Genomic DNA, 114,397 nt, shown 5'->3' on the forward strand with positions numbered 1-114,397 from the left:
TTTGAAGCGACGCAATGCGTCAGCAGCGGAGCGTCAAATGCGCCTGGACCCCGACGAAGTCGAAGTAGATCACTATGAAATCTCCTACGATAAAGACAAGGATCGTTTCGAGTCCACTGGCAATGCAACACAAACTTCAGATAGCCGCCATGACAATGTGCCGGACAATCTCGCGGATGTGAGTAAGTTGTTGATGAGTGATCCCAAGCTTGAAAAGGATCATCCGCTTACCACAGGACACGAGCAGCACTTTAGCGCTGCGCAAAAGGCGCGTGCTCGCGGGTGGAGCGAAGTCATGTTTGGTTCTTACGGCAAAATCCTTATGCTGATGGAAAAGCAGCTCAACGACATGCTTAAGGCTGATGGCGCTAACGTAGAAGTGTCGGCTTCTTGGGCGAGCAAAGGCAACGCACAAGCTTTAGTTGGACGCGCACCTGCCAGCTTTGGCAACTCAGACGCCCCAGCCCTGGCTGAGGCTGATATTAAAAAAATTGGCAACTGCTGGTATCCGGTACACGCCTTTGGGTACAATTGGCTTAAGAGTAATGGTGACGAAGCCAAAGATATCGCCCCGCGCATCCAAAAGCTTATCGACACTTACAACCAGAATGGCTTCGATTGTCCCGGTGTTATTCTTGTCACCCACAGCATGGGCGGGTTATTGGGCCGAGCTTTGATACACCCCGATTATGGCAATCTGAAAGACAAGGTGCTGGGCGTGGTTCACGGTGTGATGCCGACAACGGGTGCCGCTGCGGCCTATAAGCGCTTGCGGGCGGGCTTTGAAGGCAGCAACAAAACATGGTGGCACTTCCTCGATAGAATCCAGGGCGGCATCGTCAAAGGTGTGCTGGGCGATAACGGGGAAGAGGTAACGGCAGTATTGGCCAATGCACCGGGTGGATTAGAACTACTGCCTAACAAGATGTATGGCACTGGTTGGCTCAAAGTGCAAGACAAACAAGGCAAGGATTTAATAGTGCCCGCTCTACCCAAAGAAGACCCTGCGGCAGAGATTTATTTACTGGAGCCGCAGAAGTGGTGGCGGTTGATCAATCCGGAATGGATTGATCCGGCAAAGATGGGGAAAAGTGGCATGAAAGGATCTGAGCAGATCGGGGCGAAAGCTACGCGAACACGCATATTTGACGCCATGACGTTCTCGCATGCGATCCAGGACACCTTCCACGATGAAACCTATGCCCACTTCGGAGAAGATCCCACGCAACTGGCCTGGAACGATATTGTCTGGAAGGTGACCGATGGCAATGCCAGTGCGGCAGGCGACCCGTTGTCCTGGACTCTTCTCGAAGGCGAAAAAGGCGACAATGCTCAAGGTACCATCCGCGTGTTGAGCGCGAACGGCATTCCGCTAACCCTGCAGCTTCAGCCTTCAAACTCGGCTGCGGACGGTACTGTGCCCGTTGAACGCAGTGCTGACAAGGTGCGCGCCAAAGTCAAATTCAGGCAGACGGGCTACGACCACCAGGGCAGCTACGACAACGAGGGCGCCCAGGCGGCCACGCTGTATGGGGTAGTAAAGATCGCCAATGCTTACAAATCCGAATGGTGGGACAAGAAAGATTGAATGCCATGAACCAACGAATTGAACAACTCTTTGCTCGCCCCAAGCTACTTTGCTTTGGGCGCTACGTGCTTGAAGTGCCCCAGGATGCGACGCTGATTTGGGGGACGGATGATTTTGAAACATTCTCCAATCGCGCCAAGGATCTGAAGCAGATCGTGGAGGCAAAGCGGAATGAGATCCTTGCAAAGGACAAGACTGCAAGGATCAATTTCTTAGGCGAAGGCCCGGCTCCTAACGTGATGTGGATTCGCTCGTTCAAAAGTGAGGGGGCAAGGGTATTCCAGCTTGAAGGTTTTCAGATTTACCACGTTGTTGGCCCGCACATTTTTCGCTGGCAAAGCGGCACCGATGAAAGCGCCAACAGCACCGTCGAAAGCATCACTCAGAAAACGATTTTTCTGGCCTCCAATCTGCGTCCAAGGACACCATCCGATGTGCCCAAAGAGCCTGGTCTGTGCCTTGAGTACGGTTTCTTGCGCAATGCGCCCTACGACAATCAGGAATACTTTGCGACCGGCTTGCTGCTGCCGGCCCTGCCCGATGTGACTTTCAGTGTCGAGAGCAACAAGGATGCGAGCACTCAAGGCAGTAATGGCCACAGCCTGCTCAAACAAATCAATGATAGGCGTAACGAGTTGGGTGGAAGTTATCCCAAAATCGTCACTTTGCGCGAAGGCAAACGCACCGTGCATGGTTGGGCCGGCGAGGAATCGCTGGTGCGTCGTGCTGATGGCACCCATGACTTTGAATGGAAATTTATCGGTGAAACAGGTAATGTGGCCAAGCCTGCCATGCTGGACGTAACGATGTACAGCAAGGTCAAAGCCAACCGTGTTGGAGCCGCATCTGCCGCTTCCGTTGACGACGAAGAAGCACTCGCCCTGTGGGACAAGCTGCTGAACGGCTTGAAGTTCCGAGTCGCGGTACCCGGCGCACCGAGCGATGCGGTGGCGCTTCCATGACTGCGGTGACGACTATGGTACCAATATCTCGTCGCCGTGCACTTGGCATCCTGCTCGCCACATTGGTTGTGCCTTCGACACCAGCTTGGGCCCTTGAATCGAAAGAACCTGTCAGCCGCCTGTGGAAGCCTATTGATCCGATCAAGATGAACGTAAGATAACTTTAATTTCCCCTCCATTGGACTCCTGCACGCTAGCTTGGAAAGAACTACGCCATCCGAAATGGCTGGTCGTTAGGCTCTCTGGTTATCGAACGCTGTGCGGCGTAATGGAAAAGAAGAATTGATCACAGAATCGATGATGAATCAACGAATCGAAAAGCTGTTTTCTAAATCTAAACTATTGTGTTTTGGGCGATATGTATTGCTGGCGCCTCAAGACGCCAAGCTGATATTTGGCTCGGATTTCCCGACGCTTTTGAACAGAGCCAAGGATATCAAGCAGATTATGGAAGCTAGGCGGGCAGAGATATTGGCGAAGGACAAGACTGCAAAGATTAACTACTTTGGACCAGGCCCGACATCCAATGTGATGTGGATTCGGTACTACGAGGACGAATTTTCTCCGAAGTATAGTTTAGAGAGTTTTGATACCTACTATATAGTTGGTCCGCATATATTTGTCGGAGGCGGGGCTACTGCTAAGAGCCAGAATTCAACTGTTGAATCCATCACGGCGAAAACCATTGAGGTTGCTCAAAACCTTCGTCCTCGTGCCCCCGACGAAGTTCCCACGGAACCTGGCTTGTGCCACGAATTCGGCTTCACTCGCCTAGCAAGTGACAAGGGCCAAGTGCTATCTCAAGTTGGACTCTACCTCCCGGAGTTACCAGACATCACCTTCAGTGTGGAGAGTAACCAAAATGCCAGCACTCAAGGCAGTAATGGCCACAGCCTGCTCAAACAAATCAATGATAGGCATAACGAGTTGGGTGGAAGTTATCCCAAAATCGTCACTTTGCGCGAAGGCAAACGCACCGTGTACGGCTGGGCCGGTGAGGAATCGCTGGTGCGTCGTGCTGATGGCACCCATGATTTTGAATGGAAGTTTATCGGCGAAACAGGGAATGTGGCCAAGCCTGCCATGTTGGACGTAACGATGTACAGCAAGGTCAAGGCCAACCGCGTTGGAGCCGCATCCGCCGCTTCCGTTGACGACGACGAAGCCCTGGCTCTATGGGACAAGTTGCTGGAAGGTTTGAAGTTCCGAGTCGCAGTGCCTGGCGCACCGAGCGACGCGGTGGCGCTCCCATGAATGGCCATCATTCTGCAAAGAGCATTTTTGATTGGCTAATAAATCACGTCGCGATGACGGTATATGCAACTGACTCCAGCCACATAAATTGGGATGAGGATTCTTGTCGGAGTCTGGCAGCGAGGCGATTCCATGCTGCTAAATATTGATGCAATGAGGGACGGCAGGGGTGGGCGGTAACGCTGCCCACCCCTGCGATCCGCCCGGGATTACATTTTCTTTTGCACGTCCTGTGCCGCGTCTTGAACCTTTTCACCACCGGTCTGCACATCCTTGCCCATGCCGGCAACCGTATTGCACGCCGACAGCGCGCCCAGCATGCCAAACATCGCTGCAACTACCATCATCTTCTTCAGCATTGTGTGCTCCTAATGAGTTGGTGAGGCAATAATCTTATCACTAGAATTCGGCAAAACGGGAAAAAGTGATTTAGTGCGCTTGCCCCAGCAATAATAAGCCGCTGACGCCATCCCACAGGATCTGCACGCCGATGCACAGCAAGATGAATGAAGTCATGCGCTGCATGACGGTGGTGCCGGTCTCGCCCAGCAAGCGTATCAGGACGCCGGCAAAACGATTGCTGAGATAGACCGCCAATGCCGCCAGCGCCAGGCCGACGACGGCGGCGATCATGGACAGCGGCAGCGGCACGTTCGGCACGCGCACGCCGGCGCCGAGGGTGATGGCGACCGAGATCGAGCCGGGGCCGACGGTGAGCGGAAACGCCAGCGGATAAAACGCCTTCTTCGAGGCCAGCTGTTCGGTCCAGAGCGATGCGGGCACCGCTTCCGCCATCGGCGTTTCGTCGGAGTTCAGCATTTTCCAGGCGGTGGCGACCACCAGCAGGCCGCCGGCGACTTTCACCACCGGCAGCGACAGGCCGAAAAAAGCCAGCACATGGGTGCCGATGAACATGCCGCCCACCAGCAGCAGGAAGGAGTTGATGGCTACTCCGCGCGCCAGCGAGTTGCGGGTGGCGTCGGAAGCGGAGATGGTCAGCGCATGGAAAATCGGCGCGCCGCCGGGTGGGTTCATGATCGGCAACAGCGCTGCCAGCACAAACAGCACGGTCTTCAGGAAGCTCAGCAGGTGGAATTCCATGTGCACATGTCGCCAGTAGTCGTCGGTGGCCCGATTCTAGACCGGCGGCATGATGTCGGCAAGCAATCCCGCTAACGGCCCCTTACCAGCCGAAACGCTCACAGGCGCGGCGGTAAACCAGGCCGGACAGGGCGATGTCTTCCAGGCCGACGCCGATCGCCTTGTAGATCACCAGGTCGTCCGGCTGGCGCTGGTACGTGCTGCTGCCGTCCACAATCTGTCCCAGCTCCCACACCTGGTCCCAGGCGAAAGCGCCGGGTTGGCACAGCAGCAGGTCGCCGGCTTCCTGTTGCGCCTGCGGTTTCCATTCGACCACCAGCGCATTGGCGCGGGCGATCGCACGGTCGTCGAGTTCGCGCAGGTTGCCTTTGCTGGCGCCGACCGCAGCAACGAAGGCGCCGGCCTGCAGCAACTCGCCGGAAAACAGCGGTGTGGCCGAGCGGGTCACGGTAACCACCACGTCGCCAGCCTGGGCCGCTTCGTCGATGCTGACGGCGCGCGCCGGGATGCCGGTCTGTTGCGTGACCTGTTCTGCAAACTGCTGCTGGCCGCTGCGGCCGGCGATCAGGATTTCCTTGAACTTGCGCACCGCCAGCAACGCCGGCACATGCGAATGGGCCTGGACCCCGGTGCCGATCACCGCCAACGTGGCCACGTCCTGCCTGGCCAGGTGGTCGGCGGCGACTGCGGTGGCGGCGGCGGTGCGCAGCCCGGTCATGGTGTCGGATTCGATTGCCGCCAGCGGCCGTCCGTCTTCGGTGGAAAACAGCACTGTGACGAAATGGAATTTGCCGTTGATGGTGGTGTAGACCTTGTAACCGGCAATGCCTGCAGCCGGCAGCAGTGCGCCCATGCTGGACATCATGACCGGGCCGGCGCTGGTGCGCATCCTGGCCTGTTGCGCGCCCTGTCCGATGCCGGCGAACGCGTCCCGCATGGCAGCGATGGCGTCGCTGGTGTTGATCAGTTCGGCGACTTGCTGGTTAGTGATGAGTTTCATGGTTGTCCTTGGTTAGGTGCTGAATGCAAAAGGGGCGGCGTCGATAGTGGTGGTTCCGCCTGCGATCAGCTGCGCCAGCAGGCTGGCGCTGCCATGCGCCAGGGTCCAGCCGAGGCTGCCGTGGCCGACATTGAGGTACAGGTTCTTGACAGGCGAGGCGGAAATCAGCGGCACGCCGCTCGGGGTCGCCGGCCGGAACCCGCTCCACGGCGACAGGCCTGCGCTGTCGGACAGGTCGCCACAGCCAGGGAACAATTCATCCACGCCGCGTTTCAATTCATCGATGGCGGAGGCGGGTATGCTGCGATCCATGCCGACCAGTTCCACCCGTCCCGCAACCCGCAAGCGGTTTCCCAGCCGGGCGTAAACGATTTTCCGGGACAGGTCGGTGATCGATACCTGGGGCGCCGCGGCTTGCGTGGCGGCGTCGTTCAAGGGCACGGTGATGCTGTAGCCCTTGAGCGGGTAGAGCGGCAGCGAGAAGCCCGCATGGCGCGCAAAACCGGCGCTGGCGGCGCCCAGCGCCAGTACGAAAGCGTCGGCGGCGATCTGTTCCTGGCCGGCGTGCACCGCGGTCAGGGCGCCGTTGCGCATTTCCAGCTTATGGATGCGTTGCGAGTGGGCGAAGCGAAAATCCGGCTGTTGCGACATGGCCGCAACCAACTGCCGGCAGAACAGCGCGCAGTCGCCCGCTTCTTCGCTCGGCGTGTACACGCCGCCGGCCCAGTCGCGCTTGGCGTTGGCCAGCGCCGGTTCGATCTGCATGCAACGCTCGGCATCGATGATTTCCTGCTGGCAGCCATGCAGGGCCTGGAACTCGATTTGCCTGCGGGCGCCTTCCAGGCCTTTAGCGTCGCCGTACATCACCAGCTTGCCGGCACGGCGGTGCTGGAAGTCCAGCGGCTGCGCCTGCATCGCTTGCATTAGCTGCTGCAATTGTTCGCGGCTGAAGAATGCCAGCCGTAGCAGGTCGATGGTGGTTTGCCTGACGCGGCTGGTATTACAGGCCGCCAGGAACTTGAACAGCCAACGCCACTGGGCGGGATCCATTTTCGGCCGCAAGGTAAGCGGCGAAGCGGCGCTGAACAGGTATTCCGGCCAATGGGTCCAGACCGAAGGATCGGCCAGCGGTGCGACGTAGGAGAAGCTCAGCTGGGCGCCGTTGCCGAGGCTGGTCTGGCTGCCCGGCAGCGCCTCGGCGTCGACCAGCGTGACCTGATGGCCGGCTTCCAGCAGCCGGTAGGCGGAAGTGACGCCGATGACGCCGGCGCCCAGTACGCAGATGTGCATGTGTTCTGTCCTGTTGAGGATGTGATGTCGGCGGCTGCGATCTTGCAGCGCACAAAGCTACTATACGTACGCTCAAATATTCTGTCTCATGCCGTTTTGGCATCATTGGCCGAGCAAGATGACGCAAGTGCAATGAAATAGCATGGCTGCGCTCCCTCATTGCGGTAAAATGCCGCCTGAAGTAAGCCAGACAGCCGCTGGCCGGCGTTGCAATGCGCCGGCGGGAGGAAGGTCCGGACTCCATAGAGCAGGGTGACGGTTAACGGCCGTCCGCCGTGAGGCGAGGAATAGGGCCACAGAGACGAGCGTATTAAGTTACGGTGAAACGCGGTAACCTCCACCCGGAGCAATCTCAAATAGGCACGCGTTGATGTTGCTCGCGGAGCGTGCGGGTAGAGAGCTTGAGCGCTGGAGCAATCCAGCGCCTAGAGGAATGGTTGTCATAACGCGAGGGCGCAAGCCTGGGCGTCGTAACAGAATCCGGCCTATCGGCTTACTTCATTTTCTTCCGGCGGATGCCATATTGGCATCGCTATCTCTTGCATGATTTTTTGAATCCGGCGAATCCAGTTTCGAGGCAGTTGCGTATATGACTGTGCAGGCTCCGAAAACTGACTTTCTTTCAAAGGAATCATCATGCGCAAACTTACCTATGCTTTGACTTTATCCGCAACCCTGCTTGCCGCCGGCGCGGCCTATGCAGAAGATACCGTGATGGTCGGCGGACAAAGCATGTATCCCAGCAAGGACATCGTCGACAACGCGGTCAATTCGGCCGACCACACCACCCTGGTCGCCGCGGTAAAGGCCGCCGGCCTGGTGGATACGCTGAAAGGCAAGGGGCCGTTCACGGTCTTTGCTCCCACCAATGCCGCCTTCGCCAAGCTACCGGCCGGCACGGTGGAAACCCTGGTCAAGCCGGAAAACAAGGCAACCCTGACCAAAATCCTGACGTATCACGTGGTGCCAGGCCGCTACGGCTATGCCAAGCTGGAAAGCGCCATCAAGCAAGGCAATGGCAAGGCTGAGCTGGCGACCGCCAGCGGCGGCAAGCTGACCTTCATGCAAAATGGCCCGCACAACATTGCCGTCATGGATGAGGGCGGCCATAGCGCCAATATCAGTACTTATGACGTGAATCAGTCGAATGGCGTGATTAACGTGATCGATACTGTATTGATGCCTAAATAATCACAAGACAGGCTGGCGGTTGCAGGCGACGGCATTTTCCCCGTCGCTTTTTTTGGTCCAAAGGGATTGGGTGACGTTTACGTTAACGTCAATTATTGTTATTCTGCAGGGATAGAAATTGCCGGCAGCAGCAATCACCCATACCCATCCGCTTTGGAGGCAGACCACCATGGATTTCGAATTATCAGAGGAGCAACGCGCGTTCCAGCAGACCGCGCGTGATTTCGCCGCAGGAGAACTGGCGCCGCATGCCGCGAAATGGGATGCTGAAGCCATCTTCCCGACCGATGTCATCGCCAAGGCCGGCGAACTGGGTTTCTGTGGTTTGTACACGCCGGAAGAAGTGGGTGGCCTGGGTTTGTCGCGGCTGGACGCTACCATCGTGTTCGAAGAACTGGCGCGCGGCTGCACCTCGACCACGGCCTACCTGACGATCCACAACATGGTGAGCTGGATGATCGCCAACTGGGCTACGCCGGCAGTGAAAGATGCCTGGTGCGGCAAACTGGCGCTCGGCCAGAAGCTTGGTTCCTACTGCCTGACGGAACCCGGTTCGGGTTCCGATGCCGCCTCCCTCAAGACCAGCGCGGTGCTGACCGATGGTTATTACGTGATCAACGGTTCCAAGGCGTTCATTTCCGGCGCTGGTTCTACCGATGTGCTGGTGCTGATGGCGCGCACCGGCGCCGGCGGCGCGCATGGCGTTTCCGCCTTTGTCGTGCCGGCCGATGCGGCAGGCATCAGCTACGGCCGCAAGGAAGAAAAGATGGGCTGGAACAGCCAGCCGACACGCACTATCAGTTTCGACAATGTCCGGATTCCCGCCGACCACTTGCTGGGGCAAGAGGGCGAAGGCTTCCGCCTGGCGATGCGCGGCCTCGACGGCGGCCGCATCAATATCGCCACCTGCTCGGTCGGCACGGCGCAGGCGGCGCTGGATGCAGCGCACGCATACATGAGCGAACGGCGGCAGTTCAACCGGCCGCTGTCGGATTTCCAGGCGCTGCAGTTCAAGCTGGCCGACATGCAGACCGAACTGGTGGCAGCGCGCCAGATGGTGCGCCTGGCGGCTTGCAAGCTGGATGCCAAGGATCCGAATGCAACCACCTACTGCGCCATGGCGAAACGCTTTGCCACCGATATCGGCTTCCAGATCTGCAACGAAGCGCTGCAAATCCACGGCGGTTACGGGTACATCCGCGAGTATCCGCTGGAACGCCATTTCCGCGATGTGCGCGTGCACCAGATCCTGGAAGGCACCAATGAAATCATGCGCGTGATCATTGCCCGCCAATTGCTGGGCAACGCATCCAACGAGGACATCCGATGACTGACACGACCTATACCAACTTGCGGCTGGAAATCATCGGCCACACCGCCGTCGTCACGATGGCTAATCCGCCGGCCAATACCTGGACCGGCGCCGCCCTGCGCGACCTGACGCGCCTGGTCCAGGACCTGAACGCGGACAAGGATATCTACAGCCTGGTGCTCACCGGTGAAGGCGAAAAATTCTTTTGCGCCGGCGCCGACCTGAAACTGTTTGCCGATGGCGACAAGGTCATGGCGCGCGAAATGGCGCGCCGCTTTGGCGAGGCGTTCGAAACCCTGTCCGGCTTCCGCGGCGTCTCGATTGCCGCCATCAACGGCTACGCCATGGGCGGCGGCCTGGAGTGCGCGCTGGCCTGCGATTTGCGCATCGCCGAGGAGCATGCGCAGATGGCTTTGCCCGAAGCCGCAGTCGGCCTGCTGCCTTGCGCCGGCGGCACCCAGAACCTGCCATGGCTGGTGGGCGAAGGCTGGGCCAAGCGCATGATCTTGTGCGGCGAGCGGGTCACTGCCGACACGGCGTTGCGCATCGGCCTGGTCGAAGAAGTGGTCAAGAAAGGCGAGGTCAGGCAGCGCGCCCTGGCGCTGGCTGAACAGGTTGCCAAACAGAGTCCGTCCAGCATCAGCGCCTGCAAGAAACTGATCCAGGGTGCGCGCAGCAATCCGCTGGCGAACTTGCTGCCGGTGGAACGCGAATTGTTCCTAGACCTGTTTGATACTGAAAATCAAAAAGAGGGCGTGAACGCCTTCCTGCAAAAACGTCCGGCTGTGTGGAGCAATCAATGATGGCAGAAGTGAATATATCATCGGCCTCGACCCCGGCTTTGTTCGAAGAGCTGACGGCCGAAAATGGCAAGCGCATCGGTCTCGCCACGCTGAATGTGGAAAAGACGCTGAATGCGATATCGCTGGAGATGGTGGATCTGCTGGACCAGCAATTGCGCGCATGGGCCGCCGATCCGCAACTGGCGATGGTGGTGCTGCAGGCAGCCGGCGAAAAGGCTTTTTGCGCCGGCGGCGATTTGCAGGGTTTGTACCGCACCATGCTCGACCAGCATGCAACCCATAAGCAGGAAAATACGCAGGAAGATATCCGCAGCAACAGCTACGCCTGCGATTTTTTCGAACGCGAATACCGGCTTGATTACCTGATCCATACTTATCCCAAACCTATCCTGGCCTGGGGCCATGGCATCGTGATGGGCGGCGGCATCGGCCTGATGGCGGGCGCCAGCCATCGCGTGGTGACCGAGAAGTCGCGGCTGGCGATGCCGGAGATTACGATCGGCCTGTATCCCGATGTGGGAGGCACCTGGTTCCTGAACCGCATGCCGGGCCAGGCCGGTTTGTTCCTGGCCTTGAGCGGCGCTTCCATCGGCGCCGCCGACGCCATTTTTGCGCGGCTGGCCGACTATCAGGTCAGCCATGCGCAAAAGCAGGCGGTGCTGGCTGCTTTGCTGAGCCAACCCTGGGATGGCAGGCAAGACGATGTGTTGCTGGGCCAGGTTTTGCTGGATGCCCAGGATCAGGGCGCGGCAGCTTTTGCGGGCGCGCCGGTTCCGCTGCAACAGCATTTCGCATTGATCAACCGGCTGTGCAGTGCGCCTACCCTGGCGCAGGTGGTGGAGAATATCGTCACGCTGGCAACCGAAGACCAGTGGCTGCAAAGAGGCATCGCCACCCTGGTCGCCGGCAGCCCCGGCTCGGCCTGGCTGTCGCACGCCCTGCAGAAACGGGCGCGGCACATGTCGCTGGCGGAAATTTTCCGCCTCGAATATGTGGTTTCGCTGCATTGCGCCGCCCGCACCGATTTTGCCGAAGGCATCCGGGCCCTGATCATCGATAAGGACCGCCAGCCGAAATGGCAGCCAGCAACCTTGGCCGCAGTGACGAACGACTGGGGCGACGGTTTTTTCGCCAATCCATGGTCGGAGAAAACTCATCCGTTGGCGGATTTGATTTAACCGCTATGCGCTTATAGACCTTCGATAAATCGGCTGTATCCTGTCCGTTTGTTTTCCTGCCGGAGGCACATATGCAGCGACGCAACATCCTATGGACCATGTTTTCATCAATCGGCGCGGCAGCTGTCCTTGCCGGGACCGCGTCGCGCACCAGTGCGGCCAATGCTGCAGGCGTGGATAAAGCCAAGGTCGCCTATCACCTGAGTGAACTTGATAAAGCTGGTTTCGTACTCGGCAATATCCAGAATCATTTCGACGGCATGGGCGGGCCGGACCGGGTCAAAATCAACCTGGTCATACATGGCGCAGCGCTCAAGGCGTTTCACTCAGCGCAGGCAGGCCCGGAATTGAGCGCGCACGTGGCCGAGCTGGCAAAAATGGGACTTGGGCTGAGTGCCTGCATCAATACGATGAAGGCACAGAACGTAACGCTGAAAGATTTGCTGCCGGGTTTTGCCGTTGCCGATAAAGGCGCGGTTGTACTGCTCGCCGACCTGCAGTCGCAGGGGTACGCTTATTTGAGGCCATGACGGGACTGAAAGCAACTGGCCGCGTCGCGCTGGATCGGGAGTAATAAATCGACTCTGACCCTAATTAATTCCGGGCCTTCTCGGGGGAGGTCGGGATGCGGCGTGGGTTGTCAATATGGCGTGTGCCTGCTGACCTCGGTTCTCGTCGGTATAATAAATTTCTTATATGAAACATATCGATAGACCGATAATTGTGCGGTTTGTCATGGAGGAAAGCGGCTTCGTGCGAGGGTAAAAGCCCGGTTTTCAGGGCATGCGGGCAGCGGGTATAAGGATTTGATTCTCCTTGATAACATCTTCGGTTACCCCTTATACTTCGAAGGTTTTAGCTTGTGCGTACAGGCGACTTGCTCGGTGTCGATACTGCATCATGATTAAGCGAGAATGGGACTTGAGGCGTAACTGCGCAATCGCGCCGCGCCAACTTGGTTTTTTCTATGCAATCCTGTGTGCCACGTCGTTTGCCGTGGCAATCGGCTTTACCTTGCACGGCGCCTGGTTTGTCCTGGTGTTTGCGGTCCTGGAGATGTCGGCGGTTGCTGTCGCGTTCCTGGTCTATGCATGGCACGCCACGGACCGCGAGCACATAGCTATGCTGGATGATTACCTGCTTGTGGAATTGATACAGGCACAGGAAGTTCGACGATTCAAGCTGGATTTACATGCGATCCGGATTGCGGTGCAAGAGACAAACAAGGGCCTGATAGACATAGAGGCGCTTGGCACCAGGGTCGAAGTAGGGCGGTTTTTGACGAAATGGAAGCGGCGCGAGTTTGTTCTGGAGCTGCGGCAGGAGCTACAGCGGGCAAGTGTCTAGCGCCTAGTGTTAAATATCATAATTATAATTTTGGGCTTTTGAGGAAATCATGGAATATGCGAAGCGCCTTATATCGTTGATGCTCGGTGCCTCGCTCTTGTCGGCAGCTATGCCGTCATGGGCGGTGGTCGATAGTCCGGGTGGTCCAGCGGTGTTGCAGATGAACTTTCAACCACCGGTAACGCAAATTGCCCAGCAAATCTATGACCTGCATCACTTGATGCTGATCATTTGCCTGGTGATCTTCCTGGCAGTCTTCGGGGTGATGTTCTACTCCATCCTCAAGCATCGCAAATCGCTCGGCCACAAATCGGCCAGCTTCCACGAAAGCACCGGCGTCGAAATCGCCTGGACCGTGGTGCCTTTCCTGATCGTCATCGGCATGGCCCTGCCTGCCACCAAGACCGTGGTGGCGATGAAGGATACCTCCAACGCCGACATCACGATCAAGGTCACCGGCATGCAATGGAAATGGGGTTATGACTACCTCAACGGCGAAGGTTCCGGCATTTCCTTCCTGTCCAACCTGTCGACGCCGCACGAGCAAGTGGTGGATTCGACCAAGGTCAAGAACGACAACTACCTGATCGAAGTCGACAATCCGATGGTGGTCCCGGTCAACAAGAAGGTCCGCATCATCACCACCGCCAACGACGTCATCCACTCCTGGGGCATCCCGGCATTCGGCGTCAAGCAGGATGCGATTCCAGGTTTCGTGCGCGACACCTGGTTCAAGGCTGAAACGGTTGGCACCTACCGCGGGCAGTGCGTTGAACTGTGCGGCAAGGACCACGCCTTCATGCCTATCGTGGTCAACGTCCTGAGCGAAGCAGATTACAAGGCCTGGGTCGACGGCAAGAAAAAGGAAATGGCTGCCCAGGCAGACGATCCGACCAAGACCTGGACTATCGACGAGCTGAAGCAGCGCGGCGAAAAAGTCTACACGGCCAATTGCGCGGTCTGCCACCAGGCTACCGGCAAGGGCGTGCCTGGCGCGTTCCCGGCGCTGGATGGCGACCCGGTGGTCAACGGTCCGCGTGCTGAACAGATCAACGTCGTGCTGAACGGCAAAGTCACCGGCACCATGCAGATGCCAGCCTGGAAAGCCGTGTTGTCGGATACCGAAATTGCTGCGGTGATTACCTACACCCGCAACAACTGGTCCAACAAGGCCCAGGAAAATATTGTCCAACCAGCTGAAGTGCTGGCTGCGCGTAAGTAAATTAGGAGATTGAGATGAGCACTACCGCAGTCGATCACGCACACGATCATTCTCACGACGACCACGCGCACCACGACCATCCGCACGGCTGGCGGCGCTGGCTGTTCGCCACCAACCACAAGGACATCGGCACCCTGTACCTGTGGTTCTCGTTCACCATGCTGCTGTCCGGCGGCGTACTGGCGCTGCTTATCCGCGCCGAACTGTTCCAGCCCGGCCTGCAGTTCTTCAAGCCTGAATTCTTCAACCAGCTGACCACCATGCACGGCCTGGTCATGGTGTTCGGCGCGATCATGCCGGCCTTCGTCGGTTTCGCCAACTGGATGATCCCGCTGCAGATCGGCGCATCCGACATGGCTTTTGCGCGGATGAACAATTTCTCGTTCTGGCTGATGCCTCCTGCAGCCTTGCTGCTGGCGACTTCGTTCCTGGTGCCGGGCGGCGCAACCGCTGCCGGCTGGACCCTGTACGCACCGCTGTCGACCCAGATGGGCCCTGGCATGGACATGGCGATTTTCGCCATCCACATCATGGGCGCGTCGTCGATCATGGGTTCGATCAACATCATCACCACCATCCTCAACATGCGCGCGCCTGGCATGACGCTGATGAAGATGCCGATGTTCTGCTGGACCTGGCTGATCACCGCCTACCTGCTGATCGCCGTGATGCCAGTGCTGGCCGGCGCCATCACCATGACCCTGACCGACCGTCATTTCGGCACCTCCTTCTTTAACGCTGCCGGCGGCGGCGATCCGGTCATGTACCAGCACATCTTCTGGTTCTTCGGCCACCCCGAGGTCTACATCATGATCTTGCCGGCGTTCGGCATCGTCTCGCAGATCATCCCGGCTTTCGCTCGCAAGCAGTTGTTCGGTTATGCCTCGATGGTGTATGCAACGGCGTCGATCGCGATCCTGTCGTTCATCGTCTGGGCCCACCACATGTTCACCACCGGCATGCCGGTGACTGCGCAGCTGTTCTTCATGTACGCCACCATGCTGATCGCGGTGCCTACCGGCGTCAAGATCTTCAACTGGATCGCTACCATGTGGCGCGGTTCGATGACGTTCGAAACACCGATGCTGTTCGCGCTCGGTTTCATCTTCGTGTTCACCATGGGCGGTTTCACCGGCCTGATCCTGGCGGTGACGCCGATCGATATCCAGATGCAGGATACCTACTATGTGGTGGCGCATTTCCACTACGTGCTGGTGGCAGGTTCCCTGTTCGGGCTGTTCGCCGGTTACTACTACTGGAGTCCGAAGTGGACCGGTTTCATGTACAGCGAAAGACGCGGTCAGATCCATTTCTGGAATTCCCTGTTCTGGTTCAACGTCACGTTCTTCCCGATGCACTTCCTCGGCTTGGCCGGCATGCCGCGCCGCTACGCTGATTATCCGGCGCAGTTCACCGATTTCAACATGCTGGCTTCGATCGGCGCCCTGGGTTTCGGCCTGAGCCAGGTCTACTTCCTGTTCTTCGTGATCATTCCATCGATCAAGGGCGGCAAGAAAGCAGCCGACAAGCCATGGGATGGCGCCGAAGGACTGGAATGGACCGTGCCTAGCCCAGCGCCTTTCCATACTTTCGAAACGCCACCGACTTTTAAATAACGGCAGCGGCGGGTCGCAGCAAGCCCGCCGGCGCTGTATGACTGAGCAAAATGAGCAATCAAAAAAAGCCGAATAACCTGCGTACCGGATTACTGGTAGGCCTGCTTGCCTTGAGTTTCTTCATCGCGATCTTCGTCAAGATGCTGTGGTTCAAGTAAATGGCCGATCCTGCAGATAGCCATGCAAACCAGGGCGAGACCGAATCACGGAAGCTGAACAAGCAAATGCTCGGCAAGCTGCTGGTGATTGCGGTATTGATGTTCGGTTTCGGTTATGGCCTGGTGCCGGTATATAAAAAGATCTGCGAGGTCACCGGCGTCAATTTCCTGACGCCGAAAGACGCCACGGTGGAAGCGCCGGCCAATACCCAGGTCGACAAGAGCCGCACGATTACCGTTGAATTCGACGGCAATTCGCAAGGCCCCTGGCGTTTCAGGCCGACGGTCAGCAGCTTGCAGGTGCATCCCGGCGAAATGACGCAGGTGGTGTATGAAGTGGTGAACAAGCAGTCGCGCAAGATGGATGCCCAGGCGATTCCGAGTTATGCGCCGCAGCAGGCGGCGGCTTTCTTCAAGAAGGTCGAATGTTTCTGTTTTACCCAGCAGACCCTGGGCCCGAACCAGGCCAAGGAAATGCCGGTGGTGTTTTACATAGATCCTGCTATACCTAAAGATGTAAAGCTGATCACGTTGTCCTACACGTTTTTTGAAATTGCAGGGCAGCCGGACAAGGCAGGCTGATTTGGGCTGATTTGGGCCGGTTCAGCAGCAGGGTTAGCCGGATAACGAGAGGTATCAAATGTCGGACCTGGAGCAAGCAAGCCGTCGTAAAGCCTCATTTGGCGCCACCATGAAAGCGGTATTCTGGTCGTTCTTCGGCGTGCGCAAGAGAAAAGATTATGAAAACGATGCCGCCAGCCTGAATCCGGTGCATGTAGTGATAGCCGGCATACTCGGCGCCCTGATTTTCATTGCGATCCTGATCACCATCGTGAAGCTGGTTGTCGCTAAATAAACGCAGTGCCGTAATACCGCGGTGCAGTAATAATTGTACTGACTGACAGAAACTAATTAAATTTGTATCGGGAGATGGAAATGAGTTCTCAACAAGGTAGTGCGCCATACTATTTCGTCCCTGGACCATCCAGGTGGCCGGTGCTGGGCGGCGTCGCGCTGCTGGCGACGATGGCAGGCGCCGCGGCATGGGTCAACAGCGTCGTGTGGGGTCCTGAACTGTGCGCTATCGGCATCTTGTCGTTCCTGGTGGTGCTCTACAAGTGGTTCGGCGATTCCATCCGCGAATCCGAAGGCGGCATGTACAGCGCACGCATCGATACCTCGTACCGCTGGAGCATGAGCTGGTTCATCTTCTCCGAAGTGATGTTTTTCGCGGCGTTTTTCGGCGCCCTGTTCTACGCACGCAGCATTGCCATGCCGTGGCTGGGCGATCTGGACAACAAGCTGCTGTGGCCAGACTTTGCCGCGCACTGGGGCAATGCAGGCCCGGCCGGCACCATCGAATCCTTCAGCACCATGGGACCATTCCCGATCCCGACCATCAACACCGCCTTGCTGCTCGCTTCCGGCGTCACCCTGACCATTTCCCACCACGCGCTGCGCGCCGGCCACCGCGGCAAGACCGCATTCTGGCTGTTTGTCACGATCGCGCTGGGCGCAACCTTCATGGGCTTCCAGGCTGCCGAGTACATCGAAGCGTACAGCGACTTCAACCTGAAGCTGACTTCCGGCGTCTACGGTTCAACCTTCTTCCTGCTGACCGGCTTCCACGGTTTCCACGTCACCATCGGCGCCATCATGCTGTCGGTCGTGCTGTTCCGTGTGCTCAAAGGGCATTTCACCCCGGAACACCATTTTGCATTCGAAGGCGCGGCCTGGTACTGGCACTTTGTGGACGTCGTCTGGCTCGGCCTGTACGTCGTGGTGTACTGGCTGTAACGGTAAAATCGGATCAGGCGCCTGAAACAGGCGCATAAAAGAAAGGCCACACTTCGGTGCGGCCTTTTTTACTGTGGATTCTTGCAGCGGTGTGTTTAGTGCAGCCCGGTCGGCTGGATATAACCGAGCTTGTACAGGACCAGCAGCAGGATGAACAGGGCGACCGAAAAACCGACGCGCATGGTCAGGGCCTGCACCGTGCGGTTGCTTTTACCTTTGTCGCGCATCAGGAACACTAGCGCCGAGGCAAGGCTGCCGATAATCAGGATGAAGGCGATGGCGACGACGATTTTCATAGGTAGGCCGGGGAAACACGAGGAAACATTGATTAAGGCGCTATTGTAATGCCAATCGGATTCCGGTTTAGATTCAGATTTCGGCTGATTCCCTTCGTGGTGACCGTATTGCTGGTGGTGCTAGGCATCGCGTTGGCACAATGGCAAACCCGGCGTGGCGACCAGAAGCAGGCGATTGAAAGCAGGTTGCTGCAGCGTGAAGCCGACGCCACCGTCGAGCTTGGCGCTGCCGTGCAGGACGTCGACCAGCTCGAGTTCCGGCGCATGGCGCTGCGCGGTGAATTTATTGCCGGCTGGCCGGTCTATCTCGACAACCGTCCCTTGAACGGCGTGGCGGGTTTTTATGTGCTGATGCCGTTCAAGCTGGCGGCGTCGGACACGGGGGCGGCTAACTACATCTTGGTGGCGCGCGGCTGGCTGCCGCGCGATCCGGCCGATCGCAGCAAGCTGCCGTCCTATCCGACGCCAGCCGGCACGATCGAGATAGAAGGGCTGGTCAGGCGCGATTTCGGCCATGTCCTGCAGCTGGGCAATGCCGGTCCCTTGCGGCCTCAGGCGATTGTGCAGAACCTGGCGATCAGCGAATTTGCCGCAGCCAGCAAATTCAAGCTGCAGCCGTTCGTGATCGAGCAGACCAGCAACACCGAAGACCATTTGCTGCGCGACTGGCCCCGGCCCTCGCTCGGTATCGAAAAGCACCGCGGCTACGCGTTCCAGTGGTATGCGCTGGCCGTGATGGCCTTGATTTTTTTTGTTGTGACAGGATTTAGACGTGGACCAGAAAACACTGACAAACCAGCCCAGCCCGGCTGAGGACAAACTGCGCTGGCGCGGCCGCTGGAAACTGTTCGTGGTGATTGCGATATGCGCAGCGCCCATGATTGCTTCCTATCTCACCTACTACGTGATCAAGCCGCAAAGCCGCAATAACTACGGCGAGCTGCTCGATCCGCGCGACTATCCCGTGCCTGAGCTGGGCAGCACCGCGCTCGACGGCAAGCCGCTCACGCTCGACGCCTACCAAGGCAAATGGCTAATGCTGCAGGCCGATGGCGGCGATTGCCAGAAGGCTTGCCAGGACAAGCTGTTCGAAATGCGCCAGCTGCGCCTGATGCAGGGCAAGGAAATGGAAAGGATCGAACGAGTCTGGCTGATCACCGACGACCAGCCTTTGCCGACCATGGTGATGCGCGAATACGACGGCACCAGGCTGTTGCGAGTCAAACCGGACCTGCTGAAAGCCTGGCTGCCGACCGAAGCCGGCACCAGCGCCGCCGACCATATCTACCTGATCGATCCGCGCGGCCACCTGATGATGCGTTTTCCCAAGGACGCAGATCCGAGCAAGGTGAAAAAAGATCTGTCCAAGCTGCTGCGGGCGTCGGCGATAGGATGAGTGTGCGATGACAACGCCAATGTTAATCCAGCTCGGCAGCATGGGACTGCTGGTGGCCTTGCTGGCGTTCTGCGTGGTCTGGGTTTCCAGCGATACCAATAAATACCGCAAGCTGGTGTGGGTGACGCTGTTCCTGACCTTTGACCTGATCATGTTCGGCGCCTTCACTCGGCTCACCGATTCCGGCCTCGGCTGTCCCGACTGGCCCGGCTGCTACGGCCACTCCAATCCGCTGCAGGCGCACGAACATATCAGCGCCGCCCAGGAAGCCATGCCGACCGGTCCGGTGACGGTGATGAAAGCCTGGATCGAAATGACCCACCGCTATTTCGCGATGGGGGTCGGCGTGCTGATCATCGCCTTGATGGCGATCGCCTGGATGCGCTGGTTCAAGGCGCGCAAATCGACTGTGCAGCAGGACAGCAAGTTTTCACCGTGGTTTCCGACCTGGCTGTTCCTGTTCGTCTGCCTGCAGGGCGCTTTCGGCGCCTGGACCGTCACGCAAAAACTGCAGCCCGTGATCGTCACCACCCATCTGCTGCTCGGCCTGACCTTGCTGGCGATGCTGACCTGGCTGGGCGCGCGCCAAAGCGGCCACGCGCCGGTGGCGGCCAGCGCCGCCGGACTGGTCAAGCCGGCCCTGGCCGGCCTGCTGCTGCTGGTCCTGCAGATTGCCTTGGGCGGCTGGGTCAGCACCAATTATGCTGCCCTGGCGTGCACCGATTTTCCTACCTGCCATGGCGCACTGCTGCCGCAGATGGATTTTGCCAACGGCTTCACCCTGTGGCGCCACCTGGGCATGACCGCCGACGGCGAATTCCTGTCGTTCCAGGCCCTGACGGCAATCCATTGGACCCACCGCAGCTTCGCTTTCGTGGTGATCGCCTTCGTCGTCTGGCTGGCTTGCAAAGCCTTGCGCACCGAGGGCCTGCAAAAAACCGGCCGCTGGCTGCTGATCGTTGTCGGCTTGCAATTGCTTACCGGCTTGTCTACCATTTTCCTGAACTGGCCGCTGGCCATCGCCGTGGCGCACAACGGTGGTGCGGCGCTGCTGCTGCTGTTGCTGGTCATGTTAAACTATAAGACTAGACTAGCTCCTGGCGTATCTCCGGTTTTTGAGGCGCCAAGCCATCCAGTAATTGCTGACCGCCTCAACCCGCATCCATGACCGCTTTGACCGTACCACCTAATCGAATTGCCCAGTACTGGGCGCTGACCAAGCCGCGCGTTACGCAGCTGGCGGTGTTTTGCGCGGTGATCGGCATGTTCCTGGCCACTCCGGGCTTGCCGGACTGGCAACGTCTGATCGCCGCTACCATCGGCATCTGGCTGCTGGCCGGCGCCGCTTTTGCCATCAATTGCCTGGTCGAGCGTGAAATCGACTCGCGCATGGCGCGTACCGCCCGCCGGCCCATGGCGCGCGGCGAAATCACCGTGCCCCAGACCCTGGTGTTTTCCGGCGTCATCGGCGGACTCGGCATGTGGGTGCTGTACAACTTCGTCAATCCGCTCACCATGTGGCTGACCTTCGCCACCTTCCTCGGCTACGCCATCATCTACACCATCATCCTGAAACCGGCGACGCCGCAGAATATCGTCATCGGCGGCCTGGCCGGCGCCATGCCGCCGGCGCTGGGCTGGGCCGCGATCGCCAACGACGTGCCGATGCAAGCCTGGATCCTGGTGCTGATCATCTTCGTCTGGACCCCGCCGCATTTCTGGGCGCTGGCCATGTACCGGCGCGACGACTACGCCAAATCCGGTTTGCCGATGCTGCCGATCACGCACGGCATGAAATTTACCCAGTTCCAGATCTGGCTGTACACGATCGCCCTGGTGGCGACCACCATGCTGCCGTTCGCGGTCGGCATGAGCGGCCTGATCTACCTGGCCAGCGCGGCTGTGCTGGGCTTGATCTTCCTCTGGTACGCATGGCAGATCTACCAGCACTATACCGACCTGATCGCACGCAAGACCTTCGCCTATTCGATCGTCTACCTGTCGCTGCTGTTCGCCGCCTTGCTGGTCGATCACTACCTCAAATTCTGAAAGCAAACATGAAGCGTGTTATTCCTGTCGTTGTGGCCGGCTTGCTGGCGGTTTTGTCTTTAAGCGCTTGCGGCGATAAGTCGAGTAACGGCGCGGCAGGCGGCAGCCAGGAAATGACGCTGTCGCCGGCCAACAGCGCTTTCATCAACACCGACGTCACCGGCCTCGGCTACGCCCGCGATTTCGCCCTGACCGACCATACCGGCAAGCCGCGCACGCTGGCTGACTACAAGGGCAAGGCGGTAGTCGTGTTTTTCGGCTACACCCAGTGCCCTGACGTCTGCCCGACCACCATGGTGGAGATGGCGAATGTGATGAAGGAACTGGGGCCGCAGGCAAGCAAAGTACAGGTGCTGTTTGTTACCGTGGATCCGGAGCGCGATACGCAGGAGCTGTTGTCGAAGTATGTGCCGGCGTTCGATCCGAGTTTTGTCGGCCTGTACGGCGACCAGGCGGCGACCGACAAGGTGGCCAAGGAATTCCGCGTGTTCTACCAGAAAGTACCCGGCAAGACCCCGGGCAGCTATACCATGGACCATACCGCAGGCAGCTATGTATTCGATCCGGAAGGCCACATCCGCCTGTTCGTACGCCACGGCCAGGGGCCTGATCCGATTGCCCATGATTTGAAATTGCTGCTGAAATAATCGATGTAGACAGGCAATAAAAAAGGCAGCCGCTGGCTGCCTTTTTCTATTTGCGATCGGTTCCTCAGGCAAACGCGGCCAGCGAACCCTTCATCTTCTTCAGCGCAACTGCCTCGATCTGGCGTATCCGTTCGGCCGATACGCCGAATTCATCAGCCAGCTCATGCAAGGTGGCGCCGGAGCCGTCGTCGTTGGCCAGCCAGCGGGCTTCGACGATACGGCGCGAACGGTCGTCCAGCTTGCTCAGGGCCGATTCCAGGCCTTCCGACTGCATGCGGTCGTAGCGTTGCGCTTCCAGCACTTTGCTTGGCTCTTGCGCTTCGGTCGACAGGTAGGCGATCGGTGCAAACTTGTCGTCATCGTCGTCGGTCGGCGCTTCCAGCGCGATGTCGCGACCGGTCAGGCGCGTTTCCATCTCGATCACTTCTTCGCGCTTGACGTTGAGGGTCTTGGCCAGCGCATCGACCTGGGCCGGCGTCATGGCGTCCAGGCCTTCCTTATGGCTGCGCAGGTTGAAAAACAGCTTGCGCTGCGCCTTGGTGGTGGCTACTTTCACCAGGCGCCAGTTTTTCAGGATGTATTCATGCATTTCGGCCTTGATCCAGTGCATGGCGTACGACACCAGCCGTACACCCTGGTCCGGGTCGAAGCGCTTGACTGCCTTCATCAGGCCGATATTGCCTTCCTGGATCAGGTCGGCATGCGGCAAGCCGTAGCCGAGGTAGCCGCGGGCGATCGACACCACCAGGCGCAAATGCGACAGCACCAGCTTCTGGGCGGCGCCGAGGTCGTTTTTGTCGCGTAATTGTTGCGCCAAAGAAATTTCTTCATCATGTGTCAACATCGGCAGGCGATTCACTGCCGAAATATACGCGTCAATATTCCCCAGCGTACCGGAAAAGCCGAGCGCCAGGGCGCTGGTGTCGGTGGGCATTAAAGCAGTGTTGACGGATGGATTCTTCATTCTTTCTCCTTGCTGTCCGGCCAGCTGAAGCTGCCGGTAGATCAACGATCAGACGTTTGACTTGATTATATTAGCACTCTCTATTGTTGAGTGCTAATAGGATTTGTTAAAGAGTGTATATAGACGGTTGCTATCGATCTTATTCTTTTGATTGTTCGAAGCAGATAATTAGAGAGGCAAACCGAAGGAAAGTTGCGTCCATATTAAAGCAAATGCTGCATAGCCGCACGGCAGCTCGGAAAAGGGCCGTCAGACTGCCAGATCGGCCGTCATCTCAAGGAAATCGTCATATGGCGGGAGTAGCAGGAAAGCGCGCAGCTGCGCCAGGTGAGTGCTGTCGGCGATGCTGATATACAAGCGCGCCGGCGGTTTGCGCAGCAGGCGGTTCAGGGTGACGCGCAGGGTCAGGTTGCCGATGCAGCAAAGACAGCCGGGCGCAATCCTTTTGATATCGAGATCATGCTCGAGTCCAGGCGGCAGCTTCGCCGCTTTGCCGTCAGGCAGGCCTTCCAGTATGAGTGCGGTGCCGAGATGGACGCCGCTCCGTGCCAAGTCCTGCTCCAGAGCGGAGTAGATGGCGGTTTCGCGCATGCCGGCCGAGCCACCGCTGACCAGTGCGGTGAGGGTCATCCGCCTTTTTTGGACAACTTCCCAGGGTCAACCCCGAGCTGTTTCAGTTTGCGGTACAGGTGGGTGCGTTCCAGTCCGGTTTTTTCCGCCACCCGGGTCATGCTGCCGCTTTCGCGGATCAGGTGATATTCAAAGTAGGCGCGTTCGAAAGCATCGCGCGCCTCGCGCAGGGGCAGGCCGAACGAAGACGAGAACAGGCTCTCGGAGGCGACCGCCACCGATGGCAGCGCCGCGATATGGGCCGCTTCCGACGATGCCGGATTGTTAAAGACGCCGGCGGTCACCACCGTATCGTTCGATTCGCCGGAAGCCGCGGCCGGCTGCGGATACAGGGTCGGTGCGCGGGCGGTCTTGGGACCTTGCGACAAGCCTTGCTGGACCGCTTTCAACAGCTTTTGCAGGGCAATCGGTTTTTCCAGGAAATTCAGGGCGCCGATGCGGGTCGCTTCTACCGCGGTGTCGATAGTGGCGTGGCCGGACATCATGATGACGGGCATGGTCAGCAAGCCATCGCGCTGCCATTCCTTCAATAGGGTGACGCCGTCGGTATCCGGCATCCAGATATCGAGCAGCACCAGATCGGGCACGCCGCCGTGACGAAATTCGCGAGCCTGTTGTGCATTTTCCGCGGCGGTTACTACATGCCCCTCGTCACCTAAAATTTCCGAGAGCAATTCCCGAATTCCCATTTCGTCGTCAACGACTAGGATGTTAGCCATGCGGTAGCCTTCCCATTTCCTGTTGCATCAAATCCCACTGTATGGACTGTTCGGACAGTCCAGTTAAGTTATCAATGTCTATTTATTTTATTTTCGCGTCCGGATACGTATGCTATATCAGCAAATCGTCAATTTGCAGCTGTTCTCGATCAAATTATGGCCGAATCGGCATTCGTGGCTAACTTTAACAGCAAAATCAGGATTTTTGCGCCCTTTGTGTCGCTTCGGTTCTGCAGATCGATGCGGCCGCCATGTTCGTCGATGATTTTTTTCACCATCGGCAAACCCAGGCCGGTGCCGCGCGGCTTCGAGGTGACGTAGGGTTCGAAGGCCCGGGCCAGTATCTTGGGCGAGAATCCCGAACCATTGTCGGTGATCGACAGCCGCACTGCGGTGCGCGACAAGCCGTCCGAACTTTGATAGCTGACGCGCTCGGTCACCAGGTCGATGCGCGGCGGCGTCGCATCGTCGGCGCGCTCGAGCACGGCATCCTGGGCGTTTTGCAAAAGATTATGGATTACCTGCCGCAGCTGGGTGGCGTCGCCCATGATCAGCGGCAGGTCCGGCGCCAGCGATGCATGGATCATGTCGCGTTCGTCGCCGGCCAGGTAGAGGTGCAGGATTTCCGCCACCAGCACGTTCAGGTCGAGCTCGCCCAACACCGCCGGCGGCGTCTTGGCGTAGTCGCGGAAATCGTCCACCATGCGCTTCATGGCGGCCACCTGGTTAACAATGGTGTCGGTGCTTTTCTTCAGGATCGCCGCGTCCTGCGTCATCAGCTTGTCTTCCAGCTTCATCTGCAGGCGCTCGGCCGAGAGCTGGATCGGCGTCAGCGGATTCTTGATTTCATGCGCCAGGCGGCGCGCCACTTCACCCCAGGCGATCGAACGCTGGCCGGAGATGACGTCGGAGATATCGTCGAACACCACCACGTAGCCGGTGCGGTTTTCCACCGGCAGGCGCGAGCCGCGCGCCAGCAGGATGATGTCATCGCTGTCGCTGTTCTCGCCGCTGTCGACCCGGCGCGGGATCTCGATCTGCTGCTGCCAATGCAGCAGTTCGGCGCCGATCTTGCCGGTGGCGAACTGCGCGTTCTGTTCCGAGAAGGCGTTGATGATGACTTCGGCGAAGTGGGCCAGGCCGTCGATGATGGTCAGCGGCTGGCCGATGTGCGGCGAAAAATCGTATTGCAGGATGCGCGCTACCGACTGGTTGCTGGTGACCAGGCGGAAATCGCCATCCAGCACCATCACGCCGGCCGACATGTTGGCCAGCACCGATTCCAGGTAGGCCTTGGCGTTTTCCAGCTCGCTGCGGTTTTTTTCCACGGCGGCGCGGGCGTCGTACAACTGGCGTGTCATCAGGTTGAAGGATTGGGTCAGGACGCCCAGTTCGTCGGAGGTGGCGACAATCGGCCGCGGCGACAGGTTGCCTTCGGCCACGGCCTTGGTGCCTTCGGCCAGCAGCAGCAAGGGCTTGGCCAGGTCGGTGGCGATCAGGAAACCGCTGACGATGGCGCCGAACACAGCTAGCAGCAAGGTCAGCGTCAGGGTTCCCGTATACATTTTGCGCAAGCCGGTACGGCTGACGGAAAGCTCTTGATATTCGGCCGAGGCTGCAGCGACGAGGCCGATATTGGAGGCCAGGTAGGCTGGCACCGGCTGTATCATTTGCAGGAAATGCGTTTCGTTTTGCAAGGACGAACTTCTCAGCGGCGCCGGAATGGCGACGATCACGTGCTGGCGCAGGTTGGCGGTGTCGCTGCTGTTCAGCGGTTTGCCGCTGCTGCCGGGAGCGTCAAGGTCACTGTCTATCTCGGCATAACCGCGCGGCAGGCGCGCCCGCTGCAACATCGAGGCCGTCGGCAAGCTGGGCACCAGGGTTCCCAGGTGGCCGCCGACGGAAGCGATCACCTGGCCGTTGGCGGTGACGATCGATGCCTCCAGGTTCTGGTCGCTGAGCCGGCCCAGTTGGGTTGCCTGCGCCGAGTTGGACAGTTCCGACCATTCGGCTGCCAGTGTGCGCGCCCTGGCGCTGAGGTCGCTGAGCGAGGCGTCCAGGGCGGCATGGCTGAGGTTGACGCCGGCCTGCAACGCGGTCTCGACGTGTATGTTGAACCAGGATTCAATCGAACGCGACGCGAACTGCACCGACACCAGGTAAATCACGGCGCCCGGCAAAATGCCGACCAGCGCGAACATGAGCACCAGTTTGGCGGTCAGCCGGGAGCCGAACTTGCGGCGCTTGTAGCGTTTGTACAGGCGCACCAGCAGCAGGCAGACCAGGAAGAACAGTGCCACCGCCATCAGCACGTTCAAGCCGAACAGCCAAGTGTAGTGCTTGTCGAAAAAATCAGAATTGGCGGATGCCGAAGACAACAGGAACAGCAGGATGCAGACAATGGCGCCGCCTACCACCAGCAGATAGCGTAATGCGCGCGACACGGCTATTCTGCCTTGTAGTTGAAACTCTTCCAGTCGGAAGAAAAGCGCCAGTCGCTATTGTTGAGGGCGTTGACCTGGAACGGCTTGGACAGCAGCCCGAGGTCGAGGCCCATGCGCACCGCGACCCGGTACACTTCGCCCTGCTTGAGCGCGCTCTTGTCGGCGATCAGCCAGCGGCTGGGGCGGCGGATCAGGGACAGGGCGTCGTCCAGGGTATTGAAGCTCTGCTGCAGGCTGCCATTGATGGCAACGTTATAGCGCCGCGTGATGACGTTGTATTGCAGGCGGATGGTCTGGGTGGCGGTAATCGCCTTTTCATCGAACCAGTACCAGCGCGGCCGCGTCAGTTCGACGTCGGTGGTGAAATACAGGGTGACGCCGCGGTTGACCACGTCTTCCAGGCCGCGGTTGAGATCGAAGGAAAACGTCGCCGACAGGCGGTAGCCGTCGTCGCTCGCTTCGATATGGGCCTGACTCAATTCAACGCCATCCGATGCAAAGGACGGCGGGCTAAAAGACAGAGCCAGCAGCAAGGCCAGCAGCCAGTATTTTATGAATTGAGGCAATGGTCGCGTCACTGGTTTCAGGTATGGTAAAAAGTTATCGCAAAAGGGTGTTGGAACTATGGGGCGTCAGCACTTCTGGAACAACGCGTAAAACAGGCCATCATGATCGTGTTCGGCATCGGCGGTCGGCAGCAGCTGCCCTGGCGCCGGCAGCCTGCGCGCATTGTTGCGCGCGGCAAAGGCTGCTGCCTGGGCTTCCGATTCCTGTGGCCATACGGAACATGTTACGAGTAACAATTTACCATCCGGGCGTAGCATCTGCCACAGATTGTCCAGAATCTTTGCCGAAAGTGTTGCAAGTTGCTCGGTATCGGTCTTGCGTCGCAACCAGCGTATGTCGGGGTGGCGGCGCACGATGCCGGAGGCGGTACAGGGCACGTCGGCCAGGATGCGGTCGAACAGCTGGCCGTCCCACCAGTCGCCGCCCTGGCTGCCGGTGCCGGCGTCGCCCAGCTGCAGTTTGGCTTGCAGTTGCAGGCGCTGCAGGTTCTGGGTGATGCGCAGCAAGCGCTTGGGATTGTTGTCCAGCGCGGTCAGTTCGACTTCGGCGGTTTCCAGGATATGGCCGGTCTTGCCGCCAGGTGCGGCGCAGGCGTCCAGCACCCGCATGCCGTCTTGCAAGTCCAGCAGCGGCGCGGCAAGCTGGGCGGCGGCGTCCTGCACCGAGGCCAGGCCGTCGTCAAAACCGGGGATCTGGGCCACCGGCATGGCCGTGTCCAGGCGTATCGCGTCCGGGCCGATCTGCCGTGCCGTTATGGCATGGCTGGCCAAGGTGTCCAGGTAAGCGGCCACCGAAGTCTTGCGGCGGTTGACGCGCAAGGTCAGCGGCGGCGCTGCATTGCCGGCGGTGAGGATGGCTTGCCACTGCTGCGGGTAGGCGGCTTTCATGCGGTCTATCCACCACACCGGGTAATTCCAGAGGCCGAACGGGGTCTTGATGGCAGCTGCCACCAGTGCTTCGCGCTCACGCAGGAAACGCCGCAGCACTGCATTCACCATGCCTTTGGCATGGGCCATCTGCGGATCGGATGAGACTGCGGTGACCGCCTGGTTGACCACCGTGAAATTTTCGTAAGCCGGATCGTCGACATCGGCCAGCAGGCACAGGGCCGCGCACAGCAGGCAATGCAGCAGGGTAGGTTCCGGCGGCCGGCTGGCCAGGTTGCCGAGCAAGGTTTCGGCGCGGCCGATGCCGCGCATGGTGCGGTAAGCGATGTCCTGGATCGCGCCGCGCGTTGGCGCCGGCGCTGCCGATTGTGCAAATACCTGGGTCAGCGCCTGCGGCAGCGCCGCGCCGTCGCGCACCAGGGCGATGGCTTGGGCTGCGCCTAACAGGCTAAAGGCGAGAGAATCTTTTTTGAGGGTCGAATAGGTCACAAGTGGTTCAGGTCGGTTCTACGGGTATTGGTTGTTGGAAAACTTGCTCAGTTTTTGGTCAACGCCAGCTTGATGCCCAAGGCAATGAAAGCGGCGCCTACCGTGCGTTCAAGCCAATGCTTGATCTGTGGATTATTGCTGGCGTGCCGTGTCAGGGTGCCGGCCAGCATGGCGGTGCCGCTGTTCCAGCACAGCGTGACGACCGAAAAGACGGCGCCAAGCAGCAAGAAGGCGGCGATCTTGTGCGGCGAATCATGGCGCACGAACTGTGGGAAAAAGGACAGGAAAAACAAGATCACCTTGGGATTGAGCACATTGGTGATCAGGGCCTGGACAAAAATCGTCTTGTGCGAGCGCAGGTCCAGCTGCGGCTGCTGTTCGCTGGCGGCAGCCTTCTTGCTGAGCAGCATCCTGATCCCCAGATACACCAGGTAGGCGCCGCCCGCCAGCTTGACCGCCATGAAGGCAGTGGCGGAGGCTGCCAGCAGCGCCGTCAGGCCGAAGGCCGACAGGGTCGCATGGATGCAGCAGCCGGCGGTGATGCCAAGCGCGGACAGCAGGCCGGCGCGCCGGCCCTGCGCCACGCTGCGGCCGACAATATAGGCGGTATCCGGGCCGGGAGTGGCGTTCAGCAGCAGGACAGCCATCAGGAACAGGCCAAAATCGGTAATGCCGAAGGAAATCATGACGCAGCTAGACAGGATGGTAACAACGCGATTGTAGCGGGGATATGGTCGCCCACCTACAGTTAGGTGGCGATTGCGACAGGAAAAAGTGAAATTTTCGAATTGCTTGACAGTAACAATTCTTTGCCATAAATGTTTAGCCTGGCAACCATGTCAAATATCAGACCGGCAACTTCTCTGCCAGGGTCGGATGGGCTGTCGCTGGCGGCTGCAGCATGTACTGCGCCTCAAGCCAGCGGCGCACATCCGCAAATACCCGCTCGGCGCCGACTTCATTGAAAATCTCGTGGTACATGCCGTCGTAGTCGCGGAATGTGACGATAGCGGGCGGCAAGGCGGCAAAAAAACGGCGGCTGCCGTCGGGATCGATGATGCGGTCGTCGCCACCAATCACCAGCAGCGTCGGGACTGCCAGGGTGTGTGCCTGGCTTTGGGCGAATTCGCCGGAGCGCAACATGCTGTTCAGCAGGCGCGCGGTGATCTTGTTGTGCACCAGCGGATCGTTGCTATAGGCTTTGGCCACTGCGGGATCGTGCGACAGGTGATCGACGTCCAGGCCGTTGGGCAAGGCCAGGCCGGGAGCCACTGCCGACATCAGCTTGAGCAGGCCGAGCTGCACCTGGCTCAGGCGCAAGGCCAATCCGGGCGAGGATAAAATCAGGCCGCGCAGCGGCGCCATTGCGGCTACCGCAAAGCGCGCTGCAAACAGGCCGCCCATGCTGTGGCCGAACAAAAAGGGGAGCTTGCCCGTCAGCGCCGGATAGTTCAGCTGCGCCTGGCGGTTGAAGTCGTCCAGCACCAGCCGGGCGTCGCGCAACAAGGCGGTTTCATCCGGCGCGTCGCCGCGCGGTCCGCCGGAACGGCCGTGGCCGCGATGATCGTAGCTGCGCACCAGCAGGCCGCAGCGATTGAAAAAGCGTATTACATGGGCGTAACGCCCAGCATGTTCGCCCAGTCCGTGCATCAGCAGGATGCTGCCGGCCACCGGCACGCCGTCATCCGGCGCCCAGTCGGCGACGAAGAGAGAGATGCCATCTGCGGTCGTAAGCTGTCGCTCAAGACCGGAGGTCATCAAACGCCCCAGAGTACGTTGTCGTTGTGCTTGTGCGCTTCGCGCAGCATTTCCAGCAGGGGATAGATCTTGGCGGCGAAGTTGACTGTCTGCACCGGCTCATGGCCGCTGTCGTCGCCGGCAGCGTTGTGATGGGCCGCGATGTCGTGCTGCACGCTGTCGGATGCCGGGTGGGCGCGGCTTTCCGATGTTTCCGCTTCCAGCTTGGCAATCGCTGCCGCGCCTTCTTCGGCCGTGATGACACCGATCTTCACATCTTTGTTCAGCAGGTCGAGGATGCGCTTTGCATCTTGTTCAAACATGGTGACTTCGGCCGACGCCTTGGATTTGAATGTAACTAACATAAAACCTCAGAATATTGTTTTTGATGAAAAAAGACATTGTACAGAATACCCCTTTGTCGGGGGCTCGCCACCGCTGTCACCGGTGGTTACAGTATGGCGGCGCACTGTTATTCTTGCAATAATGTCAATCATGCTTGAATGAGGAGATGAAAGTTTCGGCGTTTTCCCGCGAAACGGCCTTTTCCGGCCCCATCACGATCACCTGGTAGATTTCCTTGTCCTTGCTGACAAAATGTCCGAACAGGATTTCCGCCTTGCCGCCCGGCGTGGTGCCGACTGCCTCGACATCGATGCTAGCCGACAGCCCTTGCGTGCTGCTGGCAGCGGCAGTCGCTTTCTCTGCCCTGACGGTGCCGTTGATGTTTTTCACCAGCGCGGTTTTCATCGCGGTCAGCGCCGCTTGCGCCTTGGCGGCGTCGGGCAGGGTGGCGCTGCCGACCGCGAATACCGTGTCGTCCACCTTGGCAGCGGTCATGGTCATGGTGACTGGCGTGCCGTCGAGATCGATAGGGCGCGCGAAGGTCGACGGTTTGGCCGGCAGCAAGACGCTGTAGGGAGCGTCTTTGCTGCGCACTTCGCGCCAGTTGAATTTGGGTGAACAAGCCAGCAATGCCAGTACGGAACAGGCAAGCAGCAAGCGGGACGACAGGGTAAATGCAGGTTTCACGTGATGACGCAGCCGACTGCGGAAATGGAAGTAGTCCCTATGGTATCTGATGCTGGAAGGTGCGCACACCGAAAACAATGCCTATGCACAGCAGCGCTATGCCCGCCATGACTTGCACACCCGGTACGGCGTCGCGGAAAATGAAGGCGTACAGCAGCGCCGCCAGGGTTTCAAACACGATCAGCTGCGCCAGCAGCGCCGTCGGCAGATGCTGGCTGGCCTTGTTCCAGAGCAGGGTGCCGATCCAGGACGCGCACAGGCCGATTACCAGCATCAGGCCGACGAACTGCAGCGGCCGCGGGCCAAACGGGAAGGAATAGGAGCCGCCGGCCAGTTTCAGGTAAGCGCCGTAGCCGAGCAGTCCGATCAGGGCCAGCGGCAATACCGCCAGGCCTTGCGCGGTGGCCCAGGTGGACGGGCTGATATGCGGATTGGCGCGCAGGTAGCGGGCGTTGACGATGGGATACCAGGTCCAGGCGCCGACCGCGGCCACCGCGATCAGGCAGCCCAGCACATAGTCGCCGATCGAACGGGTATTGCTGCTGCCTGCCAGCCGCATGTGGGTCAGTTCGGCGGCGTTGACGCACAGGATGCCGAGCAGGATGATCAGCAGCGACGGCGCCAGCCGGCGCCAGGCGACGCTTTCCGCGGCATGTCCCGGCGACCAGTTGGAAAAGACGGAAATCACCACCGGCAGGGTGCCGATCAGCATGGTCGGCAGCGGTGCATCGGCCAGCTGGATCGCCGTCGCCAGCGCGGCGTAATACAGCAGGTTGCCGACCAGCGACAGCTTCAGCGCGGCGCGCCAGTCGGCCCTGGTCAATGCGGCGATGCGCTTGCGGTCAAGCAAGGCCGGCGCCAGCGCGATCAGGCCGAACGCAACATAACGGCCGAACGACAGCATCAGGCCGGGGTAGTCGGGCAGCATCAGCGGCGCGATGAACACCAGTCCCCACATCAGGCCAGCGCCCAGGGCACACAACAGGCCGGTCAGCATGATGCGGGCCGGGACAACAGTGCGGTCAATTGAAGTGATGCCATAAAAGGGTCGAGGACAAGTAATGATATTGCCCCATCATGCCCGTCTTTAGCTCAGCGGTCTTGTACCAATTTGCTGTTGGTACTGCGCCGGGGTGACGCCGTAGGCACGCTTGAACCAGCGCGTCAGGTGACTCTGGTCGGTCAGTCCGACTGCGGCGGCGGTATCGGTCGGCGTGCTGCGCTGGGCCAGCAAGGTCTTGGCGCGCGTGGTGCGGCGCGCCTGCAGGTATTGGTGCGGAGTGGCGTGGAATGCGGCCGAGAACGCCCGCACGAAATGGAAGATCGACATGCCGGCTTCCGCCGCCAGGGTATCGATATGCAGGGTCTGGTCCAGGTTGGCTTCGATGCAGTCGAGCACGCGCCGCATCGCCAGCATGCGTTGCGGCTGGCCGGGCCTAGGCAGGGAAACCGGGCGCAGGTTCTTGCCGTAGCGCTGCGTGACGGCATCTATCAGTACCGTGAAATGCGAGATGAACGCCAGGTCGTCCGGTGCCTGCCACATGCGTTTGAACAGCAGCTGGAAACTGTCGGCGAGCTGGGGATCGTGCGCGGTGGCGGCGGCGAAATACGCTTCGCTGCCGGTCAGTTCGCGCAGCAGCTGCGGTTCGATGAACAGCATCTGGTAAGTCCAGCCGGCAGCGACCTCGGCGTGGCCGTCATGCAGTTCGTCGGGATTCAGCAGCACCAGCGTGCCGGCCGGGGCCACATGCTGCGAGCCCTTGTGGCTGAAACGCTCGACCCCGGTTTCAATTGCACCTAGCGAATAGGCATCGTGCACATGCGGCGCAAATTCGTGGTCGACCAGCCGCGCCGAATACAATTCCACGCCCGGCAGGTGCGGGCTGGTCTTGAAGGTGACGAATTCGGACGGATGGTGGAACACGCGGGTCTCGGAGCCGGGGTCAGGCCAGGCGGGCCAGATGGCGCCGCACCGACAGCAGCGCGCCGACCAGGCCGAGGCCGGCGCTGATCGCCAGCAGCGCCAGGCTGGCGATCCAGTTCAGCGGCAGCAGGCGGAATTCAGAGGCATACAGGCGGGCGAATTCGGCAATCGCCTGGTTCAGCGGCTGCAAGCCAAGTGCTACCGCGCCCAGCGCCAGCCCGCCGGCGCACAGGCCGAGCAGCGCGCCGGTGTAATAAAACGGCCGGTGGATGAAGGCATCGGTGGCGCCGACCAGCTTGGCGACGGCAATCTCTTCGCGCTGGGTCAGCACCTGCAGGCGCACGGTATTGAACACCACGGCCACCACCACTACCGCCAGCGTGACGGCCAGGAACATCAGCACCAGGCGCAGGATGCCGAGCAAGGCCGCCAGCCGCTTGACCCATTCCGAATCGACCTGCACGGTATCGACCCCGGGCAGAGCCTTGAGGTCGGCCGCGATGGCGTCGATGCGGGCAGCGTCAGGCGCATCGTGGAAACCGGTCAGTTTCAGTACGTATGCATCCGGCAAAGGATTCTGGCCCAGCGTGGTCAGTGCATCGTCCATGCCGGTTTTGTTTTTCAGGCTGATCAGGGCGTCTTCGCGCGGGATGAACATGACTTTGGCCGTACTGCGGTGCTGCTGCAGGATGGCGTCGATAGGCTTGGCCAGCGCGGTGGTTTTTTCACGCGCCGCGTCCAGCGCCATGAAGATGCTGATTTCGGGTTCTACCGCCAGCTGCTCGGAAACCGGGCGCACGTTCTCGATCAGGGTCAGGCCGCCGAACGGCAGCGCCAGCGCAATCGCCACCACCAGCACATTCAGCGCAAAACCGCCGGGCGCCTTGAACAGATGGGTGAAGGCGTCGTTGATGGCGAACAGGTGTTGCCGCAGCCAGCTGTTCATGCTGCACCTCCGGCTGCGGACTTCCGCCAGTGGTCGACGATCTGGCCCTGGTCCAGGAACACCACGCGGTTGGCGCTGTCAAGGAACTGCTCATCGTGGGTGGAAATCAGGCAAGTCACGCCGGCTGCGTGGAACGACTTGAGCGCATCGAGCACCTTGTTGGCGTTGTCGCGGTCGAGGTTGGCGGTCGGTTCGTCGGCCAGGATGATTTGCGGACGGTTGACGATGGCGCGCGCGATCGACACGCGCTGCTGTTCACCGCCCGACAGCGCTTGCGGATCGGTCGCGGCCTTGTCCAGCAGGCCGACCTTGTCAAGCGCGGCCTGGGCCCGTTTTTCGGCTTCGGCGCGGGTGGCGCCGGTCACCAGCAGCGGCAGCATGACATTGGCCAGCACGCTGCGGTCTTGCAGCAGTTTCTGCTGTTGCAGGATCAGGCCCAGGTTGCGCCGCAAGTAAGGCAGGCCGGACGATTTCAGTTTGCCGACGTTGGCGCCGCTGACAGTCAGCGTGCCGCTGCTGGGGCGTTCGATCGCGGCGATCAGGTTGAGCAGCGTGGTTTTGCCGGCGCCGGAAGGACCGGCCAGGAAAATCAGGTCGCCCTTGTTGACCGTCAGCGTGATATCGCGCAGCGCAACCACGTCGCGCGCATATTTTTTTGAGACCTGGTTGAATTCAATCATGGAATGGCTAGGACCTGTCATCGATAATTGGCTTGTAATTAATTCAGCAATGCATCCACAAATTCGGCCGCGTCAAACGGCTGCAAGTCTTCGATCTGTTCGCCGACACCGATGAAATACACCGGGATCGCGCGGGTGGTGGCGATGGCCGCCAGCACGCCGCCCTTGGCGGTGCCGTCCAGCTTGGTGATCACCAGGCCGGTCAAGCCGAGCGCATCGTCGAACGCCTTGACTTGCGCCAGCGCGTTCTGGCCGGTATTGCCGTCGATGACCAGCAATATCTCGTGCGGTGCGGTGGCCATGCCTTTGCCGATGACGCGCTTGATCTTCTTCAGCTCGTCCATCAGGTGCAACTGGGTTGGCAGGCGGCCGGCGGTGTCGACCATCACCACATTGGTGCCGCGCGCCTGCGCCGAATGCACTGCGTCGAACGCGACGGCGGCCGGATCGCCGGATTCCTGCGCGATCACGGTGACGTTGTTGCGCTCGCCCCAGATCGTCAGCTGTTCGCGCGCGGCGGCGCGAAAGGTATCGCCGGCGGCCAGCAGCACCGATTGTTTATGCGCTTGCAGGTGCTTGGCCAGCTTGCCGATGGTTGTCGTCTTGCCGGCGCCGTTGACGCCGGCGATCATGATCACCAGCGGCTGGTGCTGGTCCAGCACCAGCGGTTTCTGCAGGGGGCTGAGCAGATCGATCAGCAAGCTGCGCAGCGCAGCCTTGACCTGTACCGCTTCGGTCAGCTTGTCGTCCTTGACCTTCTTTTTCAGGGCGTTGAGCAGGAAATGGGTGGCGTCGACGCCGGCGTCTGACACCAGCAGCGCCGACTCCAGTTCCTCATACAAGTCGTCGTCGATCTTGGCGCCGACAAACAGTATGCTCAAGTTGGAGGACGTTTTCGACAGCCCCGTTTTGAGGCGCGACAGCCACGAGCGTTTCTGTTCTGCAGCGACTGGCGCCGGAACGATTTCGATTTCCGCTGCCGGCTCGACTTCCGGCGCGACCACAGGATCTGGCGTCACGTTCACCTCAGCCGGCGCCGGCGCGTCTGGCGCAACAACGGCTGGAATGGCTTCTACGGCTTCAATCTGCGCCAAGTCGGCTGGCGCAGAAGATTCCGGCAGCGGCGTTACTTCGGGTTTTGGTTTTTTCTTGAAGAAGCTAAACATCTGAGGCCTGATCTGTAAGGCAGTGAAATAGGGCGTTGCAGCGACCTTTCAAGGCCGGCTGCACAAGAGGTACAATCCTAGCAGCCTATCGGCCTTAAGGTGATCGGCTGCAAAAATAGCTGAGCGGCCCATATTTCACCGGCTTCTTGGTCAATAGCTAGGCTATTGACACTGCGAATCCGGCAAAATCTGGCCTCGCTCAGCTATTTTTTCGCTTCGATCCCTTAAGGCCGACAGGCTGCTAGGCATTCTATCAGAGCGCAGGCCCCTCAAATCGGGGATAGCCCGGTGCACAGATGCGATTGACCGATTTCCAGCCAAATTTCCCGTCTTTATTAAAATTAATGAAAAAACCAAGCAGCAAAAAGCCGCCGAAGACACCGGTGCATGCCATCAAACCGCCCTTGGCGCGCCAGGTCCGCATCATTGGCGGCGCCTGGAAACGCACGCCGCTGGCGGTATTGGATAGCGAAGGCTTGCGGCCGACGCCGGACCGGGTGCGCGAAACCCTGTTCAACTGGCTGACACACTTGCTTGATGGCAACTGGAGCACGGTGCGCTGCCTGGACCTGTTTGCCGGCACCGGCGCGCTAGGGTTTGAAGCCGCCAGCCGCGGCGCCCTGGAAGTGACCATGATCGAGCACAACACGCCGGCGGCGCGCCAGCTGGAAGCCGCCAAGGCCAAGCTGGACGCCAGCCAGGTGCGGATCCTGCGCAGCGATGCGGTGACTTGGCTAAATAAGGCCAGCATTGAGGCCAACATCGAGGCCGGCGCAGATGCTGGCTCCGCTCGTTTTGACCTGATTTTCCTCGACCCGCCTTATCAGCAGGGCTGGCTGGAAAAGGTGCTGCCCCTGTGCCAGGGTTTGCTGGCCGACCAGGGTTTGCTGTACCTTGAGTCTGAATTCGCGCTGCAGGAGGACGACCTGCCGGCCTGGCTGGACGGCTGGCAGCTGCTGCGGGCGGATAAGGCTGGTATAGTGTTTTACCACTTGCTGAAAAGGCAAGTGCATTCTGCCTGAGGCAAATTCAGGCATAATGCGCGATCTGATTGGGGGAAGAAAGATGGTCACAGCAGTTTATCCAGGTACGTTCGATCCGCTCACGCGCGGCCATGAAGATCTGGTGCGTCGTGCATCCGGGCTGTTTGACAAGCTGGTGGTCGGCGTCGCCGACAGCAAGAACAAGAAACCGTTTTTCTCCCTGGAAGAACGGCTGTCGATCGCCAACGAGGTGCTGGGCCATTACCCCAATGTGCAGGTGGAAAGTTTCTCCGGACTGCTCAAGGATTTTGTGCGCCAGCATGACGCCAACGTGATCGTGCGCGGCTTGCGCGCGGTATCCGACTTTGAGTTCGAGTTCCAGATGGCAGGCATGAACCGCTACCTGCTGCCGGATGTGGAAACCCTGTTCCTGACGCCGTCCGACCAGTACCAGTTCATCTCCGGCACCATCGTGCGCGAGATCGCGACGCTGGGCGGCGATGTCTCCAAATTCGTTTTCCCTTCGGTCGAAAAATGGCTGAAGGAAAAGTTGGACGCCCAGCAGCCCTGAGGGCATGCTCAGCGGCGAATCTCCAACAGGCATAAAATGGCGGCAAGGCGGGATGGTCTGCTCCCGCGGCAACTTGAGTAGAGTAGTGCAATGGCTTTATTGATCACCGACGACTGTATTAATTGCGACGTATGCGAGCCAGAGTGCCCGAACGGCGCGATTTACATGGGGCCGCTGATTTACGAAATCGACCCGCACAAGTGCACCGAATGCGTCGGCCATTTCAACGAACCGCAATGCCAGCAGGTCTGTCCGGTCAGCTGCATTCCGCTGGATCCGGCATGGCATGAATCGAAGGAACAGCTGCAAGCCAAGTACGAGCGCTTGCAGGCCGAGCTGGCGCCTGCCGTCAAGCCGCAGTAAGCCTCTAGAACGCCAGCTCACCCTCGATGTCCTGCCCGATGCGCAGGATCGCGCCATTCCCTTCCCGCACTATCATGTTGACGCCGAAAGTGACGGCGCCGTCGACACGCGGATTGGCGCGGTAGGTCAGCAGGATATCCATCGGATCGGGGCCGATTTCTCCGCTGGCCTGGTCGATGGCCGGCATCGGGCAGCGCGTGCATGGTTTTACAGGTTGCAGGCAGACCGGCCCGGCTTGCAGCGTTTCCAGAAAATCCTCTTCAAAAGCATCCACGCCATCGATCACGATGTTTGGCCGGAAACGGTTCATCGGCAATGGCGTCCGGTCCTGCGCCTGCAGTTTCCGGTTGAGGTCGTCCAGCGACCCCTGCGATATCAGCAGCATCGGATAACCGTCGGCAAAGCGGGTCGGCGCATCCGCATCGAGCGTCCACTTTTTACTGGCCAGGCGCCTGGCCCCAGGGTCAAAGCGCACCAGCTTGCAGGGTTGGCCCAAGACACGCGAGAACCAGGCGGCAGCGGCATCGCCGCAGTCGTGGGCGTTGAGGTGATCGTCCCAGACGACCACCGCCAGCGACGCCGCTTGCGCGCGATCCAGCGGCGCGGTCGGGACCAGCAGCGGCGGCATGCCGGGCGCTTGCACGGTCATGGTGCCGGCCTGCAAGACCGGCACGATCAGGGCCATGGCAGGGTGGCTGCGCTGCGACAGGAACTGTCCGCCGCTGTCGACCACCATCCATTCGCGGTCGTGCGCTTGCTGATGGCTGAGGCCGGAGGCGGTCACGGTGGCTGCCTGCAGGGCAATGCCGGCGCAGGATTTGATCGGGTACAGCGTGAGTGCGGTAATGGTTGGCATTGGCATTTATTCTGTTGAGTCGGACAAGATGGCGCCCAGCCAGTCCTGGAATTCGGCGATGGTAGCTTGCTTTTCGGTATCGAAGGGAGAGACCGAAAAATAGTTGCCGCGGGCCGCGGCGGTGATATCGAACAGGCGCACCAGGCGGCCGCTGGCGAGGTGGTTGCGCACCAGGCAGCTGCGCGCCAGGGCGATGCCCTGGTCGGCTGCGGCGGCGTCCAGCAGATGCATGGGGTCGTCGTACACCGGGCCGGTTTGCGGCTCGCCCTGCTTGATGCCGGCAGCGGCAAACCACGGTTCCCAGCCGCCATGGTGGGCAAAGCGCAGCAAGGGATGGTGCACCAGTTCCTGCGGCGCGATGGCGGGATGGCTGGCGGCGAAGCGCGGGCTGCATACCGGGAAAATCACTTCCTTCAGCAGGCATTGGTAGCGGAAATGCTTGTTCCCGGCACGGCCGTACCAGATGGCGACGTCGGCGTCGCTGAAATCCAGTTCGCTCAGTTCATGGCTGCTGCGCAAGCTGATGTCGATATGCGGATGCTGCTGGTGGAACGCCGCCAGCCGCGGCACCAGCCAGGCGCTGGCGAACGATGGCGGCACGCTGACGCGCAAGGCTTGCGCCGCGCGCCGGCTTTCAACCCGGCCTATGTGCAGGGCGCGGTCCAGCGCCAGCAGCGCCTGCCGTACTTCTCCCGCCAGCAGGCGGCCGCCGTCGGTCAGCACCATCTGCCGGCCTTCACGCTGGAACAGCTTGCGTCCGGTGCGCTGTTCCAGCGCGCGGATCTGGTGGCTGATGGCGCTGTGCGTCAGGTGCAGCTCTTCTCCGGCGCGGGTATAGTTGCCCAGCCGCGCCGCGGCTTCAAACGCGCGCAAGGTCTGGGTCGGCGGCAGTCGCTCAAACATGATTGCTCATTTCTCATTTTTTTAATCAATCGGTTAATTCCATTCACATATAAGGATAAAACACTTCGTTGGCCTCCGGGCAATTTGCTGTCTACTATCGTCATATCCAGTTTTTTTAGTGACCGACCATGAAGTTAGCTACCCGTGTTTTCCTGATATTTTCTTCCGGCTATTTCATTTCCTACCTGGCGCGCGGCATCAACTTGCCGCTGGCGCCCTTGCTCAGCAGTGAGCTGGGATTGTCGCCGGCGCAGCTGGGGCTGCTGACCAGCCTGTATTTTTTCGCTTTCGCCGCTTGCCAGCTGCCGCTCGGCATCTTGCTGGACCGCTTCGGCCCGCGCCGGGTCCTGGCTTGCCTGTTGCTGCTGGCGGCGGCCGGCGCGGTGGTGTCGGCCAATGCCCACGGCTTCAGCACCCTGCTGGTCGGCCGCCTGCTGCTGGGCATAGGCACCTCGGCTTGCCTGATGGCCGGCCTGAAAGCGATCGTCGCCTGGTTCCCGCACGATCACCTGCCTTTGATGAACGGCGCCATCTATGCGATTGGCGGCCTGGGCGCGGTCGCCACCGGGACGCCGATTGCCTGGGCCTTGGGCATCACTACCTGGCGCGTGCTGTTCGTGGTGATTGCCGTATTGATCCTGATGATTGTGCTGGCCTTGTTTACGCTGGTGCCGGAAAAAGATGAGCAGCATCCGAAAAGCAGCCTGGCGGCGCAGCTGCGCGATATCGGCGGCATTTTCCGCAGCGCGGTGTTCTGGCGCACGGCGCCCCTGGTGATGGCGAGCCAAGGCGTGTTCCTTGGCGTGCAGGGTTTGTGGGCCGGACCGTATTTGCGCGATGTCAGCCGGCTGTCGGCCGCCGCCGCGGCCAATATCGTGGCGCTGGCCGGCGTGGCGATGGTGCTGGGCGCGGTCGGCTCCGGCTGGCTGGCGCGCCGCTTGCAGCAGCGCGGGATTTCCCTGCACACGACCGCAGGCGCAGGGATGTTCCTGTTCATGCTGGCGCAGTTGCTGATCGCGCTCGGCACGCCTTTGCCGGACTGGCTGCTATGGGGTTTGTATGGTTTGTTGGGCACTTCCGGCGTGTTGTCGTATGCAGCGCTGGTGCGCGAATTTCCGGCGCATCTGGCGGGGCGCGTCAGCACCGGGCTGACCCTGGCGCTTTTTGCCGGCGCGTTTGTGGTGCAGTATGGTTTCGGTTTGCTGCTCAATGCCTGGCCGCACGATGCCGGCAGTTATGCGGCGGTTGCGCACCGGATTTCATGGGCGATTGCATTGCTGGTGCAGCTGGCGGCCGGCGCCTGGTATTGCCGGCGCCTGAAGAAACCTGCTGCGCAAACAGGCCCGGCTGCTAACGCAGCATGAAAGACATCGCCGACAAGCTGTTCAATATCCTTACGGCGTATTGCACCGACGGCGCAGTGAACTCGACATTGACACCGTCGATCCGCTGCAGCAAAGGCAGCTGACAGAACAGGTCGGCCAGCGCAGGGCTCTGAATTTGCAACCTGCATGTGATCGTCGGCTGCAATACGAAGGGACGAGCGGCGGCAAGATTGGCGAGTGCGGCTTTGGCGCCTTCGCTCAACAAGCTTAGTGAACGTTGCGGCGACAGCGACGTGCCGCTGTTGCTGCCATCAGCGGTCTTGACGCTGACCAGCGTGGCTTGCGGAAACAGCGGCCGGTTCTCTTCCACAAAAACATCGTCGCCGCTGCCGAAAATCACCGGCACGCCGAATTCGCCGGCGAGCGCGCCATAGATGCCTGCTTCGCCCAGTTCCTGGTCGTTCAGCCAGACGCGCGAAAAAGCAAAGCTGTTGATGGTGTGGGCAAGGATGCCGCGGCTCTGCGAGCGGCCGTGGTAGCCGACCATCATCACGCCGGCGACGCCGCTGTCGACGCCGCTCATCATGCCCAGCAGGCGCGGCTTGCCGAGAATGGCGGAAGCGGCGGGATGCAGCAAGTCCGGCAGCAGGTTGCGGAAACCGCCGTGCGAATCGTTCACCAGGATCTCGCTGGCGCCTCCGGCCAGCGCGCCTTCGATGACGGCATTCGCTTCCGCCGTCATCAGGCGCCGCGCGCGTTCGTATTCGGGATTGCCGGCGCGTGTCTGTTCCGGATGGAATACGCCGGCTACGCCTTCTATATCAACGGAAATCAGGATTTTCATTATTCTGTTCTGGTAAGTGAATCAAGACTGGCCGCTGGCGGCATCGCGCAGCGACAGGCGCCGATGGCCATCGCGTCCGGTGACGCTTTCCGCGGCAAACAGCGCATTGACGATGGCTTGTTCGGTGCTGTCGACCACTGCTTCAAACAGCGGGTCGAGCAGGTTGTCGTGCAGGCAGGCGCTTTGCCGTAGTGCGCTGTCCGGGCGATGCGGCACGGTTTGCGCAGTGGAAAACGCCAGCGCCAAGTCGCCGCTGCCGTGGCCGTAGACCGAGCCGGTGCGCCCCAGGCCGACGCCGCAGCGGGTCGCCAGCCGTCCCAGCTGGCGTGCATCGAGCGGCGCATCGGTTGCAATGATCATGATGATCGAGCCCATCTCGGGCGTTTCAGGCGCGGCTTGCCGCAAACGCCGCAGACCGTTTCCGATATGCTGGCCGGCCAGCGTCAGCGCCGCCAGTTTGCCGAAGTTGGCCAGCACCAGCGCGCCGACGCAATATTGCATGCCGCCGACGCTTGTCTGGCGCGAGGCTGAACCGATGCCGCCCTTGAGGTCGAAACACGACATGCCGCGCCCGGCGCCAACCGCGCCTTGCTCAAACTGAGGCGCGGCGCTAGCCAGCGCTTGCCGGTAGTGCTCGGCGCCGACTGCCATGGCCTGGATATCGTTCAGGTAGCCGTCATTGCATTCAAACACCAGTGGATTGACCGTCGGTTCGCTGCGTCCGATCTCCGGGTTGGCCTGGATGGCGGAAAGAACCTGGGCCGTGGCGACGCTGCCGACCGACATGGTGTTGGTCAAGGCGACCGGAGTTTCAAGCACCCCCAGTTCTTGCAACTGCACCAGACCTATGCTTTTGCCGAAGCCGTTGAATACGACCGCAGCGGCAGGCACCTTGTCGCGGAACGGATCGCCGCCGTGCGGGCGGATCACTGTCACGCCGGTCTGAATGGCGTCCTGCGCCAGCGTGGCATGGCCGACCGTGACGCCGGCGACATCGCTGATGGCGTTCAGCGGGCCGGCCGGCAACCTGCCTATGTGAGGGAGGACAAGGGTCATCGTCTGTCGATTTTAGGATCGAGAGCGTCGCGCAAGCCGTCCCCCAGGAGATTGAAGGCCAGCACCGTGAAGAAGATAGCCAGGCTGGGGAAAATCGCGATATGCGGCGCGGTCATCATGTCGGAACGCGCTTCGTTGAGCATCGCGCCCCATTCCGGCATCGGCGGCTGCGCGCCCATGCCGAGGAAGGACAGGCTGGCGGCGGTGATGATGGAAGTGCCGATACGCATGGTGAAATACACCACCACCGCCGATACCGTGCCGGGGAAGATATGGCGCAGGATGATGGTGCGGTCGTTGGCGCCTATGCTGCGCACCGCTTCGATGAAGGTCAGGTGTTTCAGCGCCAGCGTATTGCCGCGCACCAGCCGCGCAAACGTCGGGATGCTGAAAATCGCTACCGCGAAAATCACGTTCGACATGCCGTTGCCGAGGATCGCCACGATGCCGATCGCCAGCAGGATGCCGGGGAAGGCAAAGAGCACGTCGCAGATGCGCATGATGATGCGGTCAGGCCAGCCTTCGTAATAACCGGCAATCAGGCCGGCCAGGGTGCCGACCACGGCGCCCACGGCGACTGACGAAAAACCGGCGGTCAGGGAAATCCGCGTACCCATCAGGATGCGGCTGAAAATATCGCGGCCGAGGGAATCGACGCCGAACCAGTGCGCCAGCGACGGCCCGGCATTCAGGGCATCGTAATCGAAATAGTTTTCAGCGTCGTAAGGCGACAGCCAGGGCGCGGTAATCGCCACTACGATCAGGAACAGCACGAAGCAGCCGGCTGCAACCGCCAGGTGCTGCTTCTTGAACTTGCGCCAGAATTCGCTCCAGGGCGTGCGTATGGTGCTCGGCAGCGGCGCGGCGGCGATGGCTGCCACGGGATTGGATGGAGTAGACACAGGCGGCCTCACTTGTAACGGATGCTGGGGTTGATGACGGCGTACAGCACGTCAACCACCAGGTTGATGAAAATGAATTCCAGCGAGAACAGCAGGATCTCGGCCTGGATCACCGGGTAGTCGCGCATTTCGACGGCGTCGATCAGCAAGCGTCCCATGCCGGGCCAGTTGAACACTTTTTCCACCACGATGGAGCCGCCCAGCAGGAACCCGAACTGCAAGCCCATCATGGTGACCACCGGGATCAGGGAATTACGCAGGCAGTGCTTGAGCACCACGATGGTTTCCGACAGGCCCTTGGCGCGCGCGGTGCGCACAAAATCTTCCTGCAGGATTTCCACGAACGAGGAACGGGTAAAACGCGCCATGACGGCGGCCACCGCTGCACCCAGAGCCAGCGACGGCAGGATATAGTGGCGCCAGCTGTCGGCGCCGATGGTAGGCAGCCAGCCGAGCTTGACCGAAAACAGTTCCATCAGCAGCATGCCCAGCGCAAACGACGGAAAGGAAATGCCGGATACCGCCAGCGTCATGCCGAGGCGGTCCGGCCACTCGTTGCGCCATACCGCGGAGACGATGCCGATGACCAGGCCGAACAGCACTGCCCACACCATGCTGGTGACGGTGAGCCAGAAAGTGGGCCAGAAACGCTCGGCGATTTCAGTGCTGACCGGGCGCTTGCTACGCAGGGAAGTGCCGAAGTCGCCGCGCAGCGCCTTGCTGAAATAGTTGATGAACTGCTCGTGCATCGGCTTGTCCAGGCCCAGGTCCTGGCGGATCAGCTCGACTGTCTGCGAGTCGGCCTCTGGCCCGGCCACCAGCCGCGCCGGATCGCCCGGCAGCAGGTGGACAAACAGAAATACCATGACCGCCACGATCAGCAAGGTCGGTATCAGCCCCATCAGGCGTTTTAATATATAGGGAAACATGGCATCCAGTCTGTTGCGGTAAGACGCAGGCCGGACCGGCATGGCCGGCCTGCTGATCTTTCTTGTGTATTGCTTGTATCTTGCTTGCGCGCTGCTTACTTCACTTCGATTTCATCGAAATTGAAGGAGCCGTCAGGCATCACATAGATGCCCTTCAGGTTCTTGCTGCGCGCATACAAGAGTTTTTCGGTGACCAGGAAAGCCCAAGGCGCATCTTTCCAGATTTCGGTTTGCGCATCTTTGTAGAGCGCTGTCTTTTCCATGCGGTCGGTGGTGGTCAGCGCCTTGGCGATGTCGGCGTCGACCTTGTCGTTCTTGTAGTAAGCCGTGTTGAACAGCTTGGGCGGGAACGATTCCGACGCCAGCAACGGACGCAGGCCCCAGTCGGCTTCGCCGGTGGAAGACGACCAGCCGGTGTAGTACATGCGCACCGGCGCATTGGCGGCGACTGGCGCGCTTTCGACTTTCTCCACGCGCTGGCCGGCTTCCAGCGCCATCACCTTGGCCTTGATGCCGACTTGCGCCAGCTGCTGCTGCACGAACTGGATGATTTTCTGCGCCGTGGTGTGATTGTAGGCCGACCACAACTCGGTTTCGAAGCCGTTCGGATAACCCGCTTCAGCCAACAGCTGCTTGGCTTTTTTCGGATCGTAAGGCCATGGCCCGGTCTTCAGCGCGTAATCTACCCCTTGCGGCAGCACACCATCCTGCGGCATGGCGTAGCCGGTGAAGGCAACCTTGACTAGCGCTTCCTTGTTGATGGCGTAGTTGATCGCCTGCCGCACTTTCGGATTGTCGAACGGCTTTTGCAGCGTATTCATCGAAATGTAGCGCTGTACGATCGACGGCGACGAGATCAGGTCCAGGTTGGGTTTGCTCTTCAACAGTTCGGCTTGCTCGTAAGGCAGCGGATAGGCGAACTGCGCCTCGCCGGTTTGCATCACGGCGCTGCGGGTGTTGTTGTCGATCACCGGCTTCCAGGTGATGCTGTCGATCTTCGGATAACCTTTTTTCCAGTAGCCGTCGAATTTCGTGACCTTCATGTAGTCGGTCTGTTTCCATTCCACGAACTTGAACGGTCCGGTGCCTACAGGGTGGAAGCCGATGTCCTTGTTGCCGTACTGTTTCAGCGCGGCCGGCGAAATCATCGCGGCGGAAGAGTGCGCCAAGGTATTGATGAACGGCGAGAACGGTTCTTTCAGCGTGATCTTGACTTCATAATCGTTGACGATATCGACCTTGGAAATGCGATTGAACAGGTTGAAACGCTTGAGCTTGTTGTCCGGATTGATGACCCGTTCCAGGCAGATCTTGACCGCATCCGCCTTGAAGTCGGTGCCGTCCTGGAACTTGACGCCTTTGCGCAGGCGGATGCTATAGACCAGGCCGTCTTTGCTGACTTCGTAACCGTCGGCCAGCACATTGACTACCTTCAGGTCCTTGTCGAAACCGAACAAGCCTTGGTAGAACGACTTGATCGCCGCTTGCGACAAGGTGTCGTTGCTGTCGTACGGATCCAGCGTGGTAAAGGTCGAAGCGACTGCCAGCGTGACGTCCTTGGCGGCAAAAACGTGGCCGGCGGCAAACTGGGTGGTCAGTGCAACGGCGATGCTGGCTAACAGCTTGTGTTGAGTGGTGCGCATGTGTTACTCCCCTGGTTCAAAAAGTCATCGAAGATAAACAAACAGATAAACAAGCAAATAAGGCAGGAAACAACGTTAAAAAGCAGCTGAAATCCGGTGGGTTGCAACAAAATGTCCCGGTCCTACCTGTTTCAGCGGTTCGACCAGCGGCAAGTCGTCGATATTGCGGATCGGGCTGGGAATTTCTTCCGGCAACATCTCGCGCAGGCGGTGGCGCTGGTTCGGATCGGCCACCGGCACCGCCGCCATCAGTTTCTTGGTATACGGATGCTGGGGATTCTCAAAGATCGCGCGGCGCGGGCCAATCTCGACTATCTGCCCCAGGTACATGACCGCAACCCGATGGCTGATGCGTTCCACCACTGCCATGTCGTGCGAAATGAAGATGAAGGAAATCCCCAGTTCCCGCTGCAAGTCGAGCAGCAGGTTGACGATCTGTGCCTGGATCGAGACATCCAGCGCTGACACCGACTCGTCGGCGATCACGATCTTGGGATTCAGCGCCAGTGCGCGGGCGATGCAGATGCGCTGGCGCTGGCCGCCGGAAAATTCATGCGGATAACGCTGCGCATGCTCCGGCAACAGGCCGACCCGTTCCAGCAGCGCTGCGACTTTTTCTTGCGCGCCTTCGGCCAGGCCGTGCACCAGCAGCGGCTCCATGATCGAATAGCCGACTGTCAGGCGCGGATCCAGCGAGGCAAACGGGTCCTGGAAAATGAACTGGATTTCACGCCGCAGCGAGCGCAGTTCCGAACGCGGCAGCTTGGCCAGGTCGCGTCCGCCGAATTCGACACTGCCGCTGGTGATGTCGACCAGCCGCAGCAGCGAGCGGCCGGTAGTCGATTTGCCGCAGCCGGATTCACCGACCAGCGCCAGCGTTTCGCCAGGATACAGGTCGAAACTGATCTGTTCCACCGCATGCACGCGCTGCTTGACGCGGCTGAAGATTCCGCTCTTGACGTCGAAGCGGGTAGTCAGGTTGCGCACTTTCAGCAGGGGCTGCTGCTGCGGATCGGAACCAGGAATGCTGCGCACCAGCTTGGCTTCCGCTTCCATCTCAGGCGTAACGGGTTTGATGGCGGCGCCGGCGATGGCGATCCGCTCAGGCAGATCGGTGCCGTGCATGGCGCCCAGGCGCGGCACGGCCGCCAGCAAGGCGCGGGTGTAGGGGTGCTGCGGCGCCTCGAAGATCGCGTGCACATTGTTTTCTTCGACTTTTTCGCCACGGCACATGACCACCACGCGGTCAGCGATTTCTGCCACCACGCCCATGTCGTGGGTGATGAAGATCACCGCCATCTGCATTTCATCCTGCAGCGCACGTATCAGTTGCAGGATCTGCGCCTGTATCGTCACGTCCAGCGCGGTGGTCGGCTCATCGGCTATCAGCAGCGACGGTTTGCAAGACAAGGCCATGGCGATCATCACGCGTTGCCGCATGCCGCCCGAAAGCTGGTGCGGGTGGCGGTCGAGGATGCGCCGCGCTTCCGGGATGCGCACCGTTTCCAGCATGCGCAAGGCTTCGGCGCGTGCCGCCGCCATGCTTTTGCCTTGATGCAGGCGTATCGATTCGGCGATCTGCTCGCCCACCGTGAACACCGGGTTGAGCGAAGTCATCGGTTCCTGGAAAATCATGGCGATTTCCGAACCGCGGATGTGACGCATTGTGCTCTGGTCGGCGCTGGCGAGGTCGACCGTGCTGCCGTCGCGCCGCTGGAAATTCATGGTGGCGCCGCTGATGCGGCCACCGCCGTAATCGATCAGACGCATGATCGATTGCGACGACACCGATTTGCCCGAACCCGACTCGCCGACGATGGCCAGGGTTTCACCGGCATCGATATGGAAAGACAGGTTGCGCACCGCTTCCACCTTGCGTTCGGAGGTGGTGAAGCCGACGCTCATTTGTTCTACCGTGAGCACACGGCGGCCGATTTGTCTGTTCATGGAATTGCTTCCTGTGGTTGGCTGCGTCATTTGTAGATAGCCGTTACCGGCGCTGCGCCAACCTTGGCGTAACCGCGGTACATGCCTTCGGTATTGAACGGCAGCGCCACATTGCCTTCGGCATCGATGGCGATCAGGCCGCCGCGGCCCTGGTAGCGCGGCAGCAGGTCCATCACCACCTGTTCGGCGGCATCTGCCAGGGATTGCCCGGCATATTCCATGCGCGCCGAAATGTCGTAAGCCGCCACCGTGCGCATGAACGCTTCGCCGGTGCCGGTGGCGGAAACCGCCACGGTGCGGTTGTTGGCGTAGCAGCCGGCGCCGATCAGCGGCGAGTCGCCGACCCGGCCGACGCGCTTGTTGGTGATGCCGCCGGTCGAAGTGGCCGCCGCCAGGTTGCCGTGCATGTCGACCGCGACGGCGCCAACTGTGCCGAATTTGTTGTCAGGATCGATCGGTGCAATTTCGGCTGCCTTGCTGGTGGCGTCGTGGTCGAGCAGCAGCATGCCTTCCTGGTCGCGCGCGCGCAGCCATTGGGCATGGCGGGCTTCGGTATGGAAATAATCCGGCTCGACCAGTTCCACGCCGTGCTGGGCCACGAAGGTTTCCGCGCCGGCGCCTACCAGCAGGATGTGTTCGCTATGTTCCATCACCGCGCGCGCTCCCAGTATCGGATTGCGCACATGGCCGACGTTGGCGATGGCGCCTGCATCCAAAGTAGCGCCGTCCATGATCGCCGCATCCAGTTCGTGGGTGCCGGCATGGGTGTAGACCGCGCCTTTGCCGGCGTTGAACAGCGGGCAATCTTCCAGCATGCTGACGGCGCAGGCGACGGCGTCCAGCGCGCTGCCGCCGGCAGCCAGGATTTTCTGGCCGGCGCCGAGGATTTCTGTCAGGGCGTCGTGGTAAGCCTGTTCCTGCGCGGTATTCATGGCGCTGCGCAAGATTGTGCCGGCGCCGCCATGGATGGCGATGGTGGCGACGTTGGCCGAGGTGATGGTGCTGTTGTTCACGTTATATCGCTTTCATTGCAGATTTCCTGGAAGCCGCTTTATTGGCCTTGTTGCCGCTCTTGTTCGGTGTGCCAGGCTGGCGCCGGCCGTCCGGATGATGCAGCCAGGGCAGCACGGCTTCCGTCATTTTCGAGGCCGCATGCACCGAACGGTTGGCGCGGTGGGCGACGGCGTCGCATACCGCCTGGATCAGGGCCAGCGCCGCCGCATCCGAAGTCGGCGACAACAGGCGCTCAGTCTGCGCGTACAGGGTGACATCGGCCAGCGGCACCAGCGGCGAAGTCGGTGCATCGGTAAACGCCAGCACGGGCGCCGCACTCTCCTTGGCGCGGCCTGCCAGGGTTACGGTATCGGTGACATAGCGCGGGAAGGCCAGCGCGATCACCAGGTCGCGCTGGTCCAGCTTGAAGAACTGGCGTGCGGCCTGCGAGGGGCCGCCGGGACCGGCTACCGACAGCACCGTGCGGCAATAGGGCTCCAATGCGTGCGCCATGATGCCGGCCAGGAAAGCGCTGGCGCCGAAGCCGAGGATGAAGATCCGTTCGGCGTTGAGAATCATGCTGACGGCCTGGTCGCAATGTGCAGGCGACAAGGCGCGCTGGGTGGCTTCCAGGTTTTGCATGTCGGCCCGCAGCGCCGCGGCCATGATTTCCGCGCTGCTGGCGGGGCGCAGCACCTGGTCGCGCAATTTCTCGACCGGCGCCAGCGACGAGGCGAAATCCAGCACCAGCGCCGCGCGGAAGGCCGGATAACCATCGAATCCCAGCGCGTGGGCGAAACGATTGGCAGTCGCCAGCGAAACGCCGACCGCATCGGCCAATTCGTCGATGGTCATGGTGGCGGTATGGAATACGTTCGCCAGCACATAGTCGGCCGCCTTGCGGTGCGCTTTCGACAGTTCCGGATAGGCTTTGCCTATGCGCGCTGCGACCGCGCTTTCGCGTTGCCATGCGGTGATTGCTGAGTGTTGCACAGAGTGTTGCACCATCGGCCCCTTGGATTGATTTTTATAATTTGTGTAAATATATTTTCATTTTCTCGGCAAGTAAAGGAAATTTATTTTCTTTTTTGGGATGTGTATTTTGTGCCATCGAATGTGTGCGCAACTGGTGCACAACTGTTGCGTGAGTGGCTTGAAAATGCGGCTTTGCACCATTTTTGTTTGGCCTTTGTCCCGCAACGGTGCATCGGAAACGAGAGGGGAAACGAGAGAGGAAATGCGGGAAAACGGAGTTGCGTGTATTCTGCTGTGCAGGCGCAAAATGCACTTTATGACGTCGCCATAACGGAGAAAAAATGAGTGAAAAAGAAGAGACAAGCGCAGAGAGTCTGAGCCGCCGGCTGATCCGCAACTTCAATGCCGTGCCGCTGGAGCATCAGGTGCGCGAGCCTTTGTACGATACGCTGTGCGCGCGCCTAGGGACGGGCACGGCGGCCCAAAAGCTGGGCGCCAGCGTGGATACCGTGGCCCCCGGCAAGATATCCTGCCCCTATCATTTTCATTACGCGCAGGAAGAGATGTTTATTATCCTGGAGGGCAGCGGCACGCTGCGGGTGGCGGGGGAAATGCTGCCGCTGCGCAGCGGCGATGTGGTCTTCATTCCGCCCGGCCCGGAATATCCGCACCAGATTGTGAATACTTCCGACCAGCCATTGAAGTACCTGTCGGTCAGCACCAGGGAGCAGCCCGAGGTGTGCGAATACCCCGATTCCGGCAAGTTCCTGGCGATGGCGTCGGCCGGGGGAGAACGGGTTTTCGACGTGATACAGCGCAAATCGAATGACCTGGATTACTGGGATGGCGAGCCGTAGGGTGTGCACTGATGAATTTCAGCGCTAGGTTTTTGCTACGGAACGTGTAGTTATGCGCATTGGCGCGGTTTTGCAGGGCCGACTACGTATTGTATCCGCTGCTTACCTTAAAGGCATCAGGTACAATGTCTCTATCAGGCAGGGTACTATTGGGGGGAAATCGAAATGTTGACTAATGAAGTCAAGCGTCAGGTCTTCCTGAAGCTACGTTCGGAGAATTACCGAGCCAGCCTTCGGCTCGAAGGGCTGGTCCAACGCCCGGTAGGCGTCAATAAACCTGCCGTTGGAGCAACTACGGCGGCGCTCAAGACAAAGAATGTCCGATAAGTATGGCACTGGCCAGGACGGGCAATACTGCTATCCGAACTCTGATGTGCTGATTAACAAGCTTGGAATTACCGAGGAAGAGGCCTTGGAAGTGGCCGAAATCGAGCTAAGCCAAGCCCGTATTGATCAGTATGAGCCGAACTTCGATGATCTTTCCCTGTCGGCCCTGCGCGCGATTCATTTTCATTTATTTCAAGATCTCTATAGCTGGGCGGGCGAGCTTCGGACGGTCGATATCAGCAAAGGCAGCACACGGTTCGCGAACATCAGCCGAATCGAGCCCGAGGCGGAAAAACTCTTTCGGCAGCTTGAACAGGAAAACTATCTCATCGGTTTGTCGCGCGAGCAATTCGTTGCCCGACTGGCGCACTACTACTGTGAGCTCAACGTCATTCACCCGTTTCGCGATGGTAACGGACGTGCGCAGCGGCTGATGTTTGAAGTGATTGGCATCAATGCCGGCTTCGAACTTCGCTGGGAGCCGATCGGGCGTGCGGAATGGGGCGAGGCCAACATCGCTGCTTACAATTGCCAGCTTGATCCGTTGGTCGGTCTCCTCGATCGTGCTATTACCCCAATTTAAGTTTCCACAGTCGCATGACCTCGCAGAGCAAGATTGCGTTGAGCACCGAAGGTGTGAACAAGGAAAAGTGATAGTCAGAAAACCGCGCCGCCTGTTAGTTAACTTCACCTATACTGCCTGCGCCTTGGATCAAATTTGGGCTTCCGGGTGGGCACAAACAACGTCCCCACCCAACGCAGAATCATGCAGCCGCGTTGCTGTTCTGGTCGAGGCCGACATCGCTGTTGGCTGCATTGTAGATTTCCAGGTCCAGCAAGCCTTCTTCCTTGGCCACCAGCACCGGCACCAGCATCTGTCCGGTGACGTTGGTCATGGTGCGCATCATGTCGAGGATGCGGTCGATGGCGACCAGGTAACCGATGCCTTCCAGCGGCAGGCCGGCCGAACTCAGCACCAGGGTCACCATCACGATTGCAGTGCCCGGCACGCCGGCGGTGCCGAAAGAACCGAGCACGGAAGCCAGCATGATGATGAAATACTGCGACAGATCCAGGTGCAGGCCGAAATACTGGGCCACGAAAATCGACGCGATCGCCGGATAGATGGCGCCGCAGCCGTCCATCTTGATGCTGGCGCCGAGCGGTACCGCAAACGCGGCGTATTCCTGTTTCACGCCGAGGTTATGCACCACGCTGCGCAAGGCGATAGGCATGGAAGCAAAACTCGACGAGCTGGTGAACGCTACCTGCATGGCCGGGAAGGCGCCGCGGAAAAAGCGGATCGGGTTGAGGCGGTGCGTGAGCAGCAGGCCGCCGTACACCACCACGATGTGCAGCGCGCAGGCGAGATACAAGGTGAAGACGAAATTCCCCAGCGGCAGCAGGCGCTCGAAACCGTAAGAGCCGACCAGCGCAGCGATCAGGCCGAAGGTGCCGAGCGGCGTCATTTCCAATACAAAACGGGTGATCTGGATCATGGCGCTGCTGGCTTCGCCCATCAGCTCGCGCACTTGCTTGACTTTGTCGCCCAGTTTGACCAGCGCCATGCCGAGCAGCGCGGCGAAGAAAATCACTTGCAGGATCTTGCCTTCGGTCAGGGCCTTGAACGGATTCGACGGCACCACATCCAGCAGCACCTGGATCGGCGTCGGCACTTCACGCACGGTATAGTCGGCGGCGATGGCGAGCTGGCCCAGGTTCTGGCCGGGATTGGTGAAGTTCGCCACCAGCAGGCCGACGCCGACCGCCAGCACCGCGGTGATGGCAAACCAGAGGAAGGTCTTGCCGCCCAGAGCAGCGACGCTTTTCATGCCGTGCAGGCTGGAAATGCTGTTGGTGACGGCAAAGAACACCAGCGGCACGGCGATCATCTTGATCAGCGTGACATACAGCTTGCCGAGCGGGCCGAACCAGGTTTCGGCAGGCGCGCCTACCAGCCAGCCGGCCAGCGCGCCGAGCACGAAGCCGCCCAGCACACGTTGCCAGAAGGGGATGCGGAACCAGAGAGAGAAGATGTTCATAGAATAATCAGGAAGTAAGGACGCGTCGTGCTGCGACACGAATGGCGAGAGTATGGCGGGCCTGGGGCAGGTGCGTAAACCGGGTGAGCCCGGAGTATCCGGGCTGGCCGGGCCTGCGTCCAATATATTTTTGCTCTATTCATATGCCTGGATGTTCTATTGATAACAATGTGTGGCTATATTCCGGACACGGACTTGATCGCTGTTTCATCGTCGTTTCCTCGTTGTTTCCTCGCCGTTTCCCTATAATGAGGCAATCTTTTGCCTTCCTCCCGAGCCGTTGAAAAAATCCCGCCAGCCCCTTTACCAGCGTTTTGCCGAGCAGATGAAGGTTTCGCTGCAGAACGGCGTGCTGCGTCCAGGCGATCGCCTCAGTTCGGTACGCCAGGCCAGCCAGCAGCACGGGCTGAGCATCACCACCGTAGTACGTGCATACGAACTGCTGGAAAGCAGCGGCCTGGTCGAAAGCCATCCGCAATCGGGTTATTTTGTCAGGGCCCGCTTTCCTGCCGCCACGTCGCCGGCCCAATACCGGGACTCGCCGGCTGAACCCGGCCGCTCCATGCCCTTGCCGGTATCGGCCGAAGTCGACGTCAGCCGCCACGTATTGGCGACGCTGAAATCGATACACCAAAATGACGCCAATCCGCTCGGCTCGCCTTATCCCGATCCTGCCTTGTTTCCCGCCCGCCGCATCAGCCAGTACAACGGCGCCATCTTGCGCAGCGGCGGCCCGCTGGGGGTGCTGGACGATTTGCCGCCGGGTCATCCGGAGCTGATCCGGCAGATCGTCAGGCGCCACCTGGAAACCGGGCTCAGCGTCGATCCCGGCGATGTGGTGGTCACGGTCGGCGCCACTGAAGCCATCAACCTGTGTCTGCAGGCGGTGGCGAAAGCCGGCGATACCATCGCGGTGGAGTCGCCGACGTTTTATGCGATGCTGCACGCGATCGAGCGGCTCGGCATGCGCGCCATTGAAATACCGACCGATCCGCGGCTCGGAATGGATGTCGCCGAGCTGAAGAAAATCATGCAGAACCAGCCGGTTGCGGCTTGCATGGTGATGCCGAATTTCCAGAATCCGCTAGGGTTTGAAATGCCGGAGGAAAGCAAGCGGCAACTGGTGGAGCTGGGCTCACGCTACAACATGCCCATCATCGAAAACGGCGTCTGCAACGAGCTGTATTTCGGCGCGGCCCATCCGAGCGTGCTGAAAGCTTACGACAAGCGCGGCATCGTGCTGTACTGCTCGTCGTTTTCCAAGAGCCTGACTTCTGCCTACCGCATCGGCTGGACCTTGCCGGGACGTTACCGCGAGCAGGTGGAAAAACTGAAATTCCTCAATACGCTTAGCACCTCGACCTTGCCGCAACGCGCTATCGCTGCCTACCTGACTGCCGGCGGCTACGATCGCCACCTGCGCCGGGTGCGGCGCACCTTGCAGCAGCGCTGCGACATCATGAGCGCTTTCGTCGGCCGCTTTTTCCCGGCCGGCACGCGCATCACGCGCCCGGCCGGCGGCTATGTGCTGTGGATAGAATTGCCGGCGGCGATAGATTCCATGGCCTTGTACCGGCAGGCGCTGGCGGAGGGCATCACGATTGCGCCGGGACGGCTGTTTTCCACTTCGGACGCCTATCGCAGTTTCATCCGCATGAACTACAGCTACAGCTGGACGCCTGAGATCGAGCAGGCGATACGGCGCCTGGGCGAGATGCTGGCCGCCATGCTGGAATAGATCAGGCGGTTGCCGCCGCCTGGCTTTCATCCAGGGCGTCGAAAATCGCCATCCCGAACGGCGTCAGTGCAGCGCGGCCGGTGCCGTCTTCGTTAAGGACCACGCTGACGATTTCGGCGCTTTCCAGCGCGCTCAGGTGACGCCGCAAAGTGCTCATCCGCTGCTCCACCCGCTTGCTCAGTTTTGCCAGCGACATGCCGGGCTGGGCGCCGGTATCGTGGGCGCGCTCATCGCTGGTTTCGGCATGCAGTGCGGACAAGATCGCCAGCACCGCATCGTCAAGTTGTTGGTCCCAGTCCATCATACGCAGTTCATCATGATGTCACGCCGCCATCTGCATCGAGCGGCGCAGCAGCACCGGGATCGATTTCGAGGTCGGCGTGCGCGCTTTGTCGGCAAAGCTGTTGAGCGGCACCAGCGGATTGGTTTCCGGATAGTAGCTGCTGATGCAGCCGCGCGGGATGTCGTATTCCACCAGCAGGAAACGGTCGGCGCGGCGCTCGATGCCGTCGTCCCAGACGCCGACCAGGTCGACCCAGTCGCCCGGAGCGAAACCCAGCATCTGGATATCCAGCAGGTTGGCGAACACCACGCGCCGTTGGCCGAACACGCCGCGATAGCGGTCGTCCAGCCCGTAGATGGTGGTGTTGTATTGGTCGTGCGAGCGGGTGGTCATCAAGGTCATCAGCTCGGGGCCGTATTTGCGGCGCGCCTGGTGGATCGGCGTGTCCTTGGGGATCGCATGGACGATGAACTGAGCGCGGCCGCTGGCGGTTTTCCAGATCCGTTCGCGCGATGCCACGCCGAGGTGGAAACCGCCCGGATGCTTGACGCGGGCGTTGTAATCCTTGAATGCGTCGTACACTTTTTCGATGTCGTCGCGAATCAGGGAATAATCCTTGACGTAGTTCAGCCACTGTATGCGGCTGCTCTTCAGCGTGGCATGCGCCAGGCGCGCCACGATATCGATTTCCGACAGGCAGGTCTTGGCCACCGGCTGGTTGATGCCGTAAGAGATGTGCACCATGCTCATTGAATCTTCCACCGTCACGCCTTGCGCACCGCTTGCCTGCATGTCGATTTCGGTGCGGCCCATGGTCGGCAGGATCAGTGCTTCCTTGCCGTGGATCAGGTGGCTGCGGTTCAGCTTGGTGGTGATGTGCACGGTCAGCGCGCAAGACTGCAGCGCCTCCCAGGTGCGCGGGGTATCAGGCGTCGCCATGGCGAAATTGCCGCCGAGGCCGATGAATACCTTGACCTGGCCCTGCAGCATCGCTTCGATGGTGCCGACCACGTCGAGGCCGTGTTCGCGCGGCGGCTTGAAGCCGTATACTTTTTCGATGCGGTCGAGGAAAGCGGCGGTCGGTTTTTCGTCGATGCCGACGGTGCGGTCGCCCTGCACGTTGGAATGGCCGCGCACCGGGCACAGGCCGGCGCCGGGGCGGCCGATATTGCCGCGCAAGAGCATCAGGTTGGACACCATCTGGATCGTCGCCACGCCATGCTTGTGCTGAGTCAGGCCCATGCCCCAGGTGGCGATGACGTTCTTGCCGCGTACGTAGACTTGCGTCAGCCGTTCAATATCGTCCCTGCCGACGCCGGATTCGGTGACGATGTCGTCCCAGCTTTCGGCGCGGATGTCGGCTGCGAATTCTTCAAAATAAGCAGTGTGTTCGGCGATGAACTGCACGTCGATGATGCGTTCGCCATTGTCTTGCAGGGCCAGCTGGTCGAGTTCCAGCACGCGCTTGATCACGCCCTTGACCAGCGCCAGGTCGCCGCACAGGGTAGGGCGGATGAACATGTTGCTGATGCTGGTGCCGGAACGCGACAGCATGTCGGACGGATGCTGCGGGCTGGAGAAGCGTTCCAGCCCGCGCTCGCGCAAGGGGTTGATGGAAACGATGGTGGCGCCGCGCTTGGCGCATTCGCGCAGTTCGCCCATCATGCGCGGGTGGTTGGTAGCCGGATTCTGGCCGAAGATGAGGAAGGTATCGGCCAGGTCGAAATCGTCCAGCGTCACCGTGCCCTTGCCGACGCCTACGGTTTCGGGCAGGCCGACGCTGGTCGGCTCATGGCACATGTTGGAGCAGTCGGGGAAATTGTTGGTGCCGTATTCGCGTACGAACAGCTGGTACAGGAACGCTGCTTCGTTGCTGGTGCGGCCTGAAGTATAGAACGACGCCTGGTTCGGATCGTCCAGCGTGTTCAGGTGATCCGACATCAGGTTGAATGTGTCCTGCCAAGAGATGGGCTGGTATTTGTCGCTGGCGGCGTCATACACCATCGGCTCGGTCAGGCGGCCGTGTTCTTCCAGTTCGTAATCCGACTGCTGCAGCAGCGTGCTGACGCTGTTCTTGGCAAAAAAATCCGCGGTGACGCGTTTGGACGTGGCTTCCGCCGCTACCGCCTTGACGCCGTTCTCGCAGAATTCGAAGGTTGATGCATGATCGCGGTCCGGCCAGGCGCAGCCGGGGCAGTCGAAGCCATCCGGCTGGTTTTGCTTCAGCAGGGTGCGTATGCCGCCGCCAGGCACTTTTTCCTTCAGCAAGTGCAAAGCCACATATTTCAGGGCGCCCCAGCCGCCGGCGGGATGGTTGTACTGCTCGATCTTCTCGGTGCTCAAAGTCATTCCTTGTGATGCTGTCGAAGCTGCGCAATGCGCAATGCGGATTGCGCGAAATGTGCAGGATAAGGTGGAGTGTAGTTGGCAGCTTTCTACCCCGGCATATACAGTCAGCGCGGTAGATTTAAAGCACAGTTACAAATAACGATGAAACTGTGCTTTATCTGCTTTTCCTGAAGCTACAGGAGGGGAGGTTTAGTTCGGCAGCGGCAGTGCAGGGGCCGATGGACGGGCTTGCAGGTCCGGCGGCAGCAGAGTGGCGATCCAGTCGATAAATACCTGCACCCGGCCCGACAGGTGGCGGCGGTGCGGGTACAGGGCATAGATCGGCATGGCGCCGGCGCGCGCCTGCGGCATGACTTCCAGCAGCTCGCCGCTGCCGATGTGGTCGCGCACATCGTAAGCCGGCACCTGGATCAGGCCCATGCCCGCCAGGCAGCAGGCGATATAAGTCTCGGCATTATTGACTGCCACCCGGCTGGGCATTTCCAGGTTGACGATGACGCCGTCCTGGCTGTACTCCCAGAGCGCGCTGCGGCCCGTGGTGGGGGAAATATAGTTGATGGCCCAATGCTGTGCGAGGTCGGCGGGGCTGTGCGGCACGCCGTGTTTTTCCAGGTAGGCAGGGCTGGCGCAATTCATCAGCTCAAACTGGCCCAGAGGGCGCGCCACCATGCTGCTGTTTTCCGGCTGGCCGACGCGCAATACGCAATCGACGCCTTCCTGTATCAGGTTGATGGCGCGGTCGGTGCAGCGCAGTTCCAGTTCGATGTCGGGGTATAGCTTGAAGAATCCCGGCAAGGCCGGGGCGATCATGCGCCGGGCCAGGCGGCTGGGGACATCGACCTTGAGCTTGCCGCTGGCTTGCGCTGGCGCCTGCTTGAAGAGTCCCGAGATTTCTTCGAAGTCGGACAGCAACTGATAACAACGCTCAAGCAAGGCGCTGCCATCCTGCGTCAGGTGCACCCGGCGCGTGGTGCGCTGGAGCAGCCGCGCGCCGAGGCTGGCTTCCAGCTGCTGCACTGCCGCCGACACTGTGGCGCGCGGCAGGCCGAGATTATCTGCAGCTTTGGTGAAGCTGCCGGTCTCGGCTACGCGCACGAATACCTGCATGGTTTCCATCCTATCCATGATCGCTCTTTAATATATATGGATACTGGATAGTCTAGTGAATTTCACCGATTTTGTATCGTGTTCCTCGAACAATGACTGCCGTTCTGACATTTGTTCACAATAAGCAGCTGCGACGGCAAAGTATTAATCAGAGAGCACATTGCCGTGCCTGCCTCGGCGATATTGTCTATGGGAATTATTCCAGGTTCATGGAAAATCCTGAGCACACCACCGGCTGAGCGCTTGCAGGAATGGGCGGCAAGGGTGCGGATGGCCAAAAACAAAAGCCTGCCAGGCAAACTGCCTGGCAGGCTGCTGCGGAAGCGCTTGCGATACCCGAACGATTAAAAGAATTGATAGCCGGCGCGCACGAAGAATGCGCGGCCTATCGCGTCGCCATAACGTGCATCGTAGCCGTACTGGAAATTGTCGGTGACGTTGGAGGCCGGCGGATCGGTATTGAACAGATTCTTGATGCCGGCCGTCAGCGTCAGGTTCTTGAAGCCGGTGTAGCTGCCCGAGACGTTGTAGCGTGTATAGGAGCCAACCTGGCGATTCCTGTATTCTTCGGCAACCTGGCTGCCGTTCTGGTCGCGGTAGCCGGTGGTGTAAACCTGCTGCACGGCTGCGCTCCACGGTCCCCGATTCCAGTTGAAGGTAGCCGCGTGGCGCCAGCGGAAAATCACGCCGCCATTGGCGTAGACCGCCAGGTTGTTCAGGTAGTCGCCGCCGGCTTCGATCTGATAGTCATACTGGCTGACGTAAGTGCCGTCCAGGGACAGGCCGAAATTGCCCCAGGCGGTCTTTGGCAGGCGCCATGCAAAACCAAGGTCGAAACCCGAGGTGTGTACATTGCCAAGGTTGATGTTGGTGCCGATGATGTGGCTGAGCGAACCGTCAGGATTGCGCACGAATTTGTCGGCGTACTTGACCGGATCGGCAAAAATGTCGTTTTCGGGAATCACGGAAATCTGGTTCTTGATCCTGATATTCCAATAGTCGGCAGAAGCCGTGACATTTGGCAGCGGTTCGATCACCATGCCTAACGTGAAGGAGCTGGATTTTTCGGGCTGCAGGTTTTTATTTCCGCCCTGCATTTTGAAAAACTGCTGCCCGCAGTCGCGTGCGGCAATCCCGCCTGGCGCGACACTGCCTCCAGGACAAAGAAGCGGATCGTTGTATGGCGCAGCGGTATATGTTTTTGCATTCGGATCGTTCAATTCATACAGGCTGGGTGCACGAAAACCGGTGCTGTACGAGCTACGGAACATGATTTTCCTGGCCGGCTGGAAGCGCAGCGCGACCTTGGGATTGACGGTGTTGCCGACATCGCTGTAGCCATCGTAGCGCAGGGCCAGTTGCGCCTCCAGGCTCTTGGTCACAGGAACGTTCAGCTCGGAGAACAGCGCTTTCACGTTGCGGCTGCCGGATGCCGACTTGGCGTCCTGCGAACCTGTACTTTCCACCAGGTCGGAAAGTGCATGGTTGACGTTGAAGTTGGCCTGTTCCCTGCGCAGTTCTCCACCGAGCGCAAAGCCGACTGGACCTGCAGGCAGCTGGAACAGTTCGCGGCTGGCGGTGAAGTCGAGCGAAGTTACCTGGGTCTTGGCGTCGAGGGTGACGCCGCGCACCTGCGCACGGTTCAGGTAGTCGATGCCGGCGGCGCTTTGCGGACCGAATGGATTGAGGATGCCGTTCAGCAGTCCGTCGCGCACCATGTTGCTGTCGAGATAACCGCTGACCAGGGCATCGCTCGCCTTGCTCATGGCATATGCCAGGCCGGTTTTGTAATCCCAGCCGGCCAGCGTGCCGTCCAGGCTGAGCAGCAAACGATCGGTGCTGTTTTTGGATTCACCGACGCGCTGGCCTGCATCCACCGAACGCCAGTTAACCGACAATGGGCCGCCGCTGGCGCTGCCAGGGGTAATGCCGTTGCCGGGATAATAAGGGCTGTTGGGATTGATGACGTAATCACTGCCGGTGCCGGTGCCGCTGCCGTCGCCGCCGAATACGTCGCCTGCGATATAGGTTTTTATCTTGTTTTGTGCATGCAGGTATTCAATCGATGCGGTATTGTCGGCATCCAGCTTGAAAGTGCCTTTGCCTATCACTGCAATTTCTTCGGTCTTCGGCACGATGCCGATCACCGCCTGGCTGTTGTAGCGGCAAACGCCGCCCTGGGCAAACGCGTAAGGCGGCTTGCAGCCGGAACCTGCATATGGATTGCCGGACTGGCCGGAATCGATGTCGTAATAGTTGGCCGGAAAGGAATTGCCGCTGCCGATATTCATTCCGAGGCCTGGATTCCGCCCGCCCGGTGCGGCGAAGCTGCGGTCGCTGGCTTTCACAGCATTCTGGCTGTGGTAGTCGACCACGCCAAAAAAATTGTAACCGTCCTGGTCGAGGTCGCCGATGCCGCCTGACAAGTTGAACCGCTTTTCCGCGCCGCCGCTTTGTTCGGGCGCGATGCCTTCGGCGCTCAGGTTGAGGCCGGTATAAGAACGCTTGGTGATGAAATTGATGACGCCGCCGACGGCGTCGGTGCCATAGATTGCAGAAGCGCCGTCGCGCAGGATTTCGACACGGTCCAGCGCCGCTACCGGGATCACATTGAGATTGACCGCGGAGCCGTCGAACGCACTGTTGGCGAGACGGCGGCCATTCAACAGAACCAGAGTCTTGTTGGGACCCAGGCCGCGCAGGTCGGCCGCCGCGCCAACTGTCCTGCCGGCGCCGACGTTGGCGGTGGTGGTGTAGGTGGTCTGGTTGCCCGAAATATTGGACAGCACTTCGGCGGCGGTGGTCGAACCCAGTTTGGTGAAATCGTCTGCCTTGATGACAGTGATTGGCAATGCCCCTTCTGCGGCTACGCGCTTGATCGAGGAGCCGGTAATCTCGACGCGTTGCATCTGTTGCGGTGCTTCTTCTTCCTGTTCGCTCTCCTGGGCCTGCAACGGCTGAGCCAGCAGGCCGAGGCCGACAGCCAGGCTGCCTGAAAACATCATGCGCAGCGAGTGCGGCAGTCTCCGTTCCTTCATCATGATCAAACCCTTCCCATGGATTAAATTCAGAGTTGAAATCGTTCTTGTTTTGCTCCTCGGACTGGCAGGCCCTGGAAGATTCACGGGAATCAGCGGCGGGCCGGACAGCCGAGTCGTGGCGAGAAGTATTGCAATTCAGTGCTTTTATAGCAATAAATACTGGAAAGTTAGGCGGAAACTTAGGAGGGGATTTTGAGCGGGGAAGGATAGCTGGAACAAGGCCAGGCTCAGGCAAGCAATGGCAACAGAGCGGCAGCAGAAACAGGCCGGGCGCTACTGGAGCGCCCGGGTTTAAATCAATGCATGGGGATGGCGGTGCCGTTTAGACGTTGAACAGGAAATTCAAGACGTCGCCATCCTTGACCACGTATTCCTTGCCTTCGGCGCGCATCTTGCCGGCTTCCTTGGCGCCTTGCTCGCCTTTGTGGCTGATGAAATCGTCATAGGCGATGGTCTGGGCGCGGATGAAGCCGCGTTCGAAGTCGGTGTGGATCACGCCGGCTGCTTGCGGGCCGGTGTCGCCGACATGGATGGTCCAGGCGCGGACTTCCTTGACGCCGGCGGTGAAGTAGGTTTGCAGGCCGAGCAGCTTGAAGGCGGCGCGGATCAGGCGATCGAGGCCAGGTTCTTCCATGCCCATGTCGGCCAGGAATTCATGCTTGTCGGCTTCATCGAGGTCGGCGATTTCCGATTCGATCGCAGCGCAAATTGCCACGATAGGCGCATTCTGCGAAGCGGCGTAGGCGGTCAGCTGGTCCAGCAGCGGATTGTTGGTGAAGCCGTGGTCGGAAACGTTGGCGACGTACATGGCAGGCTTGGCGGTGATCAGGCACAGCGGCTTGATCAAGGCCATTTCTTCGGCGTCGAGGCCGCAGGCGCGCACCGGCTTGGCCTGGTCCAGTTCCGGCATCAGGCGCTCCAGCAGGGCCACCAGCTTGGCGGCATCCTTGTCGCCGGAGCGGGCTTTCTTGTTTTCCCGGTGGATGGCTTTTTCCACCGTGCCCATGTCGGCCAGCGCCAGTTCGGTCTGGATCACTTCGATGTCGTCCAGCGGGTTGATCTTGCCGGCCACGTGGATCACGTTGTCGTCTTCAAAGCAGCGTACTACGTTGACGATGGCGTCGGTTTCGCGGATATGCGCGAGGAATTGGTTGCCCAGGCCTTCGCCCTTGGAGGCGCCGGCCACCAGGCCGGCGATGTCGACGAATTCCACGGTCGCCGGCAGGATGCGCTCCGGCTTGACGATCTCGGCCAGCGCCTTGAGGCGCGGATCCGGCACCTCTACCATGCCGACGTTCGGCTCGATGGTGCAGAAAGGGTAGTTTTCTGCAGGAATGCCTGCCTTGGTCAGGGCATTGAAAAGGGTAGATTTGCCGACGTTCGGGAGGCCGACGATGCCGCATTTGAGACTCATGGAAAAACTTTCTAGATCAATTGATTACAGGTGTTGATAGGGGTTGCGGCTCAAGATTTATTGGGTCCGCAGTGGCAAGACCTGTAGTTGTTAGACTCGCAACAAAGCCAGGGAATCGGGAGTGTTTCCACAAATTCCGTGTGGATTTTGTTCAAAAAAAGATGACTATTGTAACTCTGTCGGAAGGCCTTCTACAAAGGCTAATCAATAGTCTCGGCCGGCGCATGCTTTACATCCGGGGAAGCATCCTTCTGCGGCACAGGGGCAACAGATGGATTTCGTATGGAAAGCAGATAAGCAGGCAGCCTGTTTACGGGTTTTAGCGCAGATATTTCCACGCGGCGGAAAATAACCGCTGCGGTAATGCTGGTTGCAATCGAAATCAGAATAATCAAGAAGATGTGGGATGTGTCCAGAGTCCCCAGTCCGGAAAATTTAACCGTTAAAAAAGAGGTGAGCGAAATAATCACGCTGAAGTGCACCAGGTATAAAGGGAAGGAGATTTCACCCAGGAAGCGGGAAAATTTCGACGAAAAAAAGCCGACGGTCCAGCTGGATGTGTAAAAGCAGAACACAAGAGCCGCTGCAGTCACGGCGTTTATATTGATATATTGCCAAAAATTCGGATATTTTTTGGAGAATGTGTAGGTGATTACAATGGCTATCAGCATCGCAATGACAGCGAAATTCCAGGTTCTGGACGCCCGCAGCCGGTCGAAGACGCCATTTGCCCGATACTGTGCGAACAGTATTCCAATAAAGAATAGACAGTAAAACGATTGGGCAACAAGCAGGAAAACAATCAGTGCATACAAGATCCTGATCGGGGCTTGGAGCCGGGTAGAAAGATACAGGTACAGGAAGACCAGCAGCGAGCCCGCCAGCTCGATAGACATCGTCCAGAGAAACGGATTGTACGAAACGATATTTGAATGACCGGCGTAGACCAGGTAAAAGGAATAGCGCAGCAGGGAAATCAGATGTGGCTCAAAAGGAAGGAACGCACCGAGCCAGTCTTCACGATGGATAACCTTCGCGGCGGCGGCACTGTAGTTAGCCCCGGCCAGCATCAAGACATACACGATTGCACAAGAAAGCAGAATCGGGACGGTCAGGCGAAAGTAGCGTTTGATGAGCAGCGAGTCCAGCAGCGCAAAATCCGTTTTTTTTAAGAAGCTGGAGGAAAGCGCATCTCCGGAAAGAATAAAAAAAACCGTCACGGCCAAGCCGCCGTTGAGCAGGAAATAAAGAAAATCGCTGCGAAACACCGGCACCAGATTCCCGAATGTCTCATTGGTCAGATGGAAAAATAATACTACGAGTGCGGCCCAGCCTCGGATGCCATCAATTTCTTCAAGTCGGTTTTTCATATTTTATGATCAGCATGCCCTAATCGTAAGCAACCGCTCCGTCAGGCGGCGGCGACATCATTTCGCGGTATGCAGCTGCATGGTCGCCGCTTCGAATTTGCCTTCGCACAGCATAGGAATGATTTTCAGGCTGTCGGCAATCGCTTCTTCGATAGGCAGCTGCTCGTCCTTGCGCGGCCGGTGCAGCACGAAATCGGCCACCACCTGCTGCAGGTTGAGCGTGCGCGGATGGCCTATGCCCAGCCGCAGGCGCCAGTAATCCTGGGTGCCGAGGGCGGCCGTGATGTCCTTTAATCCATTGTGGCCGCCGGACGATCCGCCTTTTTTCAGCTTGGCGCTGCCGGGCGGCAGGTCGAGCTCGTCGTGCACCACCAGGATTTCATCCGCGGCAATCTTGTAGAAGCGCGCCAGCGCGCCAACCGACTGGCCGGAGCGGTTCATGAAAGTCTGCGGTTCCAGCAGCCAGACTTCCTGGCCGGCGATGCTGGTCTTGGCGGCCAGGGCGTTGAAGCGCGCTTCCCGGGCCAGCTTGCGGCCGAGGTCGTTGGCCAGGTTGTCGACCAGCCAGAAACCGGCGTTGTGGCGCGTTTGCTCGTATTCCGGGCCGGGATTGCCGAGGCCGACGATGAGGCGGATAGACATGTGTTATTGATTTTCGTATGGATGGCTTGCGCAAATTATAGAAGAAGACGGCAGCCAACAATAAAAAACCCGCCACGAAGGCGGGTTTCAGGTAGCTGACTACGGCCAGAAAACCGCTCTGGCAGATAGGCTTGCTATTACTTCTTGTCGGCAGCTGGTGCGTCGGCAGCTGGTGCTTCTGCAGCAGCAGGAGCGTCAGCTTCGACCTTGCCGGCCGGGATCGATGCAGTAGCGATCGTCACGTTTTCTTGCGATACCGCGGCAACGCCCTTAGGCAGCTTCAGGTCAGCCAGGTGGATCGAGTGGCCGACTTCGATGTTGGTCAGGTCGACTTCGATGAACTCTGGCAGGTCGGCTGGCAGGCAAGTCACTTCCAGTTCAGTGAAAACGTGGCTGATGATGGCGCCGGACAGTTTCACTGCAGGAGCGATTTCTGCATTGACGAAGTGCAGAGGCACTTTGACGTGAATTGCTTGTTTTGCATCAACGCGCTGGAAGTCAGCGTGCAGGACCAGTTGTTTGTATGCGTGGACTTGGAAGTCGCGCAGCAGGACTTTCTGTACCGCGCCGTCGATTTCGAGATCGAGGATCGAGGAGTGGAAAGTTTCTTTTTTCAGCGCGTGGTACAGCGCGTTGTGGTCCAGCGAGATATTGACCGGCGCGTCGGAACCACCATAAACGATACCTGGTGTTTGGCCAGCATTGCGCAGGCGGCGGCTCGCTCCGGTCCCCTGCTCTTTGCGTACAAATGCGATTACTTTCATTTTGAAGCTCCATTGTGTGCCGGATAGAAATCCAGCGGTAAAAACCCTCCGCGACCAGAGGGTTTTGTTAGCCTGCTACGTCCGCCTTTCGGCTGGCGTGGCAGGGAATACGAATTCAGTCGATTAGGACTCGGCAAACAGCGACATCACCGAATCGCCCTTGGTAATGCGCTTGAACGTCTCCGCCAGCAAGCTGGCGCACGACAACTGGCGAATCTTGCCGCAGGCCTTGGCTTCCGCCGACAGCGGGATGGTGTCGACCACCACCAGCTCGTCCAGCGGCGAATTGACGATGCGCTCGAGGGCAGGGCCGGACAGCACCGGGTGCGTACAGTAAGCCACTACCTTCTTGGCGCCGCGCTCTTTCAATACTTCGGCAGCCTTGGTCAGGGTGCCGGCGGTATCGACCATGTCATCCATGATCACGCAGTTGCGGCCTTCGACTTCACCGATGATGTTCATGACTTCCGACACATTCGCCTTCGGCCGGCGCTTGTCGATGATTGCCAGGTCGCAGTTCAGGCGTTTTGCCAGCGCGCGGGCGCGAACCACGCCGCCGACGTCGGGCGATACGACCAGCAGGTCGTCGTAGTTCTTGCTCACCAGGTCGCCCAGCAAAATCGGCGAGGCGTAAATATTGTCGACCGGGATATCGAAGAAACCCTGGATCTGGTCAGCATGCAGATCCATGATCAGGACACGTTCGACACCGGCTTCCTGCAACATGTTGGCGACTACCTTGGCTGAAATCGCAACCCGCGCCGAACGCGGGCGGCGGTCTTGCCGCGCATAACCGTAATAAGGAATCGCGGCGGTGATGCGGCCAGCCGAAGCGCGCTTCAGGGCATCGACCATCAACATGATTTCCATCAGGTTGTCATTGGTCGGCGCGCAAGTCGATTGCAGCACGAATACATCCTTGCCACGCACGTTCTCGTTGATCTCGACCATGACTTCGCCGTCGGAAAACTTGGTGACGTTGGCTTTGCCTAGCGGGATGCCGAGTTGCTTGGCAACTCCAATAGCTAGTTCCGGGTTTGCGTTACCGGTAAAAACCATCAGGTTTTCGTTTGCCATGGAGTTCCCTGGATACAGTCGTTAAAAAGTTGAAAAGCCGACAATGCCCGACTATTCTAGTCTTGCGTTGGCGGCTTAGGTATTCGCTGTGTGCTGTTGTTGTATTTCTGAAGCGGCTTGCTGCTGCTGCCGCTGTAAGAACTAAAGTAACACTATTTCCTGCAGGACACTCTCGTCCGTATCTAATGGCAGGGGAAGAAGGATTCGAACCTTCGAATGCTGGAATCAAAATCCAGTGCCTTAACCAGCTTGGCGATTCCCCTACGCAACTTGTTGTCTACCATAAATCCGCGCTGCATTTGATGACTGCGCTTGAATCTGATGCTAAACCGAATTCTGTCTTACTTTAACGATCCAGCAACCCTGCGAGCGGATGTTCCTGCATCGCCCTGGCTTTCCATGCCTTCCAGCGATTCGGCACCAGTTTCAGTACCTCATCTGCCTGTTCTTCTTGCGTAAAACCGCAAAAAACACATGCGCCGGATCCGGTCATTCTGGCATCTCCATGCTTGCCTAGCCATTTTATGGCATCTGCAACTTCCGGGAACTGCCTGGCGGCCACGGGTTCCAAATCGTTTTTTCCGAAGAGCTTTTTGCTAGCTATCGAAAAGTCCGTCATTTTGACGGGTTTCGTACTCCTTGTCAATTCCGATGATGAAAAAATTAATGCGGTCGGAATTGTTACGCCGGGCTGAATTATAACGAACCATAGCCCTGGAGTGTCAAGCTTTTGCAGGCTTTCTCCGATTCCTTCCGCAAACGCATTTTGTCCGAACAGGAAAAATGGCACATCGGCGCCCAGCTGCAGGCCCAGAACCATCAATTCTTCGCGCGACAGGCCGCCTTGCCAGAGATGGTTGAGCGCCATCAGCGTGGTGGCGGCATCGGAAGAGCCGCCGCCCAGCCCGCCGCCCATGGGCAGGTTTTTTTCGATGGCGATATCCGCGCCCGGCGCCGCCGTCCCGGTTCTTTCATGGATCGCGTTTTGCAGCAGCCTGGCGGCGCGCACGATGAGGTCGGACTCTTGCGGCACGCCGGGGATTTCCGTAGTGCGCCGGACCTCGCCGTCTGCGCGCACTTCAAAATGCAAAAGATCGCTGAAATCGACCAGCTGGAACACGGTTTGCAGCAGGTGATAGCCGTCCGGGCGGCGCCCGGTGACGTGCAAAAACAGATTCAGTTTGGCTGGCGCCGGGCAGTTGTTGAGCGTGCGAGTTGTGGCAAATTCGGGCAAATTCAGCAAATTCATTGCAGGCTTCAGTGTGGTTGGCGGCTGTCGATGACGATGCGGATGGCGACCTCGCCAGCCTGTGCGGTATTGCGCGCCAGGTCTATCCGCTTCGGATAACTTTCGGCGCCGTTGTTCTGGTCTTGCCAATTGGTGTACTGGATCAGCCATTTGTCTGCGGTGGTGACGCTGAAGCCATCGTCGGCGGCCGGGACTGCGCTGAAGCGCCGGCCGGCGGCGTTCTGGCCGAAACCTTGCAGCCAGTCGCGCAGGCCGGCAACCGGCAAGGGCCAGCCCAAGGCCTGCACCGTCAGCGCGTCGACATCGCTGGCGCTGCGCGCAGGCTGGCCGCTTTGCTTGAGGGTGGCCTGGTCGGCTGCGATATTGATGGTGGCCAGGGTTTGTCCCAGCGGCGAGAGCAGGGTGATGACGGTTTCCTGCTTGCCTTGCGCCCAGGTGAAGCTGCCGTGCACTGCCTGCTCCTTGCCGTCTTGCTGATAGCGTATCGACAGGCGGCCGCTGACATCTATGGCCTGGTGATATTGGCGCGCCGCGCTGCTGGCGGCGCTTGCAGTAGCGGACGATTGCTGCAGCGTGCTGCAGCCGCTGAGCGCCGCGGTGGCCAGCATCGCGGCAAGCAACATGCCGCGCCGGATTGCCGGCAACATGTGCCGCGGGTTCCCTTCTGCTGCCCACATCATAATTTGGCGCCCAGTCGTGCCAGGGTGTTTTTCAGGGCGTCGTTTTGCGGATCTTTCTGCAGGACTTCACGCCACAGTTTTTGCGCATCGGTTTTTTGTCCCTTGACCCACAGCACTTCGCCCAGGTGCACCGCGATTTCCGGGTCGGGCAGCAGGCTGTAGGCGTTGCGCAGCCGGGTCTCGGCCTCGCCCAGGTTACCCAGGCGGTATTGCACCCAGCCCATGCTGTCGACGATGAACGGATCCTGCGGCGCCAGCGTCAGCGCTTTCTGGATCAGCGTCAGCGCTTCCGGCAAGCGGATATTGCGGTCGGCCAGCGAATAACCGAGGGCGTTGTATGCCTGCTGGTTATCCGGCGCCAGCGCGATCAGCTTGCGCAGCGCGGTTTCCATGGTGCTCAGGTTATTCAGTTTTTCTGCCGCCATGGCATAGTCGTACAGCAGGTCGGGGTTGTCCGGCTGCGTCTTGAGCGCGGTTTCCAGGACCTTGAACGCTTCTTGCGGGCGGTTGGCTTCGCGCAGCAATTGGGCTTCGACCTGGGTTACCTGGGTTTTTTCACGTTCGCCATTGGTGTCGATCTCGGCCAGCACGCGCCGCGCGCCGTCGAGGTCGCCGCGCTTGGACAGCAACTGGGCGCGGCGCAGCTGGGCATCCAGGTAAGCGTCGCCCGGCTCGACTTGCGCCAGCCATTTCAATGCAGCGTCGGTGTCGTTCCGGTCTGCGGCAATCTGCGCCAGGATCAGCAATGCCTGGGTATTGTCGCGCGCTTCGTCCGGATGTTTGCTCAACTGGTCGATATAGCTGACCAGGTAGCGTTCGGCAGCCTTGGTGTCGCCGATCTGCGCATTCAGCAGGCCCAGCGCGAGCAGGGTGGTGGCGTCCTGCTTGTCGTTCTTGAGCAGGATTTCAAACTGGCTGCGGGCTTTTTCATATTGCTTCTGGTCGATCAGGGTGCGTGCATACGCCACCCGTACTTCACGCGAGCTCGGATATTTCTTGAGGAAATCGGTGAGGATGCGTTCGACTTCGCCGCTATCCGCCGCGACTTGCGCGCTGGTCAGGATCGCCAGTTCAGAATCGGGTTTCAGGTTCAGCGCAATTTTCGCTTCTTCCTGGGCGCGCACGCTGTTGCCGCCGCTGAAGGCTTGCTGCGCCAGCGCCAGGTGCGCTTCCGACATCGCTGTGTAAGGCGTGACCAGTTGCTCGAGCAAGGTAAACGCGCCGGCCTTGTCCTGCGCCCGCGCCAGCAGGCGCTGGATCTGCAGCATCATGACGCCGCGCGCTTGCGGCGGCGCATCTTGCAGGCGCTTTTCAAGGATGGGCTTGGCTTCCGCCAGGTTATTGCTGAGCATGATGAAGCCGAGGTAATACTGGGTCGCCTCTTCGGAATCGGGAGCCAGTTCACGCCACAGGCGGATGGCCACCAGCGCTTCGTTGGCTTGTTTGGCGCTCAGCGCCATTTCCGCCGCGCGCCGGGCCAAGCGCGGATCGCGCGTCTGCTGAGCGGCCCCCAGCAGGGTGACGTAGGCGGATTGCCAGTTGCCGCGCTGGAAAGCGACTTCGGAACTGAGCACCTTGAACAGGATTTCCTTGGTCAGCGGCACCGCCGGCAGGTGTTCTTCCGGCGGTTTGACTGGCGTTACCCGGGTTGCCAGCTTGCGGCTTGCGATCTGCTCGGGACTTGCTGCAGGGGTAGCCGCAGAGGGCGTGCCGGCGGCGGCAGCAGGATTTGTGGCATCGTTGCCTGGAGTTATACCGGCGCAAGCCGACAGCAAGGTAGAGAGCGTTACAATGGCAAGGGTTTTTTTCAAGGGATATATCCTGGCTTTCAAAGGTAATCTTGATTTTACGCCCAACCAGAGAGCAATGCGCAGTGGCGGCCTCTGGATTTGTTTCAAAAAGTACATAGAAAGTACATTAGCCGATTATGCCATTCCATTCCGGACGCGCTGTTCCAACGATGCCTGACGATGCCAGAATTACCTGAAGTCGAAGTGACCCGCCGCGGCGTTGCGCCGCATCTCGACGGCCGCATCGTGACGGCCGTCACCTTTCGCCACCGCGGCCTGCGCTGGCCGTTCCCGCTCGACCTGCCGGCGCTGCTGGTGGGCCGCGAGGTGCGCGGCACCGGCCGCCGCGGCAAATACCTGCTGCTGCGTTTCGACCATGGCACCGTGATCATCCACCTCGGGATGTCGGGCCACCTGCGCATCCTGGAGCTCGGTGTCGAGCCGCAAAAGCATGATCATTTCGACCTGGTGGTTGGCCGCCAGCTGCTGCGGCTGACCGATCCGCGACGTTTCGGCGCAGTGCTCTGGCATGCCGATGCCGACGGCCCGGTGGAGCAGCATGTGCTGCTGGCCGGGCTTGGCCTGGAGCCGCTGGAAGATGTTTTTTCGGCGCAGATCCTTTACCGGCAGACGCGCAACCGCAGTGCGCCGATCAAGCAAGTGCTGCTGGCCGGCGACATCGTGGTCGGGGTCGGCAATATCTATGCTTCGGAAAGCCTGTTCCGCGCCGGCATCAATCCGAAAACCCCGGCCCACCGCATCAGCCTGGCCCGTTATGAACGGCTGGTTGATGCCATTCGGATAATTTTAGCGGCTGCAATTGACAAGGGCGGCAGCACTTTGCGCGATTTTATTGGTGCCGATGGCCAATCTGGCTACTTCCAACAGAGTTATTTCGTCTATGATCGTGCTGGGTTGCCGTGTAGAAATTGTGGCACCCTGATTACGCAGATCAAACAGGGGCAGCGTTCGACGTTTTATTGTAAAAAATGTCAGAAATAATATTAGAGAACATAGGCGAGAGAGAGATAGTGAGCAACCTAGTCCAAAAATTCCAGGAATACAGTGAGTGGCGCACTGGCGTGGCCGGCGCATTGCGGCGTTACCAGACATGGGCCAGCGCCTCGAAATTGTCGGACGTGGCCAGCGAGCAGCGCATCAGCCGAGCTTTGGCGCGCCTGACCGACGACAAATTGTCGATCGCGTTTGTGGCGGAATTTTCGCGCGGCAAATCGGAACTGATCAACGCCATCTTTTTCGCCGACTACGGCCAGCGCATCCTGCCGTCGGCCGCCGGCCGCACCACCATGTGTCCGACCGAGCTGCTGTACGACGCGTCTTTCCCGTCCTGCATCCGCCTGCTGCCGATAGAAACCCGGGCCGAATCGCAATCGACCAGCGACTACAAGGGCGCGCACCACGTCTGGACCGTGCTGCCGCTGGATATCTCCTCCACCGACGGTATGCTGGAGGCGTTCAAGCAGGTCAGCCTGACCAAGTGGGTGCCGGTGGAAGAAGCCAAGAGCTACGGCCTGTACGACGAAGACGATCCGGACGCGGCCCTGGCGATTGACGTGTTGGGACGGGTCGAGATTTCCCAATGGCGCCATGCCATCGTCAACTTCCCGCATCCCTTGCTGAAAGAAGGACTGGTGATCATCGACACGCCGGGCCTGAACGCGATCGGCACCGAGCCGGAACTGACGCTCAACCTGATTCCCAACGCCCATGCGGTGCTGTTCATCCTGGCGGCGGACACCGGCGTCACCAAGAGCGACATCGACGTCTGGCGCCATCACATCGGCAGCGGCGCCGGCCGCATGGTGGTGCTCAACAAGATCGACAGCATGTGGGACGAGCTGCGCTCGCCGTTCGAAGTCGAGCAGCAGATCAGCAAGCAGGTCTCGAGCGTGGCGCATACGCTGGGCTTGTCGGAAGCGCAGGTATATCCGGTTTCAGCCCAGAAAGGCCTGGTCGGCAAGATCAACGGCGAGCCGGAACTGCTGAAGAAAAGCCGATTGCCAGCCCTGGAAAACGCCTTGTCGCGCGAACTGATCCCGGCCAAGCGCGACATCATCCGCTCGCAGCTGATCGGCGACATCCATGATTTGACTGTCACCAAGCAAGCCCTGATGTCGGCGCATATCCGCAGCGTGGTCGAACAGTTGCTGGAGCTGAAGAGCTTGCGCGGCAAGAATACCTCCATCATCAGCCACATGATGAAGCGCATCGATATCGAGAAAAAGGAATTCGACGAAAGCCTGCTCAAGCTGCAAGGCACGCGCATGGTGTTTGCGCGCCTGTCGGCCGGAGTCTTCACTACGCTTGGCATGGGTTTGCTGAAAGAAGAAATCCGCAAGACGCGCGAGACCATGGAAGGCAGCATGTTCACCGCCGGCTTCCGCCATGCGGTCAAGGAATTCTTCGACAAGTCGCAGGAAAACCTGATGCTGTCCGGCCAGAAGACCGATGAAATCTCTGAAATGATGACCATCATGTACCGCAAGTTCTCGACCGAACACGGCCTGGCGCTGTCGACGCCGATGCCGTTCTCGCTGGACAAGTACCGCAACGAAATCAAGGTGATCGAAACCGCTTATCATCGCCAGTTCGGCACGGTAACGCTGGTGAAAACCAGCCAGGTAGTGCTGATGCAGAAATTCTTCGATTCGATCGCCTCGCGCGTCAAGCAGAGTTTCCTGCAGGCCAACCGCGACGTCGACGCCTGGCTCAAGGTGGTGATGGCGCCGCTGGAAGAACAGATCCGCGCCCACAAGTCGCAGCTCAAGCAGCGCACCGATTCGATCGAGCGCGTGCATGTGGCGATCGACAGCCTGGAAGAAAAAATCCAGTCGGTGGAAATGCTGCAGAACGAATTGACGGCGCAAAGAAATACGCTGGTGGCGCTGGAAGCCGATTTGAGGAATGCATTGGGCTCGGAAATGGCCCCCATGAAAGTTGCGGTATAGATGAAACGTGTAGTTATCGACAGTAGCAGCGAAGCGGCCGGCCAGTTTGCCGACCCGTCTTTTTCGGCAGCGGTGATCGGGTGGCAGAAGCAGCATGGCCGCCACGCCTTGCCGTGGCAGCAGACGCGCGACGCCTACCGCGTCTGGCTGTCCGAAATCATGCTGCAGCAGACCCAGGTGGCTGCCGTGATTCCCTATTACCAGCGCTTCCTTTCGAGTTTCCCCGATGTGCAGGCGCTGGCAGCGGCGCCCAGCGAAGAGGTGATGGCGCACTGGAGCGGGCTGGGTTATTACACGCGGGCGCGCAACCTGCATCGCTGTGCGCAACGGGTAGTGGCTGAACATGGCGGGATCTTTCCGCGCGATCCGCTGCTGCTGCAAGACTTGCCCGGCATCGGCCGTTCCACCGCGGCCGCCATCGCCGCATTTTCCTACGGCGTGCAAGCCGCCATCTTGGACGGCAACGTCAAGCGCGTGTTTGCCAGGGTGTTCGGCATCGACGGCTATCCCGGCGCCAAGCCTGTCGAAGATGCGATGTGGCGCCGTGCCGTGGCCTTGTTGCCGGAACAGGGAGTGGAGTCGTACACCCAAGGCCTGATGGACCTGGGTGCGACGCTCTGCACACGCAGCAAACCGTCCTGCCAGACTTGTCCGCTGGCGCCGCGCTGCGCCGCGCTGGCGACCGACCGGGTCGGCCAGTTGCCTGTGCGTAAACCGAAAAAAGCGATTCCCGAAAAACATACCGGCATGCTGGTGATTGTCGACCGGCGCCAGGTTTTGCTGGAACAGCGTCCCGACAGCGGCATCTGGGGCGGCTTGCTGTCGTTGCCGGAAATTGCGCCGGGAATTTTGTCGAAAGCCGATTTCGATACTGCTTTAAATCGCGCTGCCGCAGCTTTCGGCACTGTCGCGTCGTACGAGCCGCTGCAGCCGTTCACCCATGTCTTCACGCATTTCAAACTTCAGATATCGCCGTTCCAGATTGCGCTCGAACGGCGGCTTGACGGCGTTGCCCAGGCCAATTACGTTTGGTATCCGGTTGAAAAGCTGGCAAACGCGCCGCTGCCGGCGCCGGTCAAGAAATTGCTGCTGGAAGTATTCCGCGAAGCGGACCTGTTCGCCTAGCAGGCCCTATCAGATGATGTTGTGCTGTAGCAGGTATTGATGGACTATGCCCAGCCGTTCGCGGCCGTCGGTCAGCTCAAGTAGTTTCTGTCGTGCTTTCAAGGGGATCGGCAGGATTTCGCACCAGCGGTTGGCGACCCAGCCGGCATTGTCGAATTGCAGCGGCAGCGCAAACGGGCTGGCGAAATTCTCGCCGTGTGCGCTGCGGCCTTTCTTGTTGATATCGTCGATCACCAGTTTCAGCGTGCCGGCGCATTGCAGATGGGTTGCGTCAGGCGGTGTCGCCGGATCGGCCTCGATCAGCGTTACCTGGGCCTCCAGGCGCTGGTCGGCAAGCACGCGCTGCTGCACGATGCGGAAGCGCTGGCTGCCTTCGGTGCGCAGCATCATCACTCCCAGGTCCTGCATGTCCCACTCGATGATCCTGGTCAGGCAGCCTACACTCTCAGGTTCGGCGGCATTGCCGACTTCCTTGCCCGATTTGATCAGCACCACGCCGAACGGCTGCTCGCTCCGCATGCATTCGCGCAGCATGTCGAGGTAGCGTGTTTCAAATACCTTGAGCGGCAGCACGCCGCCGGGGAACAGCACTGCGTTGAGCGGGAACAGCGGTATCCAGGAATTATTTTCGGGCATAGGGTGACGTCAACTGCGGAGGAGGTGGGCTGCGGATGGGGTCAGCTAGGCGCTAATTGTCGCCGGCGCGCCTGGCCAGTTCGCGGTGGCGCCGCACCACGCGTTCCGATACCCGGAAATATTCCGCCAGCTGCTCCACCATGTAGACCGAGCGATGCTGGCCGCCGGTGCAGCCGATCGCTACCGTCAGGTAGCTGCGGTTGTCGTCCTTGAACGAGGGCAGCCATTTTTCGACAAAATTGCGGATGTCGCCCAGCAGGTCGCCGACCTTGGGCAGGGCTTCCAGGAAGTCGATTACCGGCTGGTCGCAGCCGGTCAGCGGACGCAGTTTGGCGTCGTAATGCGGATTCGGCAACATGCGCACGTCGAACACCAGGTCGGCGTCCAGCGGCACGCCGCGCTTGAACGCGAACGATTCGAACAGCAAGGTCAGCGGCGCCGGTTCGGTATCGACCAGTTCCTTGATCCAGCTGCGCAAGCGGTTGGCGCTCATGTTCGACGTGTCTATGGTGTGGCCGATGCTCTCGATCTCGGCCAGCATCTCGCGTTCGTTCAGGATGCACTCGGTCAGGGTCAGGCGGTCGGCCGGATTCTGGCCGGGGCGCAGGCGGTGCGACAGCGGATGGCTGCGGCGGGTCTCGGAGAAGCGGGCGATCAGCGATTCGGTCTGGGCGGTCAGGAAGAATACCTTGACGTCGTGCCCTTCGGCTTTCAATTGCTGGATATCGGAGGGCAGGCCGGCCAGCGAATCGGCGCTGCGGGCGTCGGTGGCTACCGCCAGCATTTGCGCGCCTTCATCGAGGCGGGTGGCGACCAGGCCGCGCAGCAGGATAGGCGGCAGGTTGTCGACGCAAAAATAACCCGCATCTTCGAGCACGCGAAGAGCGACCGATTTGCCGGAACCGGAAATGCCGGTGATGAGGATAATACGCATTAGCGAATGATACCGTAAGTCGGGGTTTTTATCGGAAGCCCGGCAAACGGATGTCAGAGATCGCTGTCGCTGTCCATCGCAATACGCTGGCGGGCGATGAAATCCTTGAGCGTGTCGATGCCGCGCAACTGCAGGATGGTGTTGCGCACCGCGGCTTCCAGCAGCACCGCGATATTGCGGCCGGCGGCTACCGGGATGATGACTTTGCGGATCGCCAGGCCCAGCACTTCCTGGGTGTGGGCGTCGAGCGGCAGGCGCTCGTAGTTTTCTTCCAGCGTGGCGCGCCGCACCAGGTGCACGATCAGCTTGAGGCGCATTTTGCGGCGCACCGCGGTTTCGCCGAAGATGGTCTTGATGTCGAGCAGGCCCAGGCCGCGCACTTCCAGCAGGTTTTGCAGCAGGTGCGGGCAGCGGCCCTCGATCATGTTGGGCGCGATGCGGGCAAACTCGACCGCATCGTCGGCCACCAGGCCGTGGCTGCGCGAGATCAGTTCCAGCCCGAGTTCGCTTTTGCCGAGCCCGGATTCGCCGGTGATCAGCACGCCGACTCCCAGCACATCCATGAACACGCCGTGCATGGTGATCCGTTGCGCCAGTTTTTTCGACAGGTAGACACGCAGGTAATCGATCACCTGCGCGGCCGGCAGCGGCGTCGAAAACAGCGGAATGTTCTTTTCATCGCAGATTTCGAGGATGTCCGGCGGCGTCGCCAGTCCTTGCGCGATGATGAAGGCCGGCGGCGCGCCGGCCACCAGTTCAGCGGTCTGGTAGACCCGCGAAGTGGCCGAGAGGCGCTGGTAGTATTCGGTTTCCTGGTGGCCGAAGACCTGGATCCGGCCCGGATGGATCAGGTTCAGGTGGCCTACCTGGTCGGCGGCCGAAGCCGCATCGCCGGAAATCAGCCGCTCGCCGCCGGGAAAACCGGCAAACCAGCCCAGCTGCAGCGATTCGCGGTTTTCGTCGTACAGCTGCTGAATCGAGAGGGGCGTGGAAACTGGCATGGTCGGCGTCTGACGTGGTTGGTGGGTTAGATCGCCCGGAGGGCGACTCAGACAGGATGATGTCTTATTCTAAATTATGTCGCATTTTCCGTGCCCATGGGCTGCCAGGCCACAATGTGCGCGTGCACCGATGCCGGATCGGGATCGCTGCTGAGGAGGGCGCGGAAGGCGTCGCTGGAAAACATCTCGGCGATTTCCGACAGGATTTCCAGGTGCTGCTGGGTGACGTTGTCAGGAATCAGCAGGAATACCAGCAACCTGACAGGTTCGCCGTCCGGCGATTCAAACGGAATCGGTTCGGCCAGGCGCACAAAGGCAGCCAGCGGCGCTTTCAACCCTTTGACACGGCCATGCGGCACGGCGACGCCGTGGCCGAGACCGGTGGAACCCAGGCGTTCGCGCGCAAACAGGTTGTCGGAGACGGTAGAGCGGGCAATGCCGCAATTGTTTTCGAAGAGTAAACCGGCTTGTTCGAAGGCGCGTTTTTTACTGGAGACTTCCAGATCCAGCGCTACATTTTGTGCAGGCAGGATTTTTGCAAGATTAGTCATAATACAAATTGGTATGCGGCACAATACGGGTGGTTGTGTCTAAGTCATAGTAAGCCACCACTAATATAGCCGCAGCATTTCGGAAACATGCCAATTTCGGGTCTGAACGCTGCTGGCCGCCTAGCGCGGCCGCAACTGTTATGGCTGTTATGACAGCGTCTCCCCGATTTTGGCCCAAGTCAGCGTAGCCCGGGCTACGGTCTTAATGGCACCCAACCCGGATTATAGACTTGATTCAGGTCAACAACACCAACTTGCGGTCATGGTCTTGCCTGGACCGGATTACGCCTTTTACTTAACTTCGAAGCGTGCAAATATCAGCCAGACATCGCCGTTGCCTTTATTCTGCGACAGGCGAGGCACGTAAGATCCCATCAATTTGGCCCCCTTGACGCCCAGTGATACCACCGGCAGGGCTATCGGGAACGGGAAGCCGCCGAAATAATCCTGGCGGCTCATCAGCATGGCGGTGTAGCCGGCGCCGACTTCGACCGGGGTCTTGGGCACGTTCCAGATCCATTCATAGGCATAACCGGCCATGATTTGCGGCTTGCGGTGAGAGTCGCGGATGGCGAACAGGTATAGCGATTCGTCATTGCCGTCGGCGTTGCGGATGGTGCGGCCGCCGCCCAGGCCCCAGGCTTTTTCATTCAGCTCCCGGAGCTTTTCTTCGGTATAAGTACGGCGGCCATGGTAGGCGTAGCCCGACAGATACACTTCCATATCGCCATTGTTGGCGATATTACTCAGCCGGTCCTGGGTTTGGGTGAGGGTTTTGCTGAACCAGCCGGTGGTGTCCGGGGTTTCCTGCGCCTGGACTGGGGCAGCCATGGCGACCAGTGCGGTCATGCAGGTGAGCAATGCGATCCGCTTGAGCGCGGAAAAACGATAAAAAGTTGTCATAAACAAAAGAATCCTTTACGGCGAGGTCGTACGGTAGACGTTGATCCCCTGGACGTCAATATTCCCGACCCAATTATTGTTATTTAGTTATTAAAATGCTGTCTTTTTGCTACGCTTTGTAGCTAATCGTAAAATCTGTAGCAAATCGTAAGTTATTGCCTTGCCTGGCGCCAATTCAACGGTGGCTGCGATGTGGAGAAATTGCTGCGCCAAGGATTGATGTCGAGACCACCGCGCCGCGTATAGCGCGCATATACAGACAGCTTTTGTGGCCGACAGTTGCGCATCAGGTCCATAAAAATGCGTTCCACGCATTGTTCGTGGAATTCATTGTGGTCGCGGAAGCTGATCAGGTACTTGAGCAGGCTTTCCTGGTCGATGGCGGCGCCGACATAATGGATCTGCACGCTGCCCCAATCCGGCTGGCCGGTCACCAGGCAATTCGATTTCAGCAGGTGCGAGACCAAGGTCTCTTCCACCACAACCTGGTCCGGGTCGCTTTTCAGCAGCGCCGGATTCGGCTGATATTCGTCGACTTCGATATCCAGGCGGTCCAGCAGCAAACCTTGGAGTTCTTGCAGCTTGAGTTCGGCGAAGGCCTCGGCGGTGGCCAGGGCGACATGCACCGGCGCGCCGAAACCGGCGGAGATATCGGTGCGCAGCAGCTGCAGCAACGCGTCTTTATCCGCTAGCCTGGTCTGGTTGAAGGAGTTCAGGTACAGCTTGAACGACTTCGATTCGATGATGTTGGGAGAGTCCGCCGGCACCGTGAAAGTCGCGATCGCCACTTGCGGCTTGCCGCGCAGGTTGAGCCAGGACACTTCATACGCATTCCAGATATCGACGCCGAAAAACGGCAATGTGCCGCTGATGCCGATTTCTTCGCGCTTGCCCAGGCGGGCAATCGGAAACAGCAGTGAAGGCTGGTACTGGGTCTGGTAGGCGGCGGGTTTGCCCAGCGGCGAGGCGTCAGGCGTGTTCGGGATAGTCATGGCTTCTGCTTGTGCTTAAAAGCAGTATTTTGCCAGATAAGCAGGCCGCTCCTGTAAGCGCCGCTGAATGGCGCTTATCAGGAGCGTGGCCGGGCGTATCAGCCGAGGAACAATTTATAGACCGGATTGCTGGTCTCGTCCCAGTAACGGTAACCTAGGCTGGAGAGGAAGGAGCGGAAGATCTTCATCTCTTTTTTTGGCACCTGCAGCCCGACCAGGATGCGGCCGACGTCGCCGCCCTGGCTGCGGTAGTGGAACAGGCTGATGTTCCAGTCGGGCGCCATCGAATTCAGGAAACGCATCAGCGCGCCCGGGCGTTCCGGGAATTCGAAGCGGTACAGCAATTCGTTTTCCGCCAGCGGGCTCTTGCCGCCCACCAGGTGCCGCACGTGGACCTTGGCCAGTTCGTCATGGGTCAGGTCGAGCGTGCTGAAGCCATGTTTCTCGAAATTCTTGGCGATCAGCTTGGCTTCTTCACCGCTGGAAGTCTGCACCCCGACAAACACGTGGGCGACTTTCTCGTCGCTGATGCGGTAATTGAATTCGGTGACGTTGCGCGGCCCCACCAGTTCGCAGAAACGGCGGAAGCTGCCAAACTGTTCCGGGATGGTGACGGCATACACCGCTTCGCGCAGCTGGCCGATGTCGGCCATCTCGGCGACGAAGCGCAGGCGGTCGAAATTCATGTTGGCGCCGGAGGCGATGGTCACCAGGGTCTGGTCCTTGACCGGCTTGCGCGTGGCCTTGGCGCGTTCGACGTAGGCCTTGGCGCCGGCCACCGCCAGCGCGCCGGACGGCTCCAGGATGCTGCGCGTGTCCTGGAATACGTCCTTGATCGCGGTGCATACGGCATCGGTGTCGACCAGGATCACTTCATCCACATACAGGCGCGCCAGGCGGAAGGTTTCCTCTCCGACCAGCTTGACCGCGGTGCCGTCGGCGAACAGGCCGACGTCCGGCAAGGTGACGCGGCGGCCAGCCTTCAGGCTGCGCGCCATGGCGTCGGAATCGGTGGTTTGCACGCCGATGATCTTGATCTCGGGCCGCACCGCCTTGACATAGGCGGCGATGCCGGCGATCAGTCCGCCGCCGCCTATCGGTACAAAAATCGCGTGGATAGGGCCGGCGTGCTGGCGCAGGATTTCCATGCCGATGGTGCCCTGGCCGGCGATCACGTGCGGATCGTCGAAAGGGTGGACAAAGGTAAGCTTGAGTTTCTTTTCCAGCGTCAGCGCGTGGTTGTAGGCGTCGGTGTAGGAGTCGCCGAACAGCACGACCTCGCCGCCGCGCGCCCGCACCGCGTCGACCTTGACCTGCGGCGTGGTGGTCGGCATCACGATCACCGCGCGGCAGCCGAGCTTGGCCGCCGACAGCGCCAGTCCCTGCGCATGGTTGCCGGCCGAGGCGCAGATCACGCCGCGCTTGAGCTGGGCCGGGGTCAGGCTGGCCATCTTGTTATAGGCGCCGCGCAACTTGAAACTGAACACGCTTTGCACATCCTCGCGCTTGAAATAAATCTGGTTCTCGATCCGCTTCGACAGCGTAGGCGCCAGTTCAAGAGGGGTTTCGACCGCGACGTCGTAGACGCGGGCGGTGAGGATCTTCTGCAAATAATCTGTGGTCATGTCGTTGTCAAATTGGAGCGCCGAGCGGAGTCGGCGGCAGGATCAGGCCGGGAGAAACAGCGGATCATTATAATGGACGGCTTTTAATCGTCACCAGGTTTTGTCGGCCGCAACGTTTATAAACTCCGTCGCATGTTGTTGCGCGCGCCGAATTGCCGCCTTTCCGAATTGTTCCCATGATCGAATCCGCAGTTTTATGGTTGCTCAAGACGCTCGCCGTACCCACGGTCGGCCTGACTTCCGTCTTCATCATCAGTTTTGTCGCCGCCACCTTGCTGCCGCTCGGGTCCGAGCCGGCCGTGTTTGCCGTGATCAAGGCCAACGGCGCGCTGTTCTGGCCGGTGATCCTGGTGGCGACCGCGGGCAACACGCTGGGCGGCGTGGTCGACTACTGGATGGGTTACGGCGCCAAGCAGGCATTTTCGCGCGAACGCGGCAGCAGCTGGTTCAGCTGGCTGCAGCGCTACGGCGCCAAGACCATGCTGCTGGCCTGGGTGCCGGGCATAGGCGATCCGATCTGTACCCTGGGCGGCTGGCTCAAGCTGCCGTTCTGGCCCTCCGTCATGTATATGGCGATCGGCAAGTTTGCCCGATATGTTTTGGTAGTCTGGCTGCTGATGAACGTGCCGGACGGATTCTGGCGTCAGGTCGCGGGCTGGCTGGCCTGAGAAAAGGGACCCCAGGCGGCAACCCAGGCGCCGGGTTGCAGGCCCGGATCAGAGTGCGGACAAGCCCGCCCAGAACATCGTCGGCGTCAGCAGCAACAGGATCAGGTAGGGCAGCATGCGCAGCGGCCACGCGCGTTGGCGCAGCAGGTAAGACATGCCGAAATAGGGGTTTCTGCGCGATAAGGAAACGGGTGTCATGGCTTGCCTCCGGGGGTAGGGTGAATCAGCCCTTGCACTGGCCGTAGTCGGCCAATGTGCAGGAAATGCTGTCGAGGATTTCGCTGATGATCTGGCTAAACATGATGGCTCCTGGAAAAAGTGGGTACGGATTCATTGTAGGTAAAAACTATTAATAATTAAAAATTGATTATATTTATTGATTTCATTGGATTTGGCTATCCAAAGCCGTTCTGTTCCTTGCACTGCACAAATCGGCATCTTGCCTTCGTGAAGCAGCGCGATAAGCTAAAATGCGGGTTCAGTAGCAGCAGTCAACGCAGTAGCCCACTTTCATAGACCAATGAACGCCCCAGTCAAAATCCAGGCATTATTGTCAGACGCGCCACATGGCGCCACTCCCACGCGCTTGCGCGAAATCCCTTATAACTACACCTCGTTTTCAGACCGCGAGATCGTGATCCGCCTGCTTGGCGAAGCTTCCTGGCGCCTGCTTGACGAACTGCGCAGCAAACGCCAGACCGGCCGTTCCGCCAGGATGCTGTACGAAGTGCTGGGCGATATCTGGGTAGTGCGGCGTAATCCGTATTTGCAAGATGACATGCTGGACAATCCGAAGCGCCGCCAGGCCTTGATTGATGCATTGCATCATCGTCTCAGCGAAGTCGACAAACGCCGTATCGTCACCGACGAGGGCGATGTTAGCCGCGACGCGGCCAGCGATGAAGAAGCCAAAAAACGCAGCGAGAATGTCGAAGCGTTGCTGGCTGCGGCACGCAAGGCGATTGCCGCCTTCTCCGACGAATTCCGCCAGACCTACGATCTGCGCAAGCGCGCCAACAAGATCCTGGGCCGCTACACCGCCAAGGACAACATCAAGTTCGACGGCCTGTCGCGCGTTTCGCATGTGACCGACGCCACCGACTGGCGCGTCGAATATCCGTTTGTGGTGCTCACGCCCGACAGCGAAGATGAAATGGCCGGCCTGGTCAAGGGCTGCATCGAACTCGGCCTGACCATCATCCCGCGCGGCGGCGGCACCGGCTATACCGGCGGCGCGATTCCGCTGACGCCTTTGTCGGCAGTCATCAACACCGAAAAACTTGAGCATCTGGGTGCAGTCGAAATGGCTGTCCTGCCAGGGCTCGATAAAGAGTACGCCACGATTTATTCGGGCGCCGGCGTGGTCACCAAGCGCGTTTCCGATGCGGCCGAAAAAGCCGGTTTCGTGTTCGCGGTCGATCCGACCTCGGCCGAGGCGTCCTGCGTCGGCGGCAACATCGCCATGAACGCCGGCGGCAAAAAAGCCGTGCTGTGGGGCACTGCGCTGGACAACCTGGCGAGCTGGCGCATGGTCGACCCGAACGGCGACTGGCTGGATGTCACGCGCCTGGACCACAACCTGGGCAAGATCCACGACACGCCGCTGGCGCGCTTCCAGCTGGAATGGCGCCATCCGGCTGAAAAAGGCCGGCCAAGCGAAAAGCCGTTCAAGACCGAGATCCTGGAAATCGCCGGCCGCGTATTCCGCAAGGAAGGCCTGGGCAAGGACGTGACCGATAAATTCCTGGCGGGTTTGCCAGGAATCCAGAAAGAAGGCTGCGACGGCCTGATTACTTCCGGGCGCTGGATCTTGCACAAGATGCCTAAGCATACGCGCACCGTCTGCCTGGAATTCTTCGGCCAGGCACGCGATGCGATCCCGTCGATCGTCGAGATCAAGGATTTCCTCGATGCCGAAACGAAAAAGGGTGGCGCAATCCTGGCCGGCCTGGAGCATCTGGACGAACGCTATCTGCGCGCCGTCGGCTACACCACCAAATCCAAGCGCGGCGTATTGCCGAAGATGGCGCTGTTCGGCGACATCGTCGGCGACGATGAGAACGCGGTAGCGCAGGCAGCCTCGGAAGTGGTGCGCATGGCCAACAACCGGGTCGGCGAAGGTTTCATTGCGGTCAGCCCGGAAGCGCGCAAGAAATTCTGGCTGGACCGCGCCCGTACGGCAGCCATCGCCAAACATACCAACGCCTTCAAGATCAATGAAGACGTGGTGATCCCGCTTAACCGCATGGGCGAATACACCGACGGCATCGAACGTATCAATATCGAATTGTCGGTGAAGAACAAGCTGCAGCTGGTGGATGAATTGCGCGATTTCCTGCTCAAGGGAAATCTGCCGCTGGGCAAGGGCGACGATGCCGACGGCGACGATATCCCCGCTACCGAAATCCTGGAAGACCGTGTGCACCAGGCCGAGCAGCTGCTGGTCGAAGTACAGGCGCGCTGGACTTACCTGCTGGCCAACCTGGACAAACCGCTCAAGGATGCAAAAGACGAACTGGCTGCATTAGGGCTGGAAAAACTCGACCTGGTGTTCGACCAGCGCCTGCTGCAGCAACCTGAGGCCACCGTATTCGACGTGGTGCAGGACCGCACCATCCGCGTCTCCTGGAAGCAGGAAGTGCGGGCGCTGCTGCGCCAGATTTTCAACGGCGCTTCCTTCAAGCTGATTCTCGACGAATGCAGCGCGGTGCACAAGCGCGTCTTGCGCGGCCGCGTGTTTGTCGCCCTGCACATGCACGCCGGCGACGGCAATGTCCACACCAACTTGCCGGTCAATTCCGACCACTACGAAATGCTGCAGGATGCGCACGCCGCGGTGGCGCGCATCATGACCCTGGCGCGTTCGCTGGACGGCGTGATTTCTGGCGAGCACGGCATCGGCATCACCAAGCTGGAATTCCTGACCGAAGACGAAATCAAGGATTTCCGCAGCTACAAGCTGCGCGTCGATCCAGAAGGCCGCTTCAACAAGGGCAAGCTGCTGAACCTGCCCGGTTTCGAAGCCGACCTTAGCAATGCCTACACGCCGTCGTTCGGCCTGATGGGACACGAATCGCTGATCATGCAGCAAAGCGATATCGGCGCCATCGCCAACAGCGTCAAGGATTGCCTGCGCTGCGGTAAATGCAAACCGGTGTGCGCCACCCACGTGCCGCGCGCCAACCTGCTGTACTCGCCGCGCAACAAGATCCTGGCCACTTCGCTGCTGGTGGAAGCCTTCCTGTATGAAGAGCAGACCCGGCGCGGCATCTCGATCAAGCATTGGGAAGAATTCGAAGACGTGGCCGACCATTGCACGGTCTGCCACAAGTGCGTCACGCCATGCCCGGTCGACATCGATTTCGGCGACGTCTCGATGAACATGCGCAACCTGCTGCGCAAGATGAACAAGAAATCGTTCAATCCCGGCACCACAGCCGCCATGTTCTTCCTGAATGCCACCGATCCGGCCACCATCAACATGACCCGCAAGGTCATGACCGACTGGGGTTTCAAGGCGCAGCGCCTGGGCAACGACATACTGAAGAAATTCGCCAAGAAGCAGACCAAGAAACCGCCGGCGACGGTCGGCAAGGCGCCGATCAAGGAACAGGTGATCCACTTCATCAACAAGAAGATGCCGGGCAACCTGCCGAAGAAGACCGCGCGCGCCCTGCTGGATATCGAAGACGACAAGATCGTGCCGATCATCCGTGACCCGAAGAGCACCACCGCAGATACCGAAGCCGTGTTTTATTTCCCGGGCTGCGGTTCCGAGCGGCTGTTCTCGCAAGTCGGCCTGGCTACGCAAGCCATGCTGTGGCAGGTCGGCGTGCAAACCGTACTGCCGCCGGGTTACCTGTGCTGCGGTTATCCGCAGCGCGGCTCGGGCGATTTTGACAAGGCGGAAAAAATCATCACCGACAACCGCGTGCTGTTCCACCGCATGGCGAATACCCTGAACTACCTCGACATCAAGACCGTGATCGTCTCCTGCGGCACTTGCTACGACCAGCTGCAGGGCTACCAGTTCGACAAGATATTCCCGGGCTGCCGCATCATCGATATCCACGAATACCTGCTCGAAAAGAACCTCAAGCTGGAAGGCGTCAGCGGCACCCGCTACATGTATCACGATCCGTGCCACAGCCCGATGAAACTGCAGGACCCGATGAAGACGGTGAATGCCTTGATCACTACCGACAGCGGGACCAAGATCGAAAAGAACGAGCGCTGCTGCGGCGAATCCGGCACTTTCGGCGTCAGCCGTCCGGATGTCTCGACCCAGGTGCGCTTCCGCAAGGAAGAGGAAATGAACAAGGGCGCGGACAAGCTGCGCGCCGACGGTTTCGGCGGCGACGTCAAGATTCTCACTTCCTGCCCGTCCTGCCTGCAGGGTTTGTCGCGCTACAACGACGATTCCGGCACTACCGCCGATTACATCGTGGTCGAGATGGCGCGCCACCTGCTGGGCGAGAACTGGCTGCCGGATTACGTTGCACGCGCCAACAACGGCGGCATCGAACGGATCCTGGTGTGACCATGGCTAACCATTCGGCTGATTGCGAACTGTGCAGCGGCGACGGTGGAGAAATTCTCCACCGTGCGGAGAAATTTCGCGTGGTGCTGGTCGACGATGCGCAGTATCCGGGATTCTGCCGTGTCATCTGGAACGATCACGTGAAGGAAATGACCGATCTGCCGGTGGCCGATCGCAGCACCTTGATGGCTGCGGTCTGCAAGGTGGAGTCCGTGCTGCGCGCTGTCATGCAGCCGGAAAAAATCAACCTGGCCAGCCTCGGCAACATGACGCCGCACCTGCACTGGCATGTGATCCCGCGTTATCCGGACGATGCGCATTTCCCCAGCCCGGTCTGGGCCGAGAGCCAGCGGCAGCCGGCGCCGGCCAGTTTGATTCAGCGGCAGGCGTTGCTGGGCGCGCTGCGCTCGGCGATATCCGAACAGTTTTAACCTTACTCGTACATCCCCATGACCGGCTCCAAACAATCAGCGCCCGCACCTGTCCCGGTGTCATTCACAGTGCATAAGCAATCGTGCAAGCTGGAAGTCGCTTTCGACGACGGCGCGGTTTTTTCGCTGCCGTTCGAATTGATGCGCGTATATTCGCCTTCCGCCGAAGTCAGCGGCCATGGCCCCGGGCAGGAAGTGTTGCAGACCGGTAAACGCAATGTCGAAATGGCTGCGCTGGAACCGGTCGGCAACTACGCCGTCAAGCCGACCTTCTCGGACGGCCACGTCAGCGGCATCTATACCTGGGCCTACCTGTACAAGCTGGGCCGCGACCAGGAAGCGATGTGGGAAGATTATCTGCAGCGCCTGGATGCCGCCGGCCATGGCCGCGAAGCCGGACGCGATCTATCGATGACAGCCAAGACCGCAGGCGGTCATGGCTGTGCATGAAGGGCCCGCTAGCTACGCAATTTTAATTCCTGGTGTTCCAGCTCGGCCCTGATCATGGCCGGATAGGGTGGTCGCGCTTGCGCGGTTGCAGTAAACAGCTTGCCGGCGATATTGATGTGATACTCGCCGCACAGGACTTCTTCCAGCGTCAGTGGTTCCGCACTGCGCACATAACCCATCACCACCATGCGCTGCAGCACCGCGCTGTAAGCCGCCGATGTCAGTTCGCCCACGGCTTTGCCGTTCAGGACGATGGGCTCGCCGCCCCAGGCGAACGCTTGCTGGTCGTCCAGCGTGAATATCACCAGGCGTTTGGCAAGACGTTCCGGCGCGATTTTCCCGAGTGCAGCCTGGCCGACGAATTCGGCCGGCTTGTTCAGTTTGACGGCAAATTCCAGGCCGGCTTCGAACGGATTTTCATCCGGCCCCAGTTCCAGTCCGAAAGCACGCCGGCCAGCTTCTATGCGCAAGGCGTCGATGGTGTAGTAGCCGCCGTCGCGCAGGCCAAGATCGGCGCCGGCCTCGAATAGCGTGTCGTACACGTGGGCGCCCATTTCAGTGGGGATATACAATTCCCAGCCCGGGCCGCCGACATACGATACCTTGGCCGCCAGCGCGCGGGCATAGCCGATATCGATTTCGATCACGGCCGATTGCGGGAATGCTTCCTTGTTCAGTTTCTGCGGCGTCACGCGCGACAGCAGCTGCTGCGCTTTCGGCCCGTGACGGTCAGCGTGCAATAGCCGGAGGTGACGTCGGTCACCGTCACATGTTCATTCTCCCGGATATGGCGCTTGATATGGCCGATGTCGCGGTAGGGCTGGGCCGATCCGGTAATGATCAGGAAACAGTCGGCCTCCAGCCGCATCACGGTCAGGTCGCTTTCGAAGCCGCCGCGCGCATTCAGTAGTGCGGTGTACACCATGTTGCCAGGGGCGACGGCGATGTCGTTGGCGCAAATGCGTTGCAGCAGCTGTGCGGCGTCGCGTCCTTGCACCATCAGCTTGCCGAACGAGGTCTGGTCAAAAATGACGACATCCTTGCGCACCGCCAGTTGTTCTTCGATGCAGGCGTCCAGCCAGTTAGGACGGCCGAAGCCGTATTGCGGTTCCGGCGTTTGTCCCGGCAGCGCAAACCAGCTCACGCGCTCCCAGCCGAGCTTGCTGCCGAAGCATGCGCCCTTGGCTTGCAGGCGGTCGTAGAGCGGTGAGCGGCGCAAGGGGCGGCCCGATTCCAGTTCATGGCGCGGCCAGCGCATCGCATAGTGCAAGCCCAGCGCTTCGACAGTACGGTCCTTGAGCCAGCTCATGTTGCTGTTGAAAGGCGCAAAGCGGCGAATGTCGACGTCCAGCAGGTCGGCCGGTGCGGCGCCGCCGACTATCCATTCGGCGATCAGCTTGCCGGCGCCGCCGGCGTTGGCGATGCCGGCCGAATTGAAGCCGGCGGCGACAAAGTAGCCGCGCACTTCGGGCGCTTCGCCCAGGATGAAATTGCCGTCCGGCGTAAAACTTTCCGGGCCATTCAGGAACAGCTTGATTTCAGTGGTTTCCAGCACGGGGGTACGATGCACGGCTTCGTCCAGCAGCACCTGGAACTGGTCCATATTGTCCGGCAGCAGCTGGAACTCGAACTTGGGCGGAATGCCATCCATGCCCCACGGTTTGGCGACAGGCTCGAAGCCGCCCATCACCAGCCCGCCGACTTCTTCCTTGTAATAGATATAGCCGTCCGGATCGCGCAGCACCGGCAGATCGGTGTGCACGCCCTCGATTTCCTTGGTCACCAGGTAGAAATGTTCAGCCGAATGCAGCGGGATGTTCACACCAGACAGTTTGCCCAGGTCGCGCGCCCACTGGCCGGCGCAGTTGAGGAAGGTCTCGCAGCGGACCGTGCCGCGGTCGGTTTCGACGCCGACGATACGGCCGTGCTCGATGATGGTGCCGGTGATTTGCACGCCCTCGAAAATCCTGGCGCCGCGGTTACGCGCACCCTTGGCCAGCGACTGCGTAAGATCGGTCGGATTGGCCTTGCCGTCGCCCGGCAGCCAGACTGCGCCGACCAGGTCGTCGATGCGCATCATCGGCCACATTTTCTGCGCCTCGGCAGGAGTGATGAACTCGGCCTCGATGCCAAAGCTGCGGGCAGCGGCAATCGTCCGCTGCAGCAAAGTCATGCGCTCCGGCGTGCGCGCCAGCGTAATGCTGCCGCATTGCTTCCAGCCGGTAGCCAGCCCGGTTTCCGCTTCCAGCGTGGCATACAGGTCGATGCCGTAGCGGCTCATCTTGGTCATGCTGCGGTTGGCGCGCAATTGCCCGACCAGGCCGGCGGCATGCCAGGTAGTGCCGCAGGTAAGCTGCCTTGCTCCAGCAGGATGACATCGGTGCAGCCGAGCTGGGTCAGGTGGTAGGCCGCGCTGCAGCCGGCGATGCCGCCGCCGGCGATGATGACTTGGGCATGGGTGGGTAAGGGGATGCTCATGACGTATCGGTTCCTTGTTCGGTTGAATCAGCGCCGCAGGACGCATTGGCGATTATTTGAAAACTACCGTCTTGTTGCGATGAATCAGTACGCGGTCCTCAAGATGCAGGCGGACGCTGCGCGACAACACGTTTTTCTCGATATCCTTGCCCAGTCGCACCATCTCTTCGATCGAATTGCTGTGGTCGATATTCACCACGCCCTGTTCGATGATCGGTCCGGCGTCCAGTTCGGCGGTTACGTAGTGGCTCGTGGCGCCGGTCATCTTGACGCCGCGTTCAAATGCCTGGTGATAGGGACGGCCGCCGACAAACGCCGGCAAGAAACTATGATGGATGTTGATGATGCGATTGCGATAACGCTCCGTCATGCTGTCGGACAGCACTTGCATATAACGCGCCAGGACGATGAAATCGCCGCTGAACTCACGGAACAGGCGTTCTACTTCGGCATATGCCTGCTCTTTGTTATCCGGCCCTACCGGCACATGAAAATAGGGGATGCCGTGCCATTCGACAAAAGAGCGCAGGTCATTGTGGTTGGAGATTACGCAGGGAATTTCGCAATGCAGGTCGTTATTGCGCCAGCGGTGCAGCAAATCGTTCAGGCAATGATCCAGTTTGCTGACCAGCACCACCATGCGTTTCTTGATTGAGCTGTCGGCGATGTTCCAGTCCATCTCGAACTGCCTGGCGATGGGGCTGAAACGTTCACGCAGTTCGTCCAGGTAAAACGTCAGCGTGTCGGCCTGTATCTCCACCCGCATGTAGAAGCGGTTGTGGAGCGCGTCGCCATGCTGGGCGGCCTGGCTGATCAGGCCGCCATGGTCGGCGATAAAACTGCCGACGGCGGCGACGATCCCGGTGCGGTCGGGACAGGTCAGGGTAAGGACGTAGCGGCGTGGTGTCTCGTCGTTCATGGCGCTGAGATCCGGTTTAAGCAATATTCGCGTTTCTTGGCTTGATTCCCATTTCCGCCAGGGCGTCGCGGATCGCATGCACTGCCTGCCGCATTTCCTCCGCTCCGATAGAACCTATGCAACCGATGCGGAAAGTTTCCGCCTGGGTCAGCTTGCCCGGATACAGGATGAACCCTTTGTCGCGCACTCGATTGTAGAAATCCTTGAATTCATAACTGGCGCTGTTCGGTGCGTGCATGGTGACGATGATGGGCGCCTGGATTTTCGCCGGCAGAAACTGGATCAGCCCCAGTTCGCGCATGCCTGCCATCAGGGTGTCGTAGTTCTTGGTGTAGCGCGCCAGCCTTGCCGGCTGGCCGCCTTCTGCAAAGAACTGGTTCAACGCTGCGTGAAAAGCCACCACGATGTGGGTAGGCGGCGTGAAGCGCCACTGTGTAGTTTTTTCCATGTAGGCCCACTGGTCGTGCAGGTCGAGCGACAGCGAACGTGAATTGCCTGCGCTCTTTTCCAGCACGCTCTTGCGCACAATCGCAAAACCCATGCCCGGCGGCCCTTCTATGCATTTGCCGCTGGCGGCGATCAGCGCATCGAAACTGATCTTGGTCGCGTCGATTTCCAGCGCGCCGAAAGAACTCATGGCGTCGATGATCAGGCTCTTCTTGTGCTGCGCCACTACCTCGGCAATCTCTTGCAGCGGATTCAGGATGCCGGTGCTGGTTTCGCAATGGATCACGCCGATGTGGGTGATGCTGCGGTCGTTGCTCAGCACGCGCTCGACATCGGCGGCGGTGGTCGGCACGTCCTCGGCGGTTTCGAATACCGAGACCTGGCGTCCCATCATCTCGACGATTTTCGCCATGCGCTTGCCGTAGGCGCCGTTGATCAGCACCAGCATATGGCCGTTGCGCGGCAGCAGGGTGTTGATCGCGGCTTCGATCGAAAACGTGCCGCTGCCCTGCATCGGCACGCACACGTGCGTTTCATGGGCGTTGGCGATGTCCAGCAGCTGCTGGCGCACCTTGCCGGTGATGGCGTTGAACGAGGCATCCCAGGAACCCCAGTCCTGCAGCATGGCGCTCTTGGTGGCGAGCGAAGTGGTCAGTGGTCCGGGAGTCAGAAGAATCGGGTCGCGGCTTTGCAGGCTCATGATATTTCCTTTGGTCTGGTGCGGGTTCAGTTGTAGTTGCGGTTGCGGTTCAAATGGTTCAGGTCTGGCGCCAGCTTTGCGCCTTCTTCAGCAGCACGCGCGTGGTCAGCGCGTACAGGATGCAGACGATGGTGGACGTCAGCACGATCAGGGTGCCCATCGCCGCCGCCGGGCCGATCTTCCCCTCGGCTTCCAGGTTCAGCAGCGCCACCGAGGCCAGCGTGGTGTCGGGCGAATACAGGAACACCACCGCCGAAATGGTGGTCATGGCATTGATGAACAGGTAGCGGCCGATGTCCAGGATAGCCGGCAGGCAGACCGGCACCGTCACCCGCAGGAAGGTTTTGTAGAAGGGCACCTTGAGCGAAGCCGAGACCGCTTCGAACTCGTTGTCGATGGCTTTCAGCGCGGTGACCGCGGTCAGGTAGCTGGAGGTGAAGTAGTGCACCACCGTCGACAGCACCAGGATCGCCATGCTGCGGTACAGGAAATTGAGCGGATTGTCCGGGTGGTTGAAAAACATGATGTAGCCCAGGCCCAGCACCAGTCCCGGCACACCCATCGGCAGCATGGCCAGCAGCCGGATCAGCGGCCGCGCCGCTTCCATGCCGCGGGTCTTTTCAACCAGGTAGGCGCTGCCGAAAATCAGCACGATGCCGCTGGCGACTACGTAGGCTGCCAGCCGCAGGCTGTTGAAATACGATTCCAGGATGCCGTCCTGGATCAGCCCGAAGTAATAGTGGTCCCACACCAGCGTCAGGTTGTAGGGCCAGAGCTTGATGAAAGAGGTGTACACCGCCATGCCCAGCACCGACAGCAGCAACAGGCAGACCAGGCCGCAGTAGCTGAACATCAAGGCGTCGAACAGCCGGTGGCGCTTGGGTACGAACGGCACGGCGCGCGCCGACAGCTGCGATTGCAGCTTGCGCCGTATGGTGAAGTCGATGGCGAACGCCATCAGCGCCGGCAACAGCAGCAGCAGGCTGACCACGGCGCCCTTGTTGAAATTCTGCTGGCCGATGACCAGCTGGTAGACATCGATCGCCAGCACGTTGAAATCGCCGCCGATGACCTTGGGCACGCCGAAATCGTTGACCGTGAAAGTGAACACCACCAGCGCCGCGCTGATCAGGCCGTACTTGGCGCCAGGCACAGTGATGGTCCAGAACTTGCGCAGGCGGCTGGTGCCCAGCGATTCCGCCACTTCATACAGGCGGCCGTCGGCTAGCGACAGTGCGGTAATCAATATCATCAGCGCATGCGGAAACACCGCATAACACTCGCTGATGACGATACCGATCGGGCCGTAGATCGAGGCGCCGCCGAGCAAGCCCTTGAGCGCGCCCTGGGTGCCGAACCATTGCACAAACGAGATCGCCGCCAGCAGCGACGGCGCCAGGATGGGAATCAGCGACAGGGTGCGGAAAAAGCGCTTGAACGGCATCATGCTGCGCGTCAGGGCGTAGGCGAAAGTGAAGGCCGCCGGGATCACCAGCAGCGTCACCGAGACTGCAATCAACAAAGTATTCAGCACCGACTGCCGCAATGCCGGGGTCGACATGTATTCGCTGAACTGGCGCAGGCCGACGAACAGGCCATCCTTGTCCTGCACGCTCTGGACCAGGATCATCAGCACCGGCATCAGCAGGAATACCGCCAGCCCGGCGCACACCAGCAACAGCAGGCCGTGCGCGATGCGTTCATGCCAGTGGCTTTGCTGGCGGCCGGCCGCCGCCTGTCTGGCGCCGCCGGCCGGCGACGACGACATCATGCCGAGTGCGCTGGCCGGCCTGCTCATGCCGCCACCGTCTGCGCTTGTTCGTCGTCCTGGTATACGCGGATGCGTTCCGGCAGCAAGCCGTAACGCAGTTTGCTGCCGACCTGCAATCCCAGTTCCTTCAGCAGGTTGAGCGACATCGAAGCCACCACCGGCTGCTGTTCCATGCCTTCCAGCACGACCGTCAGGTAACTGAAGGCGCCCAGGAATTCAATTTTCTTGACCTCCGCCATGGCGTGGTTGTGGGTGCGCTGCTCGACGCTGCGCGCCACAAAATCTTCCGGCCGCAAATATACCTTCACGGGCTGTCCGGCGGCAATGTGATCGACCCGCGATTCGCAATGGAAATCCAGCTTGCCGATGCGGAAACGGCTGTCTCCCAGCGAAACGCCGCGCAAGATGTTGACCTTGCCGACGAACGACGCGACGAACGGCGAGCCCGGCTGCAGGTAGATGTCTTGCGGGCTGCCGCATTGCTCGATGGCGCCGTGGTTCATCACCACAATGCGGTCGGCCATGGTCAGGGCTTCTTCCTGGTCGTGGGTGACCATGATGGTGGTCACGCCCAGCCGCTGTTGCAGCTGGCGGATCTCGCTGCGCAGACGCACCCGCTCCAGCGCATCCAGCGCCGACAGCGGTTCGTCCAGCAACAGCAGACCGGGAGAAGTCGCCAGCGCCCGCACCAGCGCGATCCGCTGCTGCTGGCCGCCGGACAGCTGTCCCGGGAATTTCTTGCCGCTGGTCGGCAGGCCGGCCAGCGTCAGCAGTTCCTGCACCCGTTCGGCGGTGGCGCTGCGGCTCTGGCGGCGGTTCACCAGGCCGTAGGCGACATTGTCGGCGATGGTCAGGTTGGGAAACAGCGCATAGGACTGGAACACGATGCCGTAATCGCGCTGTATCGGCGCCAGCCATGAGATGTCCTTGCCAGCCTGGACGATGCGCCCCTGGTTCTGGCTTTCGAGGCCGGCGATGATGCGCAGCAGGGTGGTCTTGCCGCAGCCGGACGGTCCCAGGAAACAGACGAACTCGCCTTCGCCGACGGTCAGGTTGATATCGCGCAGCGCATGAAAGCTGCCGAACGATTTCGAGATGTTTTCTAGCGTCAGGTAAGGCTTGGGCGCCAGGCAAGGGCTAGGATTCTGCTGAGACATGATGAAACTCCCCCGGTTAGTCACGAATAGCGCGGCTTTACTTCTTTTCCGCCTTGGAGTTGTAGCGTGTGCCCCATTCGGCCAGGATCCGTTCGCGGTTCTTGGCGGACCAGTTGAAATCGTTGGGCTTGATCAGAAGCTTTTCGTAATCGTCCGGAATCCCTTCAACTTTCTTGGCGATGCCGGGATAGGCGACGATGGCCCACCAGTTGGAGCTGATCTGGTTGGCTTCCTTGCTGCTCATCCAGTCCACCAGTTTCTGGGCCGCTGCCAGGTTCTTGGTGCCTTTCATGATGCCGCTGGCTTCCACATCCCAGCCTAGGCCTTCTTTGGGAAAAATCAATTCGACAGGAGCGCCGCTGCGCTTCACCTGATGGCCGCGGAATTCGAATGAAATGCCGATAGGGAATTCGCCGGTGCCGGCCATGGTGCAGGGTTTGGAACCTGAGTGGGTGTATTGGGCGATGTTCTGGTGCAGCGCGTCCATGTATTGCCAGCCCTTGGCTTCGCCGAACATTTGCAGCCACGCTGTTACATCAAGGTAGCCGGTGCCGCTGGAAGCGGGGTGGGGCATGACGATCTGGCCCTTGTAGACCGGCTTGGCCAGGTCGGCCCAGCTGGTGGGCTTGGGCAGGTTCAGCTTCTTCGCTTCTATCGTGTTGAAGCAGACGGTCGCACCCCAGACATCCATGCCGACCCAGGTTGGCGGCCGGGCGCTGTCTACGTAGGCGGGATTGAGCTGTTTCATGCCGCTTGGCTCATACGCCAGCAGCATGCCTTCCTGGCCCAGCAGCGCCAGGCTGGTGGCGGCCAGACCGACTACCACGTCGGCTTGCGGATTGTTCTTTTCGGCCAGCAATTTGGCAGTGACGACGCCGGTCGAGTCGCGCACCCAGCGGATTTCTACCGTCGGGTTGGCTTTTTCGAAACCGTCCTTGTACTGTTTCATGGCGTCGGTTTCCAGCGCGGTATATACCAGCAGCGCAGTCCTGGACTGGGCATGGCTGCTGGCTGCGGTCAGGGCAAAGGCAGCGCCTAGCAGGGCCGTTGCAGCCCCGGCTGCCGCGCTTGCGCGCAGGATTCGTGCAAATTGCTGTTTCATTGTCATCTCCTCAGATGGTGAGCAAATCTTCCACTGCTGCCGATATTGAAACCTGGTCAAGTTTTTACGTCCTGCCGCTTTTTGCTGCGGCTTTTTATTGCATCATGTTTTATGTATTTTGTTGACAATCTACACGTTGTTGAATTAAAGTGCAATCACCAACTCGAAAAAAGATCAGCCATGACTACCAACCGCACCATGAACACCATCGCCCTGGTCCAGAAAAATTCGCTGCCTTCGCTGGTGCAGAAGGAGCTGGAGCGCATGATCCTGACGGGCGACCTGGTCGCCGGCGACAAGCTCAACGAAGTCTCGCTGGCGGAAATGATGGGCGTTTCGCGCGGCCCGGTGCGTGAGGCGTTTCGGGCGCTGGAAGAGGCGGGGCTGGTGCAGCAGGAAAAAAACTGCGGCGTATTCGTGCGCCAGATCTCGGTTGAAGAAGCCGATGAAATCTACGAAGTGCGCGCCGCGCTGGATGAGCTGATCGGCCGCAAGCTGGCTGCCACCATCAAGCCGGCCCAGGTGCAGGAATTGCGTACGCTGCTCGATCGCATGGACGGCATGGTGGCGCTGGGCGATGTCGACGGCTACCTGAAGCTGAACCTGGCCTTCCACGATGCGTTGGTGCAGTTCACCGCCAACAAGAAGCTGTTGCATACCTACCGGCGGCTGGTCAACGAACTCAACCTGTTTCGCCGCTCGGCGCTGGCGCAAAAGGGCAGCTTGCCGACCTCCACTACCGAACATCACAAGATCGTCGACGCCATCGCTGCCGGCGATCCGCAAGCCGCCGGCGACATCATGCGCGAACACGCGGTGGCCGGCCGCAACCGCATGCACAAGGCGCAGGAAAAAGCTGCCTCGGCCGCACCAATCACCTTGAAGTAAACCTATAAGCCAGTCTGACTCATAGCGAAGGCAATCTCATGTCCAATACCAAAACTCTTAGCGGATCTTTCAGCGGATCTTTCAACATCAACGGTCGCACTTATCAATCGATGCAGCAGCCGCTGGTCGTGGTCTGCGTCGACGGCTGTGAGCAGGAATACATCAACCAGGCGATACAGGCCGGCGTCGCGCCGTTCCTGAAAAAGATGACGGAACAGGGCACGGTGCTGAGCGCCGATTGCGTGGTGCCGAGCTTTACCAATCCGAACAACCTGTCGATCGTGACCGGCGTGCCGCCGGCGGTGCACGGCATTTGCGGCAATTATTTCTATGACCTGGAAACCAAGCAGGAAGTGATGATGAACGACGCCAGGTACCTGCGCGCCGCCACCATCCTGGCGACCTTCGCCGATGCCGGCGCCAAGGTTGCGGTGGTGACCGCCAAGGACAAGCTGCGCGGCCTGCTCGGCCACAAGATGCGCGGCATCTGCTTTTCTGCAGAAAAGGCCGACCAGGCTACGCTGGAACAAAACGGCATAGAAAACCTGCTGGAACTGGTCGGCATGGCTTTGCCTTCGGTATACAGCGCCGAACTGTCCGAATTCGTCTTCGCCGCCGGCGTCAAGCTGCTGGCCAGCGAACGGCCTGACATCATGTATCTTTCCACCACTGACTACATCCAGCATAAATATGCGCCAGGCACGCCGGGCGCCAACGCGTTCTACGCCATGATGGACCATTACCTGACCCAGCTCGACGCCTTGGGCGCCGTGATCGGCCTGACTGCCGACCACGGCATGAACGCCAAGACCGACAGCGCCGGCAAGCCGAACGTGATCTATCTGCAAGACGTCCTGGATGCCCGTGTAGGCGTCGAAAAGACCCGCGTCATCCTGCCGATTACCGATCCTTACGTAGTGCACCACGGCGCGCTCGGCTCCTACGCTACGGTATATCTGCCGGCCGCTGCCAATGTCGCTGACATCGCCGACAAGATCCGCGCCATTCCCGGCATCGAACTGGTGTTGACGCGCGAACAAGCCGCCCAGCGTTTTGAACTGCCGCCTGACCGCATCGGCGACCTGGTGGTGGTCAGCGAGCGCCTGACCGTGATCGGCACCGCGGCCAGCCGCCATGACTTGTCCGAGCTGAAGCTGCCGCTGCGTTCGCACGGCGGCATCTCCGAACAGCGGGTGCCGCTGATGTTCAACCGCAAGCTGAGCGCCATACCCGCGGACCACCGGCTGCGCAATTTCGATGTGTTCTTCCTCGCTATGAACTGCATTCATCAACACGTGCAATAGATTTTCTCCACTCTGACCAACAGACCTGAGGACATGATGCTGACCGAACTGAGCAAGCTCAAGCAAGGCGAGCCTTTACACCAAGACATGCGGATTGCCGGCAAGCTGGTCGGCAACCCGCGCCGCATAGAAATCCGCAATCCTTTCAACGGCGCGCTGGTCGGTTCGGTGCCGAAGGCCACGGTGGAGGACATCCGCCATGCGTTCCAGGTCGCGCGTGCCTTCCGTTCGCCGCTTACGCGCTATGAACGGTCGCGCATCATGCTGCGTACTTCGGAACTGCTGCGCGCCAATACCGATGCGATTTCCGACCTGATCACGGCGGAAGCCGGGCTGTGCAAGAAAGACAGCCTGTACGAAGTCGGCCGCGCCTGCGATGTGTTCGTGTTCGCCGCCAACCAGGCGCTGGTGGACGATGGCCAGGTGTTTTCCTGCGACCTGACGCCGCACGGCAAGCAGCGCAAGGTCTACACCTTGAAAGAACCGCTGCTGGGCGCGATTTCTGCAATCACGCCGTTCAACCATCCGCTGAATCAAGTCGCGCACAAGGTCGCGCCGGCTATCGCCACCAATAACCGCATGGTGCTCAAGCCGACCGAAAAAACACCGCTGTCGGCCCTGCTGCTGGCAGACATCCTGTACGAAGCCGGCCTGCCGCCGGAAATGTTTTCGGTGGTCACCGGCGACCCGGCAGAAATCGCCGACGAGATGCTGACCAATCCCGATGTCGACCTGGTGACGTTTACCGGCGGCGTTCCTATCGGCAAATACATCGCCGGCAAGGCAGTGTACAAACGCCAGGTGCTGGAATTGGGCGGCAACGATCCGATCATCGTGATGGAAGACGCCGACCTGGAAGAAGCGGCGACGCTGGCGGTGTCCGGCTCATACAAAAATTCCGGCCAGCGCTGCACCGCGATCAAGCGCATGATCGTGCATCAGGCCGTGGCCGACGAGTTTGTCGATCTGCTGGTGAGCAAAACCAAGGCCATCAAATACGGCGATCCGATGGATATTAGCAACGACATGGGCACCGTGATCGATGCCCGTTCCGCCAGCGCTTTCGAAGCCAAGGTCAAGGATGCCCAGCAGCACGGCGCCAAGCTTTTGTTCGGCAACCTGCGCGACGGCGCGTTGTATTCGCCGACCGTGCTCGACCACGTGCCGGCCGATTGCCAGCTGGTGGCCGAAGAAACCTTCGGCCCGGTATCGCCGGTGATCCGCTGCACCGATATCGCCGACGCCATCCGCATCTCGAATTCGACGCCCTACGGTTTATCGTCTTCGGTCTGCACCAACCGCCTCGACTACATCACCCGTTTTGTGCGCGAACTGCAGGTTGGCAGCATCAACGTCCGCGAAGTGCCCGGCTACCGGCTGGAGCTGACGCCGTTCGGCGGCATCAAGGATTCCGGCCTCGGCTACAAGGAAGGCGTGCAGGAAGCGATGAAGAGTTTCTGCAACACCAAAACCTATTCTCTGCCTTGGAACTGAATTGGAGTTGAATATATGCTGACCATCCCGCAAATCTGCGAACTGTTCGAACGCGGCGGCCACCAGATGTACAGCGGCGAGCCGGTCAACCAGCTCGAGCATGCGCTGCAATCGGCCACCCTGGCCGAACAGGCCGGCGCCCAGCCGGAACTGGTCTGCGCCGCCTTGCTGCACGATCTCGGGCACTTGCTGAACCCGCAAGGCGAGACGCCGTCGGCGCGCGGCGTCGACGATACCCACCAATATTTCGCGATACCTTATCTGCGCGGCTTGTTCGGCCCGGCGGTGCTGGAGCCGATTCGCCTGCATGTCGACGCCAAGCGTTACCTGTGCGCCACCGACGCCGGCTACCGGGAGCGTTTGTCCGAAGATTCCAAACGCAGCCTGGAGTTGCAGGGCGGCGTGTTTTCCGCCGCCGACGCGGCGCAGTTCATCGCCCGTCCTTATGCTGCCGATGCCGTCAGCCTGCGCCTGTGGGACGACCAGGCCAAGATGGAAGGCATGGCGACTCCCGGCCTGCCGCATTTTTCCACGCTGATGTCCGCCTGCGCGTTGGTAACCGCGTAATCGATAGAACACTGAGCGATAGGATACTGAGCCATGCGCCCATTCTGGCTGGAAGATGCACTGTTCGCCGACGGTGAGTTGGCCCCCGCCTTGCAAGGCCGGCAGAAAGCCGACGTCGGCATCGTCGGCGGCGGCTTCACCGGCTTGTGGACCGCAATCCAGCTCAAGCAGCAGGACCCGGCGCTGGACATCGCCATCATCGAAAGCGACCTGTGCGGCGCCGGCGCCAGCGGCCGCAACGGTGGCTGCCTGCTGACCTGGTCGACCAAATTCTTCACCCTGCGCCGACTGTTCGGCGAGGTCGAAGCCGTACGCCTGGTCAAGGCTTCGGAAGCGGTGGTCGACCATATCGGTAATTTCTGCCGCGAGCACAAGATCAATGCCGAATTCCGCCAGGACGGCACCCTGTATACCGCCACCACCAAGGCGCAACTGGGGGTGCTGGACCCGGTGCTGCAAGAATTGCAGCGGCAGGGCATCAGTTCCTATCATGAATTGCCGGACGCTGAAGTGCAGCGCCGCTCCGGCTCCGCGCGTAATCTCGCCGGCGTGTTCTCGCCGATGGCGGCCACTGTGCATCCAGGCAAGCTGGTGCGCGGCTTGCGCCGCACAGCGCTGGAAATGGGCATTCGGATCTACGAAAGAACGCCGATGCTGTCGTTCACGCCAGGAACCACAGTCACCTTGCAAACGCCGGCCGGCAGCCTGCAGGCCGGCAAGGTGGTATTGGCCATCAACGCCTGGATGGCCAGCCGTTTCCCGCAGTTCGAACGGACCCTGGCGGTGGTCTCCAGCGATATGGTGATCACCGAAAAATGTCCCGAGCTGTTACAGCGCATCGGCCTGACCGATGGCGTCTCGGTGCTCGATTCGCGCACTTTCGTGTTCTATTACCGTACCACCGAAGACGGCCGCCTGATGCTCGGCAAGGGCGGCAACACTTTCGCCTGGCGCGGCCGCATCCTGCCGGTGTTCGACCAGCGTTCGCCCTACGAGCAGCAGCTAAAAGATAGTCTGCACGAGTTTTTCCCGGCGCTGGCCGGCGTACCGATCACCGCCAGCTGGAATGGCCCGTCCGACCGCTCGGTCACCGGCTTCCCGTTTTTTGGACGCCTGGATGACATGCCGAACGTGTTCTACGGCTTCGGTTACTCCGGCAACGGCGTCGGCCCCAGCTACATGGGCGGCCAGCTGCTGTCGTCGCTGGTGCTGGGCCTCGACAACGCCTGGAGCCGTAGCCCGCTGGCAGCCGGCCCGCGCGGCCAGTTCCCGCCGGAGCCACTGCGCTATATCGGTTCGCTGGTGGTGCGCAACGCCATCCGGCGCAAGGAACTGGCGGAAGACCAGGACCGCAAGCCCTGGCTGATGGACCAGATGCTGAGCAAGCTGGCCAATGCCGCGGGCAAGGCTGATAAGGCATAGTCTGAATTTATGGTTCTTCAGGCTTCTCTGTGGGTAAAGGTGACGCTATCGCGCATGGCGTGCAAAGAAGTAGGGTGGGCACGCTTTTGTGCCCACGCTGTAGCGCTTCCGCGTGGGCACAAAAGCGTACCCACCCTACACACTTAGTTGCCCAGGTGTCATATGTCGCTGGCACAGGCAAGTGAGAAATATCCTGTAGATTATTTGGCAAGCCGAGCATGCGCCGGCCGGACTTGTATAATGCAAGTCTGCCAAAACAAGCTTGCCCACCATGACCAACACCACGCATTTCGGTTACGAAACCGTCTCCGAGGACGATAAAGTCCACAAAGTCGCCGAGGTTTTCCATTCGGTCGCGCCTAAATACGATGTCATGAACGATCTGATGTCGGCCGGCCTGCATCGGGTCTGGAAGATTTTCACCATTGCCCAGGCGGCGATACGTCCCGGTTTCAAGGTGCTCGATATCGCCGGCGGCACCGGCGACCTGGCCAAGGCCTTCGCCAAGCGCGCCGGGCCCACCGGCGAAGTCTGGCTGACCGATATCAACGAGTCGATGCTGCGGGTCGGCCGCGACCGTCTCTTGAATAAAGGCTTGTCCACCCCCACCTTGCTATGTGACGCGGAGAAATTGCCGTTTCCGGACAATTACTTCGACCGGGTCTCGGTGGCCTTCGGTTTGCGCAACATGACGCACAAGGATGCGGCGCTGGCGGAAATGCGGCGCGTATTGAAGCCGGGCGGCAAGTTGCTGGTGCTGGAGTTCTCGAAAGTGTGGGAACCGCTGAAAAAGCCCTACGACGTTTATTCGTTTTCGGTATTGCCGTGGCTAGGCAAGAAAATTGCCAATGATTCTGAAAGCTATCGCTACCTGGCCGAATCGATCCGCATGCATCCCGATCAGGACACCCTGAAGCAGATGATGACGGATGCCGGCCTGGCGCGGGTAGAGTATTTCAATTTAACTGCCGGTGTGGCAGCCTTGCATACCGGCATAAAACTGTAGGAGCTCGCATGAAGAGATTTTTGCTGGTGTTGCTGATGGTCGCAACCACCTTGTCGTTGACAATATCGAACGCCGACGCGCGCCGCCTGGGCGGCGGCGGTTCGTTCGGCAAGCAGTCGTCCGGGATTTCGCGCCAGGCGCCAAGCCAGCCGACGCAGAATTTCGGCAATGCCAACCAGGCCCGTCCGGCCACGCCGGCTGCCACGCCGCAGGGCGTTCCGCCTAAACCAGCCAGCCCATGGAAGGGCATCCTCGGCGGCGCCTTGCTGGGCCTCGGCTTGGGTGCGTTGATGTCGCATTTCGGCATGGGTGGCGCATTCGGTTCTTTCCTGATGATGGCCTTGCTGGCGGTCGCGGTGATTTTTGTTGTGCGATTGGTAATGCGCAAGAACAGCAACGCGCCGGCGCCGGCTGCTTATTCCGGCGCCAATTCTCCTGCCGCCAGTTTTGACAGCAGCTCTTCAGGTTTTACGCCGGAAATCGGCTCGCGCATCAATTCAGGACCGTCGTTCCAGTCCTCGGCGCCGGCAGGACACAGCGCACCCTGGGGCATTCCCGACGATTTCGACGTGCCGGGCTTCGTACGCAGCGCCAAGACTTACTTCATCCGCCTGCAAGCTGCCTGGGACAAGGCCGACATCAACGATATCCGCGAATTCACCACGCCCGAGATGTTCGGCGAACTGCGCCTGCAATTGCAGGAGCGCGGCGCATCGCCTAACAATACCGACGTGGTGCAGCTGGATGGCGAGCTGATGGGCATCGAAACCATAGGCAGCGATTACCTGGCCAGCGTCAAGTTCACCGGCCTGATCAAGGAAGTGCCGGAAGCGTCGGCGGAACCGTTCACCGAAGTCTGGAACCTGTCCAAGCCGCAAACGGGACAAGGCGGCTGGGTTTTGGCGGGGATTCAGCAGATCAATACATAAATGCCAAGGCTTTAGCAGGCCCTAGGCCTGACAAACTGATAAACTTGGGACCGCCCGTGAATAGTCACGGGCGGTTTTATTTTGTGACGATGACATCTCCAATCAATTTCACGCCGATTACCGCCGCAGTCAACCATTTGCTGGCGCAGGAACCGTGGGCGCAGCGCATCCTGGCCGCGCATGCGGACAAGGTCGCGTGTTTCGACGGCGGCGCCGTCAAGCTGCCCTGGCAGGTCAGCGCCGACGGCCTGCTGCAGGCGCCGCCGCCGGACACGGCGGTGAACGTCACGATCCGCGTCAACCTGGCAGACCTGCCGCTGATTGCGCAGAACCGCGAACGTGCTTTTTCCTACGTGAAGATCGAGGGCGACGCCGATTTCGCCAACGCCATTTCGCAAGTCAGCCAAGGGATACGCTGGGATGCCGAGCGGGACCTGAGCAAGCTGGTGGGCGACATCGCCGCCGTGCGCATCGTCGGCGGCGGCAAGACGCTGATCGCCGGCGCGCTGGCGACCCACAAGAAGCTGGCGGAAAACGTCGCCGAATATTTCCTGGAAGAGCAGCCGATGCTGGTGCGGCCGCAGGCGGTATCCGATTTTACGAATGATGTCACCAGGCTGCGCGACGACCTGGAACGGCTCGCCAAACGCATCAACAAACTGAAGACCCCATGATCCTGAAATTCCTGCGCTTGTTCAAAATTGTCCGCGTCGCCGTGCGTTACGGCCTGGACGATATCGCCATGTCGGGCTTCGACACGCCGCGCATCTCCAAGCTGATCGATACCCTGATTTTCTGGCGCGATATTTCAGCGCCGCGCGGCGAACGTTTGCGCATGGCGCTGGAAGAACTGGGGCCGATTTTCGTCAAGTTCGGCCAGGTGCTGTCGACCCGTCGCGACTTGCTGCCGGGTGACATGGTCGACGAACTGGCGCGCCTGCAGGACCGGGTGCCGCCCTTCAGTTCCGACCTGGCGATCGCGCAGATCGAAAAATCGCTGAAAGCCCATCCGGACGAGTTGTTCGCCAGCTTCGAGCGGGTGCCGGTGGCGTCCGCCTCGATCGCCCAGGTGCATTTCGCCACGCTGAAGAACGGCAAGGAAGTGGCGGTCAAGGTGCTGCGTCCCGGCATGAAAAAGTCGATAGACGAAGACGTCGCGCTGATGCATATCGCCGCCGGCCTGGTGGAAAAACTGTGGGCCGACGGCCGCCGCCTGAAGGCGCGCGAAGTGGTCGGCGAATTCGACAAATACCTGCACGACGAACTGGACCTGATGCGCGAGGCCGCCAACGGCAGCCAGCTGCGCCGCAATTTCGCCAATTCCGATCTGCTGGTGGTGCCGGAAATGTACTGGGATTACTGCTCATCGTCGGTGATCGTGATGGAGCGCATGCACGGCATCCCGATCTCGCAGCTGGACCGCCTGCGCGATGCCGGCGTCGACCTCGGCAAGCTGTCGCGCGACGGCGTCGAGATCTTTTTCACCCAGGTGTTCCGCGACGGTTTTTTTCATGCCGACATGCATCCCGGGAATATCCTGGTGTCGGTGGCGCCGGCCACCTTCGGCCGTTACATCGCACTCGATTTCGGCATCGTCGGCACCCTCAACGATTTCGACAAGGATTATCTGTCGCAGAATTTCCTGGCGTTTTTCCAGCGCGACTATAAACGCGTGGCCGAAGCCCACATCGAATCCGGCTGGGCGCCCAAGGAAACCCGGGTCGACGAGCTGGAATCGGCGGTGCGCGCCTGTTGCGAACCGATCTTCGACCGGCCGCTGAAAGACATTTCCTTCGGCCAGGTGCTGCTGCGCCTGTTCCAGACTTCGCGCCGCTTCAATGTCGAGGTGCAGCCGCAGCTGGTGCTGCTGCAAAAGACCTTGCTTAACGTCGAGGGCCTGGGCCGCCAGCTCGATCCCGACCTCGACCTGTGGAAAACCGCCAAGCCGCACCTGGAACGCTGGATGAGCGAACAGATGGGCTGGCGCGGCTTGATCCAGCAGTTGAAGATCGAGATGCCCCGCTATAGCAAGCTGCTGCCGCAACTGCCGCGCCTGGCGCACCAGGCGCTGACGCAAGCGGTCGAACCCAAAAACGAGCAAAACAATGAACTGATGTGGAAGCTGATTGCGGAACAGCGCCAGACCAACCACTTCCTCGGCGTGCTGGTGTACGTCGGCGGCGGCCTGGCGGCGGGCGTGCTGCTGACGCTCTTGTACCTGCGTTTTGCACACAGGATCTGGTGGTAAGCCATGGCGACGCCGGATAATGCTCCCAAGTTCGCCAGCCGCGATCCCTCGCATCCCGATTTCTGGAGCGATCGCTTCGACCGCGACTTTACCCCCTGGGACATGGGCGGCGTGCCGCAGGCGCTGCAGCAGTACCTGGCGCGCAGCCAGCCGGCCGCAACCCTGATTCCCGGCTGCGGCAGCGGCTATGAAGTGGCTTTATTGTCGGAAGCCGGCTGGGACGTGACCGCCATCGATTTTTCCGGCGCCGCCGTGAACGCCGCCCGCACCGTGCTGGGAAAATGGTCGGAACGGGTGCTGCAGGCCGATTTCTTCACCTACCAGCCGCCGCGGCCGCTCGGGCTGATCTACGAGCGCGCCTTCCTGTGCGCGCTGCCGCCGGCCAAGCGTGCCGATATCGTCAACCGCTGGACCGAGCTGTTGCCGGCGGGGGCAACATTGGCCGGTTTCTTCTTTTTCGATGACAATCCGAAGGGGCCGCCGTTCGGCATCGGCCGGGCCGAACTGGAACGCTTATTGCATGCCGATTTCGAGCTGGCCGACGAGCGCGAGGTGGACGATTCCATGCCTGTGTTTGCCGGCAAAGAGCGCTGGATGGAATGGCGGCGGCGCGCGTAGGGTGGGCACCGGTGCCCACGCGTAACCGTGATGGCCGGAGTACGGACTTGAGGCTCCAAATAGGCATGTGCGTGGAGTGAATGCCCGCGTGGGCACAGGGTGCCCACCCTACGTGGCTTGGACCGTTGTTTTTACCGAAGCTATAGGCCGGCTTTTTTCACATAAATGACGGACGCCTTGCTACAATTGGCGGTTTTTCGCACCCCCTGGACCTGAAGACATATGGCGCTGCTCGAAATCCGTAATGTCAGTCGTCGTTTTGGCGACTTTGCCGCAGTTGACAACATCAGCCTGTCGATTGAAGCCGGCGAATTCTTTACTTTGCTGGGACCTTCCGGCTGCGGCAAAACTACCTTGCTGCGCATGATCGCCGGTTTCGACCTGCCGGATTCCGGCCAGATCCTGCTGGACGGAGTCGACCTGGTGGGCATTCCGCCGGAACAGCGGCCGGTCTGCACCGTGTTCCAGAACTATGCGCTGTTTCCGCACATGACGGTCTCGGCCAATATCGCGTTTCCCCTGAAAATGGCCAAAGTGCCGGCCGACCAGATCCGCAGCCGGGTCGAAGAGGCCCTGGAAGACGTGCGCCTGACCGGTTTCGCCGCGCGCTTCCCGCATGAATTGTCCGGCGGCCAGCGGCAGCGGGTGGCAGTCGCGCGGGCGCTGGTGTCGCGCCCCAAGCTGCTGCTGCTGGATGAACCCCTGTCGGCGCTGGACGCCAAGCTGCGCGAGCAGATGCAGATCGAGTTGATCAATTTGCAAAAAGAAGTCGACATCACTTTCGTCTACGTCACCCACGACCAGGGTGAAGCGCTGGCGCTGTCGCACCGGATCGCTGTCATGAACCGCGGCAATGTCGAGCAGCTGGACGAGCCATCGCGCATCTACAGCTATCCGCGCACCCGTTTCGTGGCCGATTTCATCGGCACCTGCAACCTGCTGGACGGCGCCATCGCCAGCACCGACGGCGCTTCCATGAAACTGGACGTGCCAGGCCTGGGCCTGGTCAAGAGCGCTTTGCCGGCAGACGCCGCGGTCGGCCGCAAAGGCACCCTGGCCTTGCGCCCGGAAAAAATCCACATCAGCGCCGAGATCAGCACCGACACCGCTGAAAACCACTTCAAGGGTTTCGTCAAAGAGTTGCTGTACCTGGGCGACGTCACCGTCTATATCGTACAGACCGAGGGCGGCACCACCATCGAGGCTCTGCTGGCGAACTCCGCCGCCGGCCGCGCCAAGTTCTTCGAAGTCGGCGACATGGTGGACATCGCCTGGCAATTCGACGCGGGGCATTTCTTGTATGAGTAAATCGCCCAGCGTCGCAGCCAAACGCGGCCGCATGGCGCGCTGGCTGATCAGCGGCCCGCCGCTGTTCTACCTGCTGCTGTTTTTCGCCATCCCCAGCCTGATCATGGTGTTCGCCTCGGTGCGGTATGCAGGCGATTACGGCGGCCTGGCTCCGGTGTTCGACGAAGCCGGCAAGCTGAACCTGACGCTGGAGAATTTCCAGCGCTTCACTTCCGATTTCATCTACACCGCGATCTTCCTTAAATCGCTGATGTACGCGCTGATCACCACTTTCTGCTGCCTGCTGATGGCTTATCCGCTGGCGCTGCTGATCGCGCGCAGCCCCAAGAAATACCGCGACCTGCTGATCCTGCTGGTGATCCTGCCGTTCTGGAGCAATTTCCTGATCCGCGTCTACGCCTGGATGATCATCCTCGGCCCGCAATCCGGCCTGACGCAAGCCGTCAACTATATATTGGGACTGGCCGGGATCGAACCGGTGCGCCTGTTGTTTACCGGGTTTTCGGTGATCGTCGGCCTGGTATATGTGCATCTGCCGTTCATGGTTCTGCCCTTGTACGCCAACCTGGAAAAACACGATCCGGCACTGGTCGACGCCGCCCAGGACCTGGGCGCCTCGGCCTGGCAGCGCTTCTGGCGCATCACGTTTCCGCTGTCTTTGCCTGGCGTCTACGCCGGCGCCGCGCTGGTGTTCATCCCGGCGCTGGGGATTTTTGCGGTATCCGACATCCTGGGCGGCACCGGCAGCGACATGATCGGTAACGTCATCAAACAGCAGTTCCTGGAAACCCGCGACTGGCCGTTCGGCAGCGTGCTCTCCATCGTCCTCACGGTGGCGGCCCTGATCGCCGCCGGCATCGCGGTGCTGGTGGCAAGGCCGAGGAGGGAAGCATGAGCAATGTAATCCGCCGTCCGCTCGGCCTGTGGCTGGTGGCGCTGGCCGTCTACGCCTTCCTGTATGTGCCGCTGATCATCGTGGTGGTGTATTCCTTCAACGATTCGCAGCTCAACGCCGAGTGGGTAGGTTTCACGCTGGACTGGTACCGCAAGCTGTTTCATAACGAAGAGATGCTGCGCGCCGCCGGCAATTCCCTGTTGATCGCGCTGGTCGCCAGCGCCGCTTCGACCTTGCTGGGCACCATGGCCGGTTTCGCCATGCACCGCTACAAGCTGAAGCTGCTGCCCTTGCTGGTGCTGACGCCGATCGCTATTCCGGAAATCCTGGTCGGTGTTTCGCTGCTGATTTTCTTCGTGATGCTCAACATCACCCTGGGACTGGTATCGATTGCCCTGGCGCATATCGCTTTCTGCATAGGTTTCGTGGCGATCGTGGTACGTTCGCGCCTATCCGGCATGGATGAAAGCCTGACAGAGGCTGCACGCGATTGCGGTGCGACGCCGATGCAGGCGTTCCGCCTGGTGACGCTGCCGCTGATCATGCCGGGCGTGGTGGCCGGGGCCCTGATGGCGTTCACTTTGTCGATCGACGACTTCGTGATCACCTTCTTCACCGCCGGCGCCAATGCCTCCACCTTGCCGCTGCAGATCTATTCGATGATCAAGATTGCCGTCACACCGGAGGTCAATGCCGTTTCGACCTTGTTGATGGGCTTGACCTTGCTACTTATAATCATCGCGTCCAAGCTTGCGCCCAACGCTTTGCGTTCAAGCTAGAGTGAAGCGGGGTGGCTTTCGGCTGCCCTTGTTATTGAATTTAACCGAATCATTTTCCTGTACTGGACCATTCATGCGGCGCCTTTCAGTCCTGTTTTTTGCAGTATTTCTTTCCACTGCAGTGCATGCGGCGACGCCGAGTGATGCTTCGATCGACGAGCTGCTGACCTCGATGCATGCAGAGAAAAACCTTGAGTCATTGTTCCCAACTCTTGATAACGTCATGCATCAATCAATGGCAACGGCGACCAAGGGCCAAACGCTGTCTGTCAAACAACAGCAGATCCTCGACAAGGCAACCACCAAGATGCTGCAGGTAATGCGGGATGAAATGAGCTGGGACAAGATGCGCGCCTTCTACGGCCAAATTTATCGTGAGAGCTTCACGCAGGAAGAGATCGAGGGCCTGATAGCATTCTATAAAAGCCCCGCTGGCGCCGCCTACATAGAGAAAATGCCCGTCATCATGCAAAAAACCATGGTCCTCATGCAGACACAGATGGCACAGATGATGCCCAAGATGCAAGCCGCCATGCAGCAGACAATGGAAGAAGTAAAAAATAGCAAGTAGTGCGCGAGGTGGCGACGGCCGGCTGTTTCCTGAGTCCGTCCTCCGTTGCTTCAGATTGCAATTTATTTATCAGATCCGGAATAGCCATGAAAAAACTGCTTACCATCGCCGCCATGTTGTTTGCCAGCATCTCGGCCCAGGCCGCCGACGAGCTGCGCCTGTATAACTGGAACAACTACATTGCGCCGGAAACCGTGCAGCGCTTCGAGGCCTTCTGCAAGTGCAAGGTGGTGCAGACCTATTACGGCGACAACGAGGAAATGCTGGCCAAGCTGGCCGCCGGCGCCAAGGGCTACGACATCATCGTGCCGACCGGCAATGCGCTGGACGCGCTGATCAAGCAGCAAGCCTTGCTGCCGCTCGACAAGAGCCAGTTGCCGAACCTGAAAAACGTCAACCCGGCCTACCTCAACACTGATTTCGACAAGGGCAACAAATATTCCGTGCCGTACGCCTACACCGTGACGGTGATGGGTTACAACGACCAGAAGATGAAGGAACTGGACATCGCGGTGGACAGTTGGGCGGCGATTTTCGATCCGAAGATCCTGGCCAAGATCAAAGGCAAGGTGACCGTGCTCGATTCCGCCAATGAACTGATGGCGGCGGCGCTCAAATACCTGGGTTATTCCGCCAACGATACCGACGAGCAGCACTGGCAGCAGGCCAAGGACGTGATCATCAAGGCCAAGCCTTACTGGGCAGCGTTCAACGGCAGCAGCTATATCAAGGAACTGACTGTCGGCAATATCTGGCTGGCCCACGGTTATTCGAATGACATCTTCCAGGCCGATGTCGATGCGCAAAAGGCCGGCCGCAAATTCCATATCCGCCACGGCATGCCTAAAGAGGGCGCAGTGCTGGCGCTGGACAGCGTGGTGATCCACAAAGCCGCGCCGCGTCCCGACCTGGCGCTCAAGTTCATCAACTTCATGCTGGACGGCAAGAATGCCGCCGAGCTGAGCAACCTGATCGGCTCGGGTAATCCGAATGCCGACGCCGCCAAGTACATCAAGCCTGAAATCGCCAACAACCCGGTGATTTTCCCGGACAAGGCCGGTTTCGCCAAGCTGGAGATGCTGAAAGACCTGAACAGCAAGCAAAGGCGCGCCATCAACCGCATCTGGACCGAGATCCGGGCACGCTGAGCCTGTCGGCTTGCTGTTTTGATATGATACGAATGTGGCGCCGCAGGCAATTCTGTGCTGCGCCGCCACAAGCTATTGCCGAAGCCGGTGTACACTGCAAAAAAACCTTTATAATTCAGGGTTTTGTACTGTTTTTGTACTGTTTTTGTACTGATTTTTGCGGAGTTTCACCATGCCGATTTATGCGTATCGCTGCGAAGCCTGTGGTTTTGCCAAAGATGTGCTGCAAAAGATGTCCGACGAGCCGCTGACGGTCTGTCCGTCCTGCAGCAAAGCCGCGTTCAAGAAGCAAGTCACTGCGGCTGGTTTCCAGCTCAAGGGCACGGGCTGGTATGTGACCGATTTCCGTGGCGGCGCAGGCGCGACCGTCCCGCCGGCAAATGCGGCCGAACCGGCAGCAGCCGGCAGTACCGCTGCCGCCGCACCTGCGGCTGCGGCCACCACGGCCACTACCGCGGCGCCGGCCGCCAGTACGGCAGCCGCCAGCACCAGTAGCACTAGCGGTGGCGGCAGCACGCCGGCCGCGGCGACATAATGTCATCCATGTAACCTGCAGGCGCGCGTACCCGGTACGCGTCGTCCGACAAAGAAAGCCATGCGTAAATATTTCATCACCGGTCTACTGGTTCTCGTGCCCCTGGCAATCACGCTGTGGGTGCTGAACCTGGTCATTGGCACGATGGACCAGTCGCTCTTGCTGCTGCCTGAACAATGGCGGCCGAAAGCATTGCTGGGGCATGACATTCCCGGCCTCGGCACCATCCTGACCCTGCTGGTGATTTTCCTGACCGGCCTGGCGACGCGCAATTTCATCGGCCGCCAGATCGTCTCGGTGTGGGAAGGCGTGCTGACCCGGATTCCGGTCGTCAGCTCTATCTATTCCAGCGTCAAGCAAGTCTCGGACACCCTGTTTTCCTCGTCCGGCAATGCCTTCCGCAAGGCCCTGCTGGTGCAGTACCCGCGCGAAGGATCGTGGACCATCGCCTTCCTGACAGGGATTCCCGGCGGCGACGTCAAGAACCACCTGTCCGGCGATTACGTCAGCGTCTACGTGCCGACCACGCCAAATCCGACTTCCGGTTTTTTCCTGATGCTGCCGCGCGCAGACACCATCGAGCTCGACATGAGCGTCGACGAAGCCTTGAAGTACATCGTGTCCATGGGCGTGGTCGCGCCCGAGCAGCAGCCCGGCAGGAAACTGGTGATCGATTCGCCGCCCGGCAGCAATTGATGCTGATCCTCTGCACGACCGCCTGCTTATAATTAATTCATACTTACAACATCTGAACTGCGAAAACCTGAACATGTCCATGCGAACCCAATACTGCGGCCTCACTACTGAGGTACTTCTCGGCCAAACCGTCAGCCTGTGCGGCTGGGTCCATCGTCGTCGCGACCATGGCGGCGTCATCTTCATCGACCTGCGCGACCGCGAAGGCCTGGTGCAGGTAGTGTGCGATCCGGACCGCGCCGAGGTATTCAAGAATGCGGAAGCAGTGCGCAACGAATTCTGCCTGCGCATCACCGGCGTGGTGCGCCTGCGCCCGGACGGCACTAGCAACAGCAACCTGAAATCGGGCAAGATCGAAGTGCTGGCGCATGAACTGGAAGTGCTGAACCCGTCGGTCACGCCGCCGTTCCAGCTGGACGACGACAACCTGTCGGAAACCACCCGCCTGACGCACCGCGTGCTGGACTTGCGCCGCCCGCAGATGCAAAACAACCTGCGCCTGCGCTACAAGGTGACGATGGAAGTGCGCAAGTTCCTGGATGCCAACGGCTTCATCGATATCGAAACGCCGATGCTGACCAAGTCGACCCCGGAAGGCGCCCGCGATTACCTGGTGCCTTCGCGCGTCAACGCCGGCCAGTTCTTCGCCTTGCCGCAATCGCCGCAGCTGTTCAAGCAGCTGCTGATGGTGGCCAACTTCGACCGTTATTACCAGATCGTCAAATGCTTCCGCGACGAAGACTTGCGTGCTGACCGCCAGCCTGAATTCACCCAGATCGATTGCGAAACTTCCTTCATGTCGGAACAGGAAATCCGCGACATGTTCGAAGGCATGATCCGCCTGGTGTTCAAGAACGCGCTGGATATCGACCTGCCTAACCCGTTCCCGGTGATGGACTTCGCCACCGCGATGGCCCTGTACGGTTCGGACAAGCCTGACATGCGCGTCAAGCTGGCCTTCACCGACCTGACAGCAGTCATGAAAGACGTCGACTTCAAGGTATTCGCCGGCGCAGCCAACATGGACAACGGCCGTGTGGTCGGCCTGCGCGTGCCGGGCGGCGCCGCCATGCCGCGTTCCGAGATCGATGCCTACACCCAGTTCGTCGCCATCTACGGCGCCAAGGGCCTGGCTTACATCAAGGTCAATGAAAAAGCCAAGGGCCGCGACGGCCTGC

At 59.9% G+C, this 114,397-nt stretch carries 107 protein-coding genes, 1 tRNA gene, 1 other RNA gene and 2 pseudogenes (2 of these 111 cut by a window edge); 53 read left to right on the forward strand and 58 right to left on the reverse strand.

The features are described from left to right. From CFter6_RS03640 to CFter6_RS03650, 3 genes are all read left to right on the forward strand, one after another. Window positions 1–1,588, forward strand: the 3' portion of a protein-coding gene (locus tag CFter6_RS03640; RefSeq protein WP_061538769.1) for an esterase/lipase family protein. Its footprint begins 257 nt before the window's first position; the window shows 1,588 of its 1,845 coding nt (coding positions 258–1,845); the start codon falls outside the window, past its left edge; the stop codon is at window positions 1,586–1,588. A gap of 5 nt (window positions 1,589–1,593) precedes the next feature. Then, on the forward strand, window positions 1,594–2,550 hold the full coding sequence (locus CFter6_RS03645; protein ID WP_061538770.1) for a T6SS immunity protein Tli4 family protein: 957 nt from the start codon (window positions 1,594–1,596) through the stop codon (window positions 2,548–2,550). A 282-nt stretch (window positions 2,551–2,832) separates the two neighbouring features. After that, window positions 2,833–3,804 carry a T6SS immunity protein Tli4 family protein gene (locus CFter6_RS03650; protein ID WP_236904507.1) on the forward strand — a complete coding sequence of 324 codons (972 nt, stop codon included), beginning with the start codon at window positions 2,833–2,835 and terminating at the stop codon, window positions 3,802–3,804. A 209-nt stretch (window positions 3,805–4,013) separates the two neighbouring features. Here CFter6_RS03650 and CFter6_RS03655 read toward each other — a convergent pair whose 3' ends face one another. The 4 genes from CFter6_RS03655 to CFter6_RS03670 all read right to left on the reverse strand — a co-directional run bounded on the left by CFter6_RS03655 (window position 4,014) and on the right by CFter6_RS03670 (window position 7,195). Beyond that, complete coding sequence (locus CFter6_RS03655) at window positions 4,014–4,163, reverse strand: entericidin A/B family lipoprotein (RefSeq protein ID WP_061538771.1); 150 nt, start codon at window positions 4,161–4,163, stop codon at window positions 4,014–4,016. Window positions 4,164–4,233: 70 nt separating this feature from the next. Further along, complete coding sequence (locus CFter6_RS03660; RefSeq protein WP_061538772.1) at window positions 4,234–4,905, reverse strand: MarC family protein; 672 nt, start codon at window positions 4,903–4,905, stop codon at window positions 4,234–4,236. A gap of 82 nt (window positions 4,906–4,987) precedes the next feature. Next, window positions 4,988–5,905 carry an ornithine cyclodeaminase family protein gene (locus CFter6_RS03665; protein ID WP_061538773.1) on the reverse strand — a complete coding sequence of 306 codons (918 nt, stop codon included), beginning with the start codon at window positions 5,903–5,905 and terminating at the stop codon, window positions 4,988–4,990. 12 nt (window positions 5,906–5,917) lie between these two features. Then, window positions 5,918–7,195, reverse strand: a complete 1,278-nt coding sequence (locus CFter6_RS03670) for a D-amino acid dehydrogenase (protein ID WP_061538774.1) — start codon at window positions 7,193–7,195, stop codon at window positions 5,918–5,920. A gap of 178 nt (window positions 7,196–7,373) precedes the next feature. Here CFter6_RS03670 and rnpB point away from each other — a divergent pair. The 12 genes from rnpB to CFter6_RS03730 all read left to right on the forward strand — a co-directional run bounded on the left by rnpB (window position 7,374) and on the right by CFter6_RS03730 (window position 17,819). Next, window positions 7,374–7,699, forward strand: an RNA gene (gene rnpB / locus CFter6_RS03675) — RNase P RNA component class A. A 132-nt stretch (window positions 7,700–7,831) separates the two neighbouring features. After that, window positions 7,832–8,386: a fasciclin domain-containing protein gene (locus tag CFter6_RS03680; RefSeq protein ID WP_061538775.1), complete on the forward strand. Its 555-nt coding sequence runs from the start codon at window positions 7,832–7,834 to the stop codon at window positions 8,384–8,386. A 169-nt stretch (window positions 8,387–8,555) separates the two neighbouring features. Next, window positions 8,556–9,716, forward strand: a complete 1,161-nt coding sequence (locus CFter6_RS03685; RefSeq protein WP_061538776.1) for an acyl-CoA dehydrogenase family protein — start codon at window positions 8,556–8,558, stop codon at window positions 9,714–9,716. After that, window positions 9,713–10,501 carry an enoyl-CoA hydratase gene (locus CFter6_RS03690; protein ID WP_061538777.1) on the forward strand — a complete coding sequence of 263 codons (789 nt, stop codon included), beginning with the start codon at window positions 9,713–9,715 and terminating at the stop codon, window positions 10,499–10,501. Before CFter6_RS03685 ends, CFter6_RS03690 begins: the two co-directional genes overlap by 4 nt. Beyond that, window positions 10,498–11,679 carry an enoyl-CoA hydratase/isomerase family protein gene (locus CFter6_RS03695; protein WP_061538778.1) on the forward strand — a complete coding sequence of 394 codons (1,182 nt, stop codon included), beginning with the start codon at window positions 10,498–10,500 and terminating at the stop codon, window positions 11,677–11,679. Before CFter6_RS03690 ends, CFter6_RS03695 begins: the two co-directional genes overlap by 4 nt. 71 nt (window positions 11,680–11,750) lie before the next feature. Beyond that, window positions 11,751–12,209, forward strand: a complete 459-nt coding sequence (locus tag CFter6_RS03700; protein ID WP_061538779.1) for a DsrE family protein — start codon at window positions 11,751–11,753, stop codon at window positions 12,207–12,209. Between the two features lie 370 nt (window positions 12,210–12,579). Continuing rightward, a complete protein-coding gene (locus tag CFter6_RS03705) occupies window positions 12,580–13,026 on the forward strand; it encodes a DUF2244 domain-containing protein (RefSeq protein WP_061538780.1) in 447 nt (148 codons plus the stop codon). A gap of 49 nt (window positions 13,027–13,075) precedes the next feature. Further along, window positions 13,076–14,248 carry a cytochrome c oxidase subunit II gene (coxB, locus tag CFter6_RS03710; protein ID WP_061538781.1) on the forward strand — a complete coding sequence of 391 codons (1,173 nt, stop codon included), beginning with the start codon at window positions 13,076–13,078 and terminating at the stop codon, window positions 14,246–14,248. Between the two features lie 14 nt (window positions 14,249–14,262). Continuing rightward, a complete protein-coding gene (gene ctaD / locus CFter6_RS03715) occupies window positions 14,263–15,864 on the forward strand; it encodes a cytochrome c oxidase subunit I (protein WP_061538782.1) in 1,602 nt (533 codons plus the stop codon). A gap of 158 nt (window positions 15,865–16,022) precedes the next feature. After that, window positions 16,023–16,604: a cytochrome c oxidase assembly protein gene (locus CFter6_RS03720; RefSeq protein ID WP_061538783.1), complete on the forward strand. Its 582-nt coding sequence runs from the start codon at window positions 16,023–16,025 to the stop codon at window positions 16,602–16,604. 58 nt (window positions 16,605–16,662) lie between these two features. Then, entirely contained in the window at window positions 16,663–16,878 is a 216-nt protein-coding gene (locus tag CFter6_RS03725; RefSeq protein ID WP_014004549.1) for a DUF2970 domain-containing protein, read from the forward strand. Window positions 16,879–16,958: 80 nt separating this feature from the next. After that, on the forward strand, window positions 16,959–17,819 hold the full coding sequence (locus tag CFter6_RS03730; protein WP_061538784.1) for a cytochrome c oxidase subunit 3: 861 nt from the start codon (window positions 16,959–16,961) through the stop codon (window positions 17,817–17,819). Window positions 17,820–17,914: 95 nt separating this feature from the next. Here CFter6_RS03730 and CFter6_RS03735 read toward each other — a convergent pair whose 3' ends face one another. Further along, window positions 17,915–18,115: a twin transmembrane helix small protein gene (locus CFter6_RS03735; protein ID WP_014004551.1), complete on the reverse strand. Its 201-nt coding sequence runs from the start codon at window positions 18,113–18,115 to the stop codon at window positions 17,915–17,917. A 96-nt stretch (window positions 18,116–18,211) separates the two neighbouring features. Between CFter6_RS03735 and CFter6_RS03740 the strand changes: the two genes are divergently transcribed. From CFter6_RS03740 to CFter6_RS03760, 5 genes are read left to right on the forward strand one after another with little or no spacing between them, the layout of a single operon-like run. After that, the gene (locus CFter6_RS03740) at window positions 18,212–18,928 is read left to right on the forward strand and encodes an SURF1 family protein (protein WP_335340301.1); all 717 of its coding nucleotides are present in this window, start codon (window positions 18,212–18,214) and stop codon (window positions 18,926–18,928) included. Further along, the gene (locus tag CFter6_RS03745; protein ID WP_061538786.1) at window positions 18,888–19,511 is read left to right on the forward strand and encodes an SCO family protein; all 624 of its coding nucleotides are present in this window, start codon (window positions 18,888–18,890) and stop codon (window positions 19,509–19,511) included. Before CFter6_RS03740 ends, CFter6_RS03745 begins: the two co-directional genes overlap by 41 nt. Window positions 19,512–19,518: 7 nt before the next feature. Further along, the gene (locus CFter6_RS03750) at window positions 19,519–20,679 is read left to right on the forward strand and encodes a COX15/CtaA family protein (protein ID WP_061538787.1); all 1,161 of its coding nucleotides are present in this window, start codon (window positions 19,519–19,521) and stop codon (window positions 20,677–20,679) included. Next, window positions 20,676–21,560, forward strand: a complete 885-nt coding sequence (gene cyoE, locus CFter6_RS03755; RefSeq protein ID WP_061538788.1) for a heme o synthase — start codon at window positions 20,676–20,678, stop codon at window positions 21,558–21,560. The genes CFter6_RS03750 and cyoE overlap by 4 nt, the downstream gene beginning before the upstream one ends. Before the next feature lie 8 nt (window positions 21,561–21,568). Beyond that, on the forward strand, window positions 21,569–22,207 hold the full coding sequence (locus tag CFter6_RS03760) for an SCO family protein (protein ID WP_082814576.1): 639 nt from the start codon (window positions 21,569–21,571) through the stop codon (window positions 22,205–22,207). 64 nt (window positions 22,208–22,271) lie between these two features. Here CFter6_RS03760 and rpoH read toward each other — a convergent pair whose 3' ends face one another. The 15 genes from rpoH to ftsY form a co-directional block, all read right to left on the reverse strand. Further along, a complete protein-coding gene (rpoH, locus tag CFter6_RS03765; RefSeq protein WP_061538789.1) occupies window positions 22,272–23,171 on the reverse strand; it encodes an RNA polymerase sigma factor RpoH in 900 nt (299 codons plus the stop codon). A gap of 249 nt (window positions 23,172–23,420) precedes the next feature. Next, a complete protein-coding gene (locus tag CFter6_RS03770; protein ID WP_061538790.1) occupies window positions 23,421–23,801 on the reverse strand; it encodes a hypothetical protein in 381 nt (126 codons plus the stop codon). Next, window positions 23,798–24,520, reverse strand: a complete 723-nt coding sequence (locus CFter6_RS03775) for a response regulator (protein WP_061538791.1) — start codon at window positions 24,518–24,520, stop codon at window positions 23,798–23,800. The genes CFter6_RS03770 and CFter6_RS03775 overlap by 4 nt, the downstream gene beginning before the upstream one ends. A 149-nt stretch (window positions 24,521–24,669) precedes the next feature. After that, on the reverse strand, window positions 24,670–26,964 hold the full coding sequence (locus CFter6_RS03780) for a sensor histidine kinase (protein WP_061538792.1): 2,295 nt from the start codon (window positions 26,962–26,964) through the stop codon (window positions 24,670–24,672). 2 nt (window positions 26,965–26,966) lie between these two features. After that, window positions 26,967–27,530: a DUF4390 domain-containing protein gene (locus CFter6_RS03785; RefSeq protein ID WP_236904508.1), complete on the reverse strand. Its 564-nt coding sequence runs from the start codon at window positions 27,528–27,530 to the stop codon at window positions 26,967–26,969. Between the two features lie 66 nt (window positions 27,531–27,596). Beyond that, entirely contained in the window at window positions 27,597–28,907 is a 1,311-nt protein-coding gene (rsmB, locus tag CFter6_RS03790; protein WP_061538794.1) for a 16S rRNA (cytosine(967)-C(5))-methyltransferase RsmB, read from the reverse strand. Window positions 28,908–28,954: 47 nt separating this feature from the next. Continuing rightward, window positions 28,955–29,593, reverse strand: a complete 639-nt coding sequence (locus tag CFter6_RS03795; RefSeq protein WP_061538795.1) for a LysE family translocator — start codon at window positions 29,591–29,593, stop codon at window positions 28,955–28,957. 160 nt (window positions 29,594–29,753) lie between these two features. After that, window positions 29,754–30,665, reverse strand: coding sequence for an alpha/beta hydrolase (locus CFter6_RS03800; RefSeq protein ID WP_061538796.1), 912 nt, complete (start codon window positions 30,663–30,665; stop codon window positions 29,754–29,756). Further along, a complete protein-coding gene (locus CFter6_RS03805) occupies window positions 30,665–31,009 on the reverse strand; it encodes a DUF1840 domain-containing protein (RefSeq protein ID WP_061538797.1) in 345 nt (114 codons plus the stop codon). The genes CFter6_RS03800 and CFter6_RS03805 overlap by 1 nt, the downstream gene beginning before the upstream one ends. Before the next feature lie 124 nt (window positions 31,010–31,133). Next, complete coding sequence (locus CFter6_RS03810; RefSeq protein WP_236904509.1) at window positions 31,134–31,676, reverse strand: hypothetical protein; 543 nt, start codon at window positions 31,674–31,676, stop codon at window positions 31,134–31,136. Window positions 31,677–31,713: 37 nt separating this feature from the next. Continuing rightward, window positions 31,714–32,673, reverse strand: coding sequence for a DMT family transporter (locus CFter6_RS03815; RefSeq protein WP_061538798.1), 960 nt, complete (start codon window positions 32,671–32,673; stop codon window positions 31,714–31,716). A gap of 90 nt (window positions 32,674–32,763) precedes the next feature. Then, on the reverse strand, window positions 32,764–33,600 hold the full coding sequence (locus CFter6_RS03820) for an AraC family transcriptional regulator (RefSeq protein WP_236904510.1): 837 nt from the start codon (window positions 33,598–33,600) through the stop codon (window positions 32,764–32,766). 19 nt (window positions 33,601–33,619) lie between these two features. Beyond that, window positions 33,620–34,546 carry a permease-like cell division protein FtsX gene (ftsX, locus tag CFter6_RS03825; protein WP_061538800.1) on the reverse strand — a complete coding sequence of 309 codons (927 nt, stop codon included), beginning with the start codon at window positions 34,544–34,546 and terminating at the stop codon, window positions 33,620–33,622. Then, a complete protein-coding gene (locus CFter6_RS03830) occupies window positions 34,543–35,226 on the reverse strand; it encodes a cell division ATP-binding protein FtsE (RefSeq protein WP_061538801.1) in 684 nt (227 codons plus the stop codon). Before CFter6_RS03830 ends, ftsX begins: the two co-directional genes overlap by 4 nt. Before the next feature lie 38 nt (window positions 35,227–35,264). Next, entirely contained in the window at window positions 35,265–36,392 is a 1,128-nt protein-coding gene (gene ftsY / locus CFter6_RS03835; RefSeq protein ID WP_061538802.1) for a signal recognition particle-docking protein FtsY, read from the reverse strand. Between the two features lie 344 nt (window positions 36,393–36,736). Between ftsY and rsmD the strand changes: the two genes are divergently transcribed. The 3 genes from rsmD to CFter6_RS03850 all read left to right on the forward strand — a co-directional run bounded on the left by rsmD (window position 36,737) and on the right by CFter6_RS03850 (window position 38,309). Then, entirely contained in the window at window positions 36,737–37,414 is a 678-nt protein-coding gene (gene rsmD / locus CFter6_RS03840) for a 16S rRNA (guanine(966)-N(2))-methyltransferase RsmD (RefSeq protein ID WP_061538803.1), read from the forward strand. 43 nt (window positions 37,415–37,457) lie between these two features. After that, window positions 37,458–37,946, forward strand: a complete 489-nt coding sequence (gene coaD, locus CFter6_RS03845; RefSeq protein ID WP_038485166.1) for a pantetheine-phosphate adenylyltransferase — start codon at window positions 37,458–37,460, stop codon at window positions 37,944–37,946. 90 nt (window positions 37,947–38,036) lie between these two features. Next, window positions 38,037–38,309, forward strand: coding sequence for a YfhL family 4Fe-4S dicluster ferredoxin (locus CFter6_RS03850; RefSeq protein WP_061538804.1), 273 nt, complete (start codon window positions 38,037–38,039; stop codon window positions 38,307–38,309). 4 nt (window positions 38,310–38,313) lie between these two features. On the opposite strand, the gene CFter6_RS03855 is transcribed toward CFter6_RS03850, so the two are convergent. Both CFter6_RS03855 and gcvA read right to left on the reverse strand, forming a co-directional pair. Beyond that, window positions 38,314–39,165: an MOSC domain-containing protein gene (locus CFter6_RS03855; RefSeq protein ID WP_061542199.1), complete on the reverse strand. Its 852-nt coding sequence runs from the start codon at window positions 39,163–39,165 to the stop codon at window positions 38,314–38,316. A 6-nt stretch (window positions 39,166–39,171) separates the two neighbouring features. Next, window positions 39,172–40,068, reverse strand: a complete 897-nt coding sequence (gene gcvA, locus CFter6_RS03860) for a transcriptional regulator GcvA (RefSeq protein WP_061538805.1) — start codon at window positions 40,066–40,068, stop codon at window positions 39,172–39,174. A gap of 128 nt (window positions 40,069–40,196) precedes the next feature. Between gcvA and CFter6_RS03865 the strand changes: the two genes are divergently transcribed. Beyond that, window positions 40,197–41,432: an MFS transporter gene (locus CFter6_RS03865; RefSeq protein ID WP_061538806.1), complete on the forward strand. Its 1,236-nt coding sequence runs from the start codon at window positions 40,197–40,199 to the stop codon at window positions 41,430–41,432. Here the strand turns inward: CFter6_RS03865 and CFter6_RS03870 are convergent. The 8 genes from CFter6_RS03870 to CFter6_RS03905 form a co-directional block, all read right to left on the reverse strand. Then, window positions 41,419–42,237 carry a M55 family metallopeptidase gene (locus tag CFter6_RS03870; RefSeq protein WP_061538807.1) on the reverse strand — a complete coding sequence of 273 codons (819 nt, stop codon included), beginning with the start codon at window positions 42,235–42,237 and terminating at the stop codon, window positions 41,419–41,421. The genes CFter6_RS03865 and CFter6_RS03870 overlap by 14 nt on opposite strands. A 21-nt stretch (window positions 42,238–42,258) precedes the next feature. Next, window positions 42,259–43,293, reverse strand: coding sequence for a DmpA family aminopeptidase (locus CFter6_RS03875; RefSeq protein WP_061538808.1), 1,035 nt, complete (start codon window positions 43,291–43,293; stop codon window positions 42,259–42,261). After that, window positions 43,290–44,195, reverse strand: coding sequence for a glutathione ABC transporter permease GsiD (gene gsiD / locus CFter6_RS03880; protein WP_061538809.1), 906 nt, complete (start codon window positions 44,193–44,195; stop codon window positions 43,290–43,292). The genes CFter6_RS03875 and gsiD overlap by 4 nt, the downstream gene beginning before the upstream one ends. 8 nt (window positions 44,196–44,203) lie before the next feature. After that, window positions 44,204–45,124 carry a glutathione ABC transporter permease GsiC gene (gsiC, locus tag CFter6_RS03885; protein ID WP_061542200.1) on the reverse strand — a complete coding sequence of 307 codons (921 nt, stop codon included), beginning with the start codon at window positions 45,122–45,124 and terminating at the stop codon, window positions 44,204–44,206. A gap of 95 nt (window positions 45,125–45,219) precedes the next feature. Next, window positions 45,220–46,767 carry a glutathione ABC transporter substrate-binding protein GsiB gene (gene gsiB / locus CFter6_RS03890; protein ID WP_061538810.1) on the reverse strand — a complete coding sequence of 516 codons (1,548 nt, stop codon included), beginning with the start codon at window positions 46,765–46,767 and terminating at the stop codon, window positions 45,220–45,222. Between the two features lie 75 nt (window positions 46,768–46,842). Beyond that, window positions 46,843–48,714: a dipeptide ABC transporter ATP-binding protein gene (locus CFter6_RS03895; protein WP_150118618.1), complete on the reverse strand. Its 1,872-nt coding sequence runs from the start codon at window positions 48,712–48,714 to the stop codon at window positions 46,843–46,845. A 26-nt stretch (window positions 48,715–48,740) separates the two neighbouring features. Further along, the gene (locus CFter6_RS03900) at window positions 48,741–49,727 is read right to left on the reverse strand and encodes an isoaspartyl peptidase/L-asparaginase family protein (RefSeq protein WP_082814578.1); all 987 of its coding nucleotides are present in this window, start codon (window positions 49,725–49,727) and stop codon (window positions 48,741–48,743) included. 1 nt (window position 49,728) lies between these two features. Next, window positions 49,729–50,715, reverse strand: a complete 987-nt coding sequence (locus CFter6_RS03905; protein ID WP_061538812.1) for a MurR/RpiR family transcriptional regulator — start codon at window positions 50,713–50,715, stop codon at window positions 49,729–49,731. 308 nt (window positions 50,716–51,023) lie between these two features. On the opposite strand from CFter6_RS03905, the gene CFter6_RS03910 reads away from it, so the two are divergent. From CFter6_RS03910 to CFter6_RS03915, 3 genes are all read left to right on the forward strand, one after another. Continuing rightward, a complete protein-coding gene (locus CFter6_RS03910) occupies window positions 51,024–51,539 on the forward strand; it encodes a cupin domain-containing protein (RefSeq protein ID WP_061538813.1) in 516 nt (171 codons plus the stop codon). A gap of 165 nt (window positions 51,540–51,704) precedes the next feature. After that, entirely contained in the window at window positions 51,705–51,866 is a 162-nt protein-coding gene (locus CFter6_RS26895; RefSeq protein ID WP_150118619.1) for a YhfG family protein, read from the forward strand. Continuing rightward, window positions 51,856–52,449, forward strand: a complete 594-nt coding sequence (locus tag CFter6_RS03915) for a putative adenosine monophosphate-protein transferase Fic (protein WP_061538814.1) — start codon at window positions 51,856–51,858, stop codon at window positions 52,447–52,449. Before CFter6_RS26895 ends, CFter6_RS03915 begins: the two co-directional genes overlap by 11 nt. A gap of 181 nt (window positions 52,450–52,630) precedes the next feature. Here the strand turns inward: CFter6_RS03915 and CFter6_RS03920 are convergent, their stop codons facing one another. Next, on the reverse strand, window positions 52,631–53,908 hold the full coding sequence (locus CFter6_RS03920) for a dicarboxylate/amino acid:cation symporter (RefSeq protein WP_061538815.1): 1,278 nt from the start codon (window positions 53,906–53,908) through the stop codon (window positions 52,631–52,633). Window positions 53,909–54,188: 280 nt separating this feature from the next. Here CFter6_RS03920 and CFter6_RS03925 point away from each other — a divergent pair, with 280 nt between their 5' ends. Beyond that, window positions 54,189–55,646, forward strand: coding sequence for an aminotransferase-like domain-containing protein (locus CFter6_RS03925; protein ID WP_269465636.1), 1,458 nt, complete (start codon window positions 54,189–54,191; stop codon window positions 55,644–55,646). A gap of 1 nt (window position 55,647) precedes the next feature. Here CFter6_RS03925 and CFter6_RS03930 read toward each other — a convergent pair whose 3' ends face one another. From CFter6_RS03930 to CFter6_RS03990, 13 genes are all read right to left on the reverse strand, one after another. Further along, window positions 55,648–55,950: a helix-turn-helix domain-containing protein gene (locus CFter6_RS03930; protein ID WP_061538816.1), complete on the reverse strand. Its 303-nt coding sequence runs from the start codon at window positions 55,948–55,950 to the stop codon at window positions 55,648–55,650. Between the two features lie 18 nt (window positions 55,951–55,968). Further along, the gene (locus tag CFter6_RS03935) at window positions 55,969–58,278 is read right to left on the reverse strand and encodes an FdhF/YdeP family oxidoreductase (protein ID WP_061538817.1); all 2,310 of its coding nucleotides are present in this window, start codon (window positions 58,276–58,278) and stop codon (window positions 55,969–55,971) included. 189 nt (window positions 58,279–58,467) lie between these two features. Further along, on the reverse strand, window positions 58,468–59,403 hold the full coding sequence (locus CFter6_RS03940) for a LysR family transcriptional regulator (RefSeq protein ID WP_061538818.1): 936 nt from the start codon (window positions 59,401–59,403) through the stop codon (window positions 58,468–58,470). Between the two features lie 326 nt (window positions 59,404–59,729). After that, window positions 59,730–62,426, reverse strand: a complete 2,697-nt coding sequence (locus CFter6_RS03945; protein WP_082814579.1) for a TonB-dependent receptor — start codon at window positions 62,424–62,426, stop codon at window positions 59,730–59,732. Window positions 62,427–62,748: 322 nt separating this feature from the next. Beyond that, window positions 62,749–63,840 carry a redox-regulated ATPase YchF gene (gene ychF, locus CFter6_RS03950; RefSeq protein WP_061538820.1) on the reverse strand — a complete coding sequence of 364 codons (1,092 nt, stop codon included), beginning with the start codon at window positions 63,838–63,840 and terminating at the stop codon, window positions 62,749–62,751. A 200-nt stretch (window positions 63,841–64,040) separates the two neighbouring features. Then, window positions 64,041–65,210, reverse strand: coding sequence for an acyltransferase family protein (locus tag CFter6_RS03955; protein WP_061538821.1), 1,170 nt, complete (start codon window positions 65,208–65,210; stop codon window positions 64,041–64,043). Window positions 65,211–65,267: 57 nt separating this feature from the next. After that, window positions 65,268–65,852: an aminoacyl-tRNA hydrolase gene (gene pth / locus CFter6_RS03960; RefSeq protein ID WP_061538822.1), complete on the reverse strand. Its 585-nt coding sequence runs from the start codon at window positions 65,850–65,852 to the stop codon at window positions 65,268–65,270. Window positions 65,853–65,989: 137 nt separating this feature from the next. Next, window positions 65,990–66,616: a 50S ribosomal protein L25/general stress protein Ctc gene (locus tag CFter6_RS03965; protein ID WP_014004601.1), complete on the reverse strand. Its 627-nt coding sequence runs from the start codon at window positions 66,614–66,616 to the stop codon at window positions 65,990–65,992. A gap of 123 nt (window positions 66,617–66,739) precedes the next feature. Further along, window positions 66,740–67,693 carry a ribose-phosphate pyrophosphokinase gene (locus CFter6_RS03970; protein WP_014004602.1) on the reverse strand — a complete coding sequence of 318 codons (954 nt, stop codon included), beginning with the start codon at window positions 67,691–67,693 and terminating at the stop codon, window positions 66,740–66,742. 186 nt (window positions 67,694–67,879) lie between these two features. Then, a tRNA-Gln gene (locus CFter6_RS03975) sits at window positions 67,880–67,956 on the reverse strand. Between the two features lie 83 nt (window positions 67,957–68,039). Next, entirely contained in the window at window positions 68,040–68,942 is a 903-nt protein-coding gene (gene ispE / locus CFter6_RS03980; protein WP_061538823.1) for a 4-(cytidine 5'-diphospho)-2-C-methyl-D-erythritol kinase, read from the reverse strand. An 8-nt stretch (window positions 68,943–68,950) separates the two neighbouring features. After that, complete coding sequence (lolB, locus tag CFter6_RS03985; protein ID WP_061538824.1) at window positions 68,951–69,589, reverse strand: lipoprotein insertase outer membrane protein LolB; 639 nt, start codon at window positions 69,587–69,589, stop codon at window positions 68,951–68,953. Between the two features lie 29 nt (window positions 69,590–69,618). Beyond that, the gene (locus tag CFter6_RS03990) at window positions 69,619–71,433 is read right to left on the reverse strand and encodes a tetratricopeptide repeat protein (RefSeq protein WP_061538825.1); all 1,815 of its coding nucleotides are present in this window, start codon (window positions 71,431–71,433) and stop codon (window positions 69,619–69,621) included. Between the two features lie 159 nt (window positions 71,434–71,592). Between CFter6_RS03990 and mutM the strand changes: the two genes are divergently transcribed. Genes mutM through mutY form a run of 3 tightly spaced genes read left to right on the forward strand, consistent with a single transcriptional unit; the run spans window position 71,593 to window position 75,506 of the window. After that, window positions 71,593–72,414 carry a bifunctional DNA-formamidopyrimidine glycosylase/DNA-(apurinic or apyrimidinic site) lyase gene (gene mutM / locus CFter6_RS03995; protein ID WP_061538826.1) on the forward strand — a complete coding sequence of 274 codons (822 nt, stop codon included), beginning with the start codon at window positions 71,593–71,595 and terminating at the stop codon, window positions 72,412–72,414. Between the two features lie 29 nt (window positions 72,415–72,443). Further along, entirely contained in the window at window positions 72,444–74,381 is a 1,938-nt protein-coding gene (locus tag CFter6_RS04000; RefSeq protein ID WP_150118620.1) for a dynamin family protein, read from the forward strand. Further along, on the forward strand, window positions 74,382–75,506 hold the full coding sequence (gene mutY, locus CFter6_RS04005; RefSeq protein WP_061538828.1) for an A/G-specific adenine glycosylase: 1,125 nt from the start codon (window positions 74,382–74,384) through the stop codon (window positions 75,504–75,506). Between the two features lie 9 nt (window positions 75,507–75,515). On the opposite strand, the gene CFter6_RS04010 is transcribed toward mutY, so the two are convergent. The 7 genes and pseudogenes from CFter6_RS04010 to ilvA form a co-directional block, all read right to left on the reverse strand. Beyond that, window positions 75,516–76,142, reverse strand: a complete 627-nt coding sequence (locus tag CFter6_RS04010) for an LON peptidase substrate-binding domain-containing protein (protein WP_061538829.1) — start codon at window positions 76,140–76,142, stop codon at window positions 75,516–75,518. Window positions 76,143–76,194: 52 nt separating this feature from the next. After that, the gene (rapZ, locus tag CFter6_RS04015) at window positions 76,195–77,076 is read right to left on the reverse strand and encodes an RNase adapter RapZ (protein ID WP_061538830.1); all 882 of its coding nucleotides are present in this window, start codon (window positions 77,074–77,076) and stop codon (window positions 76,195–76,197) included. Between the two features lie 53 nt (window positions 77,077–77,129). Then, window positions 77,130–78,077 (reverse strand): HPr(Ser) kinase/phosphatase, encoded by a 948-nt coding sequence (hprK, locus tag CFter6_RS04020; RefSeq protein ID WP_014004611.1) that lies wholly within the window; start codon window positions 78,075–78,077, stop codon window positions 77,130–77,132. Between the two features lie 74 nt (window positions 78,078–78,151). Next, on the reverse strand, window positions 78,152–78,628 hold the full coding sequence (locus CFter6_RS04025) for a PTS sugar transporter subunit IIA (protein WP_061538831.1): 477 nt from the start codon (window positions 78,626–78,628) through the stop codon (window positions 78,152–78,154). A gap of 291 nt (window positions 78,629–78,919) precedes the next feature. After that, window positions 78,920–79,531, reverse strand: a complete 612-nt coding sequence (locus CFter6_RS04030; RefSeq protein WP_061538832.1) for a hypothetical protein — start codon at window positions 79,529–79,531, stop codon at window positions 78,920–78,922. A gap of 152 nt (window positions 79,532–79,683) precedes the next feature. Next, window positions 79,684–80,523 (reverse strand): NADPH-dependent 7-cyano-7-deazaguanine reductase QueF, encoded by an 840-nt coding sequence (gene queF / locus CFter6_RS04035; protein WP_061538833.1) that lies wholly within the window; start codon window positions 80,521–80,523, stop codon window positions 79,684–79,686. A 98-nt stretch (window positions 80,524–80,621) separates the two neighbouring features. Next, window positions 80,622–82,157 (reverse strand): annotated as a pseudogene (ilvA, locus tag CFter6_RS04040) (threonine ammonia-lyase, biosynthetic); the annotation flags it as partial. A 167-nt stretch (window positions 82,158–82,324) separates the two neighbouring features. Between ilvA and CFter6_RS04045 the strand changes: the two are divergent. Next, window positions 82,325–82,816 carry a YqaA family protein gene (locus CFter6_RS04045; protein ID WP_061538835.1) on the forward strand — a complete coding sequence of 164 codons (492 nt, stop codon included), beginning with the start codon at window positions 82,325–82,327 and terminating at the stop codon, window positions 82,814–82,816. 48 nt (window positions 82,817–82,864) lie between these two features. Here the strand turns inward: CFter6_RS04045 and CFter6_RS25930 are convergent, their stop codons facing one another. Next, complete coding sequence (locus CFter6_RS25930; RefSeq protein ID WP_167351354.1) at window positions 82,865–83,014, reverse strand: hypothetical protein; 150 nt, start codon at window positions 83,012–83,014, stop codon at window positions 82,865–82,867. Between the two features lie 322 nt (window positions 83,015–83,336). On the opposite strand from CFter6_RS25930, the gene CFter6_RS04050 reads away from it, so the two are divergent. From CFter6_RS04050 to CFter6_RS04060, 3 genes are read left to right on the forward strand one after another with little or no spacing between them, the layout of a single operon-like run. After that, on the forward strand, window positions 83,337–87,356 hold the full coding sequence (locus tag CFter6_RS04050) for a DUF3683 domain-containing protein (RefSeq protein ID WP_061538836.1): 4,020 nt from the start codon (window positions 83,337–83,339) through the stop codon (window positions 87,354–87,356). 2 nt (window positions 87,357–87,358) lie between these two features. Continuing rightward, on the forward strand, window positions 87,359–87,787 hold the full coding sequence (locus CFter6_RS04055) for an HIT family protein (protein WP_061538837.1): 429 nt from the start codon (window positions 87,359–87,361) through the stop codon (window positions 87,785–87,787). A gap of 18 nt (window positions 87,788–87,805) precedes the next feature. Next, complete coding sequence (locus CFter6_RS04060; protein ID WP_061538838.1) at window positions 87,806–88,237, forward strand: gamma-butyrobetaine hydroxylase family protein; 432 nt, start codon at window positions 87,806–87,808, stop codon at window positions 88,235–88,237. Window positions 88,238–88,245: 8 nt separating this feature from the next. Here the strand turns inward: CFter6_RS04060 and CFter6_RS04065 are convergent. The 6 genes and pseudogenes from CFter6_RS04065 to CFter6_RS04090 all read right to left on the reverse strand — a co-directional run bounded on the left by CFter6_RS04065 (window position 88,246) and on the right by CFter6_RS04090 (window position 96,811). Beyond that, a pseudogene (locus CFter6_RS04065) lies at window positions 88,246–90,715 on the reverse strand (GcvT family protein). Window positions 90,716–90,767: 52 nt separating this feature from the next. Next, window positions 90,768–91,634 (reverse strand): formyltetrahydrofolate deformylase, encoded by an 867-nt coding sequence (gene purU / locus CFter6_RS04070; RefSeq protein WP_061538839.1) that lies wholly within the window; start codon window positions 91,632–91,634, stop codon window positions 90,768–90,770. A gap of 16 nt (window positions 91,635–91,650) precedes the next feature. Further along, entirely contained in the window at window positions 91,651–92,781 is a 1,131-nt protein-coding gene (locus tag CFter6_RS04075; RefSeq protein ID WP_061538840.1) for a 2-aminoethylphosphonate--pyruvate transaminase, read from the reverse strand. Window positions 92,782–92,839: 58 nt separating this feature from the next. Next, window positions 92,840–94,579 (reverse strand): putative 2-aminoethylphosphonate ABC transporter permease subunit, encoded by a 1,740-nt coding sequence (locus tag CFter6_RS04080; RefSeq protein WP_205631442.1) that lies wholly within the window; start codon window positions 94,577–94,579, stop codon window positions 92,840–92,842. Further along, the gene (locus CFter6_RS04085; protein WP_061538841.1) at window positions 94,576–95,709 is read right to left on the reverse strand and encodes a putative 2-aminoethylphosphonate ABC transporter ATP-binding protein; all 1,134 of its coding nucleotides are present in this window, start codon (window positions 95,707–95,709) and stop codon (window positions 94,576–94,578) included. The genes CFter6_RS04080 and CFter6_RS04085 overlap by 4 nt, the downstream gene beginning before the upstream one ends. Window positions 95,710–95,746: 37 nt before the next feature. Continuing rightward, window positions 95,747–96,811 (reverse strand): putative 2-aminoethylphosphonate ABC transporter substrate-binding protein, encoded by a 1,065-nt coding sequence (locus CFter6_RS04090; protein ID WP_061538842.1) that lies wholly within the window; start codon window positions 96,809–96,811, stop codon window positions 95,747–95,749. A gap of 180 nt (window positions 96,812–96,991) precedes the next feature. On the opposite strand from CFter6_RS04090, the gene CFter6_RS04095 reads away from it, so the two are divergent. The 18 genes from CFter6_RS04095 to aspS form a co-directional block, all read left to right on the forward strand. Beyond that, entirely contained in the window at window positions 96,992–97,699 is a 708-nt protein-coding gene (locus tag CFter6_RS04095) for a phosphonate utilization associated transcriptional regulator (RefSeq protein WP_061538843.1), read from the forward strand. A gap of 38 nt (window positions 97,700–97,737) precedes the next feature. Continuing rightward, window positions 97,738–99,003, forward strand: a complete 1,266-nt coding sequence (phnA, locus tag CFter6_RS04100; protein ID WP_061538844.1) for a phosphonoacetate hydrolase — start codon at window positions 97,738–97,740, stop codon at window positions 99,001–99,003. Between the two features lie 36 nt (window positions 99,004–99,039). After that, the gene (phnY, locus tag CFter6_RS04105; RefSeq protein WP_061542204.1) at window positions 99,040–100,497 is read left to right on the forward strand and encodes a phosphonoacetaldehyde dehydrogenase; all 1,458 of its coding nucleotides are present in this window, start codon (window positions 99,040–99,042) and stop codon (window positions 100,495–100,497) included. Window positions 100,498–100,512: 15 nt separating this feature from the next. Continuing rightward, a complete protein-coding gene (locus tag CFter6_RS04110; protein WP_061538845.1) occupies window positions 100,513–101,064 on the forward strand; it encodes a phosphonate degradation HD-domain oxygenase in 552 nt (183 codons plus the stop codon). A gap of 33 nt (window positions 101,065–101,097) precedes the next feature. Next, window positions 101,098–102,486, forward strand: a complete 1,389-nt coding sequence (locus tag CFter6_RS04115; RefSeq protein WP_061538846.1) for an FAD-dependent oxidoreductase — start codon at window positions 101,098–101,100, stop codon at window positions 102,484–102,486. Between the two features lie 271 nt (window positions 102,487–102,757). Continuing rightward, window positions 102,758–103,492, forward strand: coding sequence for a bifunctional demethylmenaquinone methyltransferase/2-methoxy-6-polyprenyl-1,4-benzoquinol methylase UbiE (gene ubiE / locus CFter6_RS04120; protein ID WP_041741166.1), 735 nt, complete (start codon window positions 102,758–102,760; stop codon window positions 103,490–103,492). 8 nt (window positions 103,493–103,500) lie between these two features. After that, complete coding sequence (locus CFter6_RS04125) at window positions 103,501–104,421, forward strand: Tim44 domain-containing protein (RefSeq protein WP_061538847.1); 921 nt, start codon at window positions 103,501–103,503, stop codon at window positions 104,419–104,421. An 89-nt stretch (window positions 104,422–104,510) separates the two neighbouring features. Continuing rightward, on the forward strand, window positions 104,511–105,095 hold the full coding sequence (locus tag CFter6_RS04130; RefSeq protein ID WP_061538848.1) for a ubiquinone biosynthesis accessory factor UbiJ: 585 nt from the start codon (window positions 104,511–104,513) through the stop codon (window positions 105,093–105,095). Further along, window positions 105,092–106,669 (forward strand): ubiquinone biosynthesis regulatory protein kinase UbiB, encoded by a 1,578-nt coding sequence (gene ubiB, locus CFter6_RS04135; RefSeq protein ID WP_061538849.1) that lies wholly within the window; start codon window positions 105,092–105,094, stop codon window positions 106,667–106,669. Before CFter6_RS04130 ends, ubiB begins: the two co-directional genes overlap by 4 nt. Window positions 106,670–106,672: 3 nt before the next feature. Next, window positions 106,673–107,287, forward strand: a complete 615-nt coding sequence (locus tag CFter6_RS04140; protein ID WP_061538850.1) for a methyltransferase domain-containing protein — start codon at window positions 106,673–106,675, stop codon at window positions 107,285–107,287. A gap of 222 nt (window positions 107,288–107,509) precedes the next feature. Next, the gene (locus tag CFter6_RS04145; protein ID WP_061538851.1) at window positions 107,510–108,595 is read left to right on the forward strand and encodes an ABC transporter ATP-binding protein; all 1,086 of its coding nucleotides are present in this window, start codon (window positions 107,510–107,512) and stop codon (window positions 108,593–108,595) included. Further along, complete coding sequence (locus CFter6_RS04150) at window positions 108,588–109,490, forward strand: ABC transporter permease (protein ID WP_061538852.1); 903 nt, start codon at window positions 108,588–108,590, stop codon at window positions 109,488–109,490. Before CFter6_RS04145 ends, CFter6_RS04150 begins: the two co-directional genes overlap by 8 nt. Then, on the forward strand, window positions 109,487–110,269 hold the full coding sequence (locus tag CFter6_RS04155) for an ABC transporter permease (protein WP_150118622.1): 783 nt from the start codon (window positions 109,487–109,489) through the stop codon (window positions 110,267–110,269). Before CFter6_RS04150 ends, CFter6_RS04155 begins: the two co-directional genes overlap by 4 nt. 73 nt (window positions 110,270–110,342) lie before the next feature. After that, window positions 110,343–110,840, forward strand: coding sequence for a DUF2059 domain-containing protein (locus CFter6_RS04160; RefSeq protein WP_061538853.1), 498 nt, complete (start codon window positions 110,343–110,345; stop codon window positions 110,838–110,840). 86 nt (window positions 110,841–110,926) lie between these two features. Next, window positions 110,927–111,988: an ABC transporter substrate-binding protein gene (locus CFter6_RS04165; protein WP_061538854.1), complete on the forward strand. Its 1,062-nt coding sequence runs from the start codon at window positions 110,927–110,929 to the stop codon at window positions 111,986–111,988. 172 nt (window positions 111,989–112,160) lie between these two features. Next, the gene (locus tag CFter6_RS04170) at window positions 112,161–112,523 is read left to right on the forward strand and encodes an FmdB family zinc ribbon protein (RefSeq protein WP_061538855.1); all 363 of its coding nucleotides are present in this window, start codon (window positions 112,161–112,163) and stop codon (window positions 112,521–112,523) included. 60 nt (window positions 112,524–112,583) lie between these two features. Further along, the gene (locus CFter6_RS04175) at window positions 112,584–113,219 is read left to right on the forward strand and encodes a DUF502 domain-containing protein (protein ID WP_061538856.1); all 636 of its coding nucleotides are present in this window, start codon (window positions 112,584–112,586) and stop codon (window positions 113,217–113,219) included. Between the two features lie 73 nt (window positions 113,220–113,292). Then, on the forward strand, window positions 113,293–114,397 hold the 5' portion of the coding sequence (aspS, locus tag CFter6_RS04180) for an aspartate--tRNA ligase (protein ID WP_061538857.1). Its footprint extends 698 nt past the window's final position; the window shows 1,105 of its 1,803 coding nt (coding positions 1–1,105); the start codon lies at window positions 113,293–113,295; the stop codon falls past the right edge of the window.

The organism is Collimonas fungivorans, from assembly GCF_001584145.1.
In the GTDB taxonomy this organism is placed as follows: Bacteria; Pseudomonadota; Gammaproteobacteria; order Burkholderiales; family Burkholderiaceae_D; genus Collimonas; species Collimonas fungivorans.

Bases quoted from the DNA above. Each gene is read 5' to 3' on its own strand.
- CFter6_RS03865 (WP_061538806.1), top strand. From the start codon at position 40,197: ATGAAGTTAGCTACCCGTGTTTTCCTGATATTTTCTTCCGGCTATTTC.
- CFter6_RS04140 (WP_061538850.1), top strand. From the start codon at position 106,673: ATGGCGACGCCGGATAATGCTCCCAAGTTCGCCAGCCGCGATCCCTCG.
- CFter6_RS03955 (WP_061538821.1), bottom strand. From the start codon at position 65,210: ATGAAAAACCGACTTGAAGAAATTGATGGCATCCGAGGCTGGGCCGCA.
- CFter6_RS04030 (WP_061538832.1), bottom strand. From the start codon at position 79,531: ATGACAACTTTTTATCGTTTTTCCGCGCTCAAGCGGATCGCATTGCTC.
- CFter6_RS04025 (WP_061538831.1), bottom strand. From the start codon at position 78,628: ATGACTAATCTTGCAAAAATCCTGCCTGCACAAAATGTAGCGCTGGAT.
- CFter6_RS03905 (WP_061538812.1), bottom strand. From the start codon at position 50,715: ATGGTGCAACACTCTGTGCAACACTCAGCAATCACCGCATGGCAACGC.
- CFter6_RS03850 (WP_061538804.1), top strand. From the start codon at position 38,037: ATGGCTTTATTGATCACCGACGACTGTATTAATTGCGACGTATGCGAG.
- CFter6_RS03705 (WP_061538780.1), top strand. From the start codon at position 12,580: ATGATTAAGCGAGAATGGGACTTGAGGCGTAACTGCGCAATCGCGCCG.
- queF (WP_061538833.1), bottom strand. From the start codon at position 80,523: ATGACTATCCCGAACACGCCTGACGCCTCGCCGCTGGGCAAACCCGCC.
- CFter6_RS03935 (WP_061538817.1), bottom strand. From the start codon at position 58,278: ATGACTTTGAGCACCGAGAAGATCGAGCAGTACAACCATCCCGCCGGC.
- CFter6_RS04145 (WP_061538851.1), top strand. From the start codon at position 107,510: ATGGCGCTGCTCGAAATCCGTAATGTCAGTCGTCGTTTTGGCGACTTT.
- CFter6_RS03665 (WP_061538773.1), bottom strand. From the start codon at position 5,905: ATGAAACTCATCACTAACCAGCAAGTCGCCGAACTGATCAACACCAGC.
- CFter6_RS03970 (WP_014004602.1), bottom strand. From the start codon at position 67,693: ATGGCAAACGAAAACCTGATGGTTTTTACCGGTAACGCAAACCCGGAA.
- rsmD (WP_061538803.1), top strand. From the start codon at position 36,737: ATGAAAAAACCAAGCAGCAAAAAGCCGCCGAAGACACCGGTGCATGCC.
- CFter6_RS04080 (WP_205631442.1), bottom strand. From the start codon at position 94,579: ATGAGCAGGCCGGCCAGCGCACTCGGCATGATGTCGTCGTCGCCGGCC.
- CFter6_RS03795 (WP_061538795.1), bottom strand. From the start codon at position 29,593: ATGATTTCCTTCGGCATTACCGATTTTGGCCTGTTCCTGATGGCTGTC.
- CFter6_RS04090 (WP_061538842.1), bottom strand. From the start codon at position 96,811: ATGAAACAGCAATTTGCACGAATCCTGCGCGCAAGCGCGGCAGCCGGG.
- rapZ (WP_061538830.1), bottom strand. From the start codon at position 77,076: ATGCGTATTATCCTCATCACCGGCATTTCCGGTTCCGGCAAATCGGTC.
- CFter6_RS04125 (WP_061538847.1), top strand. From the start codon at position 103,501: ATGAAGAGATTTTTGCTGGTGTTGCTGATGGTCGCAACCACCTTGTCG.
- CFter6_RS26895 (WP_150118619.1), top strand. From the start codon at position 51,705: ATGTTGACTAATGAAGTCAAGCGTCAGGTCTTCCTGAAGCTACGTTCG.
- CFter6_RS03670 (WP_061538774.1), bottom strand. From the start codon at position 7,195: ATGCACATCTGCGTACTGGGCGCCGGCGTCATCGGCGTCACTTCCGCC.
- CFter6_RS03945 (WP_082814579.1), bottom strand. From the start codon at position 62,426: ATGATGAAGGAACGGAGACTGCCGCACTCGCTGCGCATGATGTTTTCA.
- ispE (WP_061538823.1), bottom strand. From the start codon at position 68,942: ATGAATTTGCTGAATTTGCCCGAATTTGCCACAACTCGCACGCTCAAC.
- cyoE (WP_061538788.1), top strand. From the start codon at position 20,676: ATGACCGCTTTGACCGTACCACCTAATCGAATTGCCCAGTACTGGGCG.
- CFter6_RS03720 (WP_061538783.1), top strand. From the start codon at position 16,023: ATGGCCGATCCTGCAGATAGCCATGCAAACCAGGGCGAGACCGAATCA.
- CFter6_RS03685 (WP_061538776.1), top strand. From the start codon at position 8,556: ATGGATTTCGAATTATCAGAGGAGCAACGCGCGTTCCAGCAGACCGCG.
- CFter6_RS04150 (WP_061538852.1), top strand. From the start codon at position 108,588: ATGAGTAAATCGCCCAGCGTCGCAGCCAAACGCGGCCGCATGGCGCGC.
- CFter6_RS03965 (WP_014004601.1), bottom strand. From the start codon at position 66,616: ATGAAAGTAATCGCATTTGTACGCAAAGAGCAGGGGACCGGAGCGAGC.
- purU (WP_061538839.1), bottom strand. From the start codon at position 91,634: ATGAACGACGAGACACCACGCCGCTACGTCCTTACCCTGACCTGTCCC.
- CFter6_RS03815 (WP_061538798.1), bottom strand. From the start codon at position 32,673: ATGCTGACCGGCCTGTTGTGTGCCCTGGGCGCTGGCCTGATGTGGGGA.
- CFter6_RS04095 (WP_061538843.1), top strand. From the start codon at position 96,992: ATGACTACCAACCGCACCATGAACACCATCGCCCTGGTCCAGAAAAAT.
- CFter6_RS04060 (WP_061538838.1), top strand. From the start codon at position 87,806: ATGACCGGCTCCAAACAATCAGCGCCCGCACCTGTCCCGGTGTCATTC.
- gcvA (WP_061538805.1), bottom strand. From the start codon at position 40,068: ATGTTTGAGCGACTGCCGCCGACCCAGACCTTGCGCGCGTTTGAAGCC.
- rpoH (WP_061538789.1), bottom strand. From the start codon at position 23,171: ATGAAGAATCCATCCGTCAACACTGCTTTAATGCCCACCGACACCAGC.
- gsiC (WP_061542200.1), bottom strand. From the start codon at position 45,124: ATGTTTCCCTATATATTAAAACGCCTGATGGGGCTGATACCGACCTTG.
- CFter6_RS03775 (WP_061538791.1), bottom strand. From the start codon at position 24,520: ATGGCTAACATCCTAGTCGTTGACGACGAAATGGGAATTCGGGAATTG.
- CFter6_RS03645 (WP_061538770.1), top strand. From the start codon at position 1,594: ATGAACCAACGAATTGAACAACTCTTTGCTCGCCCCAAGCTACTTTGC.
- mutM (WP_061538826.1), top strand. From the start codon at position 71,593: ATGCCAGAATTACCTGAAGTCGAAGTGACCCGCCGCGGCGTTGCGCCG.
- ftsX (WP_061538800.1), bottom strand. From the start codon at position 34,546: ATGAACAGCTGGCTGCGGCAACACCTGTTCGCCATCAACGACGCCTTC.
- ctaD (WP_061538782.1), top strand. From the start codon at position 14,263: ATGAGCACTACCGCAGTCGATCACGCACACGATCATTCTCACGACGAC.
- CFter6_RS03805 (WP_061538797.1), bottom strand. From the start codon at position 31,009: ATGTTAGTTACATTCAAATCCAAGGCGTCGGCCGAAGTCACCATGTTT.
- ychF (WP_061538820.1), bottom strand. From the start codon at position 63,840: ATGAGTCTCAAATGCGGCATCGTCGGCCTCCCGAACGTCGGCAAATCT.
- CFter6_RS25930 (WP_167351354.1), bottom strand. From the start codon at position 83,014: ATGACACCCGTTTCCTTATCGCGCAGAAACCCCTATTTCGGCATGTCT.
- CFter6_RS03855 (WP_061542199.1), bottom strand. From the start codon at position 39,165: ATGCCAACCATTACCGCACTCACGCTGTACCCGATCAAATCCTGCGCC.
- CFter6_RS04075 (WP_061538840.1), bottom strand. From the start codon at position 92,781: ATGAGCCTGCAAAGCCGCGACCCGATTCTTCTGACTCCCGGACCACTG.
- CFter6_RS03915 (WP_061538814.1), top strand. From the start codon at position 51,856: ATGTCCGATAAGTATGGCACTGGCCAGGACGGGCAATACTGCTATCCG.
- lolB (WP_061538824.1), bottom strand. From the start codon at position 69,589: ATGTTGCCGGCAATCCGGCGCGGCATGTTGCTTGCCGCGATGCTGGCC.
- ftsY (WP_061538802.1), bottom strand. From the start codon at position 36,392: ATGTTTAGCTTCTTCAAGAAAAAACCAAAACCCGAAGTAACGCCGCTG.
- CFter6_RS03680 (WP_061538775.1), top strand. From the start codon at position 7,832: ATGCGCAAACTTACCTATGCTTTGACTTTATCCGCAACCCTGCTTGCC.
- pth (WP_061538822.1), bottom strand. From the start codon at position 65,852: ATGTCTATCCGCCTCATCGTCGGCCTCGGCAATCCCGGCCCGGAATAC.
- CFter6_RS04055 (WP_061538837.1), top strand. From the start codon at position 87,359: ATGGCTAACCATTCGGCTGATTGCGAACTGTGCAGCGGCGACGGTGGA.
- CFter6_RS04160 (WP_061538853.1), top strand. From the start codon at position 110,343: ATGCGGCGCCTTTCAGTCCTGTTTTTTGCAGTATTTCTTTCCACTGCA.
- CFter6_RS04010 (WP_061538829.1), bottom strand. From the start codon at position 76,142: ATGCCCGAAAATAATTCCTGGATACCGCTGTTCCCGCTCAACGCAGTG.
- CFter6_RS04050 (WP_061538836.1), top strand. From the start codon at position 83,337: ATGAACGCCCCAGTCAAAATCCAGGCATTATTGTCAGACGCGCCACAT.
- coxB (WP_061538781.1), top strand. From the start codon at position 13,076: ATGGAATATGCGAAGCGCCTTATATCGTTGATGCTCGGTGCCTCGCTC.
- CFter6_RS04115 (WP_061538846.1), top strand. From the start codon at position 101,098: ATGCGCCCATTCTGGCTGGAAGATGCACTGTTCGCCGACGGTGAGTTG.
- CFter6_RS03690 (WP_061538777.1), top strand. From the start codon at position 9,713: ATGACTGACACGACCTATACCAACTTGCGGCTGGAAATCATCGGCCAC.
- CFter6_RS03940 (WP_061538818.1), bottom strand. From the start codon at position 59,403: ATGGATAGGATGGAAACCATGCAGGTATTCGTGCGCGTAGCCGAGACC.
- hprK (WP_014004611.1), bottom strand. From the start codon at position 78,077: ATGCCAGTTTCCACGCCCCTCTCGATTCAGCAGCTGTACGACGAAAAC.
- CFter6_RS03735 (WP_014004551.1), bottom strand. From the start codon at position 18,115: ATGAAAATCGTCGTCGCCATCGCCTTCATCCTGATTATCGGCAGCCTT.
- mutY (WP_061538828.1), top strand. From the start codon at position 74,382: ATGAAACGTGTAGTTATCGACAGTAGCAGCGAAGCGGCCGGCCAGTTT.
- CFter6_RS04155 (WP_150118622.1), top strand. From the start codon at position 109,487: ATGAGCAATGTAATCCGCCGTCCGCTCGGCCTGTGGCTGGTGGCGCTG.
- CFter6_RS04085 (WP_061538841.1), bottom strand. From the start codon at position 95,709: ATGTCTCAGCAGAATCCTAGCCCTTGCCTGGCGCCCAAGCCTTACCTG.
- CFter6_RS03920 (WP_061538815.1), bottom strand. From the start codon at position 53,908: ATGAACATCTTCTCTCTCTGGTTCCGCATCCCCTTCTGGCAACGTGTG.
- CFter6_RS03830 (WP_061538801.1), bottom strand. From the start codon at position 35,226: ATGATTGAATTCAACCAGGTCTCAAAAAAATATGCGCGCGACGTGGTT.
- CFter6_RS03910 (WP_061538813.1), top strand. From the start codon at position 51,024: ATGAGTGAAAAAGAAGAGACAAGCGCAGAGAGTCTGAGCCGCCGGCTG.
- CFter6_RS03730 (WP_061538784.1), top strand. From the start codon at position 16,959: ATGAGTTCTCAACAAGGTAGTGCGCCATACTATTTCGTCCCTGGACCA.
- ubiE (WP_041741166.1), top strand. From the start codon at position 102,758: ATGACCAACACCACGCATTTCGGTTACGAAACCGTCTCCGAGGACGAT.
- gsiB (WP_061538810.1), bottom strand. From the start codon at position 46,767: ATGCGCACCACTCAACACAAGCTGTTAGCCAGCATCGCCGTTGCACTG.
- CFter6_RS03700 (WP_061538779.1), top strand. From the start codon at position 11,751: ATGCAGCGACGCAACATCCTATGGACCATGTTTTCATCAATCGGCGCG.
- CFter6_RS04130 (WP_061538848.1), top strand. From the start codon at position 104,511: ATGACATCTCCAATCAATTTCACGCCGATTACCGCCGCAGTCAACCAT.
- CFter6_RS03655 (WP_061538771.1), bottom strand. From the start codon at position 4,163: ATGCTGAAGAAGATGATGGTAGTTGCAGCGATGTTTGGCATGCTGGGC.
- CFter6_RS03695 (WP_061538778.1), top strand. From the start codon at position 10,498: ATGATGGCAGAAGTGAATATATCATCGGCCTCGACCCCGGCTTTGTTC.
- CFter6_RS04170 (WP_061538855.1), top strand. From the start codon at position 112,161: ATGCCGATTTATGCGTATCGCTGCGAAGCCTGTGGTTTTGCCAAAGAT.
- CFter6_RS03875 (WP_061538808.1), bottom strand. From the start codon at position 43,293: ATGACCCTTGTCCTCCCTCACATAGGCAGGTTGCCGGCCGGCCCGCTG.
- coaD (WP_038485166.1), top strand. From the start codon at position 37,458: ATGGTCACAGCAGTTTATCCAGGTACGTTCGATCCGCTCACGCGCGGC.
- CFter6_RS04110 (WP_061538845.1), top strand. From the start codon at position 100,513: ATGCTGACCATCCCGCAAATCTGCGAACTGTTCGAACGCGGCGGCCAC.
- CFter6_RS03660 (WP_061538772.1), bottom strand. From the start codon at position 4,905: ATGGAATTCCACCTGCTGAGCTTCCTGAAGACCGTGCTGTTTGTGCTG.
- CFter6_RS03725 (WP_014004549.1), top strand. From the start codon at position 16,663: ATGTCGGACCTGGAGCAAGCAAGCCGTCGTAAAGCCTCATTTGGCGCC.
- ubiB (WP_061538849.1), top strand. From the start codon at position 105,092: ATGATCCTGAAATTCCTGCGCTTGTTCAAAATTGTCCGCGTCGCCGTG.
- CFter6_RS03930 (WP_061538816.1), bottom strand. From the start codon at position 55,950: ATGATGGACTGGGACCAACAACTTGACGATGCGGTGCTGGCGATCTTG.
- CFter6_RS03800 (WP_061538796.1), bottom strand. From the start codon at position 30,665: ATGACCTCCGGTCTTGAGCGACAGCTTACGACCGCAGATGGCATCTCT.
- CFter6_RS04175 (WP_061538856.1), top strand. From the start codon at position 112,584: ATGCGTAAATATTTCATCACCGGTCTACTGGTTCTCGTGCCCCTGGCA.
- CFter6_RS03760 (WP_082814576.1), top strand. From the start codon at position 21,569: ATGAAGCGTGTTATTCCTGTCGTTGTGGCCGGCTTGCTGGCGGTTTTG.
- CFter6_RS04045 (WP_061538835.1), top strand. From the start codon at position 82,325: ATGATCGAATCCGCAGTTTTATGGTTGCTCAAGACGCTCGCCGTACCC.
- CFter6_RS03895 (WP_150118618.1), bottom strand. From the start codon at position 48,714: ATGAACAGACAAATCGGCCGCCGTGTGCTCACGGTAGAACAAATGAGC.
- CFter6_RS03870 (WP_061538807.1), bottom strand. From the start codon at position 42,237: ATGAAAATCCTGATTTCCGTTGATATAGAAGGCGTAGCCGGCGTATTC.
- CFter6_RS03750 (WP_061538787.1), top strand. From the start codon at position 19,519: ATGACAACGCCAATGTTAATCCAGCTCGGCAGCATGGGACTGCTGGTG.
- CFter6_RS03770 (WP_061538790.1), bottom strand. From the start codon at position 23,801: ATGACCCTCACCGCACTGGTCAGCGGTGGCTCGGCCGGCATGCGCGAA.
- phnY (WP_061542204.1), top strand. From the start codon at position 99,040: ATGCTGACCGAACTGAGCAAGCTCAAGCAAGGCGAGCCTTTACACCAA.
- phnA (WP_061538844.1), top strand. From the start codon at position 97,738: ATGTCCAATACCAAAACTCTTAGCGGATCTTTCAGCGGATCTTTCAAC.
- CFter6_RS04165 (WP_061538854.1), top strand. From the start codon at position 110,927: ATGAAAAAACTGCTTACCATCGCCGCCATGTTGTTTGCCAGCATCTCG.